Here is a 115,343-nt window from a genome sequence, read left to right as displayed (position 1 = left end):
CCACGAGCCGCGCGCGAGCTCCTTGCGCAGCACGTCGGCGACGTTGATCTTGACGACGATCTGCGAGTCGAAGTCGTGTCCCGCGTCGAACTCGAGGTACTCGTGCGTGCCGCGGGCGAAGCAGTAGAGGCATGCATGTTGGCATCCCCGGTAGGGGTTCACCGTCCAGTCGAACGGCATCGCCGACGCACCGGGAACGTGGTTGAGCGCGCTCTTGGCCATCACCTCGTGGAACGTCACACCGGAGAACTCGGGCGTCGTCACAGATCGCACCAGACCGTTCAGATGCTCGAGGCCCGGGAGGGCCGCGGCATCCGGAACTCCGAGCTGTTGTCCCTGCCACCGCATAGAGTCATTCGAACAGAACTACGAAGATCTGTCAAGGAGTGTCGAACGAAGGGACGATGAGGTTGCCGTGAGAATCCGCCTCCCGAACCCAGGCTCGCAGACGCGCGGGGGAGAATGGCGGAGTGACGCCTCCGGCGACGCGCCGCGAAGCCCGCGCGGTCCACCTGCTCACGGCCGAATCCGCGCCCGTGCGCCATGGTCGCGCCCGTCGCGCGGACTGGATCCGTCTCGCGTTCGCCGTGTTCGCCGTCTCGGCTCTCGCCGTGGGCGGTGCCGCCGCCCTCACCGCGGCGCTCGTCGCGCCCGCGCTGGCCCCGTCGCGGAGCGTGGCCTTCGAGTCGAAGGCGCGTGAGGTGCCGGTCCCGCTCCCGCAGCCCGTCGAAGCGCTCCCCGCGCCGACGCTCATCGCCGCGCCGGCGCTCGTCGACGTCTGTGCGAACCCCGCATTCGTCGCGGCCCTGCAGGCGGGCGATGACGGGGGCGCGATCGCGGCCGCAGGAGGCGCCGAGTCGTTCCGGGTCGCGGTCGCGTCGGGCACGGCGTCGTGCGTGCCGCTGGCTGACCCCGATCACCTCTGGGTCGTCGTCAACAAGGCGCGTCCCTTCGACCCCGTCGACTACCTGCCTGCGCCGCTGGCCTCGCCTTCGGGGCTTCGAGGCATCGGGGGCGGCGATCTGCGCGCCGACGCCTCATCCGCGCTCGCCGACATGGTGGCCGCCGCGGCGACGGCGGGGGCCGGTGAGATCGCGCTCGACAGCGGCTTCCGGTCGTACCGCACGCAGCGATCGACCTACCAGCGACAGGTCTCGGCCCATGGACGGGCCGACGCCGACATGGTGAGCGCGCGCCCCGGCTACAGCGAGCATCAATCGGGCCTCGCCGCCGACGTCACGGCGTGCACCTCGAGCTGCGTCGGGCTCGAGTCGTTCGCGGGGACGCCGCAGCAGGCCTGGGTCGCCGCGCACTCGTGGGAGTACGGCTGGATCGTCCGCTACGTCGACGGCAAGACTCCGGTGACCGGCTACTCACCGGAGCCCTGGCATCTGCGCTACATCGGCCGTGAACTCGCGGCGGCCTACCACGACGGGGGATGGGGCAGCCTCGAGGAGTTCCTCGGCCTGCCCGCGGCGCCCGACTACCTCGATTGAGGCATCCCACAAACGCGGTACCCAGTACCGGGAAGTGTGAGATGCAATCTCACGAGACTGCCCGGAATGTCGTCGCCAGGACTTAGAATCGGGCTCGGCGACGCGGCCGTGCGCCCATCGCGGGCGGCCCGGCCGGCGCCCGAAAGCTGCGTGCAGGAAGGGGCGGGCTCACATGGAGCGCGACATCTACGACGAGGACCACGAGGCGTTCCGCGACGTCGTGAAGGAATACATCAAGCGCTACGTCACGAACGAGGCGCGCGAGCGGTGGGATGCCGAGGGCGAGGTCGATCGCGCGACGATGCGCGCGGCGGGCGATGCCGGCATCATCGGGCTGTCGGTGCCCGAGGAGTTCGGCGGCGCGGGCATGCTGCAGGACTACCGGTTCCGTGCGATCGTCAACGAGGAGATCATCGGCGCGGGCTCCGGCTCGCTCGCCGGGGCTTTCGGCATCCAGGACGACCTCGCCGTCCCGTACCTCGTGCACATGGGCACGCAGGAGCAGAAGGAGAAGTGGCTTCCCGGCATGGCGACCGGCGAGATCATCGGCGCCCTCGCGATGACCGAGCCCGGCGCGGGCAGCGATCTGCGTGGCATCAAGACGACCGCCAAGCGGGCCGAGGGCGGCTACATCGTCAACGGCGCCAAGACCTTCATCTCGAGCGGCAAGACGGCCGACGTCATCGTCACGTTCGTCAAGACGGGCGAGGGCAATCGCCCCGACGCCTTCAGCCTGCTGCTCATCGAGAACGGCATGGCGGGGTTCGATCACGGCAAGAAGCTCCACAAGATGGGCTTCCACGGCCACGACACCGCCGAGCTGTCCTTCAGCGACGTGTTCGTTCCCGAGGAGAACCTCATCAGCGGCAAGGAGGGCATGGGCTTCGTGCAGCTCATGATGAACCTCCCGCTCGAGCGCCTCTCGATCGCGGTCGCCGGAGCCGCCGCCGCGCAGGCGGCGCTGGGCTGGACCGTCGACTACACCAAGAGCCGCGAAGCGTTCGGCGAGCGCATCATCGACTTCCAGAACACGCGCTTCAAGCTCGCGGATGTCGCCACCACGGTCGACGCGCTGTGGGCGTACATCGACCGCGCCCTCCTCGCCTACAAGGACGGTCGCCTCAGCGCCGAAGAGGCCGCGAAGATCAAATTCTGGGCGACAGAGCGCGAGTGGGACGTGCTCGACACATGCGTGCAGCTCCACGGCGGCTACGGGTACATTACGGAATACCCGATCGCGCGTGCATTCCTCGACGCGCGAGTGCACCGCATCTACGGCGGGACGAACGAGATCATGCGTGAGATCGTGGGTCGGCAGATCGCAGGCAAGCGCTAGCGCTCACCAGCCATCAGCGGCGGAATGCCGCTCGGGAATCAGACGGATGCCGGGGTCCTTGCTGGGGGTGAGGATCGCGGCATCCGTCGTCTCTGCAGGGCGCGGTTGAGGGTGGTTTCGCCGGCTCGCCATCGATACCGTCGAAGTGCCGGCTGATCGTCGGCGTCATCGCGCGCGTCGAAGATGACGCGCGTCTTCGAAGGAGAAGCAACGATGAACCTTCCTGCCCGCCCATCTCGAAGAATGCTCGCGGTCACAGCCGCGGCCGCGACGGCCATTGCATTCGTCGCGGCGCCGACCGGTGCGGCCCTCGCGGCGCCGTCCCCGAAGGCGTGCGAGACGCGCAATAACAACACCATCTCGAACCTGCTGGAGTGCGTCACGCCGGAGGGCGTCACGCAGCATCTGCAAGCGCTGCAGGACATCGCGAACGCCAACGGCGGCACACGCGCCGCAGGGCTGCCCGGTTACGAAGACAGCGTCGACTACGTGACGGGCGTCCTCGAGGCGGCGGGGTGGACCGTCACGATCGACGAGTTCCCGTTCACCTATGTCGGTCCCGCCGAGCTCGAGCAGACCGCGACCATCACCGCCGACTACGAGACGGGGGCCTTCACAGGCACGGGGTACGGCCAGGTGTCCGGCAACGTCATCCCCGTCGACGTGGCGATCGCGGATCCCTCGGTCGTGACGAGCAGCTGCGAAGACTCCGACTACAACGGGCTGGACTTCTCGGGACCGGACGACATCGCCCTCATCCAGCGAGGGACGTGCACGTTCGCCGACAAGGCCGTGCGGGCGGAGGCGCACGGCGCCGAAGCAGTCGTGATCTTCAACCAGGGGAACGAACCCGGACGCACGGGACTCATCATCGGCACGCTCGGCGGTGCGAACGTCGTCGACATCCCGGTCGTCGGGGCGTCGTTCGCGGACGGTGTGGCCCTCGCGGCGCCCGGCTCGACCGCGCGGGTCTTCGTGCCCCAACCGGAGGAGCGCCCGCAGAAGAACGTGATCGCCGAGCTTCCCGGTCGCAACAACGACAACGTCGTCATGGCGGGAGCACACCTCGACTCGGTGCCCGCAGGTCCCGGCATCAACGACAACGGCAGCGGCTCGGCCACCCTGCTGGAGCTCGCTCAGAACCTTTCGAAGCTGAAGCCGGAGAACACGATCCGACTGGCGTGGTGGGGTGCCGAGGAGGCTGGACTGCTCGGATCGGCCGCGTACGTGAACGGACTGTCAGAGGCGGAGAGGGACAGGATCGCCCTGTACCTGAACTTCGACATGATCGCCTCGCCGAACTACGTGTTCATGATCTACGACAGCGACCAGTCGGGCTTCCCGGCACCGGTTCCCGTGCCTGACGGATCGGTCCAGATCGAGGACCTGTTCGAGAGCTATTACACGACGATGGGCGTGCCCTACGACGACGCGCAGTTCACGGCGCGCAGCGACTACCAGGCCTTCGTCCTGGCGGGGATCGCATCCGGCGGGCTGTTCACGGGCGCCGAGGTGCCCAAGACGGCCGCCGAGGCGGCGATCTGGGGCGGCACGGCGGGCGCGTGGCTCGACCCCTGCTACCACCAGGCATGCGACACGATCCAGAACGTCGACATGCACGCGCTGGACGTCAACTCCGACGCGGTCGCGCTCGCGGTGCTCGCGTACTCCTACTCGACGGAGTCGGTGAACGGCGTCGTGGGGAAGTCGATCCCGGGCGGACTCAAGCTTGCCGCTCCGGCCGGTCCGGCGATCCCGGCGACCGCCACGGCCGCCGGCGGCCTGAGCCACGTCGACGACCTGCCTGCGGACTGACACTCGGCACCGGACGGGTCCGCCGCTTCGGCGACGGGCCCGTTCCCGTCCGGGGCCGGCATCCGCGTGATCCGCCCCGGCATCCATCGACCCGCCTCAGCGGAGGTTGCCGCCGCTGCACGTCTCCTGCGCTGCCGTGGATCCCGTGATGCTCGGGGGAAGGGCGATCGCCTCCTCGCCCGGTGCCGGCGTCTCCGGTGTGCTGGGGGCCGCGGGATCCGCCGGTGCCGGCGTGACCTCGACGACACCGCCGCGGGCGCCGACGTCGCCTGTCAGCTCGAGCGGACGGTTGGTCGCGAGCGCTGCCCACAGCGCATCGGCGGCACCCTCGTTCGCGACGACGCGGTTGGGGTCGGCCGGGTCGGTGAGCGTCGGGTACTGGATGAAGACGATCTCGTCGAACGGCACGTCCTTCACGGCGAGCGCGATCTGCACGACCGTGAACGGATTGGCGAGCGATCGCGTCGGCGTGACGCTGTCGAGGCCGGCGACGGCGAGCTTGTAGAGACGTGCAGGGTCGGAGAGCACCTCCTCGCTCATGAGCTTGCGGGCCAGCCGCGACATGTACTGCTGCTGGTTGGAGATGCGGCTGAGATCGCTGCCGTCGCCGACGCCGTAGCGCGTGCGGAGGAACTCCAGCGCGGTGATGCCCGACACGGTGTGCATCCCGGCGGGGAGATCGAGATCCGTGTTGCGGTCGCGGATGCCTCGGGCGAGGCAGACGTCGACTCCGCCGATCGCGTCGGTGACCTTGATGACGCCGCCGAACGTCACCAGCGCACCGAACTGGATGTCGAGGCCGCTCAGCGCGGAGATCGTCTTGACGACGCACGCGAGCCCGCCCCCCTGATACGCCGTGTTGAGCTGGGCCGTGCCGCCGCCGGTGTCGGTCCCGTCGGGGCGCGTGCACGACGGCAGCGTCGTGATGAGGTCGCGGGGGAACGAGACGACCGTGACGCGTCGCGGGTGGTCGGAGATGTGCACGAGCAGGTTCACGTCGTTGAGCCGGCTCGTGCGGTCGGCACCGGTGCAGCGGGCGCCGAACAGATACGCGAAGTCGGGCTCGCACTCGTCGATGCCTGTCACGAGGAGATTGACGCCGCCCTCGATCGCGCCGATGTCGGGTGGGACGGCCTGTTGGTCGGGGAGATCGACGACGACATCGGCGAAGCTCGCGGCGAGATCGTAGGTCGCGTAGGCGCCGACCCCGCCCGCGCTGAGCACGACCACCGCGACGCACACGGCGAGGATCTTCCCGAATTGCGCGACAGGGTGCGGCGAGCGCAGATGCGCGTGCCGCGCGACAGTACCCCGTCGTCTTGCCATCCCGAAGCCCCCGCTGTCAGGTTGGGGTGAGTCTAGCCCCGGGGCGCCCGATCCAGGAGGGTCGCGTCACGATGGGCGAGGAGGGCGAGGGATGCGGCGACTCGAGCAGGTGGCCGACGGCGTGCTCGTCGCGACGAGCAGAGTCATGTCGACGACGTCGACCGTGCTCGCGGCCGGCGGCCGGGCGCTCCTCGTGGATCCGGCGTGGATGCCCGACGAACTCGGCGGGCTCGACGCGGAGCTTCGCCGGCGAGAGCTTCGCGTGGTCGGGGGATTCGCGACGCACGCGCACCACGACCATCTGCTGTGGCATCCCGGATTCGGCGATGCGCCGCGGTGTGCGTCGCCCCAGACCGTGCGGCTCGCGGAGTCGGATCGGGGCGCGCTCGTCGAGGCCCTCGGCGGAGATCTCCCGCCGGAGCTGGCCGACCTGATGGGTCGGGTGATGCCGTCGCCCGCCGACGTGTTCGAGTCTCCGGCCGGACCCGTCGAGCTCATCGTGCACGACGGACACGCGCCGGGGCACACGGCGCTGTGGCTCCCCGTGCAGCGCGTGCTCATCGCGGGGGACATGCTCAGCGACCTGGAGGTGCCGCTTCCGTTCGATCCTGACGACGTGCCCGCCTATCTCGCCGCGCTCGACCTGCTCGAGCCGTTCGCCGCCCTCGCGGCGGTCGTCATCCCGGGCCACGGCGCGCCGGGCCCGCACGCCCGGGCGCGACTCGACGCCGACCGTCGCTACCTCGACGCCGTGCTCCGCGGACGCGTCCCGGACGATGACCGCCTGGCGGATCCCGGCATGCGCGACGAGTACGAGCACCTCGTGCGTGTGGTTCGCGGGCAGCGCTGATCGGGCCCTCCCTGCATCGACCTGTCCCGGAACCCGGCGGGATGTGGCGCGAGTCGCCTCACATGCCGGAGATGCGAGTCATCCGCACCGTCGAGCCGAGTTCCGGCACGCCTCGACGGGGGTCAGTCGCGCGCCGCGACGACCTTGGGGCGCCGCCGCCGCGCGAGCCGAGCGACCCCTGCGGCGCGCAGGCGGTCGGCGATGAGGATGCCGAGCGCAGTTGCTCCCAGGGTGCTCGCCACCATGATCGCGAAGAATCCCACTTGGACTCCGAGCGGCATCGTCTCAAGACCGAACGACGCCGCGGCGAGGAGCGGGTAGACGATGCTCACGACGATCGCTCCTGCGTAGTGCTGCCACGTCCTCCAGTAGCGGTAGAGCACGATGAGGAACGGCAGTTCGGCGAAGAAGGCCCACCACAGGTTCGTCGCGACGCTCGCGAAGCCGTATCCCGAGAACGGCACGATCACGAGCCCCGAGATGAGGCCGACGAGCAGTCCCGCGAACGGGCGCTGCAGCAGCCTCAGCGCGATGACGGCGGGCAGCAGCCAGAGCCCCGCGGTCGCCACGGAGAAGAACGGCACGGCGGCGAAGAGCGCCGTCGACACCCAGTTCGCCACAGCGAGCAGCACGCCGCCCGCGACGCCGATCGCGGCGCAGGTCAGCAGGTACGCCGTCGTGATGCGGCTCACGCGCCGACCTCCACCTGCTGCTGCGCCCTCGGGGTCGGCGAGGCGGCGCCGACGCGCCAATAGCCGCAGAAGCTCACGAGGTCTTTCGGGACGCCCCGCTCGCTCACGAGGTGGCGCCGCGCGCCGGTCGGCAGAGCCTGCTCGCCGACGATGAACGCGTGGTACGGCTGGGCGGGCAGGTCGCGCTCGGGCAGCTCGGCAAGGATGCGGAACGCGGGTTCGCCGGGCTTGACGCCGTGCTCCCGCACGACCCAGCGCACGTCGATCCCGGCCGGGCGGTCGAACTCGAGCGCGTCGACGGCGCTCGGCACCTCGATGATCGCCAGTCCCGAGGCGTCCGCGGGCAGGCTCGCACAGATGCCCGCGATCGCGGGAAGGCCTGTCTCGTCGGATGCGAGCACGACGCGGTCGGTGCCGCGCTCGGGATTGAAGGCGAGACCTTCGTCGATGAGCACGACGCTCTCGCCCGCGGTGCACGTCTCGGCCCAGCGCGACGCCGGTCCGGCGGTGCCGTCTGCGGCGGACCCGTGCAGCACGAAGTCGACGTCGAGCTCGGCGCCGCGATCGGCCGTCGCCGGGCGGAAGGCGCGCACCGTGTAGTTGCGCATGACGGGGCGCATCCCGTCGGGGATCCGCAGGAACCGCAGGTACCCGAGCAGCTTGTTCGCCTTCGCGGGGATGCGCTCGAGCCCGGCGTCTCCGCCCACCGGCAGGAAGAGGCGGAACCACTGGTCGTAGCCGAGCGGCCGGAACCGATCGATCTCGCCGCCGCCGAGGGTCACCCGCATCCAGTGTGCCGACAGGCGTTCGGTGCGCAGCACCTGCAGGTGGACGAGGTCTTGCGACGACGGCTTCACGAGCCGGCTCGACTGCGCCATGCGCGTTCCTTTCGATGAGGTGACGGTGAGCGGTGGCCGGACATCACAGGCCCCACGGGAAGAAGAGCCAGAACAGGGCGGCGGAGGCCAGCCAGAAGAGCAGCACGAACACCGTGTCGCGGACGCGCCACGGCACGAGGTGACGCTCCGTGCGGTCGGGGTAGGCGCCGAAGGCGCGGGAGTCCATCGCCAGTGCGACGCGTTCGGCGTGGCGGATCGCACCCGCCAGCAGCGGCACGATGTAGCCGCCCCACCGTGCGAGCGCCGCGAACGGACCGCGCCCGCCGTGGGCGCCGCGCACCCGGTGCGCCTGACGGATGACCTCCAGCTCGTGTCCGAACCGCGGCACGAACCGGAACGCCGCGAGCGCCGTGTAGCCGATCCGGTACGGCACGCGCAGTTGCTGCACCATCGCGCGCACGAGGTCGGGGCCGGTCGTCGTGACGCCGACCAGGAGTGAGAGCGCGATGATGGCGCCGAGCCTGAGGGCGGTCGCGTAGCCGATCTGGAGCATCCCGCTGTACAGCGTCCATCCGCCGATCTGCAGCACGGGACTTCCCGCGTCGATGCGCGTCGGGTCGGTCCACAGCGAGAAGCCGAGGCCGATGACGGCGACGGCGACGGGGATGCCGACGAACAGCAGCAGCGCGAGCCGTCGCGTGAGCCGCGCTCCCACGAGCAGGAGCGCGTAGGCCAGCGCGAGGAAGGCGAGCGGGGTCGCGGCATCCCGGACGAACACGAGCAGCACCATGGCAGGCGCGGGTCCTGCGATCTTCGCGAGGGGATTGAGCCGGTACAGGAACCGGATCGGGCTCGCCTCGGGCGCGGTGGCGTAGGGATCGAAGGATGCCGCGGACCGCTGCACGCGGACCGTGCCGGTCATGATGCGACTCCCGATGATCGTCCGGGCAGATCGGCCAAGCGCGCGATGCGGGCCAGCTCGGGATGGCGCGTGAGATCGTGCAGCGCTCGGCGGAGGGGTGGGAGACGCAGCCCCGCGGATTCGATGAGGGCGTCGTCGGCGAAGACCTCGGGCGTCGGGCCCTGCGTCAGCACCCGACCCCCGGAGAGCACGACGGTGCGGTCGGCGTGCTCGGTGACCAGCTGCATGTCGTGGGTCACCACGAGGATGGTCGTGCCGTCGGCGTTGAGCTCCTGGAGGAGGCCGAGGAGCTCCTCCGCGCGGGCGCGGTCCTGGCCGAACGTCGGCTCGTCGAGAGCCAGCACGGGGGCACCCGCCACGAGCGCCGTCGCCACCGAGAGGCGACGCTTCTGGCCCCCGGAGAGGAGGAACGGGTGTGAGCCCGACTTCGCCGCGAGTCCGAAGCGCTCGAGCACCGCCTCGGTGCGCTCGCGCACCTGCGCATCAGGCAGGTGCTGCAGCCGCAGGCCGTGGGCGAGCTCGTCGAACACGGTGTGCGCGATGAACTGGTGCTCCGGGTTCTGGAACACGAATCCCACACGCCGCGAGAGCGTGCGCGCGTCGGCGCGCCCGACGTCGAGGGCGTCTCCCGCGCCTGTCGACGGGTCGCCGATCCGCACCGTGCCGCGCGGGGGCGGGATGACACCCGCGATCGCCTGCACGAGGGTGGTCTTGCCGGCGCCGTTGGCTCCGACGACCGCCACGAACTCGCCGGGTGCGATGTCGAGGTCGATGTCGTGGAGCACGCGGGTGCGTCCGCGGTCGATCGTGAGCCCGCGCACGGCGATGACCGGTGGTCTGGTGCCCGAGTCTGTCGACGGGCGGGACGCCGAGCCCGCGAGAGGCGTCGTGCCCTTCGTGTCGCCGGCTTCTGCGACGTCGGCTCCCGTGACCGGGTCGGCGCCCGTGACCGGGTCGGTCCCCGAGCTTGTCGAGGGGTTGAACACCGAGCCCGCGAGGCGCGTCGGCCGCACGCCGTCGTCCGCCTCGAGCGCGGCGTGCAGCTCTGCGGGCGTAAGGGGCAGCGGATCGAGGGCGAACCCGGCCCCGCGCAGACGGAGGGCCGCGAGGGCCGACGTCGGCAGCCATACGCCGATGTCGTGAAGCTCCTCGGCGCGGCGGCGCAGCACGGAGTCGACGTCGCCGTCGGCGACGAGTCGTCCGTCGTGGTCGAGCACGACGACGCGATCGACGAACCCGACAGCTGCGTCGAGATTGTGCTCGACGAGCACGATGGCGCGGTCGCCCGCCTCGACGAGTTCGGCGAGGGCGGCGTAGACCTCGTCGATCCCCCGCGGATCGAGGTTAGCGGTGGGCTCGTCGAGCACGAGCAGCGGCGCATCCATCGCGAGTGCGCACGCGATCGCGAGACGCTGCCGCCCGCCGCCCGAGAGGCGGTCGGGATTCTCGGCGCGCCGGTCCCACAGCCCGACGCGGCGCAGCGCCGCCTCTGCGCGGGCGAGCACGTCGGCGACCGGCATCCTGAGGTTCTCCGGTCCGAAGGCCACCTCGTCGAGGAGCGTCCCCGTCACGAGCTGCGCGTCGGGGTCTTGGAACACCATGCCGACCTGGGTGCTCAGCTGCGCCACGCTCGACGTTGCGGTGTCGAGCCCCCCGACGAGGACCTCCCCGTCGAGGGTTGCGGGCACGGCGTGGGGGATGAGGCCGTTGAGGGCGAGCGCAAGTGTCGACTTGCCCGATCCGCTCGGGCCGAGCAGCAGTACGACTTCGCCGGGGCGCACCTGGAAGGTCACCGATGCCGGGGTCGGGGCATCCGCACCCTCGTGCGTGATCGCGAGCCCGCGCACCTCGAGGAGGGGGCGGGATGCGGCATCCGTCGACAGCGCGACGGAAGCGTCGCGGCGCGGAACGGTCACGGTACTTCCCAGGAGTCAGGCGTATTAGTCCTACCTAACTTAGCCTGCCCTAACCTCGCCGTCGAAAGCGTCAGCGGTGCGCGGTGCGCGCGACGCCGGCCCGACGCAGACCTGCTCCGATGCCCAGGCCCACGGCGGTCCACGCGATGGGGCCGAGCACGGCGAGCAGGAGGTAGGTGATCTGCGCCCACAGCGCCATCGTCGACAGGTGCGCCGCGAAGAACACGGCGGCCGCGACGACGACGCCGATGATCAGCGCCGAGATGAAGAAGCGCCACGCGTCCCACACCTTGTAGCGGGTCAGCGCCGCGACGATCTCCTGGATGCCGCCGAAGAGGATCGCCGTGCCGATGAACCGGAAAGCCCATTGCGGCGCCATCGCGCTCGCGACCAGCGCTGCGATGACGTGTGTGATGAGTGCGACCCAGGGGAGGCGCAGCACCTCCTGCGCGATGATGCCCGGCAGCACGTGCGCGCCGAGCACGAATCCGTAGACGATCGGCACGGTCGCAAGGACGACAGGCGTGAGCCATCCCGCGATGCCGCCCACGATTCCGGTTGCGACGGCGATCGCAGCACAGGTGAGCAGCACGCTCGTCGACAGTCGGGTGGAGGCGGCCACCCGCTCACTGTAGCCGCACACCTCATGCGTTTCTCATCTTGAAGCGATTCCCCCGAAGCGCTTCGGTGGGTTACGTTTGCCTCGTTGCGCGCCGACGATGTCGCGCAACTTCTTACTGTGCCGGGTCAGATGCGGCGCCGTCGGCGAGTGAGCCGTACGGCCGGAAGCGGCGGGGCCGGGATGCGTTCGTCGCCGTGTCCCACGACGTGTCCGAACCGGTCCGATCCCGCCTCCCACGCGTCGCGCGCCTCGACGATCTCTTCGTGCGAGCGCCCCACGAAGTTCCACCACATCACGATGTCGTCCTCGAACGGCTCGCCGCCGAGGAGGAACAGCGTCGCCCCGTCGGGCGCCTCGACCTCGATGCCGTCGCGCTTCGTGCCGAGATACAGCAGATGCCCCGCGACGAGATCCGTGGATGCTTCCTCCTCACGCACACCCGTCAGCACCCGCACCGAGCCCTCCACGCCGACGAGGGCGTGCTCCCACGCCGGATCGAGGGGGATCCGCACGCGTGAGCCCGCAGGCACGCGCACCTCGGCCCCGACGATCGGCGTGTATGCCGTCGCCGGTGACTCGACGCCGCCGAGCGCGCCCATCACGACGACGGCCTCGCCGGATTCGCCCGCGCTCGCCTCGAGGCGCAGCGTCGGCAGGTGTTCGTGCCGCTCGAACGCGGGCCCGCCGTGGCGGCGCGACTCGGGGAGGGCGACCCACAGCTGCAGTGCGTCGAGGGGGATTGCGTCCTCTCCCACCGAGTACTCGGAGTGCGCGATGCCGGCGCCGCTCGTCATCAGGTTGAGGGCGCCGCGCGTCACGACGACGTCGCTGCCGACGGTGTCGCGGTGCCGCACGTCGCCCGTGAACGGCCAGGTCACCGTCTGCAGTCCGATGTGCGGGTGCGGCTCGACGCGCATGCGCGCGACCTGCGGCCCGAACCGGTCGAGGAAGCACCACGCGCCGACCAGCGGAAGGTCGCGCTGCGGGAGCGTGCGATGCACCTCCATCGCGCGCACGCCGCCGAGCGGCACTTCGCGCGACTCCAGCAGGAGGGCACGCGGTCCGTCGCACTCGGCGGCCGTGTTGAGCTCGGGGGCCTCCGCGTCGAGCCTCGTCATCGTCTCGTCCTCACTCGGGATGCGGCTGCGCGGGCCACTCGATCACGAGGCCCGGAACCTCGTTCCTGCGCAGATAGCCCGCGACCACGGGGCAGTGCGGCACGACCGTCTCGCCGCGGCGCGCGACGTCGGCCATCGCCTCGGCGACGAGCGTCTGCGCGAGTCCGCGCCCGCGGAAGGCCGGATCGACCTCCGTGTGCGGGAAGTTCAGGCGACCCGCTGCGTCGATGCGGAACATCGTGTAGCCGGCGAGGACGTCGCCGACGTGGATCTCATAGCGGTGCTTGAGGTCGCTGCGGCTTACGGTGATGAGCTCGTCTGCGTCGGTCACAGGCATCCTTTCGTCTTCTTCTCTCACGGTAGGCGCGTCCGGCGTCGTTGCGCCACGTCGACACCTCTGGCGGAGGACGGGCGATGGGTCTAGCGTCTGGGCCAGCGCCGTGTCCACTGCGCCGGCGCCGCACTCGGGGAGCGGACCGTCGGCCCGCGCGATTCAAAGGGGAATCATGAAACGACGCATCCTGGCCGCGCTTGCGGCGCTCGGCCTCACGGCCACGATGGCGGCGGGCTTCGCGCCCGCAGCGTACGCAGCCGATCCCGGCGGATCACCCTACGTCGCACTGGGCGACTCCGAAGCCGCCGGCACCGGCAATCTGCCCTACGTCGACCAGTCGTGCCTGCGCTCGAGGAAGGCGTACCCCGCCGTGCTCGCGGGAACCCTCGGCACGTCCGTCGTCTCGGCGGCGTGCGCCGGCGCCAAGACCGACGACGTGCTCGGCCAGGTCGCCGCCCTCTCGGCGACGGGCGACCTCGGCCCCGCGACCCGGCTCGTGACCCTCACGGCGGGCATCAACAACTTCGACTGGCAGGCGGGACTCGCCGCCTGCGGCGAGGGGGGCGACCCCGTCGCGTGCGCACAGGCGCTTCAGGCGGCTGCGCTTGCGGTGCAGGCGCTGCCCGCGAAGATCGGCACGCTGGTCGGTGCCATCCGCGCCGTCGCCCCGAACGCGCTGATCGCGGTGACGGGGTATCCGCTGGTCTTCGGTGATGTCACGACGTTCTGCAGTCTGGGGGCCGGGCCCAGCGGGCCTGTCAAGCTCTCGGCGGCACAGACCTCCCTCGCGAACTCCTTCATCCAGAACGTCGACACCGCTGTCGCAGCCGGTGTCGCGGGATACCAGCAGCTGACCGGTGACCCGGGCGTGCGGTTCGTCGACGTCGCGACGGGCTTCGACGGCCACGGCCTCTGCGACACAGGCGGCCGGTGGATCAGCGGGCTCGTGTCGGGCAAGCAGACCTCCGACCGCGGGCTGCACCCCAACGTGCCGGGCCAGGAGGCCTGGGCCGCGATCGTCGCAGCCGCCGTCATGCCGTAGCCGACGCATCCCTCTTCGATCGTCTGCCGGGGTCGGAGTCGTCGCTCCGGCCCTGGCAGACTCAGGTGATGCCCCTGAACCTGCTCGACGCCGTGCCGATGGGCGCGGGCGAGGACGACGCATACCTCGGGTTCGTCGAATGGGCGGCCGACCGCGGGTTCGATCTCTACCCTGCGCAGGACGAAGCCGTCATCGAACTCGTATCGGGCTCGAACGTCATCCTGTCGACGCCGACAGGCACCGGGAAGTCGCTCGTCGCGATCGCCGCGCACGCCATCGCCCTCTCACGCGGCGGCCGCACCTACTACACGGCCCCCATCAAAGCTCTCGTGAGCGAGAAGTTCTTCGCGCTCGTCGACGTCTTCGGCGCCGAGAACGTCGGCATGGTCACCGGTGACTCGTCGGTAAACCCCGACGCCCCGATCGTGTGCTGCACGGCCGAGATCCTCGCGAACCTCGCGCTGCGGCAGGGGCCCTCGGCGCCCGTCGACCAGGTCGTGATGGACGAGTTCCACTATTACGGCGAGCCCGACCGGGGCTGGGCGTGGCAAGTGCCGCTGCTGCTCCTGCATCGTGCGCAGTTCGTCCTCATGTCGGCGACGCTAGGCGACGTCACCGACATCGCCGACGACCTCTCGCGACGCACCGGACGGCCGACAGCCCGCATCACGGGCGTCGAGCGGCCCGTGCCGCTGCACTTCTCCTACGCGCGCACCCCCGTGCACGAGACGGTCGAAGAGCTGCTGCAGACCGGCCAGGCGCCTGTCTACATCGTGCACTTCTCCCAGGCGGCGGCGATGGAGCGTGCACAGGCGCTCTCGTCGATCCGCATCGTGTCGCGGGAGCAGCGGGATGCCATCGCCGACGCGATCGGCGGCTTCCGGTTCACGACGGCCTTCGGTCGCACGCTCTCGCGATACGTGCGCGCGGGCATCGGCGTGCACCACGCAGGCATGCTGCCGCGCTACCGCCGGCTCGTCGAGACGCTCGCACAGCGCGGCCTTCTCCGGGTCATCTGCGGCACCGACACGCTCGGCGTCGGGATCAACGTCCCGATCCGCACGGTGCTCATCACGGCCCTGTCGAAGTTCGACGGCACCAGGATGCGGCAGCTGACGGCGCGCGAGTTCCATCAGGTCGCCGGACGCGCCGGTCGCGCAGGCTTCGACACGGCAGGGACCGTCGTCGTGATGGCGCCCGAGTGGGAGATCGAGAACGAGGCCGCCTTGCGCAAGGCGGGAGACGACGCCGCCAAGCGCAAGAAGATCGTGCGCAAGAAGGCGCCGACCGGCGTCGTCAACTGGGGGCTCGGATCGTTCGAGCGTCTCGTCGACGCCGAGCCCGAGCCGCTCGTGCCGCAGCTCTCGCTGACCGCCGCGATGCTCATCAACGTCATCGCCCGGGGTGGCGACGTGTTCGAGAACGTGCGCTCGCTCGTCTTCGACAACCACGAGCCGCGGGCCCGCCGGTACGCCCTGGCGCGGCGGGCGATAGCGATCTTCAGCACGCTCCTTGCCGCCGATGTGGTCGAGATCGACCGCAGCGGGGCGGGTGCGGCATCCATTCGGCTCACCGTCGATCTGCAGCCGAATTTCGCGCTCAACCAGCCGCTCTCGCCGTTCGCGCTCGCGGCCATCGAGCTGCTCGACCCCGACGATGCCGCGCCGGCAGGAACGGGGACGGGGCACTACGCCCTCGACGTCGTGAGCGTCATCGAGTCGACGCTCGACGATCCGAGGCCCGTCTTGTCGCAGCAGGAGTTCAAGGCGCGCGGCGAGGCGGTGGCCGCCATGAAGGCCGAGGGGCTCGACTACGACGAGCGCATGGAGGCGCTCGAAGAGGTCACGTATCCGAAGCCCCTCGAGGAGCTCCTCGCGCAGTCGTACGAGGTGTTCGCGTCGAGCCAGCCGTGGGTGCGCGACTTCGAGCTGTCGCCGAAGTCGGTCGTGCGCGACATGTTCGAGCGGGCGCTGTCGTTCGGCGAGCTCATCTCGCTGTACCAGCTCGCCCGCAGCGAAGGCCTCGTGCTGCGCTACCTCAGCGATGCGTACCGGGCGATCCGTCAGACCGTGCCCGCCGAAGCGCAGACGCCGGATCTGCTCGACGTCATCGCGTGGCTCGGTGAGCTCGTGCGCCAGGTCGACTCGAGCCTCGTCGACGAATGGGAGGCGCTCGTCAACCCCGCCGCCGCGTCGGACGAGCCCGTCGTGCCGCCCGCGCCGCCGTCGGTTCTGACCAACCGCCGCGCGTTCGGAGTGCTGGTGCGCAACGAGCTCTTCCGCCGCGTGCAGCTCGCCGCTCTGCAGAAGGACGACGAGCTGGAAGCCCTCGACCCCGACGTCGACTGGCCCGCCGCCCTCGATGCGTACTTCGAGGAGCACGACGAGATGCTCACCGGAGGATCCGCGCGGTCGCCGCGGCTCGTCGCGATCGATGAGACGCCCGCCTCGGCAGGCGTGTGGCGCGTCGAGCAGACCATCGACGACCCCGCCGGCGACCACGACTGGCGCATCCGCGGCGAGGTCGACCTCGCCGCGTCGGAGGAGGCCGGAACCGCCGTCGTGCGGATCACGGAGGTCGTCCGGCTCTGACCTCGGGCACTTCGTCGGCTCGGCCGCGGTGAAAGTGCGGGTGAGCCGGGCCGCGACCCGCACGATGCCGCGGTTGAGCAGGCGGCGGCTCTGTTCGGCCGCGGCGGAGTGCGGGTGAGCCGGGCCGCGACCCGCACGATGACGCGGGCGAGCGAGGACGCGCCGTGTCCTCCACAGGAGAGGTTGCGCAGGCGTGTCGCACGGGACGGGTCGGGACGAGGAGGACGTCGGATGCCGCGGCTACCCTGGGACGAGTGAGCATCCCCCAGGGCGACCCGTACGCCGACCTCATGTGGGACGCCGATGAGTTCGCGCCCCCGCCCGACGAGTTCGAGCCGCCGCCCGACGACGGCTGGGGCACTCCCGTCGCCACCGTGCCGCGCGCACGGGATTTCACGGGCACCGACCCCCGCGTCATCCTGCACGAGGTCTTCGGGTACGACGACTTCCGCGGCGATCAGGGCGCGATCGTCGAGCACGTCGTCGCCGGCGGCGACGCCGTCGTGCTCATGCCCACAGGCGGCGGCAAGAGCATCACGTACCAGGTGCCGGCGCTCGCGCGTCCCGGCACGGGCCTCGTCGTGAGCCCCCTCATCGCGCTCATGCACGACCAGGTCGATGCGCTCATCGCCAACGGCGTGCGCGCGGCCTACCTCAACTCGACGCAGGGGCCATCCGAACGGCACGCGGTCGAGCAGGCCTTTCTCGCCGGCGAGCTCGACCTGATCTACGTCGCGCCCGAGCGCCTCTCCTCGGCTGCGACGACCTCGCTCCTGCAGCGCGGGCGGCTCAGCGTCATCGCGATCGACGAGGCGCACTGCGTGTCGCAGTGGGGCCACGACTTCCGCCCCGACTACCTCGCGCTGGGCGATCTCGCCGAGCGGTTCCCGGGCGTGCCGCGCATGGCGCTCACGGCCACCGCGACGCGCGAAACCCACCGCGAGCTCACGCAGAGGCTCGATCTTCCGCGGGCGAAGCATTTCGTCGCGAGCTTCGACCGGCCCAACATCCAATACCGCATCGAGCCCAAGAATGAGCCGCGGCGCCAGCTCGTCTCGTTCATCCGCGCACTGCGCGATGCCCTCCCCGACGAGGGCACGGCCGGCATCGTCTACGCGCTCAGCCGCAAGTCCGTCGAGCAGACCGCCGAATACCTCTCGTCGCAGGGCATCCCGGCGCTGCCGTACCACGCGGGGCTCGACGCATCCGTGCGCGCGGCACACCAGTCGAGGTTCTTGCGCGACGAGAACGTCGTCATGGTGGCGACGATCGCGTTCGGCATGGGCATCGACAAACCCGACGTGCGCTTCGTCGCGCACATCGACCTGCCCAAGTCGGTCGAGGGCTACTACCAGGAGACCGGCCGCGCGGGCCGCGACGGCGAGCCCGCCGTCGTGTGGATGGCGTACGGGCTCGGCGACGTCGTGCAGCAGCGCCGCCTCATCGAGCAGAGCCCCGGCGACCGCGCCTTCAAGATGCGCCTGGGTCAGCATCTCGACGCGATGCTCGCTCTGTGCGAGACGGTCGGATGCCGCCGGCAGAACCTGCTCGGCTACTTCGGCCAGGAGTCGGCGCCGTGCGGCAACTGCGACACCTGCCTGCAGCCGCCCGACACGTTCGACGGCACGGTCGCCGCGCAGAAGCTCATGTCGACGATCGTGCGGCTGCAGCGCGAACGCGGCCAGGCCTTCGGCGCGGGTCAGCTCATCGACATCCTGCGCGGCAACACGACCGACCGTGTGCGCCAGCAGCGGCACGACGAGCTCGCGACCTTCGGCATCGGCTCCGACCTCTCCGAGCAGGATTGGCGTGGCGTCGTGCGGCAGCTGCTCGCGACGGGCCTCCTCGTCGCGCGCGGCGAGTACGGCACGCTCGCGCTCGGCGACAGCGCCGGCGACGTGCTGCGCGGCCAGCGCACCGTGCTGCTGCGTCGCGATGTCATGGGACGGCGAGGATCGACGAGCGGCGTGCGCCGCACGACCGTCTCCGAGACGATCGACGACGCCGACCGCGGTCTGTTCGAGGCGCTGCGGTCGTGGCGGGCCGACGTCGCGAGAGCGCAGGGCGTGCCGGCGTACGTCGTGTTCAACGACGCGACGCTGCGCGCGCTGGCCGCGGTCCGGCCCGCTTCGCTCGGCGACCTCGACGGCATCTCCGGCATCGGCGCCAAGAAGCGCGAGACGTACGGCGAGGCCGTGCTCGAAGTGATCGCCGCCGCCTGACCCGTCCGGCCGGACGACTCCGCGTCCCCACTCGGCTGCGCCCCGACGAGGCTCGCACTCGACCCCTCGACGAGCTCGCGCGACCGGATGGTCTCCGATGGCATCCACCACCCGCGTCCATAGCCCGTGCTCTCGCCGAAAGCCCCCGTTCTGCACCGCACACAGCATGGGCGCTCGGTGACAGCACGGGCTCTGGACGCCTGCAGCCACCCGCCCGGCGCCAGGGTTCGCGCTGCGCCCCACCGGCGGCCGCCGACTTCGTACGCACTCGCCGAGCGCACACGATCTTCGCGCGGACAACGTGTGCGCTCGGCGAGCGCCTACGATCCCGACACGCCTGCCGAGGACCGACCCGGCGCCGCAACCCGGCACCCTAGGCTGGCGGGAGCGTCGACGCAGACGAAGGGGGACCAGTGGGGCTCAGCAACATCGAGATCGCCCAGGCCGCGCAGCTCGAGCCCATCACGGCGATCGCCGGAGGGCTCGGCATCCCGGAGGACAGTCTCGAGCCCTACGGACGGCACAAGGCCAAGGTCTCGCTCCGCTACCTCGATTCGATCGCCGACCGGCCCCGGGGAAAGCTCGTCCTCGTCACGGCGGTCTCGCCGACGCCGGCCGGTGAGGGCAAGACCACGACGACCGTGGGCCTCGGCGACGCGCTGACGCGCATCGGAGAGCGCGCCATGGTGTGCCTGCGCGAGCCCGCGCTCGGCCCCGTGTTCGGCATGAAGGGCGGCGCGGCCGGCGGCGGCTACGCGCAGATCGTGCCGATGGAGGACATCAACCTCCACTTCACGGGCGACTTCTCCGCGATCGCCGTCGCGACGAACCTGCTCGCGGCCCTCATCGACAACCACGTCCACCAGGGCAATGCGCTCGGCATCGACGTGCGCCGCATCACGTGGCGCCGCGTGCTCGACGTCAACGACCGCGCGCTGCGCGACGTCGTGGTCGGCCTCGGCGGCCCCGGCAACGGCTATCCGCGCGAGTCGGGCTTCGACATCGTCGTGGCGAGCGAGGTCATGGCCGTCTTCTGCCTCGCGACCGGCATCGCCGACCTCAAGGAGCGGCTCGGCGACATCGTCATCGGCTACACCCGGGATCGCACGCCCGTGCTCGCGCGCGACCTGCAGGCGCACGGCGCGATGACGGCGATCCTGCGCGACGCGCTCGCACCCAACCTCGTGCAGACGCTCGAGCACACGCCCGCGTTCGTGCACGGCGGTCCGTTCGCGAACATCGCGCACGGCTGCAACTCGGCGATCGCGACCCAGTCCGCCCTGCGTCTGGCCGACTTCGTCGTCACCGAGGCGGGATTCGGCGCCGACCTCGGGGCGGAGAAGTTCGTCGACATCCTGTGCCGCTCGTCCGGCTTGCGCCCGTCGGCGGCCGTCATCGTCGCGACGGTGCGGGCGATGAAGTACCACGGCGGCATCGACGTCGCCGATCTTCCGACCGAGAACGTCGCGGCTCTCGAACGCGGCACCGTGAACCTGGTGCGGCACCTCACGACGGTCCGGGAGACGTGGGGGCTTCCCGCCGTCGTCGCGATCAACCACCGGGTGGAGGACACGGATGCCGAGGTCTCGGCGCTCGTGGCAGCGGTCGAGCGCGCCGGGGCGAAAGCCGTCGTCGCGCGCCACTTCGCCGAGGGCGGGGCCGGCGCCGAAGAGCTCGCGCACGAGGTCGTCCGCCTCGCTCAGGAGCCTGTCGAGCTGCGCTTCACGTATCCCGACGACGCGACGCTCTGGGAGAAGATGCGCACGATCGCGAAGCGGATCTACGGGGCATCCGACATCACGGCATCCACCGCCGTGCGCGCGCAGATCCGGCGCCTGCAGGACGAGGGCTACGGCTCCTACCCGGTCTGCGTCGCCAAGACGCAGTACTCGTTCTCGACCGACCCGAGGCTGCGCGGCGCGCCGTCGGGGCACGACGTCGACATCCGCGAGGTGAGGCTCGCGGCCGGTGCGAAGTTCGTCGTGATGATCTGCGGCGACATCATGACGATGCCGGGCCTGCCCGCGGCTCCCGCCGCGAACACGATCGACGTCGACGACGAGGGCCGCATCGTCGGCCTGTTCTGACGGATCGAGGAACACCGGACACGCTTCTCCGGTTGAATCAGTGCATGACGCTCGACGGCATCCCGTTCCGCACGATGGACGGTGAGACCCAGACCCTCCGCGGCGACTACGACGGCAAGCTCGTCATGATCGTCAACGTCGCGTCGCGCTGCGGCCTCGCGCCCCAGTACGAGACGCTCGAGCGCCTGCAGCGCGAGTACGGCGACCGGGGCTTCCAGGTGATCGGCTTCCCCAGCAACCAGTTCCTGCAGGAGCTGCGCAGCAATGACGCGATCATCGAGTTCTGCTCGAAGACGTACGGGATCAGCTTCCCCGTGCTCGATCGCATCCGCGTCAACGGGCGGCAGGAGCATCCGCTCTACACGGAGCTCAAGAAGACTCCGGATGCCTCCGGCAAGGCCGGCCGCGTCACGTGGAACTTCGAGAAGTTCCTGGTCACCCCCGACCGCGAGGTGATCCGCTTCCGCCCGCACACCGAGCCCGACGACCCCGCCGTCATCTCTGCGCTCGAAGCCAACCTGCCTGGGTGATCACCGCGAATCGTTGAAAACCTAGCGACGCTCGGTTTATGCTGATCGGCATGAGCAATGACGCCGCCCTCACGACCGACCTCGACACCCGATACCGCGACGCCTCGCTGCCCGTCGACGAGCGGGTCGAGATCCTCCTCGGCCAGATGACGCTCGCCGAGAAGGCCGGGCTGTTCTTCCACACGATGATCGCGATGGGCCCCGACGGCGAGCTGTCGACCGGCGACCCCGTCTTCGGCATCGCGTCGAACGAGGAGTACATCGTCGGCCGCGCCATGTCGCATTTCAACCTCCTCGGCATCGCCCCGACGGCCGGCGACATCGCGCGGTGGCACAACAAGATGCAGGAGCTCGCGGCATCCACTCGTCTCGGCATCCCCGTGACGATCTCGACCGACCCGCGCCACGCCTTCAACGACAACCCCGGCGCCTCGTTCTTCGCGGGCCCGTTCTCGCAGTGGCCCGAGCCTCTCGGCCTCGCCGCGACGCACGACGCCGAGCTCGTCGAGGACTTCGCCGACATCGCGCGCCAGGAGTACACGGCGGTCGGCATCCGCGTCGCGCTGCACCCGCAGGTGGACCTCGCGTCCGAGCCGCGCTGGGCGCGCCAGCAGGGACGTTCGGCGAAGACCCCGAGCTGTCCGGTGAGCTGGGTGCGGCGTATGTGCGCGGCTTCCAGGGCTCGTCGTTCGGCGAGGGCTCGGTCAGCACCATGACGAAGCACTTCCCCGGCGGCGGCCCGCAGAAGGACGGCGAAGACCCGCACTTCGACTACGGCCGCGAGCAGGTCTACCCCGGGGGCCAGTTCGAGCTGCACCTCAAGCCCTTCGAGGCCGTCTTCGCGGCCGGCGGACGCCAGATCATGCCGTACTACGGCATGCCCGTCGGCACCGAGTACGAGGAGGTCGGGTTCGGCTTCAACAAGTCCGTGCTGACCGGCCTGCTGCGCGAGCGCTACGCCTTCGACGGCATCGTCTGCACCGACTGGGGCCTCATCACCGACCAGCCGATCATGGGCACCGACTTCGCCGCGCGCGCGTGGGGCGTCGAGCACCTCACGCCCGCCGAGCGCATGATCAAGGTGCTCGACGCGGGCGCCGACCAGTTCGGCGGCGAGCACGACCCGAGCCTGCTGATCTCGCTTGTCGAGGAAGGCCGTGTCAGTGAAGAGCGAATGGATGCCTCGGCCCGTCGCCTGCTGCGCGAGAAGTTCGAGCTCGGGCTGTTCGAGAGCCCGTTCGTGGATGCCGAGGCCGCCGACGCCATCGTCGGCTCGGCGGAGTTCCGCGCGGCGGGGGAGGCGGCGCAGCGCGCTTCGATCGCGGTGCTGACCAATCGCTCCGCGGTGCTGCCGCTCGCGACCGGCCGGAAGCTGTACGTCGAGGGGGTCGACCCTGAGATCGCGGGCCGGTTCGGCGAGGTGGTCGAGTCGCCCGAGGAGGCGGATGCCGCGATCCTGCGCCTGCACGCCCCCTACGAGGAGCGCGGCTCGATGTTCGAGAACTTCTTCCACGCCGGCTCGCTGGACTTCCCGGAGGACGTCGTCGCGCACGTGCGCGAGATCGCGGCCGTCGTGCCCACCGTCGTGGACGTGTTCCTCGACCGTCCCGCGATCCTCGCGCCGATCGTCGAGGCCGCCCACGCCGTCACGGCGAACTGGGGCGCGAACCACGGCGCTCTGCTCGACGTGCTGACCGGCGCCGTGCCGGCGAAGGGCAGGCTGCCGTTCGACGTGCCCCGCTCGATGGCGGCCGTCGAGGCGTCGCGTCCCGACGTGCCGTTCGACACGGCCGACCCGCTGTTCCGGTTCGGGCACGGCCTGACCCTCTAGGAGTCGAAACGTCAGGAGCCGGGCCCCTGCAGGGTCCGGCTCCGGGCCTCAGGCGGGCGGGTACGACCGCACCCACGCCACCCGGAAGCGGTGCGGGAGGGCCGCGGCATCCCGAACTCCGTCGCCGGGCGGGAACTCGTACACGTCGAGCATGAGCTGCACGGGGTAGTCGATCGTCTGCGCCACGGTCTTGACCCACCGGTGGTCGACGAAGAACCTCAAGCCGTCGGGCCTCCACTCGACGGCGTAGTCGTGGAAGTCGGTGAGGTCGCCCTCGACGCGGATCTTCTCGAAGTCCGCGCGCAGGCGCGGGTCGTTCTGCGGCTTGACGCCGACGCCGACCCAGCCGCCCGCATCGTCGAGCTCCGATCCGAAGATCTCGGCGATGCAGATCTCGCCGCAGTCGTCGGGTGCGTCCTCGAAGCCGATCGGCCAGAGGGCGACCATTGCGGACGGATGCCGGATCGCCGCGAGCCGCGCCTCGATGACTCCGAACCGCGGAAGCCACAGGAGCCGGTCGGGCTGCTCCTCGCGCACGACCAGCCCGGGCCGGAAGCGGTGCTGCCCGACGCCGGAGCCGAGCCCGCCCGAGAACTGGCCCGTCTGCAGGTGCGATACCCGGAGGTCCCCGTCGAGGTCAGGCGCCCACGGGGGCGTGTCGGCGTCGATCCGCAGCTCGAGGCCCGGCGCTCCGACCGTGTACCGAGCGGCCGCGCGCTCCCTCGACGACCACTGGGGGGTGTAGAACGGCCACCAGAGCTTCTCGTCGAGGACGCCCTCGTCGAAGCGCTCCTCGACGTCGGGCTGCCGGTCGGTGAGGTCGAGCGGCGACATGTCGAGCTCCCACACGTTGAACGTCAGCTCGCCGCCGCGCCACGGCGCCGTGTCGGAGCCCGTGTGCGCGAAGCCGGCGCGCCGGCACAGTGCGTTCGAGCCCGAATTCTCGACGCCCGGATACGCGACGAGCAGATCGCGCTCGCCGTCGGCGCGCACGTCGGCGATGACCTGCCGCAGCGCCTCGGTCGCGACGCCGCGCCCCTGCCAGCCGGGTTCGACACCCCAGCCCGTCTCGTACGCCGGTCGGCCGCCGTGCTCGACGTGCCACCAGCCGATGGAACCCGCGGGCACCCCGTCGACGTCGATGCGGAACATGTGCGCCTCGCCGGTCTCCCAGAGGCGCAGGTACCTGGCGTGCCGCGCGACGACCTGCGCGCTCGTCTCCGGCCCGCCGAGGAACCTCGTCATCTCGGCCGTGTTCGCCCGTTCGAGCACCGGCAGATCGTCGACGCTCCAGCGCCGCAGTGTCACGGTCATCTGCGCGACTCCGGCGTGATGAACCAGATGTTCACCTCGACGTCGCCGTCGTCCGACGGGAACACGCCGCGCCCGTGCAGCTCGAAGCCGACGCGGCGGCAGAGGGCGCTGGATGCCTCGTTGCCGACGTGCGAATACCCGACCACAGGCCGGCCCGTCGTCGCGACGGCCAGGTCGACGACACGTCCGAGCGCCTGGGTCGCGACACCGCGCCCCTGCCAGGCGGGTTCGACGGCGCAGCCGATCTCGCACACGGGCTCGCCCGCGTGCTCCTCGGTCCACCATCCGGCGTATCCGGCGGCCTCGCCGTCGACGTCGACGCGGAACATCGCGCCGTCGCCCGACTCGACGAACTCCAGGTACTGCGCATGTCGAGCCTCGAGATCATCGAGGGTCTCGGGGCCGCCGAGGAACAGCGTCATGTCGGCGCTGTTCGCCCGTTCGAGCACCGGCAGATCGCCATCGGACCACGGCACGAGCGTCAACTGCATCAGGATGCCTCCGGCCACGCCGTCACGCCGCGAGTCTAGGCGCGGCGCCCGACACCGGTGCCTGGCATCCAGTCACTGAGAACAGAAGGATCGGCCCACGCAGGCCGTTTCGGCTTCGGATCGCCCTCCGTCGGCGGAACGTCCTGTACTGGCGCCGCCGCGCGCCCTGATGTCGGGAGCGCACAAGTCGCATCGCACACGTCCGGCCGTGCGTTTGTGCGGATCATCAACCGACTTGGGCCGCTGTTGTGGGAGTCCTACCGTCGAAAGTGATCTTCCCCTGCCCATCGCGCCGAAAGTTGATGCCATGGCCGACGCCGCCGTCCGTCCCCACAAACCCTCCACGAGCAGGCGCACGCCCGCCGGAGGTGCCCCGACCGCTGCGCACACCGCGGCCGAGGCATCCGATACCCGCGTCGACATCGCGCACGTCACCGACCTTCTCCTCGGCACGTGGGCCGACACGCGCCGCGAGGCGCGCGAGATGATCAAGGACCCCGCGTTCTGGCGCGTCGAGGGCCAGCCGATGCCCGAGCACCGCGAGCGCGTGCTCGCGCAGCTGCACGCCCTCGTCGACGCGGGCGGCTCTCGCCGCGCGTTCCCCGAGGAGTACGGCGGGCGGAACGACAACGGCGCCAACCTCGCGGGATTCCAGGAGCTCGTGCTGGCCGACCCGAGCCTGCAGATCAAGTCGGGCGTGCAGTGGGGTCTGTTCGGCTCGGCGATCCACCAGCTCGGCACGAAGGAGCACCACGACAAGTGGCTGCCCGGCGTCATCGATCTGAGCCTGCCCGGCGCCTTCGCGATGACCGAGACCGGCCACGGCTCCGACGTCGCGGCGATCGGCACGACGGCGACCTACGACCCCGAGACGGAGGAGTTCGTCATCCACACGCCCTTCCGCGGGGCCTGGAAGGACTACCTCGGCAACGCGGCGCTGCACGGGAAGGCCGCGACGGTCTTCGCACAGCTGATCACGGGCGGGGTCAACTACGGCGTGCACTGCTTCTTCGTGCCGCTGCGCGACGACGAGGGCGAGTTCCTCCCGGGCATCGGCGGTGAGGACGACGGCGTCAAGGGCGGGCTCAACGGCATCGACAACGGCCGGCTGCACTTCGACCACGTACGCGTCCCGCGCACGAACCTGCTCAACCGCTACGGCGACGTCGCCGCCGACGGGACGTACTCGAGCGACATCCCGACCCCGGGCCGCCGCTTCTTCACGATGCTCGGCGCCCTCGTGCAGGGCCGGGTCTCACTCGACGGCGCCGCGACGACGGGCACGGCCCTCGCCGAGTACATCGCGATCACGTACGCCAACCAGCGTCGGCAGTTCGACTCGGGCGCCGGCACCGCCGAGGTCGTGCTGCTCGACTACGGCAAGCATCAGCGCCGCCTCCTTCCGCGCGTCGCCCAGACGTACGCGCAGTTCTTCGCGCACGACGAGCTGCTCAAGAAGTTCGATGCCGTCTTCAGCGGCACGAACGACACCCCCGCCGAGCGCGAAGACCTCGAGACCCTCGCGGCCGCGCTCAAGCCCCTCTCGACGTGGAACGCCCTCGACACGATCCAGGAGTGCCGCGAGGCGTGCGGCGGCTCCGGCTTCCTCGCCGAGAACCGCCTCGTGGGCCTGCATCAGGACCTCGACGTCTACGTGACCTTCGAGGGCGACAACAACGTGCTCCTGCAGCTCGTCGGCAAGCGGCTGCTCGCGGACTACGCCAAGCAGTTCAAAGGGAAGGATGCCGCGGCCCTCGCCCGCATCGCGGTCGGCCAGACCGCGGGCAAGGTCTTCCACGGCGCAGGCCTGCGCCAGTTCGGGCAGTCGGTCGCCGACTTCGGCTCGACGGCGAGGTCGGTCGAGCTGGGCCTGCGTGCGGATCAGCAGCACGAGCTGCTCTCGGGCCGGGTGCAGCAGATGGTCGCCGACGTCGCGGGCCGCCTGCGCCCCGCCGCGAAGCTGTCGCGCGAAGACGCCGCGGCGCTGTTCAACGCCAACCAGTCGGAGCTCATCGAAGCCGCCCGCGCGCACGCCGAGCTGCTGCAGTGGGAGGCGTTCACCGACGCCGTCAACACGATCGAGGAGGAGGGCACGAAGCACGTGCTGACGTGGCTGCGCGACCTCTTCGGCCTGAGCCTCATCGAGAAGCACCTCGCGTGGTACCTCGTGCACGGCCGCCTGTCGGCTCAGCGCGGCGGGGCCGTCTCGGCCTACATCGACCGGCTCTGCGCGCGGCTCCGCCCGCACGCGCAGGACCTCGTCGACGCGTTCGGGTTCGCGCCCGAGCACGTGCGCGCACCCATCGCGTCGGGCGCCGAGCTGGAGCGCCAGCAGGAGGCGGCCGCGTACTACGCCGCGCTCGCGGCATCCGGAACCGCCCCGGTCTCGGAGAAGTCGCTCAAGCGCGCCTGACGACGGTGCTTCGTGTCGGGGGCCGGTCCTAGGCTGACGGGGTGAACCCCGCGCTCCGGACCGGACCCGACGGCATCGCCCGCTGCGCCTGGGTCGGCGACGACCCCGAGTACCGGCGCTACCACGACGAGGAGTGGGGCACGCCCCTCCACGGCGACTGGGCCCTGTACGAGAAGCTCAGCCTCGAGGGGTTCCAGGCGGGCCTCTCGTGGATCACGATCCTCCGCAAGCGCCCGCGCTTCCGCGAGGTGTTCGCGGGCTTCGAGCCCGAAGCCGTCGCGGCGTTCGGCGAGACCGACATCGAGCGGCTCATGGCCGACCCCGGCATCGTCCGCAACAGGGCCAAGATCGAGGCGACGATCTCGAACGCGCGCCTCGTCACGGCGATGGCCGACGGCGAGCTCGACGAGCTGCTGTGGTCGTTCGCACCCGAGGGTGCGCGTGCGAGGCCGGTCGGCTTCGGCGACATCCCGGCCGTCACGATGGAGTCGACGGCGGCGTCGAAGGCCCTGCGCAAGCGCGGCTTCCGGTTCGTCGGGCCGACGACGATCTACGCGCTCATGCAATCGTCCGGCATGGTCGACGACCACGTCGAAGGCTGCCACCGCGCCGCGGGCTGAGAATGTGGCACCGGTTCCACATTCGAGGTGCCTGAGCGAGCGAACGGTCATGAAGACGTAACAGGGTGGATGTCTTCGCGGTGATACGCTCCCCGGAAGCGAGCAATACAGCTGACCAGGCGGGGCTGCCTTTCGGACCGTCTGTGTCGTTCCGAGAACCCCTGCCGAATTCCATGTTCGAGTTCACTGAGGGGGCACTCGTGAAGAAAAATGTTCGTGCAAGAAGTCTGGCGGCGGCTGCGGTCGTCGCCGGCGTCGTATCCGTGTTCGCGGCCGGTGGGGCGGCCGTCGCGGCAGATGGCGAGATCAGCGGCGAAGGACACGTCACGCTGAACTTCTCGACCACGCCCGGTTCGGTCGACGTCACGGTCTGGACGCACAGCCTGTCGACGGTCGACGCATGGGGCGTGGTCGTCATCCGGGATGTCGACGGCCAGAACCACACGTATGGACCGGAGCTCTATGCTCCGGACCAGGAGAAGACCTACGTCCGCTCGCTGCCGGGGTACACCTGTAGCGACCTCGGTCGGGGCGCGGTCGCGGTGGCGTTCGGGTTCGGCAGTCTGGAGGCGACCGCACCCGACTGGACCGGCGAGCCCCTGAGCTATCCCGATCCGCGCATCACCGTCATCGGTTGCACCGAGTCGCCCAACCCGACGGGCGGCGGGGAGGATCCGGGCACGACGCCGACCGACGGCGGCACCACCACGGCGCCGACCGTCACCACGACGAAGACCACGGCGACGGGCACCAACGTGTTGCCGGCGGCCAAGACCGACGGCGCAGACCTGGCGGGCGCGTCGACCTCGTCGCCGCTGTTCGGGCTCGCCGTGACGGTGGGCGCGATCCTCGCGGCCGCCGCCGGCTCGGTGATCAGCGGAGCGCTCCGGCGCCGATGATCCGCTCCGCACGTCGAGCGCGCCGTCCGCTCGTCGTCGCGACGGTCGTCCTCGCCGTCGTCCTGCCGGGGTGCGCGACACCCCGGCAGGACGCGGGGCCGGGCGCCCCCACGGTGTCGGCCGCGCCGGCGACCGGCGCCCCGCTCGCCGCCGACCTCGTGCCGGTCGCCGTCCCGACGCACCTCACGTTCCCCGCCGCCGGCATCGACGGAACCGTCGAGGAGTACACGGCGGCGCAGGCCGCGGCCGAGGGCGGTGTCAATCCTGCGAGCCTCGACGACATCGCGTGGTACTCGGGCATCGCCGACCCCATGCCCGGAACCGATGCGCGCAACACCGTGTACATCTTCGGCCACTCGTGGATCGAGCCTGCCGTCTTCAACGGGCTGAAGGACGTCGTACCCGGCGACGAGGCGACGATCACGACCGCCAACGGTGAGCTCGTGTACCGCGTCGACGACGTCATCACGATGGCCAAACCCGACTTCACACAGGATCCGCGCGTCGTCGCGATCGTGCCGGGGCGCCTCGCTCTCGTCACCTGCTCTCGCCCGGAGGGCTGGGATCCGGCGGAGCACGCGCCCGACAACACCGTCGTCTTCCTGCAGCTGGTGGCCGCGACGCCCGCGTCCTGACAGGGCAGGGATGCCGCGCCCGGCCCGGCATCGACGGCTTGTCCACGGGCGCGCCCGGCGCCGGAACCGCGCGGGTAGCCTGGACGGACGCCCCGCACGGGTCGCTGTCCGAGGAGGTGCATGCTGTCCGCCGTCCGCCGTGCCCGCGTGGGCGTCGCGTCGCTCGCGGCCCTCGCCCTCGTCACGGCGATCGCGACAGCCTGCATCGCCGTCGTCGGCGCGGCGGCATCGCTCGCCTTCGACCGCGGCGTCGACGGCATGCTCGCGGCTGCGGATCCGCGCGCCCGGCTGGTGGTCGTCGAGCTCCCCCTCGATCCGCGCGACGCGACGCAGCCGGAGGCCCTGTCGTCGGCGATCGACGACGCGCTCGCGGGCCTGAACGTCGCCGTCCACCGGACGACAGCCGCGACCGCGACGGCCACGGTCGACGGGGCAGCCGCCTCGGTGGGGCTGCTGGCCGATGAGTCCGTCCCGGATCGCGCCGAACTCGCCTCGGGTGCGTGGCCGGCGACGGGCGACGATGTCGCGCTCGGCGAGCCCGCCGCGCGCCGACTCGGGCTCACGGCCGGAGACCTGCTGAGCGTCGACGGCGCCGAGCTGCGCGTGTCGGGCGTGTGGCGAGCGGACGACCCGACCGACCTCTCCTGGTCGGGCGACTCCGCGGTCGCGTCGGGCATGGTCGACGGCGTCGTCGGACCGGTTCTCATGCACGACGCCGCCACGCTGGCCGGAGCCCCCCGGCTGCGGGCACGGTGGACCGTGGCGCCCGAGGTGCTGACAGCCGGGTCGGCCGCTGAGCTGCGGACGGCGCTCGACCGCATCGATGCCGCGGCGGCCGGTCCCGCGGGGGTCTCGAACGCGGGGCCGGTCGAGATCACCGGTGGGCTGGGCGGCACCCTGGCGCGCATCCTCGCTGCGGTCGCGGGCGCGCGTATCGCACTCACCGTGCCGCTCGTCGCCTTCGCGGTGATCGCGGCCGTCATCGCGGGGGTCGTCGTCTTCGCGCTGGGGCGCACCCGCGAGCGGGAGCTCGCGCTGCTCGTCGCCCGGGGCGCGCGTCGGCGCCGTGTGTGGATCGCCGCCGTCGCCGAGATCACGGTGGCGGCGACCCTCGGCGCCGCTGTCGGGGCCCTGGTCGCCGTCGTCGCGCGCGCCCCGACGGCGCTGCCCACTGCGGCGCTCTGCGCCGCCGCCGCGATCGGCGTCGGTGCCGCTGTGGCGGCCGCGTCCGTGCTCCGCGCGCCGGGCTCGCGCGCGCGGCGTGCCCGGTCGACGACGGTCGGCCTGCTCTTCGTGCTCGTCGGCCTGGCGGTCGTCGCGGGTCTCGCCGTCGCGCAGGCGTTCGCCCGCGCGGGGCTCATCGAGCGGGGGGGCCGGGTCGACCCGCTCGCGGTCGCCGCGCCCTGGCTCGTGCTCCTGACCCTGTGTCTGCTCGTGAGCCTGCTCACGGGGCCCGTCGCCGTGGCGGCCGAACGCGTGACCCGGCGCGGGCGCGGCCTTGCCGCGCGCCTCGGCGTGCTCCAACTCGCGCGGCGGCCCCATTCCGTGCTGGCGGGCGTGCTGTGCCTCGCGCTCGCGGCCGGCGTGCTCGCGCTGGCGGCGACCCTCGCGACGGGAGCCAGGGCGAGCGCGGATGCCGCGGCTGCCGCCGTCGGCGCCGATCTGCGCGCCGACCTGGACGCCTCCCGGACCGTCGACGCGCTTGCGCCAGCGCCGTCCGTCGCAGATCTGCGCGCTGAGCCGGGGGTCGCCGGCGCCGAGCCCGCGCTGAGCACCGCCGCTCGCGTGGGCGACCTCGGCGTGGACCTGGTGGCGACGGGCCCGGAGGCCTTCGCGGCAATGGGTGCCGACGACGAGACGGACGCGCTCCTCGACGCGCTCCCGGCGGTCGACGCCGCGCTCGTGACAGGCGACACGCTGACGGTCCAGGTGACGGGGGAGTACGCGGAGGGACCGGTGCCGAGCGTCGTGCCGCGCACGCCGACGATGAGCGTCGGGGCGTGGGCGGTCGACGGCGCGGGTTCGCCGCGCCGGATCGAGGTCGGGATCGTGCCGGCCGACGGCGAGACGCACACTCTTGCGGCAGGGCTCGACGGTGCCGCACGGCTGCTCGCCGTCGACGTCGTGGGGCACGGATTCGCCGGCGGCAACAGCGCGACGGTGCGGCTCGAGGTGGCCGACGACGCGGGCCGCATCGGGCTCGAGCCCACCGGCACGGCCCTCACGAGCACGCGGGCGCTCCGGTACTCGGCCGTCGACGACCTCCCCGCCGAGGTTCCCGCCGTCGTGTCCACGGCGCTCGCGGCACGCGTGGACGCGTCGGTCGGCAGCATCCTGCATGTCGACGTCCAGGGTGCGAGCCGTCCCGTCACGGTGCGGGTCGAGGGCATCGCCGACTTCCTCCCCGGAGTCGGCTCGGGGCCGGGCGTCGCCGTCGATCTCGCGACGCTGACGGCCTGGCTGGTCGGCACGCGCGACGCCGTGCTCAGCCCGACGACGGTGCTCGTCGACGCGTCCGATCTCGCAGAGGCTTCGGCCGCCGTGCGGTCCTGGGCGGCACACCCCGTCCAGGTGGCTTTCGCGCGGGATGCCGCGACATCGCTCGCGCAGCCGGTCCTCGCGCTGTTCGTCGGCGTCGCACTCGCGGGTGCGGTCCTCGGGGTGCTCGGCTTCGCGGTCGTGATGGCCGCGGCGGCGCGCGATCGCCGCGCGGAGGCGGTGCCGCTGCGCTCCTTCGGGTTCGACCGCGCGGCCCAGCGGCGGGCGCGCGTCGCCGAGACGGCGGCGGCGTCGCTGTTCGCGATCACCGCCGGCCTGCTCGCGGGCTGGGCGACTGCCGAGATCATCTCGCCTGTGCTCCTCCCGTCGCTCACCGGGATGACGGCATGAGAGTCCGGTCCGCCCGCCTCGCCCTCGCGTCGCTCGTGACGGCGCCCGTCGTCTCAGCCTTCGTCGTCGCGTTCATCGCGCTCACGGCGTTCGCCGGCGCTGCGGCGCCCGCGCTCCTGCACGCGGCGCAGACCGCGACAGTCCGGTCTGCGCTCGACACGGTCCCCCTGCTGACGCGGGATCTGTCGGGAGCGACACGCGGCGTGCCGCGCCCCGGCCCGGGGGCGAGCCCGGCCGCCGCTGCGCTCGACGACGCTCGGCGAGCCTCGTGGGGCGCCGCACTCGATGCGGTCGCGCAGACGGTGGCCGGGTTCCGCGCACCGCTGCGCGACGTGCTCGGCACACCGAGCGTCGTGGTCGTGAGCGATCCTGTCGCGAGCGTTCCCGCCCAGCCGAAGCGCCTCAACCGGGTGACCGTGACGTTCGACCCGTCCTACGGTGACCGCATCGAGGTCGTCGAGGGCCGGCTTCCCGAGTCGCACGACGAGGGCGGCGTCGTCGAGGTCGTGCTGTCGCACGAGGCCGCGGAGACGCTCGACTGGCCGATCGGCGAGGTGCGGGACATCGCGTTCAGTGCGGACGCCGCAGCCCGGCTCGAGCTCGTAGGCCTCTACAAGGCGACCGACGACGCGGATCCGTACTGGACCCATGTGCCCACGGGCGCCCGACCGGCAGCCGTCACCGGACCTCTCGGCGACGTCACCGAGTACGCGACCGTCTACGCGGCTCCCGAGGCGATCGGGGTCGCACTCGACCAGCCCGACTGGTTCGCGACCCAGGCGTGGCTGCCGCTCGACCTCGAGCGGGTCGACGGGGCGACCGCCGGCGAGCTGGCGCAGCAGCTGCGCGCCTCGAGCGGCGTGCAGGTCCCGATCGAGGTCGTGCTCGAGAGCCGCTACCCGCTCGGGCTCTCGCTCGGCAGCTCGGCGGCGCGCGCGATCGAGGATGCCATCGGCCGGGTCGATGCCATGACCGGGACGATCGCGTTCGTCGTCGTGGGCCCGTTCGTCGTCGCGGTCGTCGTGCTTGCTCTCGCGGCGCGGCTCGTCGCGACGCGACGCGTGCGCACGGTGCGGCTCGCCGCCGCGCGCGGCGCGTCGAGCGGCCTGCTCGGCGGCCTTCTCGCCGCCGAGGGCCTGCTGCTCGGCGTCGTCGGCGCCGCCGTAGGCGTCACGGCGGCCGCGGTGCTCGTCGGGTTCGAGGGTGCGGCATCCCTTCTCATTCCGGTCGTCGTGGCGCTCACGCCCGTCGCCGCCCTGCCGTGGATCTCGCTCTCGCTCGCGCGCCGGCACGCGCGCCAGGATCTAGGGGTCGTGCCACGCGGTGCGGCGCTGCGGCGCGCGGCGATCGAGATCGCCATCCTCGTCGTCGCGGCTCTCCTCACAGTCGTCGCCGTCACCGGCGGCACGGGTGTCGACCCGGCCCTGCTGGTGCTGCCGCTCGCCCTGTCCGCGGCGGCGTGCGTGCTCGCGCTCCGCCTGCTGCCGCTGCTCCTCGCGGCGGTCGAGTCGCGGGCGTCGCGGACGCGTGGACTCGTCCCGCTCGTGGGTCCCGCGCGCGGCCGGCGCGACGCCTCCGTCCGCGCAGCCCCCGTGCTCGCGGTCGTGCTCGGCGTCGCCGTCGTGCTCTTCTCCGTCGCGTTCTGGGCGACGGAGACCGAGGGTGTCGCCACGGCGGCGCGGGTGAAGGCCGGCGCCGACCTGCGCCTGGAGGCTCCCTACCTCAGTGATGCGCAGCTCGACCAGCTCCGCGACCTCGGCGGGATCGCACAGGCCGCCGAGCTCTCGGAGGGGTCGAGAGTCGAGCTCGAGGCGGGCGCGGAGACGATCCGCGCGACCGTCTACATCACCGACGTGCACGATCTCGCCGCCGTGCAGGGCGCCTCGGGGTTCACCGCGATCCCGACTCCCGAGGGGCTCGCAGCGGGCGGCGACGCGATTCCCGCGGTCGCGTCGCCCGCGCTCACCGCCGCCCTGGGCGGTGGCGGCGCGACGCTCGAAGGGCGACCCGTCGACATCGTGGCGACGGCCCCCGCGGTGGCCCGGCCCGGGCCGGCCGAGACGTGGCTGCTCGTGGACGACTCGGTGACGGATCGGCTCGGCGCCGTCTCGGAAGGACCGGGCGCGGTGCTCTTCGCCCTCGACCCGCGGGCCGACCCCGAAGCGGTCTCGGCCGCCGTGCTCGCGGTCGCGGGCCCGGGCGCACGCGTCAGCACGCCGCAGACCAACGCCGCGGCGCTGGAGGCGGACCCGGCCCTGCGCACCGTCTACCTCACGCTCGCGGCATCGGCGCTGGGCGTGGCGATCCTGCTCGCCCTCGCGATCGGGATGACGCTCGTCCTCGGCGCACCGGGCCGCGCGCGGCTCATGGCGCTGCTCGCGGCACTGGGATATCCGCGCCGCCGTGACGTGCCTCTCGTGCTGTGGGAGGTGGGGCCCGCCCTCCTCGTTGCCCTGCCCTTCGGTGTCGCCGTCGGATTCGCGCTGGCCCAGTTCGCGCTCCCGCAGCTCGGCACCTCGGCGTTCCTCGGCGGCGCGCTCGAGCCCGCCGTGCGGATGGGGGGATGGATGCCGGTGGCCGTCGTGGCCGGATTCACGGTGTTCTGCGCGCTCGCAGTGTTCCTCGCGGCGGGCGCTGCCTCGCGCATGACGGCGTCCTCGGCCGTGAGGTCGGGGGACGAGGAAGGATGAGGACATGACCGCTCTCGCGATCGACTGCGACGGGCTCGTGCGCATCTTCACGGCACAGGGCGTCGAGGTGCAGGCCCTGCAGGGGCTTGAGCTGCGGGTGCAGCCGGGGGAGATGGTGGCGCTCGTCGGGGCCTCGGGCTCGGGCAAGTCGACACTCCTCGGCATCCTGGGTGGCCTCGACCAGCCCACGGCGGGACGCGCCGTCGTCGCGGGCCACGACCTCGTGACGATGCGCGGCCGGGAGAAGCTCGAGTATCGCCGCCGCACCGTGGGGTTCGTCTGGCAGCAGTCGGCGCAGAACCTGCTGCCGTATCTCGACGCGCGCGAGAACATCGCGATGGCCCACACCGTCGCGGGCGTCGTCGCACGTCACCGGCGCGCGGCGCTCGCCGCTGAGCTGCTCGACCATCTCGGCGTCGCGGACGTCGCCGACCGTCGCCCCGACCAGCTGTCGGGCGGCCAGCGTCAGCGTGTCGCGATCGCCGTCGCCCTCGCGAACGAGCCCGCGGTGCTCCTCGCCGACGAGCCGACGGGCGAGCTCGACGAGGCGACGAGCGCCGAGGTGCTGGCCGTCATGGAGTCCGTCAACAAGCAGCGCGGCGTGACGACGCTCATCGTCACGCACGACCCCGCCGTCTCGGAGCACGTCGATCGCACCGTGAGGATCCGCGACGGGCGCACATCGGCGGAGACGCTGCGGACGACGCGGACGGATGCCGAGGGCCGGCGCGTGCGCACGGCCGAGGAGTACGCCGTGCTCGACCGGGCAGGCCGCATGCAGCTGCCCGCCGAGTTCGTCTCGGCGCTGTCGCTGCGCGAGCGCGTGCGGCTCTCGCTCGAGCCCGACCACATCATGGTGCGGCCGGACAAGGCGGCTGCGAAGGACGAGGGGCCCGAGGGATGAGCGTCGTGCTGCGCGCGGAAGGTCTGACCCGCGTCTACCCCGCGCCTGCGGGCGACGTCGTCGCAGTGCAGGGCGTCGACCTCGAGGTCTCGGAGGGCGAGCTCGTGGTGCTCAAGGGCCGATCGGGGTCGGGCAAGACGACCCTCCTGACCATGCTCGGCGGGCTGGACCGCCCGACGTCGGGCCGCGTCGAGGTCGACGGACGCGACCTCTCGGCCCCCGGCGCCGAGGAGCTGCTCGGCACCCGCATCGCCTCGATCTTCCAGGGCTTCGGGCTGCTGCCGATCCTCTCCGCCGCCGAGAACGTCGAGGTGCCGCTGCGCATCCGTCGCGTCGACCCCGCGGAGCGCGACGAGCGTGTCACGGCGGCGCTCGAGGCGGTCGGACTGGCCGACCACCGCAATCAGCGTCCCGGCGAGCTGTCGGGCGGTCAGCAGCAGCGCGTCGGCATCGCCCGCGCGCTCGTCGCCGATCCGGCGATCCTGCTCGCCGACGAGCCCACGGGCCAGCTCGACGCAGAGACGGGGGTGCAGATCATGGACCTCATCGCCGGCATCGTCCACGAGCGGGGCACCGCCGCCGTCGTCGCGACGCACGACCCCGTCATGCTCGCGCGCGCCGACCGCGTGCTCGAACTGCACGACGGCCGGCTCGTGGGCCACCGGAACGGATAGCGGACGCGTGCTGTCCGCGGCGTAGGGCAGACTGGCGAGGATCCAGCCGACGAGGGGGCACGCATGGGTGAGGCGCACATCGCCGATTCGCACGAGGTCATCCGGGTCGTGGGTGCCCGCGAGAACAACCTCAAGGACGTCAGCGTCGACATCCCCAAGCGCCGGCTCTCGGTCTTCACGGGGGTGAGCGGATCGGGCAAGTCGTCGCTCGTCTTCGCGACGATCGCGAACGAGTCGCAGCGGCTCATCAACGAGACCTACCCGACCTTCGTGCAGCAGTTCATGGGGCAGCTCAACCGCCCCGAGGTCGACGCGCTCGAGAACGTCAGCCCCGCCATCATCGTCGACCAGGAGCGCATGGGCGCGAACGCCCGCTCGACGGTCGGCACCGCGACCGACGCCCACGCCATGCTGAGGCTGCTCTTCAGCCGCATCGGACAGCCGCACGTCGGCTCGCCGCAGGCGTTCTCGTTCAACATCCCCTCGGTCTCCGGCGCCGGAGCCGTGACGTTCGAGAAGGGCGGCAAGAAGATCAAGGAGCGCCGCTCGTTCGAGATCACGGGCGGCATGTGCCCGAACTGCGAAGGCCTCGGCCAGGTGAGCGACATCGACCTCGACGAGCTGTTCGACAGTAACAGGTCGATCTCCGAGGGTGCGATCACGGTCCCCGGGTACAACGTCGACGGCTGGATGGTGCGGCAGTTCGCCGAATCGGGCTTCATCGATCCCGACAAGAAGATCAAGGACTACACCGAGCAGGAACGCGCCGACTTCCTCTACAAGGAGCCGACGAAGGTCAAGATCCAGAGCATCAACATGACCTACGAGGGCATCGTGCCCAAGATCACCAAGTCGATCCTTCAGAAGGATCGCGAGTCGATGCAGCCGCACATGCGGGCCTTCGTCGACCGGGCGGTCAAGTTCATGCCGTGCCCCGACTGCGGCGGGACGCGCCTCAACGAGGGCGCCCGGTCGTCGAAGATCGGCGGCGTCAGCATCGCGGATGCCGCGGCCATGCAGATCTCGGATCTCGCGGCCTGGCTCGACACGGTCGACGACCCGTCCGTCGCGCCCCTCATGGTGGGCCTGCGCCAGAACATCGCCTCGTTCGTCGAGGTGGGTCTCGGCTATCTCTCGCTCGACCGAGCCTCGGGCACGCTGTCGGGTGGCGAGGCGCAGCGCACGAAGATGATCCGCCACCTCGGCTCGGCGCTCACCGACATCACGTACGTCTTCGACGAGCCGACGGCGGGCCTGCACCCGCACGACATCGAGCGCATGAACCGGCTGCTCCAGCAGCTGCGCGACAAGGGCAACACCGTCCTGGTCGTCGAGCACAAGCCCGAGGTGATCGAGATCGCCGACCACATCGTCGACCTCGGGCCGGGCGCGGGTCGCGCGGGCGGAGAGGTGCAGTACGAGGGCGATGTCGACGGCCTGCGCTCGTCGGGCACCATCACGGGCCGGCACCTCGACGACCGCGCGCGGCTGAAGGAGTCGACGCGTGCGGCGAAGGGTGCGCTCGAGATCCGCGGCGCGACGCAGCACAACCTGAAGGACGTCGACGTCGACATCCCGCTCGGCATCCTGACGGTCGTCACCGGCGTGGCCGGGTCGGGCAAGTCGTCGCTCATCCATGGCAACGTCCCGGCCTTCGACGACGTCGTCGTCGTCGACCAGTCACCGATCAAGGGCAATCGCCGTTCGAGCCCCGCGACCTACACGGGCATCCTCGACACGGTCCGTTCGGCGTTCGCGAAGGCCAACGGAGTCAAGCCGGCGCTGTTCAGCGCGAACTCCGAGGGGGCCTGCCCCGCGTGCCGGGGGCTGGGGGTCATCATCACCAATCTCGGCTTCACGCAGACGGTCGAGACGCTGTGCGAGTTGTGCGAAGGCTCCGGGTTCAGCGACGAGGTGCTCGAGTACCTCCTCGACGGCAAGAACATCGCGGAGGTGCTCGCAATGTCGGCCGGCGAGGCGGCGGAGTTCTTCGGCAAGGGTCCGGCGCACACGATCCTCGTGCGGATGATCGACGTCGGCCTCGGCTACATCACCCTCGGACAAGCGCTCAACACGCTGTCGGGCGGCGAGCGCCAGCGGCTCAAGCTTGCGATCTCGATGGCCAAGAAGGGCGCGATCTACGTACTCGACGAGCCGACGACGGGCCTGCACCTCGCCGACGTCGCCAACATGCTCGCGATGCTCGACCGCCTCGTCGAGGCGGGCAACAGCGTCATCGTCATCGAGCACCACCAGGCCGTCATGGCCCACGCCGACTGGATCATCGACCTCGGGCCGGGTGCGGGCCACGACGGCGGCACGATCGTCTTCGAGGGCACTCCCGCCGACCTCGTGGCGAACGCGGCCACCCTGACGGCGACCCACCTGCGGGAGTACGTCGGCGCCTGAGTTCAGACGTCGACGTCGGATCAGTCGGCGCCGCAGATCAGGCGGTCGCGTCGCGGAGGTGGCGCTCGCCGTGGCGGAGCACCTTGACGACGACGCCGCGGCGGCCGAGCTCGGCCAGCGTGCGGGTCTCCTCGTCGGTGTTGCGGCCGAGCGCGTGCACGTTCGTCACGACGACGACGTCACCGCGGGAGAGCCGGCCGAAGAGGCGCACCAGGCGCTCCTCCCACGATTCGAGCGTCTCCGGCGCGGGGTGGCGGAACCCCTCGATCGGCACGCCGAAGCGCGTGAGCTCGTCGCGCTGCTCGACGATCGAGGGCATGTCGTCGCGGGCGACGACGAGGCCGACGAGACGCGAGCCGGCGGGGCGGGCCTGCCACCAGTCACGGTCGCGCTGCAGCTCGGTGAAGCACTCCGGGCACTCGGTCGCGTCGTGCGACGCGTGAACCGCATCGGGGCGCGGATCAGCCGCACTCGTCTCGAACACCTCCGGCATGTCCCCACCTCCCCCTCTATTGTGCCGTGCGCCGATGCCTCCCGCGGTCGCTCAATCGCTGTCGTCGAGCCGCAGCTCGATGCTCAGCTGGTCGGCGTCGAGCTCCGCGAGCGACTGCCGCAGCACGGCCGTGCTGTAGACGCCACCCGACGACAGCTCGGTGAGCCGTTCGCGCATCGCGACGATCATGACGAGCCGCAGCTCGAGGGCCTCGTGCATCGTCGCCGTGGCGTCCTCGTCGGGCGGCTCGGTGAACCGCGACCCGACCTTCTCGGCGAACCCCGCCGGGAACGCGCTGCCGTCGCGCTTCACGAGCGACGGGGACGCGAGAGCGGATGCCGCGGCCTCGCGCAGCTCGTCGTCGAGGCGCTCCTGCTCGACCCGGCTCACGACGTCGGCGGCGGAGTCGTCGATGCGGAGCATCCTGATCGCCCAGGGAAGCGTGAGCCCCTGCAGCATGAGGCTGCCGACGGCGACGAGGAACGCCACGAAGACGAGGAGCGGGCGATCGGTGGTCTCGGTCGGCAGCGTCTGGGCGGCGGCGAGGGTCACGACGCCGCGCATGCCGGCCCACACGATGACCGTGCCGTGCTTCCAGCCCAGCGGCGACGCCTGGTAGTAGTCGAGGTCGGCGAGCGCGCGCGATACGCGCGTGCGCATGAGGTCGAGGCGGCGCTGGCGGCGTGCCGGGTCGCGAGGCGTGAACCGGTCGGGGGTGTCGGACCGGCCCGGCGGCGCGAGCGTGCCGTTCTCGATCGCGTCGATCCGGTCGTTGAAGGACTCGAGGCGGCCCCGCGACGCGAGCTTGCGGCGCGCACGGCGACTCTGCAGCCACACGAGCAGCGCGACGTAGACCGCCCGCACGCCCATGATGATCGCGAACGCGATCAGCGCGAGCCACGCCGCGTGCCCGATGCCCTGATCGTCCTCGAGGTTCTGCTGAAGCAGCTCCTTGAGCTCGAGGCCCATCACGAGGAAGACGCCGCCCTCGAGCACGAGCTCGATCGTGCGCCAGTTGAGCTCGTCAGACATGCGCTGCTCGGGCGTGAACCAGCGCGCGGCCCCCTGACCCGTCACGATTCCCGCGACGACCGCGGCGACGAGGCCCGACCCCTTGAGCTCCTCGGTCGGCAGGTACGCGACGAACGGCACGACGATGCCGATCGCCGTGTTGGCGGCGGGGTTCTTTATGAGGTGGCGCAGGCGCAGGTTGAACCATCCGATGAGCGCACCGATCACGACGGCGATGAAGACGCCCCACAGGAACGAGCCCAGCACGCCGCCTTCCGGGACGCTGCCGGTCACGGCGATCGCGACGGCGACGCGCAGGATCACGAGCGACGTCGCGTCGTTGAGGAGGCTCTCGCCCTCGAGCAGCGTCACGACGCGCCGCGAGATGCCGAGGCGCTTCGCGATGGCGGTCGCGACGGCATCCGTCGGGCTCAGGATCGCGCCGAGCGCGAGCGCGAGGTAGAAGCCGAGGCCCGGCACGACGGCGTTGAAGAAGAACGCGAGCGCGACGGCACTCACGAGCACGAGCAGAACCGACAGGCCCGCGATGGCGCCGAAGTCGCGGCGGAACTCGATCGCGGGCAGCTGCACGGCCGCTGAGTAGAGGAGGGGCGGGAGGATGCCGACGAGGATGATCTCGGGGTTCACGTCGATGCCCGGCACGAACGGCAGCAGGCTCACGCCCAGCCCGATCGCGACGAGCAGCAGGGGGCCGGCGATCCTCACGCGCGGTGCGACCGCCGTCGTCACGGCGATGACGACGATCGCGATGATCGCGAGGACGAGCGACTCCATGCGCTAGAGGAGTCCCAGCTCGCGCACGGCGGTGCGCTCGGCCTCCAGCTCGGCGACGGACGCGTCGAAGCGGGCACGCGAGCGCGCGTCGAGGTCGAGGCCCTCGACGACGCGGTACCCCGACCCGTCGGAGGTCACGGGGAACGAGCACACGAGTCCTTCGGGCACGCCGTACTCGCCCCGCGACACGACGGCCGCAGACGTCCAAGCCGTTCCGGACTGCTCGTCGCGCACGTGTTCGATCGCCGCGTTGGCGGCCGAGGCGACCGACGACGAGCCGCGCACCTCGATGATCTCCGCGCCGCGCTTCGCGACGCGGGGGATGAAGAGGTCGTCGAGCCACACGAGCGCCTGCTCGTGCCCGCCGAGGCGCTCGGCGAGCGCGTCGACCACGGGCTTGCCGGCGACCGTCGCGTGCGACACGTCGGGGAACTGCGACGCGGAGTGGTTGCCCCAGATCGCGACGCCGTGGATGTCGTCTGGGCGTGCGTCCAGCGCCTCGGCGAGCTGCCCCACGGCGCGGTTGTGGTCGAGACGCGTGAGCGCCGTGAACCGGTCGGCGGGGATGTCGGGAGCGGATGCCCGGGCGATGAGCGCATTCGTATTGGCGGGGTTGCCCACCGCGACGATACGCACGTCGTCGGCCGCAACCGCATTGAGGGCGGCGCCCTGCGGGCCGAAGATGCCGGCGTTGGCGGCGAGAAGGTCGGCGCGCTCCATGCCGGGTCCGCGTGGTCGCGCGCCCACGAGGAGCGCGATACTGGCGCCGTCGAAGGCGGATTCCGCGCTGTCGGTCACCTCGACCGAGTGCAGCAGGGCGAACGCGCAGTCCTGCAGCTCGAGTGCGGCGCCCTCCGCAGCGCGCATGCCCTGCGGGATCTCCAGGAGCCGCAGCCGCACCGGCCGGTCCGGTCCGAGCATGTCTCCCGCAGCGATGCGGAAGAGCAGCGCATAGCCGATCTGGCCCCCCGCGCCCGTGATCGTGATGGTCGTCGCAGTCGTCGCCATGCGTTGAGCATATTGCGGCCGCTCGGCGCAAGGAGGTGCCGATTTCCGGCAGTGTCCGGTCGCGCGGGGTACCGTGAGGAAATGACGTTCAACGACAATGCGCGCGTCGGGGGGAACACGGCGCGTCGTCGGGGCGCCGGAGTCGCGGTCGCGGGAGGCGGGATCGCGGGCATCGGCGCGATCGCCGTGCTGCTGCTGAGCCTGTTCACGGGACAGGACTTCTCGAGTGTCCTCGGACCCATCGCGAGCGGCGGGGGCGGCCAGGAGACGGCGATCGACAACTGCCAGACCGGAGCCGACGCCAACGCGAACGACGACTGCCGCCTGGCTGCGGCATCCCTCAACATCGACCAGTACTGGGCCGGCAACATCCAGGGGTACCGCCAGCCCCAGCTCGTCATCGTCGACGGCTCGACCTCGACGCAGTGCGGCACGGCGTCCAACGCGACCGGTCCGTTCTACTGCCCGCCCGAGGAGTCCGTCTACGTCGATCCGACGTTCTTCGCGCTGCTGCGCGAGCGGTTCGACGCCACGGCGGGCCCGCTGGCGCAGCTGTACGTGCTCGCCCACGAGTACGGGCACCATGTGCAGAACCTCAGCGGCATCATGGACACCTATCCGGACAACGGGACGGGCCCCGACAGCAACGGCGTGCGCACGGAGCTGCAGGCCGACTGCCTCGCCGGTTCGTGGGTCGCGCACGCGGGCGAGCAGAAGGACGAGAACGGCGTGCCCTTCCTGCAGACGCCGACCGAGGCGCAGGTGCGGGATGCCATCAATGCGGCGCAGGCCGTCGGCGACGATCACATCCAGAAGGAGTCCGGGGTGCCGGTCAACCCCGAGTCGTGGACGCACGGATCGAGCGAGCAGCGCCAGAGGTGGTTCATGAAGGGGTACCAGAGCGGCTACCAGGCCTGCGACACGTTCGGGGTCTCGGGGGATCAGCTGTGAGCGGGCCCGCGCACCTCGACCGCATCCTCTATCCGCCGATCGAGCCGTACGAGACGGGCGAGCTCATCGTCGGCGACGGCAATCGCGTCTACTGGGAGCAGAGCGGCAACCCCGAGGGCAAGCCCGTCGTGTTCCTGCACGGCGGCCCCGGCGCGGGCACCTCGACGTGGCACCGCCGCTTCTTCGACCCCGAGCGGTACCGCATCGTGCTCTTCGACCAGCGCGGCTGCGGACGCAGCACGCCGCACGCCAGCGATCCCCGGGCCGACCTCCGGTTCAACACGACGTGGCACCTCGTGGCCGACATCGAGCTGCTGCGCCGCAACCTCGGCATCACCAAGTGGCAGGTGTTCGGCGGCTCGTGGGGCAGCGCCCTCGCGCTCGCCTACGCGCAGGCGCACCCGGCGTCGGTCACCGAGATCGTGCTGCGCGGCATCTTCACGCTGCGGCGGTTCGAGCTGGAATGGTTCTACGAGGGCGGAGCGTCGGCGATCTTCCCCGACCTGTGGGAGGACTTCGTCGCGCCGATCCCCGTGCTGGAGCGGTCGCGCATGATCGAGGCCTACGCGCGCCGGCTCGCCGACCCCGATCCCGCCGTGCACCGGCAGGCGGGCCTCGCGTGGACCCGCTGGGAGGCCTCGACCCTCACGCTCCTGCCCGATCCCGACCTCGTCGCGACGATGACCGAGCCCGACGCGGCCGTCGCCTTCGCGCGCATCGAGAACCACTACTTCATGCACGGCGGCTGGTTCGACGACGGGCAGCTCATCGCCGGCGTCGACGCCATCCGCGGCATCCCCGGTGTCATCGTGCAGGGGCGCTACGACGTGTGCACGCCCGCCATGACGGCGTGGGATCTGCATCGGGCGTGGCCGGAGGCGGAGTTCCACATGATTCCGGATGCCTCCCACTCGGCGACCGAGCCGGGCATCGCGCGCGCGCTCCGAGCCGCGACCGACCGGTTCGTTCAGCGCGACGAGAGCGTGCGTCCGCCCGACGCCTGAGTCCGTCCCCCTTGCGAACCGACGGGGTCAGCGCCCGCGCACGAGGTCGGCGGCCCGCTCGCCGACGATGATCGAGGGTGCGTTCGTGTGCCCGCGGATGATCGTCGGGATGACGGAGGCGTCGGCGACGCGCAGCCCCTCGACGCCGCGCACGCGCAGTTCGGGGTCGACGACCGAGGCGGCATCCGTTCCCATCCGCGCCGTCCCGACGGGGTGGTAGAGGGTGTGCGAGTAGCGGCGCATCGACAGTTCCGCCCGCTCGTCGGGACTCATCCGCTCGCCGTGCTCGGGCAGGACCCAGCCGCCCGTCGTCACGGCGCCGAGCGCCTCGGTCGCGATGAGTCGCTCGCATTCCGCGATGCCTTCGCGCAGGGTCGCGGCGTCGATGCCGTCGGGATCGGTGAGGTAGCCCGGGTCGATGAGCGCCTTCTCCGTCGGATCCGCCGACGCGAGCCGGATCGTGCCGCGACTGCGCGGCCGGAGCAGGATCGCGGCGAGCGTCAGCCCCTCGGCCGGCAGGGGGACGAGGCCCTCTCCGACGTACGGCCCGGGCGCGAAGAGGATCTCGATGTCGGGCAGTCCGCCGGCCATGCCCGTCCGGTCGGCGACCTCGGTGCGGATGAAGCCGTGCGCCTCGCCCACGTTCGAGGTCAGCATCCCCTTCCGCGCCGTGAGGTAGCGCACGAGCTCGCCGAGCTTCTCGGCCCCGTAGAGGGTCCCGCCCTTCGCCTCGGGCGCGAGCCCTGCGACGAGGTGGTCCTGCAGGTTCGAGCCGACGTCGGGACTGTCGACGACGACCGGGATGCCGTGCTCGGCCAGGTGCTCGGCGGGCCCGATGCCGCTCAGCATGAGCAGCTGCGGCGTGTTGACGGCACCTCCCGCGAGGATCACCTCGCGGCGGGCGAGCGCCTGGCGGGGGATGCCGTCGAGCTCGACGTAGACGCCGCTCGCACGGGGGACGGCGCCCGCACCCCCGGTTGCCGAGCTTGTCGAGGCATCGAACGTCACCCGTCGCACGAGGGCGCCCGTCACGATCCTCAGGTTGGCCGGGGGCTTGCGCAGGTACGCGTCGGCCGTCGACGCGCGGGCGCCGCGGTGCTGCGACACCATCGTCTGCGCGAAGCCCTGTCCTGCGGGCAGGTTCGGCGGCGTCAGCTCGTGGCCGAGCTCCTTCGCGGCGTCGAGGAACGCCGCCGTGTGCGGTCGCGGGTCGCGCTGATGCTCGACGCTCTGCGGGCCGTCGACTCCCTGCGACGGGTCGGCGGGGTCGGCCGTGCGCTCCACGCGGCGGAAGTAGGGGACCAGCGCCTCCCACGACCAGCCCGGGCCTGCGGCATCCGCCCAGTCGTCGTAGTCCGCCGCGAAGCCGCGGATCCACATCATGGCGTTGAGCGACGACGAGCCGCCGAGCGTCTTGCCGCGCGGCCAGTAGATGGTGCGACCCTCGAGCTCGGGCTGCGGGACGGTGTCGTACGACCAGTCGTACTCGCCGCGGAACAGGGCCTTGAACGCCGCGGGGATGTGCAGCTGCGGCGCCTTGTCGGGCCCTCCCGCCTCGAGCAGCAGCACCGAGACGCCGGGGTCCTCGCTCAGTCGCGCGGCGAGGGCCGCGCCCGCCGACCCCGCGCCGACGACGATGTAGTCGGCCACGAGGTCGTCGCGGTCGCGGCTCATGCGCGCAGCGACTGCAGGATCGTGCGGCTGAACCGCACCCAGTCGTGGTCCATCTGGAAGCGCGTGAACCCCTCGCTCACTTCGGCCGCCGTGCGCGAGCTCGCGAACCACGGCGGCTTCGCGAGCACCGACACGATGCCGCGGCCCCCGAGGGCGCTCAGCGACCGCGGGAAGGGGCGGAAGGGGCCGCGCACGACGCTTCGCTCGACGTGGTCGAGCAGGAGCGTGTTGTGCACGACGCCGATGCCGCTGCCGACGTCGTCGAGGGTCGCGCCGGGGAAGCCGCCCCACGTGAGGCTCGCGTTGAGGTAGGCGAAGGCCGTCCAGGTGTTGATCGCGATCGATCCGTATCTCAGCCGGGCGATCGCGCGCAGGAAGCCGCCCCCGAGGGCCTTCTCGGTGACGGGATCGATCATGACGTTGGCACCGAGATTGCCGGCGAGGCGGTCGTTCGCGTGCGCGACGGCGGTGTCGAGGAACTCCTGGCCGAGGCCGGGCAGCAGGGCGACGCCCAGCACAGGGGCGAAGTACTCGGTCGTCTCGATCGCCGCCGCGTCGCCGCCTGTGCCGATCTCGACGAGCGCACGATCGCGCTCGGCATTCCAGCGGGCGTCGGGGTAGTCGGATGCCGCGGCCGCGAGCTTCTCGTCGGCGCGCGGATACCAGACCGGGCGGGCCGGCATCCTGTCGTATGCGTCGCGGAGAGCCGCGAGGAACGCGTCGCGCTGCTCCCAGTCGGAGCTCACGACGACGATCTGCGCCGCGATGCAGTTGTGCCCGCTGTTGTAGAGGCGCATCGTCGCCGCGTGCTCGGCCTGGAACGCGAGGTCGGCGTCGGTCCACTTCCCCGGGACGACGATGATGGGCGACACGCCGCCGAGTTCGGCCGTGATGGGCTTGTGCAGGCGCGGCTTGCCCTCCGCGCGCCGCCGCGCGGTCTGCGCGGCGCCCGACCCGGCCGACGGGCCCCACACGATCGCCTCGAAGGTGGAGACGGCACCCGTGATGTGCACGTGGTCGATACCCGGGTGCTGCGTGAGGTAATCGCCGACGTCCCCGCCGCCCGTGACGATCCGCAGGAGTCCCAGCTCGATGAGCGGTGCCAGCGCCCGCTCGAACAGGGGCACCAGCTCGTCCTGCGTCGGGTTCACCTTGAGCAGCGCGACGCGGTTGCTCGCGACGAGCTCGTAGAGCACGTCGAGCACAGGGATCGACGACTGGTTGCCGGCGCCGAGGACGAGGCCGACCCCTCCCGGCTGCGCCGGCGACAACTGGCCGAGCCCCGCTTCGCGGACGGCCTGTGCCGCCGTCACACCGGGCTCGAGCCACACCTCGCCCGTGAATCCCGACAGGAGGAGCTTGTCGGTGGCGTTCGCGGGGAACGCCTGGACGCGCACGCGGCCCTCCGGGCCTTCTTCCAGCGCGATGCCGTCGAGGGGGCTCGCTCCCTTCGCGAGCTTGTCGAGCGTCGCGATGTAGCCGTCGAGCGCGACGAGGGCGCCGTAGGGGCTCCCAAGCCATTCCTCGCCGACGAGGGGGTGCGCGGCGTCGAGCCCCTTCGTGCGCGCCGAGACGAGCGCCCACTCCTCGGCGCTCGCGACGACCGTGGCGCGCACGCGCTCCAGCAGGCGCGCACGCTGACCGAGCGTCAGGTGCGACCAGACCGCCGACCCGGTCTCGAGATCGGCGATGGCGGCCTCGATGGCGGGTGCGGACTCTGGCGCGGGCGCGGTCTTGCGCTGCGGGGCGGAAGTCTTCGCGGTGGGCGGCACGGCGCTCTCCTTCGGGCGGGGTGTGCTCAAGCTTAAAGCCGCGATCTGGGCGATCGGTGAGACTCCGTATCAGGTGCGGCGCTACGCAGTGCCGGGGTCGATGTCGGTGCGGCGGAGACGGTAGCGGCCCAGCGCGAGGAGGCTGAGCAGGACGAGGGCCGCCGGCACGATGCTGAAGCTCAGCACGATCGCCGTCACCGCGGCATCAGGCTGTTCGACGGTCTGCCCCGCCGTCGACGAGACATATCCCGTGATCGCCAGGATGACCGTCAGCACGGCGGCGCCCAGGGCGAATCCCACCGTTTCGCCGGCCGTCCACATGCCGCTGAACGAGCCCGCGCGACCCGGGCCGTTCGTCCGCTCGTCGTGCGAGATGACGTCGGGGAGCATCGCCATCGGCAGCGACTGCATGCCGGCGTACGCGATGCCCGCGAGGCCGACGGAGATGTAGATCCAGCCGCCGGGCGCCCACAGCACGCCGACGATCGAAAGCGCAGCGACGAGGAAGACGAGGCTCGCGATGGCGAACGAGCGCTCCTTCCCGATGCGCCGCGCGAGGGCGCCCCACGCGGGCGCCGCGAAGACCGCGGGTGCGATGAGCGCCACGAAGAGCAGCTCGACCGCGGCCTCGGAGTGGAGCACCCACTTCGCGACGTACTGCGCGTCGGCCAGCATGAGCGCCGTGCCGAGGGCCTGGAGGACGAAGGTGCCCAGGAGCGCGCGGAACGGCGCGCTCCGCCGGAGGGCCCGGATGCCCGCCGCGAAGTGGTCGCGGATGGTCGAGGAGCCGGACACCCGGGTGATCGCGGCCTCGGCCTCCGTCGCTCGCCGCGCGCGCCCCGCGACACCGGTCGCGACGAGCATCCCGAGCGCGATGACGACGCCTCCCACGATGCCCATCACGAGGTAGCCGGTCACCGGGTCGCCCGTCGTGCCGCGGAGGGCCGGTCCTCCCGCGCCGAAGAGCAGGATCGCGATGGTCAGCGCGACGACGCGCCATGTGAGCAGGCGCGTGCGCTCGTCGTAGCTCGGAGTGAGTTCGGCAGGCAGCGCGATGTACGGCACCTGGAAGAGCGTGAACGCCGTCGAGCACAGCGTGAACGCGATGAGCACCCACAGAGCGCCAACGAGCGGCCCCGCCGACGGCGGCGCCGCGAACGTCAGCGCGAAGAAGAACGGGATGCTGAGCGCACCGACGAGCATGAGCCGTCGCCGCGTGCCGTGCCGGGCCCGGTCGCCGTCGCTCAGGGCGCCGATGAAGGGCCCGATGATGACGTCCCAGATCTTCGGCAGCGTCACGACGACACCGGCGACCAGTGCCGCGACCCCGAGCGAATCGGTCAGGTAGTACGTGAGCACGAGGCCCGGCAGCGTCGCGAAACCGCCTGTGCCGAGCGATCCGATCGCGTAGCGCGCGACGACACCGGTCTTGAGGCGGGCGGGTGACGAGACAGGAGCGTCGATGCTCATCGCGCCAGTGTAAGCGGCTCGGGATGCCGCGCCCCGGCGCTCTTCACAGGTGCTCGCCCGCGTCGCTCGGCGGGTGGCGGAGCGGAGCACCCGCAGGATGCCGCGGGCGAGCAGCGCCGGGTCAGCGCGGCATCGCGCCCTCGACGGCGCGCAGTCCCGCGAGCGTCTCGCCGAAGCTCGTCGACAGGGGCGAGAGCCCGATGCGCAGGCCGCCGGGGTCGCGGTAGTCGGGGATGACGTCCTGCTCCCAGAGGGCCGCCGTCACCTCCCGCATCGCGGGATGGGACAGCGTGACGTGGCCGCCGCGCAGCGCGGGATCCCTCGGCGACGCGACCTCGACGCCGAGCGGCGCGAGCAGCTCGTCGGCGACCCGCACCGCGAACTCGGTCAGCGCGATCGACTTGGCGCGGATCGCTCCGATCCCGGCCTCCTCGATCATCGCGAGGGTGTCCTGCATCGCGAGCATCCCCAGGATCGGGGGCGTGCCCGACAGGAACCGTCGCATGCCGTCGGCCGGCCGGTACTCGGGGCCCATGAGGAAGACGTCGGCGGCGCCCATCCAGCCCTGGATCGGCTGCGCGAGGTTCGCCTGGTGCCGTGCGGCGACGTACGCGAAGGCGGGCGAGCCGGGACCGCCGTTGAGGTACTTGTAGGTGCACCCGACCGCGAGGTCGAAGCCCCATGCGTCGGCCTCCACGGGCACGGAGCCCGCCGAGTGGCACAGGTCCCACAGGATGAGCGCGCCGGCGTCGTGCGCGATCCGCGTGAGGGATGCGGCATCCGTCAGATAGCCCGATCGGTAGGCGACGTGGCTGAGCACGACGACCGCCGTTTCGGGGCCGACGGCCGCTTCGAGCGCGGTCGCGTCGACACCTCGCCGCAGATCGACGTCGATCCAGCGCACGCGCCCGCCGCGCTCGGCGGCGATGCCCTCGACCAGGTAGCGGTCGGTGGGGAAGTTGTCGCGGTCGACGACGATCTCGACCCGCGCGGGGTCGGCCGCCCGCTGCGCGTCGAACGCCGCCCGCACGAGCTTGTAGAGGAGCACCGTCGTCGAGTCGCCGACGGCCGTCTGTCCAGGCGCGGCACCCATCGCGACACGGCCGATCGTGTCGCCGATCGCGAAGGGGAGCTGCATCCACGATTCGTCCCAGCCGCGGATGAGCCGGCCGCCCCACTCCTCGGTCACGAACCGCTCGAGGCGCTCGCCCGTCGCGCGCGGCGGGCGCCCGAGCGAATTGCCGTCGAAGTACACGAGCGATGTCTCCGCCCCGACGAACTCCCCGCGGAACGAGCGCAGCGGATCGGCGACATCGAGAGCGGATGCCTCGGCCTCGAGCGCTGCATCGCGTGCGGCCGCGGCGACCACGCCCTCGGCGTCAGTGCTCATCCCGCACGATCTCCTCCTCCGGCACGACCGTCGCCGCGCCCAGCCACCCCGGGATCTCGTCGAGCGTCTCCGGCGGCTCACCCGGCACGAAGGTCGCGACGGCGTGCGTCGTCGCCGTACCCGGCCAGGGGTCGGCGAGCGCGGCGATGAGTGCAGGTCCGCGGACTCCGGCGCGGTCGAGCGCCGCGAGCTCTCCGGACTGGATGCCGGCGGTGCGATCGCCGTTGCCGAGGTCGGTGCCGTAGACGACCCGGCCGCCCGCCTCGCGGAATGCCGCGAGGTTGAGCGCGGCGTTCTCGGCCGCATCCGGATCGTCGCCGTGGATGTCGAGCGTCGAGACCCACACCTGCGTGGCGGCGGCCCGGGACGTGACCCGGATGCCGAGCCGCTCGCTGAACGGCGTGTGCGCGAGAGCGTCGACACCCGCGTCGAGCGCGAGGCGCGTCATCCCCTCGCCTTCCACGTGCGCGACGACCGGAAGTCCGCGCTCGCGGGCGCACGCGACGACGACGGCGAGGGTCTCGGCGTCGAAGACCGGTCCCGCCGCGCTGTTGAGGGCGACCTTGATGACGGATGCCCCGCATGCCGCCTGCTCGTCGACCGCCGTGGCTGCGCCTCCGGGCACACCGGGGTGGGGGGAGGCGTCGGCGACCTCGCGCCAGACGGCCTCGGGCGCCCACGGCCTTCCGACGGGGTACCCGCCCTTCGCCGTGAGGAAGGCGCCGGCGTAGGAGATCCGCGGGAAGCCCCCGCGCGGGCGCCGGGCCAGCGCGACGGGGTCGCCGCCCAGGTCGACCGCTGCCGCGACGCCGTGGGGCGCGAGGTCCTGCTCCTCGATGAGATGCAGGTGCACGTGGTGGTCGGTGAAGGCCGGCAGCACGATGCCGTGCTCGTTCGTGATGGCGCGTCGCCCGGGGGCGGCGTCGGGTCCGAGGAGCTCGCGGACCGCGAAGGGGTCGGTGTGCAGCATCCTTACCGTCCGATCTCTGTTCTGACCGCGAGCAGTTCCGGGAAGAAGGTCAGCTCGAGGGCCCGCTGCAGGAACGGCACGCCGCTCGAACCGCCCGTGCCGGATTTGCGGCCGATGATGCGCTCGACGGTCTTGAGGTGCCGGAACCGCCAGAGCTGGAAGTTGTCCTCGAGGTCGACGAGCTCTTCGCACGTCTCGTAGGCGGCCCAGTGCTCCCGCGGGTCCTCGTAGATGGTCGTGAAGACCGGGACGAGCTCGGGGACGAAGGTCCACGCCGCGGTGACGTCGCGCTCGAGCACGACGGCGGGGATCGCGTAGCCCGCGCGGGCGAGCAGGCGCAGGAACTCGTCGTACAGGCTCGGCGCCTCGAGCGCCGCCTTCACGAGCGCGTACGCCTGCGGGTCGGACTCGAAGACGCGGAGCATGCCGGCGTGCTTGTTGCCGAGGGTGAACTCGACGGCGCGGTATTGGGCCGACTGGAAGCCGCTCGCATGACCCAGGACGTCGCGGAACTGGGCGTACTCGGCGGGGGTCAGGGTCGCGAGCACCGACCACTGCTCCGTGAGCGTGCGCTGGATGTGCTTGACCCGCGCGATGCACTTGAGCGCCGGCGCGAGGCGATCCTCCCGCAGGAGCAGGCAGGCGGCCTCGAGCTCGTGCAGGACGAGCTTGAGCCAGAGCTCGGTCGTCTGGTGCTGGATGATGAACAGCAGCTCGTCGTGATGCTCGGGCTCGCTCAGCGGTCGCTGGGCGGACAGGAGCGTCGCGAGATCGAGGTAGCCGCCGTAGGTCATCCGATCGGCGAAGTCCGTCACGACCGACCCCTCGATCGTGCGGGTGTTGCCCTCGACGCCCTCCGCCACGGCCTCAGCCTAGTGAGGGCGGCGTCACCCGCGTCAGGGCGTCAGATGAGGGCGAGCTCGCGCAGCTTCGCCTCGACGTCGGCGTTGGAGGGCTCGACGTGGTGGCTCGAGTCGGGGTAGACGACGACCGGGATGCTCATGCGACCCGAGATCTCGCGCGCGACATCGGCGGCGGCGGGGTCGGCCATGAGGTCGACGTACTGGTAGTCGACGCCGAGCTGATCGAGCTGCTTCTTGGTGCGCCGGCAGTCGCCGCACCACTCGGCGCCGAACATCGTGAGGGTCGAGGAGGTCATCGTTCCATTCTCCCGGATGCATGCTGGGGGATCGCCGGAAAGCCCGGCCTCCGGGACTCAACGCCGTACATGCTGAGGAATTCCCATGCATGTCCTGGATCGCTTCGCCGTGCCGTGGCCGCGTGCCACGATGGGGAGACCGTGCAACTCTCCATCGTCGTCCCCACGTACAACGAGGCTCCCAACATCGAGGAGCTGGTACGGCGCGTCGCAGCCGCCACGCGGGGGATGGACGTCGAGCTGATCTTCGTGGACGACAGCACGGATGCCACGCCCGACGAGGTGCGGCGGGTCGCGGCATCCGCCCCCGTGCCGGTGCGGCTCATCCACCGCGAGCATCGCCGCGGCGGGCTGGGCGGTGCGGTGGTCGAGGGTTTCGAAGCCGCTGCCGCCGACATATGCCTCGTGATGGACGGCGATCTTCAGCATCCGCCCGAGGAGATCCCCGCGATGTGGCACCGCTATCGCCACGGCGACGTCGATGTCGTCATCGCGTCGCGATATTCCGGCGGCGGCACGTCGGGTGGGCTGGCCGACAACACGCGCATCCTGGTGTCGCGCACCTCGACGGCGCTGACGCGGGCGATGTTCCCGATCCGCCTCAAGGGCGTCACCGACCCGATGACGGGGTTCTTCCTCGTCGACCGTCGCGCGCTCGACCTCGCGACGCTCAAGCCGCGCGGGTTCAAGATCCTGCTCGAGATCCTCGCCCGCAAGAACCTGAGGATCGCCGAGGTGCCGTTCGATTTCGCCGACCGGTATGCGGGGCAGTCCAAGGCGTCGCTGCGGCAGGGCTTCAACTTCCTGAGCCAGCTCACCGCCCTCCGGTTCGGCAAGATGTCGCTCTTCGGGCTCATCGGCGCGTTCGGCGCCGTCGCCAACCTCGCCATCATGTGGGGGCTCACGCACGCCGGCATGGGCTACGTGCTCGCCGCCATCATCGCCGCCGAGGTCACGATCGTCGGCAACTTCCTCCTGCAGGAGCGGTTCGTCTTCCAGGACATGAAGGGCGATGCCTCGGGTGTCTGGTCGCGCTTCGCCAAGTCGTTCGGCTTCAACAACGCCGAGGCGCTCATCCGCATCCCGGTGCTCGCGTTCATGGTGCAGACGTGGCACATCTCGTCCGTCGTCGCCGCCGCCATCACGCTCGTGGTCGCCTTCTTCGTGCGGTTCATGTTCCACTCGCTGGTCGTCTACGCCCCGCGCCGCGCGGAGGAGTCCGCTCGCGTGCGGCGTCTCGTGAACGAGCTCGATGCGCAGGCGATGACACCGGGCGAGCTGTAGCCCTCAGAGCGCGACCAGGCCGTCGCCGTCTTCGCGGTAGCGGTCCCCCGAGACGGGGCAGACCCAGTCGTCGCCGTCGCGCTCGAGAGGCTTTCCGGCCTTGCCGACCCACGCGACCCGGCGTGCGGGCACGCCGACGACGAGCGCGTGCGGCGGGACGTCCTTCGTCACGACGGCACCCGCCGCGACGAGCGCCCAGGCGCCGATCGTGACCGGCGCGATGCAGACGGCCCGCGCGCCGATCGACGCGCCCTGCTGGATGACGACGGGGGAATCGGACATGCGGAGCTCTCCTTCGCGGAGGTTGCGATCAGCAGGTGTCGGATCGTGCGCCAAAGGATATACTGCCCGCGGGGACAGGCATTCCGCGCTCGAACCCGAAAATTCGAACCGCGGAGTGACTCTCGGTCGCGACCCCGAATCGCGCCGGAAGTGAATACCTCGAGGCGTGGGGCCTCGAGGGGTCTGGGGAGACTAATGCGGAATTCAGCGCTTGTCGGGGATCGTTCAGCAATCACGGGGCGCGGACGGATGCGAGCACTTGCGGCCCTGGCTGCCGCCGCCCTCCTCGTGTCGGCATTCGTCGCTGCGCAGCCGACGGCCGCGCAGGCAGCCGGAAGCAGCTGCGGTGCGAACATCAACCTGATCGCGTGCGAGAACTCGAAGCCGGGCGCCGATCCGAGCACGTGGCAGATCGAAGGCGCCGGCGACGACTCGATCCAGGGATTCGCGACGGACATCAGTGTCAACGCCGGGCAGCGGATCGACTTCAAGATCGACACCGATGCCTCGGCGTACTCGATCGACATCTATCGCACCGGCTGGTACCAGGGCCTCGGGGCTCGGCACATCGCCTCGGTGACGCCCTCCGCGCGGCTCCCTCAGCGTCAGCCCCAGTGCGTGACGGACGTGACGACCGATCTCTACGACTGCGGCACCTGGGGGGTCTCGGCGTCCTGGAACGTGCCGGCCGACGCCGTCTCGGGCGTCTACATCGCCCTGCTCGAGCGCGCCGACAACCATGGAGCGAGCCACATCATCTTCGTGGTGCGCAACGACGGAAACCACTCCGACGTCCTCTTCCAGACGTCCGACCCCACATGGAACGCCTACAACACGTACGGCGGCGCCAGCTTCTATCAGGGCGGCTCGATCGGTCGCGCACTGAAGCTGAGCTACAACCGGCCCTTCGCCACGCGCAACTGGCAGAACGGCCGCGACTTCTACTTCAGCAGCGAATTCGCCCAGGTGCGCTTCCTCGAACGCAACGGGTACGACGTCAGCTATCTCGCGGGAGTCGACACCGATCGCCGCGGCTCGGAGCTTCTGAACCACAAGGTCTTCCTGTCCGTCGGCCATGACGAGTACTGGTCGGCGGCGCAACGGCACAACATCGAGGCTGCGCGCAACGCGGGCGTCAACCTCCAGTTCCTCTCGGGCAACGAGGCCTACTGGCACACGCGGTACGAGCCGTCCATCGACGGCATGAACACGTCGTACCGGACTCTCGTCACCTACAAGGAGACGTGGGCCAACGCGAAGATCGATCCCTCGCCCGAGTGGACGGGCACATGGCGCGATCCGAGATTCGCGGATGCCTCGACCGGAGGCCACCTGCCGGAGAACGCGCTGACCGGCACGATGTACGTCGTCAACAACTCCGATTCACCGGTGACGGTCAATTCCGATGAGGGGAAGCTCCGTCTCTGGCGGAACACGGGCCTCTCGTCGCTCGCCAGCGGGACGTCGGCGCAGCTTGCTCCGCATACCGTCGGCTACGAGTCGGATGAGGACGTCGACAACGGGTTCCGCCCCGCCGGTCTCATCAGACTCTCGACGACCGTCGCGGCGACGTCCGAATATCTCGTCGACTACGGCAACACGGTGGTTCCGGGCACGACGCAGCACCACGTGACCATGTACCGCGCCCCGAGCGGCGCCCTGGTGTTCTCGGCCGGAAGCGTGCAGTGGGCATGGGGCCTCGATTCGACTCACGACGGCCAGGGGGCCGCCCCCGACACGAGGATGCAGCAGGCGCAGATCAACCTGCTGGCCGACATGGGCGCGCAACCCACGACTCTCATGAGCGGTCTGACGGCCGCGACCAAGTCGACGGACACCACCGCGCCGACCACGACGATCACCACGCCCACCGCCGGCCAGTCCATCGCGAACGGTGCGAGTGTCACGGTCACGGGCACGGCGTCGGATGTCGGCGGCCGCGTCGCGGGCGTCGAGGTCTCCACCGACGGCGGAGCTACGTGGCACGCCGCTCAGGGGCGTGAGAGCTGGACGTACACCTACTCGCAGCAAGGACTCGGTCAGGCGACGATCATCGCGCGCGCCATCGATGACAGCGCGAACTACTCGGCCGCGGGCGTCACCCGCACCGTGACCGCGACCGGGCCGGCCTCCGTCTTCGGCAACGTCACGCCTCCGATTCCCTCCTCCACCGACGTCAGCGCGGTCGAGCTCGGACTCCGCTTCACTCCGGACAGCAGCGGATTCGTCACCGGCGTGCGGTTCTACAAGGGCTCCGCCAACACGGGAGCCCACGTCGGCTCGCTGTGGGACGCGGCCGGAAACCGGATCGCGAGCGTCTCCTTCACGAATGAGACGGCCACCGGCTGGCAGACCGCGCGATTCTTCACGGCGGTGCCGGTGACCGCGGGTGCGACGTACACGGTCTCCTACTCCGCGCCGAACGGCGGCTACGCCTACACCGAGATCTACTGGCCCTACCTGGCGAAGGCGTCGACCCCGGTCACCGTCCCGAGTGGTGTGGGCGCCAATGCACCGGGGGTCTTCGGCACCGTCGGTCAACGGCCGACGTCGACCTTCCACGACGCCAACTACTATGTCGACCCGCTCTTCGAGCGGACGGACTCCTCGCCGATCCGCGTCCAGCCTGCCGACCCGATCGCCGGGTCTTCGAGCGCCTCGCTGACCGGGCCCGTCACCGCGACCTTCTCGCGTCCTGTGGTGGCCTCCACCGTTCAGTTCACGGTGAAGAACGCCTCGGGAGCAGCGGTCGCCGGCACGACCACCTACGACGCGACGTCGCGCAACGGCTCGTTCACACCGACCGCGGCGTTCCAGCCGTCGACGGTGTACACGGTCACGCCCTCCGCGACCGACAGCAACGGTGTCGGCGTCGAGACGGGATCGTCGTGGTCGTTCACGACTCAGGCCGTCGATCTTCCCGAGGGCCAGTGCCCGTGCTCGCTCTATCCGGAGAGTGCGCGACCCATGCTGGCGTCCGGAGGCGATTCCTCCTCCGTGACCATCGGCGTGCGGTTCAGCGTCGACCTGTCGGGCACGATCTCCGCGCTCAAGTTCTTCAAGGGCCAGGGCAACGCGGGCCAGCATGTGGCGTCGCTATGGAAGGCGGACGGCACGAAGCTCGCGACGGCGACCTTCGCCGCCGAGTCCACCTTCGGATGGCAGACCGTGCAGTTGTCGACTCCGATCGCGGTCTCGGCCGGACAGACCTATGTGGTCTCCTACGTCGCGACCCAGGGCGGTTACGCGGTCGACTTCAACAAGTACGCGAGTGCCGTCAAACGCGGTCCCATCAACGTGCCGGCCAACGGCGGCGCGTTCACGTACCAGGGCGGATTCCCGTCATCGACATCCAGCAGCAGCTACCTCGTCGATGTCGTGTACACGCCTGCCGCTCAGCCTCCGGTGGTCACCTCGACGGCTCCTGCCGCGGGTGCCTTCGAAGTGCCGGCGAACGCCCCGGTATCCGTGACGTTCAGTGGCGCCATCGCGACCGGATTCGTCGGGCAGGTGACCGCGAACGGCGCCGCTGTAGCGGGAACCTGGTCGCTCTCCGCCGACGGCAAGACCGCGACCTTCGCCCACAGCGCCGATCTGCCCGTCGGTTCCCAGGTCGTCGCGAAGCTCACCAAGGTGGTGGGCGCGAACGGCGCGGCCGTGCCCGACGTCTCATGGTCGTTCGCGGTCGTGCAGGACCCGAATGAGACGGTCGTGTCGCTGTTCGCCGGCCAGACGCCGCAGGTCGTCGACGGCGGTGACTCGTCGTCGGTCGAACTCGGCTTCTCGTTCACGACCACCGTGGCAGGTGAAGTCCGAGGCGTGCGGTTCTACAAGGGTCAGCTCAACACGGGCCAGCACACCGGCACGCTCTGGGGACCGTCCGGTCAGGTCCTCGCGCAGGTCGTGTTCCAGGGTGAATCCGCGAGCGGCTGGCAGCGCGCGACGTTCTCGACGCCGGTGCACATCACCCCGGGCACGAGCTACACGATCTCGTATCTCGCGCCCAACGGCGGGTACTCCTACACGTCCGGCGCCTTCGCACAGGCCGTGACGAGCGGTCCGCTGACGGCGGCCGCCTCCACGAACGGCGTCTACCGTTACGGAACCGGCGGGGCGATGCCCACCAACACGTGGGGTTCGACGAGCTATGCCGTCGACGTCGAGTTCGTGGCGGATCCGCCGATCACGTCCGTGACTCCCGCACAGGGTGCGACGGGTGTCGCCGTCAGCACGACCGTCACCGCGACCTTCGGCCGTGATGTCGCATCGAAGTCGCCGACCATCTCGCTCGCGGGCCCCGCAGGTGCTGTGGCAGGCGCGTCGGTCTACAACGCGACGACGCGGACGGTCACCTTCACTCCTTCCGCACCGCTCGCGAACCTCATCACCTACACCGCCTCGGTGAAGCTCGGAGCCAGCACGATCTCGACCTGGACGTTCCGCACGACACAGGCGTCCGGACAGACCGCGCCGGTCACGTTCTTCGGGAACGCGGTCCCGCCTGCACCGACCGGCGCCGATGGCACCCCCATCGAAGTCGGCACGGCGTTCCAGGTCTCGCAGAACGCGAGTGTGACGGCCATCCGGTTCTACAAGGAGTCGGTCAACACCGGGACGCACCGCGGCACGGTCTGGTCGTCCGACGGTCAGGCCCTTGCACAGGTGACCTTCACGGGTGAGTCCGGTTCCGGCTGGCAGAAGGCCGAGCTGTCGACCCCGCTGGCGATCGTTCCCGGACAGACCTACGTGGTCTCCGTGTTCATGCCGAACGGCGGCTACTCGATCCAGGGAGGCTACTTCAACAACCCGGTCACGGCAGGGATCGTCACGATGCCGAGTGGCGCGAACGGTCGTTATCTCTACACGTCGACCGGCGGACTCCCCGTCTCGTCGTGGAACTCCACGGCCTACTTCGTGGATGCGGAGATCGTGACCACGCAGTAGTCGAAACGCGTGGACGCACGCCCCGCACACCGTCCGGCACTCGATGCCCACGTTGTTCGGGGCCGGCGTCCACCCGGGTCGGGTGACGTGGCAGGGGGGCAATCATGACATCGTCGGACGCGCAGAGGCCAACAGAGGAGCTTCCGGAGGCGATCCCGGAGCTCGACGTCGTATCGAGCGTCGATTCGATGGCGAGTCAGCCGCCGGAAGTGGACGTGAGCCGGCGCGCAGCGTCGGGCGTGGTCTGGCTCACGCTGCAGAAGTGGGCGACCAGGCTCCTGGGGTTCGTCACGATCGCCGTGCTCACGCGCGCTCTCACGCCTGAGGACTTCGGGACAGTCGCCGCGGCATCCACCGTCCTGCCCTTCTTCTTCCTGCTCGCCGACCTGGGTTTCGCCGCCTTCATCGTGCAGGCCGAGAAGGTCGATCAGCGGATGCTGAGCACGGCCTTCTGGTTCTCCATGGGGGCAGGCACGCTGCTCTGTGCGCTGCTCATGGTCACCGCGCCTCTCGTCGGCGGTGTGTTCAAGAACCCCGATGTCGTCCCCGTTCTCCAGGCGCTCTCGCTGTGGGTCCTGGTGACCGCCGTGGGCTCCGTTCCGATGGCGCTGCTGCGACGTGACATGAAATTCGCGGCGCTGGCGAGTCAGGGGACCATCGCCGCCGTCATCGCCCAGATCGTGGCGATCGCCATGGCGGTCGGCGGTCTGGGGGTGTGGGCACTGGTCGGTCAGGCTCTCGTGGCACCCGTCATCGCCACCACGCTCGCATGGCGCTTCGCGAAGTGGCGCCCCAACCGCGTGTTCGCGCGCTCGGAGCTCGGCATGATGGTCCGCTTCGGGGGCCAGGTGCTCGGCGTCGAATTCGTCGCGCTGGCGCGGGTCTGGGGCGAAGCCGCGGTGATCTCTTCGGTCCTCGGCGCGGCGGCGCTGGGCTACATGAACGTCGCACAGCGACTCGTCCAGGTCGTGCAGGATCTCACCGGAAGCGCGATCGTCCCCGTGTCGAACGTCGCGTTCGCGAAGATCAGGGACTCGACCGAGCGCCTGCGCGAGGCGTACCTGCGCGCCCTGCGCCTCACGTACGCGGTGCTGTCACTCCCGCTCACGATCGTGGCCGTGACCGCCCCGATGCTGATTCCGATCGTCTTCGGAAGCGGATGGGAGCAGAGCGCACAGGTCGCTCAGATCCTCGCGCTCGCCGGCACCCTCTCGGTCGGCGCCTGGCTCGACTACGGGCTGTACTACGGCGTGGGCAAGCCCGGCGTCTGGTTCATCTACGCGCTGGTGATCGACGGCATGACATTCCTCGCGACGGTGCTGACGGTGCACTGGGGCCTCGAGGCGATCGCGTGGGGATTCCTCGTCGTCGCCGTCGTCGCGACGATGGTCAGGTGGTTCATGGTCTCGCACCTTCTCGACTCGTCCGTCCGGGTCATCGCGGGGCCGTTCATGTACCTGACCGTCGTGGTCCTGATCGCGGGAGGCGCGGGGTGGGCCGTCGGCCTTGCCACGACCTCGCTCCCGCCCTTGCTGGCCGTGATCGTGATCGCGTTCACAGTGACCGTCGTCCACATCGGACTCACGGCGCTGATGTCGCGTGCAGTCATCCGGGACGTGCTCCGGCTCGCCGCCCGGACGGGGGCGGGCTCGCGGCTGCCCTGGTTGCGGAAGCTCCGGTCATGAGAGTCCTGGTGCCCCTCAACAGCCTGGAACTCGGGGGAACCCAGATCAACGCGGTCGACTTCGCCGACGCGTTGCGCGTGCACGGGATCGAATCGTTCCTCGTGGGGGCGGAGGAGTCCCTGGGCGAAGGGCCCAGCCTGCTCGACTACGCGCGGTCCAAAGGCGTGCAGGTGAGGGTGTACGACGCCAAGCCGGGGCTTCTCAGTCATGGTCGCCAGCTGACGGCGATCGCGGACGAACTCCGAGTCGACCTCGTCCACGTCTACGGCATGTGGGGTGCGGCGCGCCCGGTCTACTGGGGCCCGGCGCGCCTCGGACGACTGCCGTGGGTGCACACCGTCTACGAGATGAGCGTCTCGCATGTCGTGCACCGGCACATGCCGCTCGTGGTGGGGACGGGGTATCTCCTCGAGGAGCTCGCGAGCCGACCCGGCACGACGGTCCTCGTGTCACCGCCCGTCGACCTCGCGTCGGATTCTCCCGACGCCGGAGGCGGCCTGGCGTTCCGGGACGACCACGCCTTGGGGGACGGCCCGCTGCTGGGGATCGTCAGTCGCCTCGACAGCCGGGAGAAGGCCGTCTCGATCGATGTCGCGATCGACGCGATGAGGGAGCTCGCCGGCCAGGACGCGACGCTCTTCGTCGTGGGCGGCGGCGATGCCGAGGTGCCACTGAGACGGCATGCCGAAGAGGTGAACGCGGTCGTAGGCCGCGAGGCGGTCAGATTCCTCGGGGCGATGCACGATCCCCGCCCGGCCTATGCCGGGGCGGACATCATGCTGGGAATGGGCTCATCGGCAGCCCGCGCCCTCGCGTTCGGCAAGCCGCTCATCGTTCAAGGCAGCACCGGCTGGTCGCAGCTCTTCGAGCCGGCCACCGCGGCGGGGCTCGCGAGATCCAGCTATTGGAGCGCGCAGCCCGCCCCGGACGCCGTGGGAGACCTGACGCGCTCGGCGACCGCGCTGATCGGGGATGCCGATCGTCGGAACGCACTCGGGGTCTTCGGCCGGGAGTTCGCGATGGAGCGATTCGGGCTGACGGCCATGACCGAGCGGATCGCGCAGCTCTACGCATCGGCGATCGACTCCTATGGATCGCGGGATTGGCTGCGCGATCTGCCGAAAGAGGGACAGCGGCTGCGCGAGATGATCGCACGCAGGATCGGTCCGTCGACATGAAGGTGAGAGGCGTGCGGGCATCATGAGCGAGCCGATAGACCTCATGGTGCCGTGGCTGGGCCAGGAGGAGGCGGATGCCGTCGCTGAAGTGATCGCGAGCGGCTGGATCGCCCAGGGCCCGCGCGTCGCGCAGTTCGAACAGGAGTTCGCGGCGGCCATCGGCGCGGAGTACGCCGTCGCCACGACCAGTTGCACCACCGCCCTGCATCTCGCGCTGATCGTCGCGGAGATCGGCCCCGACGACGACGTCGTGATCCCGTCGTTCTCGTTCATCGCGACGGCCAACGCGGTCCGCTACGTGGGTGCGAACCCTGTCTTCGCAGACGTCGACCCCGTGACGGGCAACGTGACCGGCCACACGGTGGCCGATGCCCTCACCCCGCAGACGCGGGCCGTCATCGCCGTCGACCAGGGTGGTATCCCCGTGGACATCGATGACATCCGTGACTTCACGGACCAGCTCAACATCGTCGTGATCGAGGATGCCGCGAACGGAGCGGGCTCCCTGTACAAGGGCGCGCCGGTCGGCGCGGGCGCCGAGATCGCGGTGTGGTCGTTCCACCGCCGAAATGTCCTCACGACGGGTGAGGGCGGCATGATCACGACCAGCCGAAGGGATTGGGCCGACCGAGCCCGCAGCCTTCGCGAACAGGGTGTGGGTGTCTCGGCGGTCGGATACCAACGATCCGTCGTGCCGCCGGCGGAGAGCTACGACGAGGTGGGATACAACTTCCGCATGACCGATCTGCAGGCCGCCGTCGGCATCGTCCAGCTCGGCCGGCTTCCCGCGATCGTGGCCCGCCGCCGCGAGATCGCCGCGCGCTATCAGACGGCCGTCGCCGGGATCCCAGGGCTGCGGGCCGTCGCCGACGCGGAGTACGGGGAGAGCAACTTCCAGTCCTTCTGGGTCGAGGTGACAAGCGACTACCCGACGGACCGCGAAGGCCTTCTCGAGGCGCTCGCGGACGCGGGCATCCTGGCGCGTCGCGGCATCACGGCCGTGCATCGCCAGGCCCCGTACGCCGACCTCGCGCCCGCGGCCGGGCTGCCGGTGACCGAGCGGCTCAACGACCGGACGCTGATCCTGCCCATCTTCCATCAGCTCACCGAGGCGGATCAGGATCGCGTCATCGCCGTCCTCAAGAACCCGGATGGTGCGTCGGAATGATGCAAGGGCTTCTTCTCGTGGGGGCGGGCGGGCTCGCCCGCGAAGTCCTGGCGGCAGGCATCACGGGTGTCGTCGGAATCCTCGACGACGACGTCGAGCTTCACGAGACCGAGATCGCGGGCATCGAGGTCGTCGGATCGGTCGTCGACGCGGTGAAGCGGAGCGAATCGATCCTCGTGTGCGTCGCACCGAGCCAGGACAGGCGGAATGTCGTGCGCCGCTTCCGCAAGTTCGGGCTCGCCGAGAATCGATATGCCACCTATGTCGCGCGGTCCGCCCGGATCGGCAAGACGAGCGACATCGCGCCCGGGAGCATCCTGCTCGACAACGTCGTCGTGACCGCGGATGCGTCGATCGGCCGTCACGTCGTGGTCATGCCGAACTGCACGATCACCCACGATGATGTTCTGGAGGACTTCGTCACCCTCGCCGCCGGTGTCGCCGTCGGCGCGGGCGTCAATATTCGCGAAGCGGCATACATCGGCATGAACGCATCCGTTCGGCAGGGTCTGGTCGTGGGGACCGAGGCGATGATCGGCATGGGATCGGTCGTCCTGAGCGATGTGCCCCACGAACAGACCTGGGCCGGGGTTCCGGCGCGACGATTGGGAGCACATTCATGAAGAGCGGCCGGACCGCGGTATCCCTCGTGTGCGTCTCCAACGACGCCGATGTGCTGGCGACGTGCCTCCAGAGGTCGGTCTCACGAGGACTCGCGGAGGCGCCCGCGACGGAGCTCATCGTGGTCGACAATCGGAACGGCGAATTCGGCACCGCGGGCGGCGCCTTGAACCATGGAGCACGTCAGGCGCGGAATGATGTCGTGGTCTTCGTCCATCAGGACGTGTACCTGCACTCCCTGGCCGACCTGGAGCGCGCCGCGCACCTTCTGTCGAGCGCATCGACGATCGGCGTCCTGGGAGCCAACGGCATCGACGCCCGAGGCGTCTCGACCGGCCGCATCCGCGACCGGATCCTCGCGCTCGGCTCATCCGCCGCGGAACCGCGCGACGTCGACTCGATGGATGAGGTGCTGTTCATGGTGGAGCGCCGGCGGCTCTCCGAGGAGCCGCTGGCCGACGATCCTCTGCTCGGCTGGCATGCGTACGCCGTGGAATACAGCGCACGGATGCGGTCGATGGGCCTGCGCGCCGTCGTCGTCGACATTCCTCTCACTCACAACAGCATGACGACGAACCTCGCCGGACTCGACGTGGCGCACTCCAGGGTCGGCGACCAGTACCCCGCACTCCTGCCCATTCGGACGACCTGCGGAACGATCGTCGCGAAGAGCCCCGGACGATGGGGGGCCCTCGCCCGGCGACGCGCGCACACCGCGAGAGTCTGGCTGCGCGAGTCCCGCGCCGCCGCACGGGTGAGCCGTTCCGCAACCCGATCGCCGATCGTGCTCGGCGACATCCGCTTCTCGCTGGACGATGCCGCTCAGCGCGCCGGCGCGACGGCCATCCGGGCGTTCGACATCGATTCGGGCGAGCCCGCGACCTCGGTCGAGGCGCTTTCCCGAAGAGGGCTGCCCTTCTCGGCGGCGACGGTCTCGGCATCGCAAGCGGACGCGGCGATCGCGGATGCGGATGAGCGGACGCTGGTCGTGATCACGAATGTCGCCGCGTCCGATCTGTCCGACCTCTCGCATCTCGGATCCCGCAGGCACGTCGTCGGCCTCTCGCAGGAGGCCGGACTGTGGGTCGTCGTCGGCGCTTCGTACGACGACGCACGCGAGCTCTGGCCCGGCCGTCGTCACCGGCCCTTCGGCGGGCTGTTCGACAGGCGGAACCTCGAAGTCGACGACGGAGTACGCGTGTGAGTCCGAGGACGAGCACCGTGGTCCGCCGATGGGAGGGGAGACTGTCGGCGGCGATCTTCGGCGGAGTCGCCGACCTGACGAGTCTGCTTCCGCCTCAACGCCGCTACGGCTACGTGCACCCCGTCCTGCGACGTGTCCTCGAACGGCCCCTCCCGGCCGTCGCAGGCGAGGCGGAGCCGATCACGCCGCGAAGGGCGGTGCCGGGCGCGCGCGGCGAAGCGGGAGTCACCTGCGTCCTCGCCTCAGACCGCCTCGATGTCGGGGGCATCGGCTCGATCATCGAACTGCTCGCAACGAGCCTGGGCGAAGCCGGGGTGCGACCGGTCGTGGTCTGTCATGCGGACGGACCGCGCGCCCAGCGGCTGCGCGAGGCGGGCATCGAGGTCCACTCGGTCCTGGACGAGGAATCCGCCGTCCGGGCGCTTCGCGAGGCCGCAGCCGATGTGATCGAGCTCCACAGTGCTTCTCCGACACTCGAGAAGGCGGCTCTCGCGAGCGGCATCCCGCTGATCCCCGTGCTGCACAACACGGAGATCCACTACTCGCGCGCGCAATGGCAGCGATTCGAGGCACTGCTCGCCCGATCCGCGTCATCGATAGCCGTGAGCCGCACCGTGCGCGAGTTCCATCTGCGGCACGTGGATGCTTCGCTCGCGGACCGCGTCCTCATCGTGCCCAACGGTGCTCCAGAGCGGCCGGCGGCCGACGCAGCCGTGACCGCTCGCGCGCGGGCGCGACTCGCCGAGACGCTCGGGATCGAGCAGGACGACGCCGTCGTCTTCCTCTGCCTCGCCCGGTACGACGCCCAGAAGAACATCGCCGGCATGGTCGCATCCTTCCTGGACGCTGCGGCGACGATGGACCAGCCGATCCGACTCGTCGTCGCCGGCGACCCCTCCGACCAGGCGGAACTGCGGCGTGCGGACGGCATCCGCAGGAGCAGTCGCTTCGCGGACAGAGTGCACCTGCTCGGCAACTCGGATGCCGCTGCTCTCCTCGCAGCGACCGATGCCTTCATCCTCGACTCGTTCTTCGAGGGCTGGCCCGTGGCGGCGACGGAGGCGCTGGGCGCCGGTCTCCCGCTGATCCTCGGTGACGTGGGGGGTGCCGAGGAACTCATCGCCGCCGATCCGCGTCGATCGGTCCTCATCGCCAACGCCGCAGGACCCGCCGAGTCGATCAGTGATGCAAGGGTGAGCGCCGCCCGACGCCGCGCTCGCCGACAGGGGAATGCAGCCGAGTTCGCGTGCGCCATCCGGTCGGTGACCGATGTGGTGCTGAGCGAGCGGAGGAACCCGCCGGAGCGGGACGCGACGACGGTCTTCGGCGTGGAGCGGATGGCGCGAGCCCACGCTCGGATCATCGCCCAGGCGGTGGGGACGAAGAACCGCGGAGCCGTGTCGGATTGACACGGCTCCGCGGTCGGATGCGAGCCCTTACGGCTGGCGGATGACGGCGCCCTTCCCGTCGGTCGCACTCGCGCTGTAGATGTAGTTGCTGTCCCACTGCGACCAGCCGGGGCCGTTCTGGACGTACGTCGCACCGAATCCGGTGCCCGTGAAGCGGTTGTTCACCGCACGGATGTTGCTGTACGGCTCGTTGAGCTGATTCACGCCCATCTGGTATCCCAGGCCCTCGAGCAGGTTCCCCTGGATCGTCACATTGTCGATCCGGCCCGAGTACGACTGGATGAACAGCGCGCCGGTGTCGTTCCCGGAGTGCGCGTCGAAGCGGTTGTTGCGGATCACCAGGGCGCGGTCGGGGCGCACCTGAGCGGTGAAGTCGCGGACCGTGAACGCGTCGGTGTGGTTGCCCGTCGTGGAGGGATTGCCCCACGCCACGAGGTCGGTGACGTAGTTCCGCTCGATCGTCATGTTCTCGGTCGTGCCCGAGTGCATGACGGCGATGCCGCTGCCGAGGTGGTGGAAGTAATTGCTCTGAAGATCTCCGACCCCCATGAAGCCGGTGGCCCAGGCGGCCGACTCGGTGTCGAGCTTGGAGCCGTCGATCTCACTGTTGCGGATCACGACCTTCTGCGATGCGACCTGGAGCGTGTTGTTGTTCATGGTCGCCAGGATGGGAAGTCCACGCCAGGCGGTGGTCGGCTGGATGCAGCTGCGATCGATCGTGATCCCGCCCGCGGACAGGTCGAGGGGCGTCGTGACCCGCACGCCCGAGATCACCGTTCCCTTGGGGACGGAGCTGCCGCCGGTGTACAGCGGCAGGCTCGAGCACGAGAGACCGAGCGGCGCCAGACCCACGGTGGATGCGTTGACGGTCCATCCGACACCCGTCGTCGAGGCGGGCGGCGTCGAGGTCGGCGTCGGCGTCGGGGTGGCCGTGGGAGTCGACGTCGGCTTGGGAGTCGACGTCGCAGTCGGCGTCGGCGTCGGGGTGGTCGTCGGCTTGGGAGTCGCCGTCGTGGTGGACGTCGGGGTGGAGGTCGGCGTGGAGCTCGAGGTCGCCGTGCTCGTCGGGGCGACCGACGGCGTGCCCGTCCATCCGCCTTGAGACTTCGAGGGGGTGAAGACGACGTCGACAAGGTAGTTCGAGCCCTTGTACGTCTGGCGCGGCAGGGTGGACGCGCCGTAGCTGTAGACCCCGGCGCCGGCCTCGAGAACGAACCCGTTCTGCACGCGGCGGGAGGTGAGATCATTCTCCGTCAGGGGGTATCCGCCCTTCGGGTCGTAGTACGACGCCGTGTAGGTCTGACCCGCCGTGAGTGCGACCGGGCGCGAGAGGGCGATGGTGCGCCAGCCGACCTGGCTCGTCGCCGCGAACGACATGCGGGCCAGGAGGCGGCCGCTGCTCGACCACAGACTCGCGGTCTGCACACCCTTGGCTCCGGAGCCCTGGTAGTACTGCAGCGCCGTCACGGCACCGCTGCTCGTGGGCGAGAATCGGATGCCGAGCTCGACACCGACCTGCGCGGCCTGGGTGTCAGCCTCCGCGGCGACAGCAGGCTTCAGCGTGTCCGAGAAGATGCCGGTGCTGGGCTGTGCGCCGGCGAGGGCGGGGGACGCGACGAAGAGTCCCACACCGACGAGGGTGGATGCCGCGAGAGCGACGATCGTCTGGAGTCGGGGATCACGGCGCTTGCGACGTGTGCGGATGCGAAGTGGTGGCGTTGAAGTATTCATGACAAGTTCCGGGATCAGTGACACATGTAACCCCAGATCCTATGGTCGGCCTTGTGAGCCCTAACGATTTATGAGGAGGGAATAATCGTTGACCAGCCTGTTTCTCACGCCCCTCTCATTCGCTCACATACTCTTCACCAAGGGCGGGCCGGGCGTCTCTCCCCTCCAGGAAGCGCCGGAATTCGACCACGTCGTCAAGGGGAACGTACCGCTGCGCGAGCCGGTCGTCGGTGCCGGAGGGGCGACGCGTGTGCCCCGAGAAGGGCCACTTCCCGCGACGCTCGGCGTCCGGGGCGTTGCCGAGCAGTCGGTCGAAGACCCCCACGTACGCCTCGGCCTGCGGCTTCCAATCGAGCTCGTTCGTCACCCGCTCACGAGCGGCGAGACCGAGCTCGATCCGACGGGCAGGGTCGTCCAGCAGCGATTCGACAGCGTCGGCGAAACCTGTGATGTCGCCCGAGGCGACGTAGAGCCCGGTGTCCCCGGCAGAGACGCGCGTCTCCACGAGGTCGAACGAGACGGACGGCAGCCCGTACGCCATGTACTCCATGGTCTTGTTCATGGTCGAGACGTTGTTCAGCGGCGTGTTGAGATCAGGACCGAGGCCGACGTCGGCCGCGCTGAGGTACTCGGCGATCTCTGCCGGGCCGACCCTCCCCGTGAAGATGACGTGGTCGGACAGCCCACGCCTGACGCACTCCCGCTGGAGATCGTCGAGGCAGTCTCCGAAGCCCATCAGGACCGCGCGGATTCCGCGGCGGCGGCGCTGGTGCACCAGTTCGTCCATGACAGCGAGGATGTTCTCCACGCCGTCCTGCGGACCCATGATGCCGAGGTACACGAGCAGGTGGCTGATGCCCGCACGGATGCCGGGATCCGGATAGATGGGTCGCATGACCGTGGTGTCGGGCCCGCTTCTCACGATGGTCACGTCTTCGGGCGAGAGCCCGCCGCGTCGCAGGGCGACTTTGCGGTAGGACCCGTTGGTGGAGATGACATGAGCCGCCGCGCGATAGGTCCACCGTTCGAGCCACACCAGGGCGCCCAGCTGCATTCGAGCCGGCACGCTCGACGGGCGACCGAAACGCGAAACGTACAGTTCGGGGTTCAAGTCGTGCTGATCGAACACGAATCGGACACCGCGCAGACGCCACAGCCGGGCGAGGAGCCAGTACGTGTCTGGGGGATTGCAGGCCTGGATGACGTCGAAGCCGCGCCGCGCCGCGACCCGGATGGAGAGGAACGCCGTTCTCAGCCACGAGTAGGCGAACTCGATGAGGAACCCGATCAGGCCTCTGGCCTCGGGGGCCGGGCGGTACTTGTAGATGTGCACGTCGTCGATGACTTCGAACGACGGGTCGCCGGGTCCTTTCGGACAGATGACCGAGACCTCGTACCCTTGCGCAGTGAGCGCCTGACACTCCAGCCACACGCGCCGGTCGAGCGGCACAGGCAGGTTCTGCACGATGATGAGGACGCGCCATCGAGTCCTGGGTGGGGTCATAGAGAAGCTCCCATAGCCGCGACCACACGAGGGTGTTCAGGCAAATCTATCGTTGCTCAAGTCAGGTCGCGAGAACTCGCATCGCGCTCCCAACGCTCGCCCGGCCGAGAGGCCCGCGTCTGCAGCCGGGCATAGCCGATCACGGCGACATAGATCATCACATCGACCACGCGCCGAGGTGATCTCCTGAGGAGGCGGCCGAGGTCGGCGAGCTGCCCCCGCTGACCCTTCGAGAGTCCGACCGAGTTCTCGGCGACCTCGGATTGGCTTCGATAGCTGCGCCGGAGGATCCGCAGAAGATCGGCGAGCCGTCGGGGAGTCGTGACGACGAGCGGGTCGGTGTCCACGATCGTCACCTCTTCGGGGGCGAACAGGCTGTCGATGAACAGGTCGTCCGAGATGAATTCGGGGAACTCGGCGAATCGTGCCCTCCCCGCCGAGGAGAGCGCGTAGCAGCCGGCCCCCCACAGAGCGGAGTCGATCGACGGGAGGAGCTGGCGGACGCGGTACCACGCCCGCACGATCCTGCTCGCGCGGGAGGCATCGAAGACGTGGCGTGGCCGACCGGCGATCGCGCCTTCGGAGAGAGCGTCGATCAGGTCTGCGGCGGCACGCGCGGTGAGCACGACGTCGGCATCCAGGTACACGCGGGGTCCGGGACCGGCGAGACGGTCACCCTCGCGAAGGGCGGCGACCTTCGAGGCGACGCTGAGGTCGGCCACGTCCACCCCGCGGTGTCCTGCCGCCACGGCGGCGGTGTCGTCCGTGCAGCCGTTGCACACGACGATCACTCCGATCTCGGGTGTGTCGGCGAGGTCGGAGAGCGCGTCCAATGTGCGGCCGATCACCGCGGCCTCGTTGTGCGCCGCGATGATGATCGTTCCGGGGCTCACCTGTCTCCTCCGGGCAGTGCCGCGCGAGCCTTGCGCGACAGGATCGCACGCACGGCCGCCCGCCCTCCGGGGCGATGGGGTCGCACGAGATTGCGCAGGAGGATGACGCCGCCGAAGACGCTCGAGGCCGCAGGGTGGTGCCACTTCCGGAAGTAGCGGATCTTGTTGACCTCCTGCAGGGCGTCCAGTGCCGCGGATGTCCCGGAGCCGGCGCCGCGGTGGCGTACGACGGCCTCGGGGACGTAGACGATCGCCGAGCCGCTTCGACGGATCCGGCGGGCGTAGTCCGTCTCCTCCGAGTACATGAAGAAGCGCGACTGATCCCAGGGGCCGACCGCAGCGACAGTGGATGCGTCGACGAGCAGTGCGGCACCTGTCGCCCAGTCGACGTCGTGCGCGGAGGCATAGGCGTCTGCCTCGCGCACCCCCTCGGAGAGGAACGTCGGTCGTGCCGGCCAGCGGTCGCCGAACAGGGCTTCGCCCAGCGCGCGGGGAATGCTCGGCTCCCGGCGGAGCGAATTCTGTCGCACGTCGTTCTCATCGACGATGGCGGGGACGGCTGCCGCGCCGGGGGGCACCGCCGCCGCGAGGCTGGTGAGCGATCCCGGGAGCAGTTCGAGGTCGGGATTGAGGAAGACGATCCATCGCGCCGCGGGCGCGTGGGCGATGCCGACATTCAGGCCGCCCGAGTATCCGAGGTTCCCTCCTGCGTCGATCACGGACACGCGGTCATCGATTGCCTCGATGACCGAGAGCGACTCGCCCGCGTTGTCGACCACGATGAGCCGCCACGAGGCCCCCTCTGTCGCCGCGTCGATCGAGCGCACGAGCCCCGGCAGATCGGCTGCGCTGTGATACGACACGACGATGATCGCGAAGTCGATCATCCCCTGACCTCCCGAGAATCCCCAGTCGAGCATCAACCTATCGGCTTCCTTCGCTCGCAGTCGGTCGGATATCTGTCCACATGCTCAGAAGCCATACAGCGGGTCGAAGGTAAACTGTTCACAGGCCCGTCGCCTTGGGGAAGGCGACCGCACCATCGCCACTTGGGGAAGGGGGAGGTGTGACCGCTCTCGAAGTCCTGGCCGCTGTCGGCCGGCGCTGGTACATCCTTCTCGTCGTCGTGCTCGCGGCAGCGGCACTCGGCTTCTCCATGTATCGGGACAGCGGATCCTATTTCACGCGGACCTCGGTCACGTTCACGCTTCCGGCAAGATCCACGCTGCTCCCCGACAGCGGCAACAACGACTCGAGCGTCATCGCATTCGCCGGGGCCATCGCGACCACGGTCAATCTGGGCCAGCCTGTCGTGACCTACTCTTCAGCGGATGCGCCCTACTATGGCGCCGGAGTTCGGGAGGGAGTAGCAGTGTCGCTGCTCAACACGGGCAATCAATGGACGGCGAGCTTTCCGTCGGCGATGATCGACGTTCAGATCGTCGGTCGCACGAGTGAATGGGTCACGATGCGCCAGCAGGAGCTCCTCGCGGAGATCCTCCAGCTGACGGAGGCGGAGCAGACCGCGGCGAGGCCCGGCGATCGGATCACCGCCCAGGTCGAGCCGCTGAGCACCCAGGTGCAGCAGATCGCGCCCAGCAGGACGACCCAGCTGGTCGCCTTCGGGGCCCTGGGGCTGGCGGCGCTCATCGCGGGCACCTGGCTGTCCGTGGCCGTCGATCGAATGGTTCGTCGAGGTCGAAAGGCGCGCGCCCGACAGCGAATGCTCCGCAGCGCGGCGCCCGCAGTGCGGGAGGTGACCGCTTGAACATCGCCGATACCCTCCGAGGGCTGCTTCGACGCTGGTACATCGTCTTCCCCGGGATCATCCTCGCCATCGTGCTCGCCGGAACGGCCTTCCTGGTCGTGAAGCCGGGCTATCAGCGGACGGCCACTCAGCTGCTCCTTCCCGGCTCGGGACTCGTGCCCGAAGGGGCGACCAACCCCTACCTGTTCCTCGGAGGTCTCACCCAGGCTGCCGACATCGTGGTGCGTTCGATGCGCTCCGAAGACGGCGTGGGCGCCGTGGTCGCCGACTTCCCCGGAACCGAGGTGGAGGTTGCTCGGGATCCCACGACGTCAGGGCCGGTCCTCCTCCTCACGGTCACCGCGAAGAGCGATGCCGCCGCGGGCGAGTCGCTCGACGCTCTCCTGCTCCGGACCGCGGCGACGTTGGATCGCCTCCAGACGGAGCAGAACGTCAAAGACATCGATCGCATGAGCATGACGACTCTGACCGAGGATCAGCACAGCACCCTCGAGCAGCGATCCCGCGTCATCCTGAGTGCCGGCGTAGGGGTCGGCGTGGTCATCCTCACGCTTCTGGCGGCGAGCTTCGTGGACGGGATGGCGCGTCGCGCGCACGTCGCCGGTCGCACGGGCGGCCGTAAGGGATCGGCATCTCCGGACGGCTCCCCACCGGAGGGTGCGGACGAGAACGAGGATTCGCCCGGCACCGGAGTCTCCCGTTCGGTCGACGCGTCACCGCAGACCGACGATCTTGCCGAGTTCGAGGATTTCCGCGAGACGGAGTGGCTCGAGCTCGCCGACCCGTTAGAGCCTGCGCCCGATCTGCCCGAGGTCGAGTCCTCCCCGACGGGACCGACGACCAAGAAGCGGTCGCAGTCCGGCAAGCGCAGCGACGATTCGGTGGCGGACGGGGAGCTCGAGGAGATGCTCCGCACCCACGACGAGGAGACCGCCCTGTCTGCGCGAAGGCGCGACTCCCGTCCGGGTCGAAGCGATGTGAATTCCGGTGAGCAGTAGGTCGTCACGATGACCGGGGAAGGGATCTTCGGGCGCCCTGTCTCTGCTGAAGGGCATACCGCCGCCGGGCGTGGGCGCGGGATGAGCGCCGCAACGGCTCTCATCGTCTACGTCGTCCTGCTCATGGCGATTCCGTCGTACGTCACGATCGGCCCTCTCGGCAGTCTGGGCCGGCCATCCCTGCTCTGGGGACTCCTGCTTCTGTTCTGGTGGCTGCTGTCCCGGCTCCAGCTGCGGTCGTACGACGCGAGGCCGGTCCCTCAACCCGTCCGGTATGCCTTCGGCGCGTTCGCCGTCGTCGTCCTCGTGAGTTTCGCAGCAGCGATGCTTCGTGGTCAGCCCGCCGATCAGATCAGCCCGGCCACGACGGCGCTCGTGCGAACCGCATCCTGGGGCGGGGTCCTCCTGGTCGCGATGGATGGAATCCGCACCCACTCCGATGCCTCGCGGCTGGCGCGCTGTCTCGCGATCGCGGGCGGTACGCTCGCGGCCCTCGGTCTCGCCCAGTTCATCACCGGGCAGACCCTGCTCGACTGGATCGGGTCGATCCCCGGCCTCGCGGTCGATTCCAGCAGTGTCGCGACCCGCGGGGCATTCACCCGCGCGTCCGGCACCGCGATACACCCGCTCGAATACGGGACCGCCGTGGTCGCAAGCCTTCCGCTCGCGATCACGGCCGCTGTGACAGGCGGGTTCCGAACGACGCGCTCGCGGTGGGCGGGGTGGTGGTGGCTCCCGGTCGTGCTCATCGTCGCGGCATCCCTCATCGCGGTGTCTCGATCCGCGATCATCGGGCTCGGTGTCGCACTGGTGGCCTCGCTGCCCGCTGTTCCCAAGGCCTACCGCCTGGCGATCGGCATCGGCGGCGGGATCCTGGCGATCGTCGTGCTGGCGCTCGTTCCCGGAATGCTCGGCACCATCGTGAGCCTGTTCGCCGGGGCATCCGACGACCCGAGCACTCAATCGCGCACGAACGGATTGGCCCGCGTGCCGGACTTCGTGGGCTCGTCACCGCTCGTCGGCCAGGGTTTCGGCATGTTCCTGCCCCGCTACTACATCTTCGACAACGCCTGGGTTCTGCTCGTGGTCGAGGTCGGGATCCTCGGCAGCCTGAGCTTCGCTGCGATCGCCTTGAGCGCCATCGGCAGTGCGCTGTCGGCGAGTCGTCGATCTCCCTTTGCGGACACCAAGGCGATGGCGAAGGCGATCGCGGCGTCGATGCTGACTGTCTGCGTGATCTTCCTGTTCTTCGACGGGCTCTCCTTCCCGATCTCGGCCGGTCTCTTCTTCCTCGTCGCCGGGCTCGCCGCCGCCATCCGGACGGTCGCGGCGGCCGACGTCGTCGTCGTCGCAGGAACGCGGCGTGCGGGGCGCGCCAAGGAGAAGGATGCGCCGGCCCGGAATACCCGACCCCTTCCAGCGAAGGTCCGCGAAGAGAGCGGCTAGGCCCAGGTCTGGATCCAGCGCTTCACCACGACCCGGGCGTTCCACCGGTCGATGTCGCGCTGTCGCGAGCGCGGGATGCCGCCGATGAGCGCGGCGGCGACGGAGAAGGTCGAGTGGCGCGAATGAACGAGCCAATCGCATCGCGCCAGCGCCCACATGTCGATGAGCGCGTTCTCGGCCTCGCGCAGCGGATCGTCTACGACGACGTGCTCGTGCAGCGAGTTGTCGTCGTCGCCGAGCACCTTGTCGATCACGAACACGTCTGTGAAGCGGCTGCGGAACCTCTCCTGCACCCCCTGGTTGTCCGTTGCCAGGAAGATCGTGGCCGTCGGCACCTTCCTGCGGAGCTTCTCCGTGGCTCGGAAGATCTGATCGAGGGAGACCTTCCGATCCGTGTAGCGGATGTGCACTCCGATGATCGGCCGGGATCGTCCCTCGAACAGGGCGTCGACCTCGCGACTCACGCGCTGATTCGGCCGGAAGTAGCGCGTGAGGGCCCATTCCGAGAGCTGCGCGGACGACATCCCCCGGAACACGGGGAGGCGCCTCGCACGTCTGCGCACGCGCGACATCTTGGGAAGGTAGGACCAGAAGACGGCGAGGTCGTCGTCGACGGACGGATGGGCGAGGTCGATCGAGAGCCGGCGATAGATGAACGGGTTGCTGTGATCGTTCGGGAAGAGATCCGAGATCACGTGCGTCGGGTGCTCGTCGAGCCTGCCCCTCCACAGCGCGGGCTCGACATCCGTCCGCTGATCGAACTCCCCGGGCTTGCGGCGGGTCGGACTCTCGAACAGCAGTGGATAGGCATCTTCGCCCTCCGGCAGGTACTCGCCGTCGCGCCAATCGATGATCGCGGTGCGCGCGGTCATCTCCGCGAGCACGATTCCCGTCGCAGCCGAAAGGATGCGGTTGCCGAAGCCCCCCTTGGCTTTGATCAGGAGGAAGCGCTCCGACGACGTCACGGTCGGTCGGTCGAGCCGGCCAGGCGCGCCACGTCGGCGTCCACCATGAGCCGCGCGAGGTCGGGCGGCAGAGTGCGGGCCTTCCAGCCGAGAAGCGACTCGGCTTTGGAAGGATCACCGATCAGATCATCGACTTCGGTGGGTCGCAGGTATCGCTCGTCGAACCTGACGTGCTTCTCCCAATCGAGCCCCACGTGCTCGAAGGCGAGGACGAGGAAGTCGCGCACCGTGTACGTGGTGCCTGTCGCCACGACGAAGTCCTCGGGGGTGTCGATCTGCAGCATCCGCCACATCGCTTCGACGTACTCCTTCGCGAAGCCCCAGTCGCGCGCCGCGTCGAGATTTCCGAGATAGAGGAACTCCTGCTGGCCTGCGGCGATCCGGGCCGCGGCCATCGTGATCTTGCGCGTCGCGAAGGTCTCGCCGCGACGGGGTGACTCGTGATTGAACAGGATGCCGTTGACGGCGAACATCCCGTACGCCTCGCGATAGTTGCGCGTCATCCAGTAGGCGTAGAGCTTCGCCGCTCCGTACGGCGACCGCGGATAGAAGGGCGTCGACTCGCTCTGGGGAGGCGGAGTCGCCCCGAACATCTCCGAGCTCGAGGCCTGGTAGAAGCGGGTAGGCAGGCCGGACTCCCTGATCGCCTCGAGGATTCTCGTGGTGCCGAGGCCCGTCACGTCGCCGGTGAAATCGGGCTCATCGAAGGAGACCCGCACGTGCGACTGCGCGGCCAGGTGATAGACCTCGTCGGGATGGATGCGCTCCATGAGGGTGACGAGGCGCGAACCGTCGGTGAGGTCGCCGTAGTGGAGGAAGAGGCGCGTGTCCTCCTCGTGCGGATCGCTGTAGAGGTGGTCGATCCGATGCGTGTTGAACGTCGAGGCACGGCGGATCAGGCCGTGGACCTCGTACCCCTTCTCGAGCAGGAGTTCGGCAAGATACGAACCGTCCTGGCCGGTGATTCCCGTGATGAGCGCAGTCTTCGTAGCGGTCATGCGTTCCCCCCTGTTGTTTCCCGCGCGCAGCGGAATCCGATCCCCAAGATCTCAGCCGCCGGGCGAGCATGCCCCGTCGACAACTCTATCGCTGGCGCACCGGCGACACGAGAACGCGCCTCGGCTAACATGATCGGGCAATCCATCACTTGGGGAGATGACGATGGCAAAGGCAGAGCTGGAAAAGGATGCCCGAATCTATATCGCCGGTCATGGGGGACTGGTGGGATCCGCGGTGTGGCGTGGTCTGGAAGAGCGCGGATTCACCGACCTCGTGGGGTGGCGTTCGAGTGAGGTCGATCTGCGTGACCGCGAGGCCACCGCGGATGCCGTGAGGCGGGCCGAGCCGGACGTCATCATCGTCGCCGCGGCGCGGGTGGGCGGCATCCTCGCCAACGCCACGGAGCCGGTCGCGTTCTTGAACGACAACCTCCGGATTCAGACCAACCTCTTCGAGGCCGCGCACGCCGCCGACGTGGACCGGCTGCTGTTCCTGGGCTCTTCGTGCATCTACCCGAAGTTCGCACCGCAGCCCATCGAGGAGTCGTCGCTGCTTACCGGCGAACTGGAGCCCACGAACGAGGCCTACGCGATCGCGAAGATCGCGGGCATCACGGCGATCAAGGCGTATCGCCAGCAGTTCGGACGACATTGGATCTCCGCGATGCCGACCAACCTCTACGGGCCGGGCGACAACTTCGACCTCGCGACTTCGCACGTCCTGCCCGCGATGATCCGCAAGTTCCATGACGCCAGAGCGAACGGCGAGACGGTCGAGCTCTGGGGCACGGGATCCCCGCGCCGGGAGTTCCTCCACGTCGACGACCTGGCGGCGGCAGTCGTCTTCCTCCTCGAGCGCTATGACGCGGACGAGACGATCAACGTGGGGACGGGCGAGGACCTCACCATCCGCGAGCTCGCGTCCACCGTGGCAGAGGTGGTGGGGTACGACGGTCAGACGCGATGGGACGAGTCGAAGCCTGACGGCACGCCGCGGAAGCTCCTGGATGTCAGCAAGCTGCACGGGCTCGGGTGGAAGCCCGAGGTCGAGCTGCGCCCCGGCATCGCCTCCACGTACGAGTGGTACCTCGAGAACGTGGCATGAGGGGTCGGCATCCGCGCGGCGCGGTCCACGCGTGAACGTGCAGCGTCGCCGTCGCTGGGTCGTCTGGTGCCTCGTCGCATACGCGGCCGCCGTGGCCACGATCGTGCTGCTGCCCATCGGCTACGGTGACATCGTCGCCGCTATCACGAGAGTGATCCGAGACGGACTCGGGATCACCTTCTTCGGATCGGGCTGGATCGAGTTCGCCGCCAACGTCCTGATGTTCGTCCCGCTCGGGTTCCTCCTCACGCTCCTCTTCCGTCATCCCTGGTACGGGGTCCTCCTCGCGCTGGCGATCTCGGCGGGGGTCGAGATCGCCCAGATCGTTATCCCCTCACGCGAGGCGAGCCTTCGGGACGTGCTGGCCAACACGACCGGAGCTGCCGTCGGCGCCGCGCTCGCGTGGCTGCTCGTCCTCCGACGCGATCATCGCCGCGCCGCCCGTCCTGCGCCCTCAGAAGCTCACTGACGCACGACGGACGGCGACCAGGCGTGCTCGATGAACAGCCGCGGCTTGCTCTTCCCGTCGATCGCGAGCGCCCACACGTCGGTGTCGCCGGGGGTGTTCTCGCGCGGCAGCCCGTACAGGATCGTGCCGTCGTCGAGCCACTCGACCTGATCGTCGACGTTGCGCGACTCGGGCAGCAGTTCGAACTGCCCGGTCGACAGGTCCATGATCGCCGGCGTCCAGTGGACGGCGGGCCCGGAGCCGGAGGTGACGCGCTTGAAGGCGATCCGTGTGCCGTCCGGAGACAGAGACGGGCACTCGACGCCCTCGGCGATCGCCGTGAGGGTGCGCTTGTCCAGGTCGCCGCGGACGAGGTAGGTGATGCCACCGGTCTGCGCAGTCGCATAGAACGTCGTGTCGTCCACGAACGTCACACCCCAGAAGTTGCGGTCCACCGGCGCGGCGGGTGCGCCGTCGATGATGAGGGTGAACGTCTCGAGATTGCCCAGGCTCTCACCCTCGCGGGTGTGCAGCAGCGTCTCGGTCGAAAAGCCCACCGCCGCATACGTGTGGCCGCTCACGAATGCCGTCGTCGCGATGAGACTCGCGTCGGGCGAGATGCGCGTCCTGCTCGGGATGCCGGCCAGCGGCCAATCGGCGACGGGCTTCTCGTCGTTCGCGTACAGGGTCGCGGTGTAGGACGGCACGATGCCGCGTTCTGTGCGCAGGCAGGAGAACTCGTCGTCCGCCGCGTCGACGCGGTCGCAGGCGGTGTCGGTCACGGCACGTGCGGCCGAGGGGTCCGAGAGCGGAACGCTCGCCACCAGGCCATAGCCCTGACCGGGGGCCGTGTTGCGGAACACGACGCGGTCACCCGAATCCCAGTCACGGCTTGCGGTCGTGTCCGCGGCGCTCGGAGCGTCCTGGCGCAGCCGGTACTGCTGCCACGCGAACAGTCCGACCACGACCGTCGCGCCGATCGCGACGACTGAGATCGCGGCGACGACGAGCCACTTGACGCGATTGCTCACGGGGCCGGCTGCGAGGTCGAGACGCTCTTGATCGAGGACAGGAAGGGCCGCAGCAGCAGCGCGACGAGCGGGATCGCGATGGCGAGGAGAAGGGCGACGATGATCATCGAGAACTCCGGTCCGATGAGGTACCAGAGGATGCCGAAGCCCGCGGCGGCGATGAAGCGGGTGATCGCGACGACGGTCTGAGCCGCCGCGATGCCCGTGCCGTGGGTCTCCTCGGTCGTCAGCTGCGCCGCCAGAGCCGAGAGCACGCCGTCGGTGGCGGCGTAGAACGCGCCGAGGAACGCGAGGCAGAGGATCGTCGCGGCGATGTCGGTGACCGGGAGGAAGGCCACGACGTACGCGGCCAGCAGGCTCAGGTGGCCGAAGACGAACACTTTCGCGCGACCGACGCGATCGGAGAGCCGGCCGAGCGGGATGGCGAAGGCGAGGAACGCGAGGTTGGTTCCGACATACAGGAGCGGGAACCAGAGTGCGGCGAAGTCGCTGCGGGACTGCAGGACGAGGTAGATGAATCCATCGCCGATCGTCAGGATGCCGAGGATCCCCGCGGCGGCGAGCACCCGGCGCATGGGGCCCTTCCAGACGACGGCCCAATCGAACTTCGGGCGCCGGGGTGCGGCATCCTGTGCGTCGCCGTCGGCCGCTGCGGCTTCGCCGTGGGCCGGTGCGGGTGCGCGCCGACGGATGTTCGGCACGACGATGCCGAGGATCGCGACTCCGATGAGTGCGCACGCGAGCGACGCGGCGAATACGACCTGGAAGCCGTCGGGCACCACGAGCAGGATGACGAACGCAAGGAGCGGCCCGATCGCCGCCCCGATGTTGTCGAGGGTGCGGTGGACGCCGAACGACGTGCCGAGGTTGTCAGGTCTCGAGGCGGCGGTGATGAGTGCGTCCCGCGGAGCGGTGCGGATGCCTTTGCCGATGCGGTCCGCCGTGACCACGGCCGTGATGGCCGCGAAGCCGGAGGCGAAGAGCAGCCCGATGCGGGCCACCGCGGCGAGGGCATAGCCCGTGAACGCGACCCACTTCGGGCGGTCCGAGCGATCGGAGACGTAGCCGCCCGCGATGCGCACGAGCGCGCTGACACCCTGATAGAGCCCGTCGAGGAAGCCGAAGGCGATCGTCGACAGGCCGAGGACGCCCGTGATGTACAGCGGCAGGATCGCCGACACGGACTCCGAGGAGACGTCCGTCAGCATCGAGACGATGCCCAGGGTGATGACGGTCGACGAGACGGTCTTGATCCCTCTGCGCGGGGGGCGCGTTCCCGACGGTGTCTCCTCGGCAGGCTCGGTGGGCTCGGGGGTGTTCGACAGCGAGATGTACATGCGTGCCTCAGCTCGTGTGGAAGACGCCGTAGACGGTGTACACGGTGCCCGTTCCCGAACCCGCCGTGAAGGCGAGCGAGAGCGTCGTGAACGAGTCGGCGAACTGCAGGCCGTTCGTGGTCACGTGGTCCGCCAAGCCGAGCGCCTTCCACATGTCGCGGTAATGCGCGGTGATGTCGTCGGCGGACTCGTCGGTGCGGGCGACCAGGGCCACCTGCATGACACCGCCTTCGGTCGCGATGGAGCTCTGGATCACATCGGACTCCGGCGCGGGGGCTGCGGCCTTGGGAAAGCCGTCCACGAGCTTCCCCGTCGACGCAGCGGTGGGCGGCAGGTCGCCCTTGACGAGCGGTTCGTCACTCTTGACGGGCCGTACCGCGTCGATGAGAGGTTCCGACGCATCGGGCGCCGACGACGGCGGCAGCACTTCGCTTCCGGCGACCGGCGTGGCGCCGGGCACCGGACCGGGAGTCGCGCCGGCCGGGGGCGTGGCTGCAGCAGCGGATGTGGATGAGGGCCCTGCTGTGGCTGTGGGCGCGGACGAGGCCTCCGAGGCCTGGGGCAGCATCCTGCCGCCCTCGGGCGCCAGCAGCCAGACGACGAGGCCCAGCCCGACCACCATGACCGCACCCACGGCGATCAGCGTTGCCCGCATCGCAGGTGTCAGCCCGCGCGTCGATTCAGCGCGTACTTCTTCGCCCGATCCGGACGCACTCTCCCCAGGCGTCATCATCGATTCACCCCATCCCCCAAGAAACGACGAATGGCCCCCAAGCCGGCATCGCCGTTCCTTGAATCGTACTCTCCGGGACTCCCGGTTCCCGTTCGCCGTCTTCTCTCAGGTCGTTCTCTCAGCGAGCGGCGCGACCGAGTGAGCGGTCTCGCTCGCCGTCGCGAGCCGCCGCGTCGGAGCCGATCCGACTCACGCGGCCGGCAGTGCTTCCGGCTGCGCCGTCCGCGCGGGGGTCTCAAGCCGGATCGCAGGAGCCACATGCATGGGACTGAAGAACGTCTCGTGCCAGACCTCCAGCGACATGAGCGTCCAGATGCGGCTCTCCTCGTTGAACTGCCCGCTGTCGTGGCGGTCGAGCATGGCGCGGATCATGTTGCGGTCGAAGGTCTGGGCGACGAACGAGGACGGTCCGGTCAGCCTGTCCCGGACGTTGTCGCGCAGCGAGGTTCTGAACCAGCTGTCGAGAGGGACGCGGAAGCCGACCTTGGGCCGATCCACGATCTCGGCGGGGAGATAGCGGCGAGCGACCTCTTTGAGCACCCACTTCGTCTGGCCCGAGTGCACCTTCACGCTCGACGGAAGCCGGAAGGCGAGCTCGACCAGTCGGTGGTCGAGAAGCGGGGGACGCAGTTCGAGCGAGGTCGCCATCGACATCCTGTCGCCGCGTTCGAGCAGATTGTCCGGCAGCCAGCTGCGCAGGTCGCCGAGAAGCATCTCGCGGATCGCATCCGATCCGTCTCCCGCTCGAAGCATCGAGGTGGGCCTCGTCGGGACTCCGGAGAGGAGGCCGAGGCGCTCATCCGCCGTGAAGGGGGCGAACCAGGTGCGGTGGCGCTCTTCACGGCTGGGTGCCGCCCATGCCCGCAGCGCGATGCGCATCCGGCCGAGTGAGGCAGGCAGACGGGGATCGAGTGCGCGGCCGGCGAATCCGCGAAGCGACGGCGGCACGAGGGACAGCGACTCCATGGCGCGTGCGACGCGGTACTTCGGATAGCCGGCGAACAGCTCGTCGCCGCCCTCGCCCGACAGCACCACCGTCACTTCTCGACGGGCAGCCTGTGCGAGTCGGTAGACGGCGAAATCCGCCGGCTCGGACATGGGGGCGTCCCTGTGCCACGTGAGGGTGTGCCAGAGGCTCTCGAAGTCCGCCGAGTCGACGTGGACCTCGTGGTGCTCCGATCCGATGTGTGCGGCGACCTGCCGAGCGAACGGCAGCTCGTCGTGCCGGGGGTCGCCGAATCCGGCGGCGAATGTCTGGAGGCGCCCGTGGCTCAGTTCCGCTGCCTTGGCGGCGATCAAGCTGCTGTCGACGCCGCCGCTCAAGTAGGAGCCGACCGGAACGTCGGCGACGAGAGCCGAGCGCACCGCGTCGGTCACGGCGGCGTCGACGGCGTCGACGGCGTCGGTCGCGCGCCACCGACGCGAGTCCGCCGCCGGCGGAGCCCAGTACTCTACGTCCCTCATGGAGCCGTCCAGGCGAACCTCCATGCGATGGCCGGGCTCGAGCTTGCGAACGCCTTCGAAGAGAGTGAAGGGTGCCGGGACGGACCGGCCGTAGAGGTACGCGTCGAGGCTTGCGAGATCGACGTCGGGCGAGTGCGTCAGGCCCGCGAGGACGGTCTTGATCTCGGATCCGAAGAGGATCGACCCGCGATCGCGGTGGTAGTAGAGCGGGAGGATGCCGAGGCGATCACGCACGAGATGCAGCACGCCCGCGGAATGATCGAAGGCCGCGAAGGCGAACTGGCCCACGAGGCGGTCGAGGAAGCCGATGCCGTGCTCGACCAGGCCCGCCAGAAGCGTCTCGGTGTCGCCGTCCGTCCGGAACGGATAGCGCAGTCCTCGACGCAGCTCCTTGTAGTTGAAGATCTCGCCGTTGAGGATGAGGGTCCAGCGTCCGTCGATGCTGCGCATGGGCTGGACGGAGCCCGCGAGATCGATGATGGACAGTCGTCGATGCCCGAAGCCGATCGGCCCCTCGAGCCAGATCCCCTCGTCATCGGGTCCGCGATGATCCAGCGTCGCCATCATCCGCGTCACGAGGTTCCGGCGGACGCGGTCGCCGTCGAACCGCACCGCACCTGCGATCCCGCACATCTCAGCGGGCCCCCATCGGTGCAGGAAGGGATGGAACCGGCCACGCGCGCCCGCGGGTGTTCACACGACGGCTGGGGGCTGCCGCCGGAGGGCGCGCGTGACCGGAGTCTTCAGTGACGACCGCAGCGATCGCTCGCTGCAGGACGACGATGTCTTGTTGGTGAGCCGCGACGGCCACGCTCATCTTGTTTCCCCCAAGTTGTCTTCCTCCGCTGCTTCGGTGCGGCGGATCCACTGACGCGGCAGTGCCGCGTCAGTAAGCCCCTCTCGGCGCGACCATGACCTTCGCGGTGCGCCACATGATCTGCAGGTCGTTCGTGAGCGACCAGTTCTCGACGTATCTGAGGTCGAGGCGGACGCTCTCGTCCCACGTCAGGTCGCTGCGTCCGCTCACCTGCCACAGCCCCGTGATGCCTGGCTTGATGTACAGCCGGCGGAAGACGGTGCCGTCGTACGAGGTGACCTCGGACGGCAGCGGCGGCCGCGGCCCGACGACGCTCATGTCGCCGCGCAGCACGTTGAAGAACTGCGGGAGCTCGTCGAGCGAGTACTTCCGCAGGAAGGCGCCGACCCGTGTGATGCGCGGGTCGCTCTTCATCTTGAAGAGCAGGCCGGAGCCTTCGTTCTGCGACACCAGGGCGGCGAGCCGTGACTCGGCGTCCGAGGCCATCGTGCGGAACTTGAAGATCTTGAACTCGCGCCCGTCGCGGCCGACGCGCGTCTGCTGGAAGAAGACCGGTCCGCGCGAGTCGATGCGGATCGCTGCCGCGATGAAAGGAGTGAGCAGCGCGATGGGGATCAGGGCGAGCGAGGAGAACACGACATCGAGGGCGCGCTTGAAGGCGTGGGCACTTCCCTCGTACTCCGGGATCTTGACGTTGATGAGCGGAAGGCCCTCGATCTGGCGCAGCGAGATGCGCGGGCCTGCGACATCGATGAGTCGGCTCGAGAGGATGAGCTCGGCGGCCGTCCCTTCCAGCTGCCAGCTGAGGCGTTTGATGAAATCCGGATCGTCATCGGGCTGACCGGCGACGATGATCGTGTCTGCACCCCACGCCCGCGCCTGAGCGGCGGTGGCGTGCATCGAGCCGATGACGGGATAGCTGCGGCTGTCGACTTCGATCGCCGGCGCAGGGAATTCGGGCATCGTCGCACCCACCACGACGTAGCCGTGCTGGCCGGCCCCGGAGAGGCTCCTGATCACGTATTCGACGTCGTCGCGCGTGCCGGCGATGACGACGCGCGAGGTGTAATGACCGAATCCGCGCTGTGCGATGAGCCACTTGCGCCACAGCCAACGGCCGAGGAGCAGGGCGACGAGTCCGACCGGCAGGGCGATGGTGAGCTGGAAGCGAAGGCCTTCCCACTGGAAGACGACGAAGAGCATGGCGAGGATGCCGAGGGCGAAGCCCGAGGAGTTCGCGACCCGCTTGTACTCGGTCCCACCCCAGCCGACGATCGACGGCTCGCGTGTGCGCCATAGCCAGAGCACGGCGGCCCACGCGGCGCAGACCACGCATGCGACGCGCGCCGCGCCGATCAGGTGGGTGTTCGACGGTGCGAGCAGATAGTCGAGCGCCGCCGTCGCTGCCGTCGCACACACGACGATGGCGCCGTCGGTGGCGCGCAGGCGGCGAACGTATCGTCGCTCCCACGTGCGGCGCCGTTCGAGCGACGGCTGCGTGCGAGGCGTGGCGACCTTCGTAAGAGTCGGCGCGTCGGCACGCGGCACCGCCGCAGGCCGCAGGAGAGCCATCGGATCCCCACCCACAGCATGCGACGGTGCCGCGTCGATCGCGGTCACGAGCCCACCGCGATCCATCGCGCGCACAACAGTGCATCCCCAGATTGCATTGCGTTCCCCAAGTAACGCCCGGCATGCGATGAGCTGCCGGAGCATCCTTCCCCAAGTGCACGGCTACCGGAAATCGGGATATCCGGCGTTGGAGCTTCCCAAGGCTCCCTGTCGCGCGGTGCCACTGTACCCCGCCTGATCCCCGGAGGGGAAGTGCCTTCGTCCCCCGAATGGCGGACATTCGCAAATGGGATACGTCCCCCGAACGGGGGACAAGGATCGGAGAGTGAAAAATACCTGATGAGGGAAAGAAAACTCCCGTACGAGGTGCGTCTGCGTCGTATTCCGATCAGATGCGCGGTCTTCTCACCCGACCAGGGTGAAGGCCGTCAGGTATGCGCGGGGCTGGCCGCGCCGGCCGACGTGCCGCCGCAGGCTCCGTCGGAGTTTCGGGTCTTCCTCCGGAGCCTGCGAGCGGCGGCACGCCAGGCGCGGCCGGGCCGTGGTCCGTCAGAGCGCGCGAGATGCGCCTTGACCGACATCCCTCTCCCAAGCAAATGCACGAGCGGCGGCCATCACCGTTCGTACACCTTCCCCATACGCGACCCGACTGGATCTGTCGGGCATCGAGGGCTCCCAAGCCCCTTGCGCGATGACACTGTACCTCCGTGCCTTCGCGAAGGGAAGAGAGAGAAGTCGCCGGTGATCAGCCGATGAGCCTCACGAGGGCGTCGAGACCCATGCCGTAGTTGATCCGCTGGACGGGAAGCGCGAGTTTGTCGGTTCCGATCGTGACGTAGCCCGGGTCGATCGTGCGCGCCATCTCGAACCCTGCGAGCCGCAGGCCCTCTTTCGAGGTCTCGTTGTAGTGGCCGAACGGGTACGCCATGACCTCTTTGACACCCAGCACCTGCGCCGACGTCTCCATGTCGGCTGCGATCTCCTGCGCGCTCAGATTGACCATGAGTCCCTTGCCGTTCGCGCCCGCCTTGTGCATGTCGTGCGTGTGCGAGCGACGCAGCACCCACGGGTTGGGTGGGGGATCCTGGCGGTACGCCGTGATCATGAACGACGTCGTGAGCACCTGGTACTTCCCGACGACGGGTGCCGCCAGGTCGAACCACGACTGGTCGGCGTCGTCGTCCGTGACCACCACCGAGTGGTTCGGCAGCCAGAGCCGCGCATCGATGAGGGCGCTGAGCTCGTCCCACGTCGGCAGGTAGAAGCCGCCCGTCGCGATGTGGCTCATGTGCGCGTCGAAGTCGCCGATGTACGCGTAGTTGCCCCGCAGCCAGCCGCTCTCGCCGCCGGGGTTGGTCGTGAACTGGTGGTACATGAGGATCGGGATGCGCGCGTTCTCGGCGGCGTTGTCGGCGGGCGTCTTCCACGAGCCGTAGAGCGTGATCTCCTGATCCGTGCAGGCGACGAGCTTCGACCCGTTGACCCGGGCGGGGACGGTGAAGGATGCCGCGTCGGCCGGTGTCGCGTACCACCCGGCGAAGACGAATCCGTCCCGTGCCGGGATGGGCAGCCCCGAGTACAGCGCCCCCTGCGTCTCCAGCATCGGCGGGTCGGCGATCGCTTCGCCCTGGAAGCTCACGGCGCACGCGTTCGGATCCGTCGTCGTGGTCAGCAGCTGCTGAGACGGCGTGAGCGGCGTGGGAGTGGGGGTCGGAGTCGGCGTGGGGGTCGAGGAGGGAGTGGATGCGGTGGCCGCGGCATCCGTCGTCCGCGACAGGGCGATCGCGATGCCCGCCGTCGTCGCGCCGCCCACGAGCACGAGGACGGCGATCAGCGCAGCGAGAGCGCGTCGGCGGCGCACCTGCGCGGTCGCGCGTCGTCGAGATCGCTTCGGCTCTGTCGGCGAACTCACGGCGGCCCCACCCCCGGGTTGATCTGTTGCCCGGGCCGCTCCCCAGCGCACCCGTCAGCCACATTTTACCGAGGGTGTCCCCAGGGGCATGGCATCATCGGGCCATGGGCCGGGCAACGGGGCGCAGGGTGTCGAAGTGCGGATAGCGGTCGTGGGGGGCGGGGGCGCGGGCCTTGCGAGCGCATGGCTGCTCGAGGAACAGCACGACGTCACTCTCTTCGAGGCCGACGGCCGGCTCGGCGGTCACGCCCACACGATCGAGATCGACCTCGACGGCCACCCGGTGCCGATCGACGCCGGCTTCCAGTTCTTCGGACCCGGGAAGCCGTACACGACCTTCAATCGCCTGCTCGCCGAGCTTCGCGTGCCGCTGCGGACGTATTCCGCCACGATGAGCCTGTCACGCCTCACGGACGGCACTCACGTCGCCTTGCCGCCGTTCCGGCACGGGCGGATCGTATGGCCGTCGCTCACGCCCGCCGCGCTCTGCGACCTCATCGGATTCCGGCGGTTCCTGACCGGCATCCCGGAGTTCCTCGCGCAGCGCGACACGACGGTCACGATCGCGGAGTACATCGAGAGCAGGAGGATGCCCCGCTCGTTCGTCGACGGTTTCCTCTATCCGTTCCTCCTGGCGCTCTGGTGCGTCGATCTCACCCAGTTCCGCGAGTTCGCCGCTTACAACGCGCTCTTCTACCTCGGCGACGCGCTGCGAGGGGGCCTCCACGCGCCCGAGCAGGTCGAGATCGACGGCGGAATGAAGACCTATGTCGCGGCCCTGACGGCGACGCTGCGGCGCACGGACGTGCGGCTCGGCGCGCGGGTGCACCGGCTCACGCGCGAGGGCGAGTCGTGGCTCCTCGTCGACTCGACGGGTGCGCGACTCGCATTCGACCAGGTCGTGCTCGCGACCAATGCCCGCCAGGCGCACGAGCTCGTGTCATCGACGCCCGAGCTCGACGAGGTGAGCCGGCAGCTGCGTCGGATCCGCTACTTCGACACGACGATCGCCGTCCACGGCGATCGCCGGCTCATGCCGCGCAGCGAGTCGGTCTGGTCGGTCGTCAACGCTCGCTGGGACGGCACGCACAGCCAGATGTCGATCTGGAACCCCGATCGCGGACTGCCGGTGTTCCGCAGCTGGGTGACCTATGAGGACCGCCTGCCCGAACCGCTCTATGCGACGGCGATCTACGAGCACGCCCTCGTCACGGTCGACTACTTCGACGCGCAAGCGCGGCTGAAGCGCCTGCGCGGAAGCCATGGCGTGTGGCTCGCCGGCCTGTACGCCGACGACGCCGACTCGCACGAGAGCGCCGTGCACTCCGCTGTCACGATCGCGGAGCAGCTCGCGCCCGGCTCGCGGCGCCTGCGGGTGCTGCGAGCCTGAACGACGGAGCGGGTGGATGCTTCCCCACGCCCCCTCCATGCACCGCTTCGCGGCGCGCGGAGCCTCTGGCGCGTGGGCCCGGGCATCCACCCGCTCCTCGAAAAGGCCGGCTACGTGCGGGGCGGGTTGGCGGGCAGCCACTCTTCGAGCGACGTGTCGAAGATCCACGCTCCATCGACGGGCAGCAGCGTGCGCTCCTCGATCCGAGCCCCGTAGTACGGGGCCGAGTCGTCACGCACGACAGTGCGGGAGTCGCCTCGGAAGGTCAGGGCGCGCCGTGCCCATTCGTCCATGCCGAACTGCTCGGGTCCGGCGATCTCGCGATCGCCGTTCACGGGCTCACCCGCCGCTGTGCGCGCCACAGCCGTCGCGACATCCTCCGCGGCGATGGGCTGCACGAGTGCGCCCGGCAGCCGCACGGTGTCGCCGTCGGTCGAGATGTCGGCGATGCTGCCGACGAATTCGAAGAACTGCGTCGCGTGCACGAGGGAGAAGGGCACACCCGATTCGCGGATGAGCTTCTCCTGGGCGATCTTGGCGCGGAAGTACGGGATGCTCTGCGGGCGGTTCGTGCCGACGATCGTGAGCGCGACGTGGTGTCCGACGCCGGCGGCCTTCTCGGCGGCGATCAGGTTGTTCGTCGAGGTCGTGAAGAAGTCGAGCACGGCGCTCTCCTCGAATGACGGCGAGTTCGAGACGTCTACGACGACCTGCGCGCCCTCCACTGCTTCGGCGAGGCCCTCACCCGTGATCGAGTTCACCCCCGTGTTCGGGGATGCCGCGATGGCCTCGTGCCCATGCGCCGTGAGCTTCGCGACCACTTTCGAGCCGATGAGCCCTGTGCCTCCGATGACGACGATCTTCGCCATGTCCGTGTCCTTTCGGTTCCGTCGCCGCTGAAGCGGCGTCCGAAAAGCTCTGACCGGATGGGACGGCGAGCTGTGACGGGTCAGTGCCGCCAGTCGCGGAGCTTGTCGGGGTTGGCGACGAGCCACAGCCGGTCGATGCGCTCGGCTCTCAGGCCGACGGTGAGAACTCCGACGACCTCGCCGCCCGCGTGGAACGCGATGCCGGGCTCTGCGTTCACGGAGCACACGGCCGTCGCGGCTTCGACGTGCTCCTCGAAGAACCGCACGATCGTCTCGACGATGCCCTCGCGTCCTTCGACGGGTTCGAGGGGAGCGCGCACGCGCCCTCCGCCGTCGACCACGAGAACGGCGTCCGTGTGCAGCATCCCCGCGATCCGACCGAGGTCTCGCTCATCGCATGCGCGGGCCAGCGATCGGACCGCGCGGTCGTGCACCCGAGGGGACGGACGCTCGGATGCGCGGGCGCGCAGGATCCCGGGCGTTCGTCGCCGCGGCGTCATGACTCCGCCGTGGTCACATGACGCAGCTTCTCCGGGGCCATGGTCCACAGCAGCTGAAGGATGCCGTCGCTCGAAGGCGTCAGGCTGATCGCCGTCGTGACTGTGCCGCCCTCGATGAGCAGTGCTGCCGGCCGGCCGTTGATCTCGACCCAGTCGATCTCCTTGCCGGTCCAGAAATGGTGCGCGAAGGCGGCGACGAAGGCGGCGACGCGCGCGCGTCCGGCGACCGGGATGCGCGCCGCGAGCTTCGCGCCGTTGCCGTCGGTGTAGCTGACCACGTCCTGTGCGAAGAGCTCCTCGAGCGCCGCGACATCACCGTGCTGCGCGGCCTTCAAGAACGCCTCCAGCAGCCTCCGATGCTGTGTCGGCTCGACCACGGCCCGTCGATCGGCCGCGAGGTGCTTGCGGGCCCGGCTGACCAGCTGTCGCGCGCCGGCCACGCTCGTCTCCACGACCTCGGCGATGCGCTCGTACGGGTAGTCGAGCGCTTCACGCAGTACATAGGCGGCCCGCTCGGTCGGGGTGAGCTTCTCGAGCAGGATGAGCATCGCGAGCGTGAGGGCCTCGCCGCGCTCCGCTCCCAGCGCCGGATCGTCTTCCGTGTTGATCGGCTCAGGGAGCCACGGGCCGATGTACGTCTCTCGGCGCACGCGCGCGGACTGCAGGGAGTTGATCGACAGACGCGTCGTGATCGTCGCGAGGAACGCCGCGGGCTCGACGATCTCGTGCCGGTCGGCGGCCTGCCATCGGATCCACGTGTCCTGCAGGATGTCCTCCGCGTCGGCGACGCTGCCGAGCATGCGGTAGGCGATGCCGAACAGCCGTCGACGGGATGCCGCGAACACCGCAGCTGCGGACGAGAGCCCGTCGTCGCCGGGTTGGGTGGAATCGGCTCGGTTCATCCGGGGGTTGTGATCGGGGACTGATGCGGATCCGATCATCCTCCGATTCTCCGTGCGCACGACACCATCCATCGGCTTCGACCTCTCGTTCGCTCCTCGCCTCGTCGCGCTCCCGCGCGACACCCACGCAAGAGACGACCGCGCAGCATCCCGATCTGTGACAGCCGGGTCACTGCCGCCCGTCGGCGCGCGTGAGGACGAGCCGCAGACTCGAGATGCGCTCCGCACGGGTCGCGACGGTCAGCACGCCCACGAGGTCGTGACGCGTGTGCAGCGCGATGCCGCGCTCCCCGTTGACCGCGCACTCGATCGCGACGGCCGCGTGCGCGTCGAGCATCGTCGTGAGCACGTCGACGATCCGGGCGCGACCGTGGATCGGGTGCTGCGCGGCAGTCGCCGTCCCGTCGATCGTGAGGACGGCGTCGGGATGCAGCACCCGCACGAGGCGGGCGAAGTCACGCTCATCGCACGCGTACGCCAGCGCCTGGACGGCGAGGCGGTGATGCCGGGCGGCTGAGGGGGCGTGGGTTCGCCGTCGAAGCGGCCAGGGCACACCTCGGCGACGCATCACCTCCATGCTCCGGCGCGGGCGTCGACGAACCGCGCGACGACGGGCGATGGAGCGTCCGCGCGCGGCGATTCGGGTTCGTCGCTGGGCATCCGGATCCGGGAGATCAGAGCAGGGGGTCGGCTCCGATCATGCTCCTGATCCCCCTTCGCGCGCTACAGCCTGTGGGAAACCCGACGCAGGAAAGACGAAACCCCCGCGATGTAGAAGCTACGCGGGGGTTTCAGTGGCTCCGACCGGCATCGATCCGGTGACCTTTCGATTTCAGTGAGCCCGGGCCCCGGAACGCACAGTATCGTCCGTGGCAGCCTCAATGCTTGCGTGTTGCGCTAGTATTGGTGTGTGAGGTTCGCGGACCGTGACATCGAGGAGTACTGGCTCGGTGGATCGGCTCCGCGACGCGTGCCGCCAGACGTCCGGAAGCGTCTCGTGCGCAAGCTTCAGATGCTGGATGCAGCAGCGGAGCTCGAAGACCTGAGGATTCCGCCCTCCAACCACCTTGAGAAGCTCCAGGGTGATCGGGCGGGCAGCTACAGCATCCGCGTCAACGACCAATGGAGACTGGTCTTCGACTGGGACGGAGGGGAAGCGAACAATGTCGCATTCATCGACTATCACTGACGATCTCTCGACGCCGGGCGAGATCCTCCTCGAGGAGTTCCTCGAGCCGTTCGGCCTGAGTCAGTACGAGCTCGCCAAGCGCATCGGCGTCGACCAGGCGCGGATCTCGCGGATCGTCCGCGGCAAGCAGGCGATCACCGCCGACACCGCGCTGCGCCTCGGCGCGTTCTTCGGCACCACTCCGCAGTTCTGGCTGAGGCTCCAGGAGGGCTACGACCTCGCGCTCGCTCGCGTCGAGACACCGATCGGCGCGATCCAGCCATTGAGCGCGTGAAGCCTCAGGCGCTGCACGCGCGAGTTCGAGCGTTCTAGATCACCGGACTCGATCCGGAACGAAACGGCACAACGGCCCGCGATCCCAGTGTTCTCAGGCAAGACGAAACCCCCGCGATGTAGAAGCTACGCGGGGGTTTCAGTGGCTCCGACCGGCATCGATCCGGTGACCTTTCGATTTTCAGTCGAACGCTCTACCAACTGAGCTACAGAGCCGCACGGCATCCGAAGCTGCCGCGTCCTAGACGAAAGGCCCTCTGAAACCAAAGGGCCTGTCGCTCTGGAGCGACCCTGACGGGACTTGAACCCGCGACCTCCGCCGTGACAGGGCGGCACGCTAACCAACTGCGCTACAGGGCCATGCTTATTCAATTGTGTTTGTCGGCGTGGTGACCCCAACGGGATTCGAACCCGTGCTACCGCCGTGAAAGGGCGGCGTCCTAGGCCACTAAACGATGGGGCCGGATGAACCCCTGGCTCAAGGCCCGGCGCTCACGCTTACCGACGCTCAAGCATAAGAGATCTGAGGCGAATGCGCCAATCGAGGGCGCGTCAGTGTGGAAAACCGCGTCAGATCGGCGCACGATTGGACAGTGCATCCTCGGCCGATCGGGGGCAGGATGGATGTACGCACCCCTTGCGCCTGTGACTGATGTTGCTAGTGTGAATGGAGTTGTCCCGACAGGGGGAGGATCGCGTGGAGCAGGATCACGCCCTCGAGGAATGCGGCTGCGCGCCGTCTCCGCGAGAGCGGCGTGCCCTCTGGCCCTCCCTCGTCAACCGGAGGACGGCCCTGGGTCTCGGCGTTCTCGCCGTCGTGGGCGTTGCCGCGCTCGCAGGGCCGCTGCTTCCGCCCGCCTTCGCCGCCGACTATCCGTCGTGGGACGACGTCCAGGCCGCTCGCGCCAGCGAATCCGCCAAGGCGGCCGAGGTGCAGAAGATCCAGGGCCTCATCGAGGGCCTGACTGCCGAGGTCTCGCGCACGCAGGCTGAAGCCGAGCGCACCTCCGCCGAGTTCTACCAGGCGCAGCAGGACTACTTCGATGCGGCGCAGCGCGCCGACCAGCTGCAGCAGCAGGCCGATCAGCAGGCCGCCGCGGCGATCGACGCCGCCAACAAGGCCGGCCGGGTCGCCGCCCAGCTCTACCGCAACGGCGGTGACGACACGTCGCTGGAGCTCTTCTTCGCGGGTTCGGCGGCGTCGGCCGACGACCTGCTCGCGCGGCTCGGCACGATGGACCAGCTCATCGCCCGCAACCAGGCCGTCTACGCGGACGCCATCACGGCGCGCGACTCGGCGCAGAGCCTGAGCGATCAGGCCGTCGTCGCGCGCGACGAACGCGATCGGCTGCAGCAGGTGGCCGAGCAGAAGATGGTCGCAGCGCAGCAGGCCGCCGACGCGGCGCAGGCCGCCCTCGACGAGCAGCAGGCCCACCTGGTCGACCTGCAGGCCCAGCTCTCGGCTCTGCAGGACAAGACCGCCCAGACGATCGCGGGCTACGAGGCCGGAGTCGAGGCCGCCCGCAAGGCGGCCGAGGAGGCTGCGGCGAAAGCCGCCGCGGAGGCGGCGGCGAAGGCGGCGTCCGCAGCGGGAAGCGGTGGCGGCGGACGCGGCGGAGCCGTCGCAGGCTCGGGCTGGGCGCGACCCTCGTCGGGCTATCAGTCCTCGGGCTACGGCCCGCGCACCGTGCAGTGCGGCAACGGCTACTGCTCGAGCGGCTACCACTACGGCGTCGACCTCGCCTCGGGGTGCGGCTCGGCGATCTACGCCGCCCAGAGCGGCACCGTCGTCTACGCCGGCCGGAACGGCGGGTACGGCAACTACATCAAGCTCGACCACGGCGGAGGAATCGGCACGGGGTACGGCCACATCCAGAACGGCGGCATCCTCGTCCGCAACGGACAGTGGGTGAACGTGGGCCAGGTCATCGCGTACGAGGGCAACACGGGCAACTCGTTCGGCTGCCACCTGCACTTCGAGACCTACGTCAACGGCTTCCCGGTCAACCCGATCAACTTCATGGCCGATCGGGGCATCTCGGTCTGATCGCCCTCGCCTGAAAAGGCGGAGGGGGCGGATGCCGCGGCACCCACCCCCTCGAAAACCTGCGTCAGAGCGTGTTCGGGGCTTCGCCCTCACCCTGGGTGGCGGTCTGGCCCTCGTGCTGGGTGAAGCGCTCGAACGCCTCGGCGACGAGGCGCTCGGCCTCGGCGGCGCCTGCCCACTCGTCGACCTTGACCCACTTGTTCGGCTCGAGGTCCTTGTAGTGCTCGAAGAAGTGCTCGATCTCCTTGCGGGTGTACTCCGGGATGTCGCCGACGTCCTGGATGTGCGCCCAGCGGGGGTCCTTGCCCAGCACCGCGACGACCTTGTCGTCTCCGCCGGCCTCATCGCTCATCTTGAGCACGCCGACGGGACGGACCTTGGCGAGCACGCCGGGAGCGAGGTCGAAGTCCAGCAGCACGAGCACGTCGAGCGGGTCCCCGTCCTCGCCGAGGGTGTTCTCGAAGAACCCGTAGTTGGTGGGGTAGCCGAATGCCGTGTACAGGATGCGGTCGAGGAAGACGCGGCCCGTGCCGTGGTCGACCTCGTACTTCACGCGGCTGCCGCGCGGGATCTCGATGACGGCGTCGTATGCGCCCATGGTTGGACTCCTTCGAAGACGGTGGGATGCCGCGACAAGCCTAGTCTCGGGCGTTCAGCGTCCCGAACTACGGCTGAGCGTGAGGCGAGGGGCTCCCAGAAGGCGTATCGCAGGACTTCGGCACCATCCAGCCGAGGCCCGGCGCGGGTGCGGGTCGGTACCGTGGTGCCGTGACCCACCGCCCAGGCCTCGACCCCGCCGTCGCCGAGGTGCGGCGCGCCGTGCGCGCGGCCCTCGCCCCGCTCGAGGCCGGCTCGACCGTCGTCGTCGCGCTGTCCGGCGGCGCCGATTCGCTCGCCCTCGCGGCCGCGACGGCGTTCGAGGCGCGCAAGGCCGGGGTCACGGCGGCTGCCGTCACCGTCGATCACGGGCTTCAGGAGGGGTCGAGGGATGCCGCGACCGCCGCGGCCGCGCATGCTCGCGCCCTGGGTCTCGAGGCGCGGATCGTGACGGTCGATGTCGGGTCGGACGGCGGACCGGAGGCCGCCGCCCGGGCCGCACGCTACGCGGCCCTCCGCGGGGAGGCGTCCGCTCTCCGCGCCGTCGCCGTGCTGACGGCCCACACCCTCGACGATCAGGCGGAGACGGTGCTGCTCGGACTCGCCCGCGGCTCGGGCGCCGCGAGCCTGCAGGGCATGGCGCCGCAGACCGAGCTCGCCGAGGGGACCGTGCTCCTGCGGCCGCTGCTCGGCGTGCGCCGTGCGACGACGCGCGCCGCATGCGCGGCCGAGGGCCTCGAGCCGTGGGACGACCCGCACAACGACGACCCCGCGTATGCCCGCGTGCGGGTGCGTCGGCGCGTGCTGCCGATGCTCGAGGACGAGCTCGGACCCGGCATCGCGGAGGCGCTCGCGCGGACGGCCGAGCAGCTGCGCGAGGACTCCGAGGCGTTCGCCGAGATGATCGACGAGACGATCGAGGACATCGTCGAGCATGCCGAGGCCGGTATCTCGGTCTCCGTTCCCGCGCTCGCGGCCAACCCCGCGGCCCTGCGCCACCGCATCATCCGGCACGTCGTCGCGTCTGAGTTCGGGCAGAGCCTCACGCGCACGCAGACGATCGAGGTCGCCCGGCTCGTCACCGACTGGACGGGCCAAGGGCCCATCGACCTGCCTGGATGCATCGCCCGCCGCGTCGGCGTGCGGCTCGAGTTCGCCGCCCGGTAGGGGTCGCACCGAGCGCGGGCCGTCACTAACGTGGCGCGCGTGAAGGTCGTCGCGGTGTACAGCGTCAAGGGCGGAGTGGGCAAGACGACGACAGCAGTGAACCTCGCGTGGGAGGCCGCCAAGCATGCCCGGGTGCTGTTGTGGGACCTCGATCCGCAGGCGGCCTCGACATACCTGCTCGACGTCAAGCCCAAGCTCAAGGGCGGCGCGGAGGCGCTTGTCCGGGGGCGGACGAAGGTGGGGCAGGCGGTCCGCGAGACCGCCTTCGAGCACCTCGACGTGCTGCCCGCCGACGAGAGCTATCGCGAGGTGGAGCTCGCCCTCGACCATGCGCGGCACTCGACGCAGCGGCTTGCGATGGTGCTCGGCGACATGGCCAAGAAGTATGACGTCGTGGTGCTCGACTGCCCGCCGGGAGCGTCGCTGCTCGCTCAGAACATCATCCGCGCCGCCGATGTCGTGGTCCTGCCGCTCCAGCCGTCGCCGCTCTCGGCGCGCTCGCTCGCGCAGGTGCGCGACATCGTGCACGCCGAGCGGATCCGGCCCACGGTGCTCGGCTTCATCTCGATGGCGGACCGCCGCAAGCTCGCCCATCGCACGGCGATCGCCGAACTGCCGCGCGTCGAGAAGGAGATGACCGACGTCGTCGTTCCGTACACGGTCGTCGTCGAGCGGATGGGCGCTGAGCGCGCGCCGGTGGCGACCTTCGCGCCTCAGGCGGAGGCATCCGACGCCTTCGCGCGCCTCTGGGAGCTGACCGCATCGACGCTCAAGCTGCGCCCACGCGGGAAGCGCTGACGAGGCATCTTCGGACCCTAGACTCGGAACCATGCGCGCGGCCGACATCCAGAGCGACATCACAGAGGTCCTCGTCACCGAGGAGCAGATCCGGGCCAAGCTCGAGGAGATCGCAGCGCGGGTCGCGTCGGACTACGACGGGAAAGACCTCGTGCTCGTCGGCGTGCTCAAGGGCGCGGTCATGGTCATGGCCGACTTCTCGCGCGCGCTGCCGTTCGCGGTGCCGATGGACTGGATGGCCGTCTCGTCGTACGGTGCCGGCACGCGCTCGAGCGGTGTCGTGCAGATCCGCAAGGACCTCGACACCGACATCCACGACAAGCACGTGCTCATCGTGGAGGACATCATCGATTCGGGCCTGACCCTCAGCTGGCTCCTGGAGAACTTCGCGTCGCGCGGGGCGGCATCGGTCGAGGTCTTCGCACTGCTGCGCAAGCCGGATGCCGCGAAGGTGCACGTCGAGTCTCGCTACGTCGGCTTCGAGATCCCGAACGAGTTCGTGATCGGGTACGGCCTGGACTACGCGGAGAAGTACCGCAATCTGCGGGATGTCGCGGTGCTCGCCCCCCACGTCTACGCCTGAGCGCGAGTACGCCGTGGGCGAATGCACAGATAGCGCATAGTCCCCGCGCGATACCCTGAATCAACCGTCGCCGCAACCATCGATTGCGCGGCCTCGGCTCGCCGACGAAGGGAACGGGCTCCGCCCGCACCATGGACCTCAAGAAGATCACCCGCAACCCGCTCTTCTATGTGCTGATGATCGGGTTCCTCCTCATCGTCGGGTTCTCGCTCATCTCGAGCCTCGGCGGTGCGAAGCAGATCTCGACGCAGGAGGGCCTCGAGCTTCTCAAGGGCGGCACCGTCACCGAGGTCACCAACACCGACGGCGACCAGCGCGTCGACATGACGCTGTCGACGCCGTACGAGGGTGCGACCGACGTGCAGTTCTACTACGTCACGGCGCGCGCCGACGAGGTCGTCGACGCCGTCAACTCCGCCGACCCGAAGGACGGCTTCAACGACGCCGTGCCGCGTGCCACGTGGTTCGACGGCTTCATCTCGCTCTTCCTCCCGATCCTGCTGCTCGGCCTCCTCTTCTGGTTCCTGCTGTCCAGCGCTCAGGGCGGCGGCAGCAAGGTCATGCAGTTCGGCAAGTCGCGGGCGAAGCTCGTGACGAAAGAGACGCCCACCGTCACGTTCCAGGATGTCGCGGGTTCCGACGAGTCCGTCGAAGAGCTGCAGGAGATCAAGGACTTCCTCAAGGACCCGTCGAAATTCCAGGCGGTGGGTGCCCGCATCCCGAAGGGCGTCCTGCTGTACGGCCCCCCCGGAACGGGCAAGACCCTGCTCGCGCGCGCCGTCGCAGGCGAGGCGGGCGTGCCGTTCTACTCGATCTCGGGCTCCGACTTCGTCGAGATGTTCGTCGGCGTCGGCGCGAGCCGCGTGCGCGACCTGTTCAACCAGGCGAAGGAATCCGCTCCGGCGATCATCTTCATCGACGAGATCGACGCCGTCGGCCGTCACCGCGGCGCGGGCCTCGGCGGCGGGCATGACGAGCGCGAGCAGACGCTCAACCAGATGCTCGTCGAGATGGACGGGTTCGACCCCAAGGCGAACGTCATCGTCATCGCGGCGACCAACCGCCCCGACATCCTCGACCCGGCCCTGCTGCGTCCGGGCCGCTTCGACCGCCAGATCGGCGTCGACGCGCCCGATCTTAAGGGCCGCCAGAAGATCCTCGAGGTGCACGGCCGCGGCAAGCCCCTCGCCGACGGCGTCGACCTGGAGGTCGTCGCGCGCAAGACGCCCGGCTTCACGGGTGCCGACCTCGCGAACGTCCTCAACGAGGCAGCGCTGCTGACCGCGCGCTCCAACGCGCAGCTCATCGACAACCGTGCGCTCGATGAGGCGATCGACCGCGTCATCGCGGGCCCGCAGCGTCGCACGCGCGTCATGAAGGACAAGGAGAAGCTCATCACGGCCTACCACGAGGGCGGCCACGCCCTCGCCGCGGCGGCGATGAACCACACCGACCCCGTCACGAAGGTCACGATCCTCCCGCGCGGTCGCGCTCTCGGGTACACGATGGTGCTCCCCGTCGACGACAAGTACTCCGTCACCCGCAACGAGCTGCAGGACCAGCTGGCCTACGCGATGGGCGGCCGCGTCGCCGAGGAGATCGTCTTCCACGACCCGACGACGGGCGCCTCGAACGACATCGAGAAGGCCACCGGCATCGCGCGCAAGATGGTCACCGAGTACGGCATGACCACCGACGTCGGACCCGTCAAGCTCGGTCAGGCGTCCGGTGAGATGTTCCTCGGCCGCGACATGGGCCACGGCCGCGACTTCTCCGAGCGCATCGCCGAGCGCGTCGACCAGCAGGTTCGCCAGCTGATCGAGCAGGCCCACAACGAGGCCTACCAGGTCATCAACCTCAACCGCGAAGTGCTCGACAAGCTCGCGCTCGCGCTCCTGGAGAAGGAGACGCTCGACCACCTCGAGCTCGCCGAGATCTTCCAGGACGTCAAGAAGCTCCCGCCGCGTCCGCAGTGGCTCTCCAGCGACGATCGGCCGGTCTCGACACAGCCCCCCGTCGAGATCCCGCGCCGCCACGAGCCCGCGGGCGTGGCGGCCACGGTCGAGGCGCAGACGAACGCCGAGAAGGCGCCGCGTCGCCGTCCGACCGGACAGGCACGCCCCGCGACCGCCTAGGCTCGGCCTATGGCCGTCGATCGAGACCGCGTCGCTGCGCTCGTCTACGAGATCCTCGAGGCGATCGGGGAGGACCCCGATCGCCCGGGGCTCAAGGCGACCCCGCAGCGGGTCGCCGACTCCTACGCCGAGTTCTTCGCGGGGGTCGGGGAGGATGCCTCCGCCCCCCTGCAGCACACGATCTCGATCTCGCACGGGCCGGCCCCGGAGACGTCGCCGTCCGGCGCCGTGATGCTCCGCGACATCCACTTCCGGTCGGTGTGCGAACACCACCTCCTGCTGTTCCGCGGCAAGGCCCACATCGCCTACCTCCCCGGCGACAAGGTCGTCGGACTCGGCGCACTGCCCAAGGTCGTCGACGTGCTGGCGGCGCGCCCGCAGGTGCAGGAGCGCCTCGGCGAGCAGATCGCCGACACGATCGCCGAAGGGCTGGAGACGCGTGGCGTGCTCGTCGTGCTGGAGGCGACCCACGGCTGCGTCACGATGCGCGGCGAACGCCAGCGCGAGGCATCCACCGTCACGATCGCCGCGCGCGGCGAGCTGGCCGAGCCCGCCGCACGCGCCGAGCTCATCGCCCTCATCGGCGCCGGGCGGGAGTGAGCGCGGGCGCGATGAGCTGTCTCGTCATGGGGATCGTCAATGTCACCCCCGACTCGTTCAGCGACGGCGGGCTCTACCTCGCCGCCGACGCCGGCATCGCGCACGGACTCGAGCTGTTCGGGCAGGGCGCCGCGATCCTCGACGTGGGCGGGGAGTCGACGCGTCCGGGTGCGGAGCGCGTCGATCCCGCCATCGAGCGCTCGCGGGTGCGCCCCGTCGTGAGGGCGCTCGCCGAAGCCGGTGCGATCGTGAGCATCGACACGATGAACGCCTCGACGGCCGTGGCGGCGGTGGAGGCCGGCGCGACGATCGTCAACGACGTGTCGGGCGGCCTGTCCGACCCTGCGATGCTCGCCGCGGTCGCCGACACCGGCGCCGACATCGTGCTGCAGCATTGGCGCGGCCACTCCGCCGACATGTACGCACGCGCCGACTACGCCGACATCGTGACCGAGGTCGTGACCGAGCTGGCCAGGCGCGTCGATGCGGCCGAGGCCGCAGGCATCCCGGAGTCCCGCGTCATCGTCGATCCGGGCATCGGATTCGGCAAGAAGGGCGCTCAGAATTGGGCGGTCCTGCACGGCCTCGCCCGCATCGTGGGGCTCGGCCCTCGTGTGCTGGTGGGCACGAGCCGCAAACGATTCCTCGCCGAGACGCTCGAGCCTCTCGGAGGCGAGGTCACCGCGACACGTCGCGACCTCGCGACGGCTGTCACCAGCGTGCTCGCGGAGCAGTGCGGCGTCTGGGGCGTGCGCGTGCACGACGTCGCCGCGACCGTCGATGCGCTCACCGTCGCCGACTCCTGGGAGGCTGGTGTGCGATGGACTCCATAGACGAGATCACGATCACGGGAATCCGCGCCTTCGGGTACCACGGCGTGTACCCCGACGAGAAGCGCGACGGGCAGGAGTTCGTGGTCGACGTGCACCTGTATCTGTCGACGGCCCGCGCCGCCGAGACCGACGACGTCGTCGACACCGTGCACTACGGCGAGCTCGCCGAAGAGGTCGCGGCGATCGTCTCGGGAGACCCCGTCGACCTCATCGAGACGCTCGCGAGCCGCATCGCCGAGGCCGTGCTCGCGCGCGACCTCGTGCAGTTCACGCGGGTGACGGTGCACAAGCCGTCTGCGCCCATCGCCGTCCCCTTCGCCGACGTCGCCGTGACCGTCAGCCGCATGAAGGCCGACCGATGAACCGGCGTCTCGCGCAGGGCTTCCACGGCGCCGAGCCCGGCCCGGGGCGGGCGCCCGTCCGTGCCGTCGTGGCCCTCGGGGCGAACCTCGGCGATCGGGTCGCGACGCTGCGTACGGCGGTCGCCGACCTCCAGCGGCTGCCCCTGACAGCGGGCGTCGTGGCCGCACCCGCGATCGAGTCGATCGCGGTCAAGCCCGAGGGGCCGGATGCCTCGGCCCCGGCGTACCTCAACACCGTCGCACTCGTCACGACGCGCCTGGCCCCGACCGTGCTGCTCACCTACCTGCAGGCGATCGAGGCGAACCACGGCCGCGTGCGCGAGGAGCACTGGGGCGACCGCACGCTCGATCTCGACCTCATCGCGTACGGCGATGCCCGAAGCGACGGCCCCGACCTCGTGCTCCCGCATCCGCGCGCGAAGGATCGCGACTTCGTCCTCGCTCCGTGGCTGACTCTCGACCCGGACGCCGAGCTCCCCGGCGTCGGTCGCGTCGACGCCCTCCTCGCCCGGCTGCGAGGAAACGCGTGAAGCGCACCGGAGCAGGCGTCCTCCTCCTGACCGCCGCGATCGGCCTCGCGATCGGATTCGTCGTCGATCAGCTGCTGACTGCAGCAGGCCGCGCCACCTTCACCCCGACCGTCACGCTGCCGATCCTGCTCCTGCTGCTGGGGGGCGTCGTGGTGCTCCTCGCCGTGCCGATCCGTCGCGCGACGCGCGACGCGAAGGGCGCGGCACCGGTGAACCCGTTCCGGGCCGTCCGCATCGCGATGCTCGCAAAGGCGTCGAGCATCGTCGGAGCGGTGTTCGCGGGCTTCGCGGGCGGTCTCGCGCTGTTCCTCCTGACGCGCCCCGTCACGCCGTCGGTAGGCTCGTGGGGAGAGGTGATCGCGACCATCGTCAGCGGTCTCGTGCTCGTTGCCGCGGGGCTGATCGCCGAACACCTGTGCACCATCCGGAAGGACGACGATGACGAACATCCCGGCGACTCCGGTCCCGGATTCGACGCCCATCACTCCCACTGACATGGGGCCGGATGCCACGCCCGTGGACGTGGCCCAGGGGCCGGATGCCACGGCCGGGGTCGATGTGTCGTCGCCTGTTGAGGCGCCCGTTGCACACGCGGTGCCGGCATCCCTCGACAAGGGCGCCTACTCCCGCATCCTCGCGCCCCGATCGCCGAACCGTCTCGAGCTCGAGCGCGGCGTGTGGCACCAGATCTCGCGCCAGTACCTGTGGGTCCAGCTCATCTCGTCGGGCATCGTGCTCGCACTCGTCGTCGTCGCGGTGCTCGTGCTGTGGCTCGTGCTCGGTCAGCTCTGGCCGCTCATCCCGGGCGGCATCATGACCGTGATCCTGGTGTGGACGATGGCGATCCTGCCCCGGCAGGTGCGCGCGATCGGGTATCAACTGCGCGATGACGACCTCGTCTTCCGCCGCGGCATCCTCTGGCAGCGCATGGTCGCCGTGCCATACGGCCGGATGCAGCTCGTCGACATCACGCACGGCCCCCTCGACCGCGGGTTCGGCATCGCGCAGCTCAAGTTCGTCACGGCCGCCGCGACGAGCGGAGTCACGATCCCCGGCCTCGCTCAGACGACGGCCGAGACGCTGCGCGACCACCTCGTGGCGGTCGCCGAGAGCCGCCGGACCGGGCTGTGAGCGAGCCGATCGACCCTTCGGCTGCAGGGCGGCCGATCGACCCTTCGGCTGCAGCGCCGCCGCTCGACCCTTCGGCTGCCGCGCCGCCCCTCGACCCGCGGACGCCAGACCAGCCCCTCGACCCGCGCCCGGTCGGTGCCCCGCCGCAGGAGCTCGTGCGGTCGCCGATGAGCGACGGAGAGTGGCATCGGCTGCATCCCCTGACCCCGCTCCTGCGCGGCGGGCTGTTCCTCGTGGTCGTGATCGGCTTCGTGGTCGCCAACCTCCGCGACCGGCTGACGTATCTCTTCCTGCCGTGGCTCGCGCCCGACCTCCCCGTGAAGGAGATCGAGGAGTGGGAGGGCGCCGGCGACCCCATCGACTTCATCGTCGCCAACAACCTCTACCTCGTGGCGGGCGCCATCGTGCTCGCCGTCCTGGTCGCGCTGCTGGCCGTCTTCTACCTGTCCTGGCGATTCCACTCCCTGCGCATCACGGAGGACGACGTCGAGGTGCGCAGCGGCGTGCTCTTCCGCACGCAGCGTCGAGCTCCGCTCGACCGCGTGCAGGGCGTCAACCTGACCCGTCCGATGGTCGCGCGGCTGCTCGGGATGGCCAAGCTCGAAGTCGTGGGCGCGGGCACCGACGCCAACGTCAAACTCGAATACCTCTCGACGGCGAACGCCGAGGCCGTGCGCGCCGACATCCTGCGCCTCGCCTCAGGGCGGCGCCTCGCGGCGGCGCAGGCGGGCGCGCCGGGCGGTGCGCGCTCGCGCATCGGCGCTCTCAGCCAGGCGGTGTCGCGCGGCATCACGGGCATGATCGAAGGCGACGAGGCGCCCGTCGAGGTGCCGTCGTCGGTCGTCAACATCCCGCTCCTGCGGCTCGCGGTGTCCCACGTGATCAGCCCTGCGACGGTCGGCTTGATGTTCGCCATCGGCGCGATCGTGTACGGCTCGATCCAGGCCACGCCCTGGCTGCTCTTCGGCATGGTGCCCGCGGTCATCGGCTTCGTGGCGTACTGGGTGCGCTCGATCGTGCGGTCGCTGCGGTACTCGATCGCACCGACTCCCGACGGCGTGCGGATCACCTTCGGCCTGCTCACGACCATCACCGAGATCGTGCCCCCGGGGCGCGTCCACGCCGTCGAGATCTCGCAATCGATCCTGTGGCGTCCCTTCGGATGGTGGACGATCCGCATCAACCGCCTCACAGGCCGCAGCCTGAGCGACGGCAACAACGACCAGTTCACGACCGTGCTCCCGGTCGGCACCCTCGCCGATGTCGAGCGGGTGCTCCATCTCGTGCTGTCGGGCGTGCCCGAGGCGGAGTGGCCCCTCATCGTGCGGGAGGGCGTGACCGGTCCGGTGCCCGGCGACTCGTTCACCGACACACCCCGGCGAGCGTGGTTCCTCCGTCCTCTGTCGTGGCGCCGCAACGGCTTCCGCCTGACGCCTGACGTGCTGCTGCTGCGCCGCGGGCTCATCTGGCGCCGGCTCGTCGTGCTGCCGCTCGCTCGCCTGCAGAGCATCGCCCTGCATCAAGGCCCGATCGACAGGCTCGCCCGCGTCGCGTCGGCGCGGGCGCACACCGTCGCCGGCCCCGTGTCGTCGGGTCTCGCGGCGATCGATCGGGATGCCGCGCTGCAGCTGTTCGCGGAGGTCTCAACGGGTGCCGTGCGTGCAGCATCCGTCGACCGCTCGCACCGCTGGGCCGAGGTGAACGCCTGATGCGCGCGGGCCGCCTGGGCGTCGGGATCATCGGCGCGGGCCGCGTCGGACCCGTGCTCGGCGCTGCGCTCGCCGGCGCCGGACACTCCCTCACGGGGATCACCCCCGGCTCCGACGAGGAGCGCGTGGAAGCCGTGCTGCCCGGGCTGCCGGTGCTCGACGCCCTCGAGGTCGTCCGCCGCAGCGAGCTCGTGATCATCGCTGTGCCGCACGACGAGCTGGCCGGCCTGATCGCAGGACTCGCGGAGCTCTCGGCGTGGCAGCCCGGACAGCTCGTGCTGCACACCGACCCCGCGTACGGCACCGGCGTGCTCGCGCCCGCGGTCGCGCGCGGCGCCATCCCGCTCGCCGTGCACCCCGCCATCGCGTTCACCGGAACCTCGATGGACCTGCGCCAGCTCACGAACGCGTACGCGGCCGTGACGGCTCCCGCGGCGGTGCTGCCGATCGCGCAGGCGCTCGCGGTCGAGCTGGGCTGCGAGCCCGTCGTCGTCGCCGAGGACGACCGCCCCGCATACGCGGAGGGGATCGCGATCGCCACGGAGTTCTCGCGCTCGATCGTGGCGCAGGCGGCTGACCTGCTCCGCGGTGCGGGCGTCGCGCATCCCGGGTCGTACCTGTCGGCGCTCGTGCACTCGACGGTCGATCACGCGCTCGCACAGGCGGGCTCGGCGGGCGCGGGGACGCCGTCCGAGCCTCTCGACGACTGACCGACGCGGGGCGGCGGCAGCAGGCATGGAGGTCGGAATGCGGGTCACACGAATCGGGGGACCGACGGCGTTCGTCGAGTGGGAAGGCTGGCGGATCCTGACCGATCCGACCTTCGATCCGCCGGGGCGCACGTACTCGTTCGGCTTCGGCACGAGCTCCCGGAAGCTCACCGGCCCCGCCGTGACGCTCGACGAGCTGAGCCCCGTGGACGTCGCGCTCGTCAGCCACCATCAGCATGCCGACAACCTCGACGATGCCGGCAGGGCGGGGCTGGCGTCGGTCGGCACCGTTCTCACGACCGTCGCCGGGGCGAAGGCGATCGCCCATCGCGACGTCCGAGGGCTCCGGGCGGGCGAGTCGGTGACGTTCACGGCATCCGGCAGGCCCGACCTGACGATCACCGCGACCCCGGGCCGGCACGGCGCGGTCGTGACACGCCCGATCGTAGGGCCCGTCGTCGGCTTCGCCCTGACTCTCGAGGGTGCGAGGCATCCGGGCCTGTGGATGACGGGCGACACGGTGATCTCGCGTCCGCTGCGACGCTACGCGAAGAACCTCGCGCCCGACGTCGCGCTCGTGCACATGGGCGCCGTGCGCTTCGGCATCTCGGGCGCCCTCCGCTACACGATGGACGCGCGCGAGGCGCTCGAGCTCATCGCGCTCGCCCGCCCGGGCACGGTCGTGCCGATACACGTCGAGGGCTGGAGCCACTTCTCCCAGCAGGAGGACGCCACGCGGGACGTGCTGGAAGGTGCCCCCGTTGCCGTCGCTCGCACCGTCCGGTGGCTTCCGCTCGGCGAGGCGGTCGAACTCCCCTGAGGCGGGCCGGGGCCCGGGCGCGACCACGCCCTCTCCGGGGGTGCCCAGCCGCCCGCCGATAGACTGGGTCGGACTTCCGAGGAGCCTCCAGCGATGACCGACACGACCGCGCCCGCCGCGCCCGCAGACGACGCCACGAGCGAGGATGAAGACGTCCGTCGCGCTGAGCTTGCCGAAGCGTTCGAGCAGAAGGCCGTCCGCCTCGCGAAGCGTGATCGGCTGATCGCGGAGCGAGAGGATGCCGCGGGCGGCGCCTACCCCGTCGAGGTGCCTCTCACCGACACGATCCCTGCGCTGCGCGAGCGTTTCGGCGATCTTGAAGCGGGTGCCGAGACCGGCGAGACCGCCGCCGTCGCGGGCCGGGTCGTGTTCAGCCGCAACACCGGCAAGCTCTGCTTCGCGACCCTGCAGTCGGGTGACGGAAGCCGTATCCAGGCGATGGTGTCGCTCGCCGCCGTCGGCGACGGGTCGCTGCAGCGCTGGAAGGAGCTCGTCGACCTCGGCGACCATGTCTTCGTGAGCGGCGAGGTCATCTCGAGCCGCCGCGGCGAGCTGTCGATCATGGTGTCGGAGTGGAAGATCGCATCGAAGGCGATCCTCCCGCTGCCCAACATGTACTCCGAGCTCAGCGAGGAGAGCCGCGTCCGCAGCCGCTTCCTCGACCTCATCGTGCGCGACCGCGCGCGTGAGACCGTCGTGGCGCGGGCGAAGACCAACGCGAGCCTGCGGCAGACCTTCGCCGACCGCGGTTTCATCGAGGTCGAGACACCCATGCTGCAGGTGCAGCACGGCGGAGCATCCGCTCGCCCGTTCATCACGAAGTCGAACGCCTTCGACACCGATCTCTACCTGCGCATCGCGCCGGAGCTCTTCCTCAAGCGCGCCGTCGTCGGCGGGCTCGAGCGGGTCTTCGAGATCAACCGCAACTTCCGCAACGAGGGCGCCGACTCGACGCACAGCCCCGAGTTCGCGATGCTCGAGGCCTACCAGGCCTACACCGACTACAACGGCATCGCCGACCTCACGCAGTCGCTGATCCAGGATGCCGCCGTCGCGGTGTCGGGTTCGACCACGGTCACCTGGGCCGACGGTACGGTCTACGACCTCGGCGGCGAGTGGGAGCGCCTCTCGATGTACGACTCGCTGTCGGAGGCCTCGGGGCGCACCGTCACGCCCGGGACGTCGCTCGAAGAGCTCCTCGCCTTCGCCGCCGACGAAGGCGTCGATGCGCCGCCGCACGCGACGCACGGCAAGCTCGTCGAGGAGCTGTGGGAGCACTTCGTCAAGGGCGGCCTCACGCGGCCGACGTTCGTCATGGACTTCCCCGTCGACACGAGCCCGCTCGTGCGCGAGCACCGCTCGATCCCGGGCGTCGTCGAGAAGTGGGACCTCTACGTGCGCGGCTTCGAGCTGGCGACGGGGTACTCCGAGCTCATCGACCCGGTCATCCAGCGCGAGCGCTTCGTCGAGCAGGCGAAGCTCGCCGCGCGCGGCGACCTCGAGGCCATGCGCATCGACGAGGAGTTCCTCCGCGCGATGGAGCACGGCATGCCTCCGATGGGCGGCATGGGCATGGGCATCGACCGCCTGCTCATGGCGCTGACCGGTCTCGGCATCCGCGAGACGATCCTCTTCCCGCTCGTCAAGTAGCCGGCTCGGCCCGCCGCGGCGGCCGCGCCGCTCTTCACCTGGCCCGGTCACGGTCATTCACCGCGGCCGGAACGCCCAGTCGGGCAGATGGCCGGCGTGCACGAACGAGCGCACGATCTCGGCGAGGCCGTGCTCCGGCTCGATCTCGCACGCCTGCGTCGCGTACTTCTCGGCATGGGTCGACCGTCCCAGCGCCCACGAGAGCCACGCGCAGGTCGCGAGCGGGCCGGGCCGCGACGCTGTCGGCGCCGCCGCCGCTGCTTGCCGCGCCAGGCGGAGCGCGGTCTCCAGTCGCTCGGGATCGGGGCGCTCGCCCTCGCCCCACATGTGCATCGCGAGATGCGCCGGGTACTCCTCGCCCGCCTCCCAGCGCAGCTGGGCGTCGAAGGCCTCGTCGCCCGCGTCGAGCCCGCCGCACCACTCGACGAGGGCGATGTCGCGCAGGGCGGGGCGGGACAGGCACCACACGAGCACCGCGATGTCGTAGGCGTCGAGGCCGTCGCAGTCCCATGTGAGCGCCTCCTCGAAGAGCCCGGGCAGATCGTCGAGATCGCACACGGCGGTGAGCGCGAGCGGGTCGACGCGGTGATCCGGCGAAGTCGCGCCGGCTCCGGCATCCGTTCCGCACAGCAGCCCGACCGCTTCGGCGAGGTTCTGGAGCGCCCGCGCGACCGTCTCCTTCTCGACGAGATCGGATGCCGGCAGCTCGGCGCCCGCCGCCTGATCGCCGTCGGCGATCGCCAGGTGCTCGGCACCGGGCGGCTCGTCGCCGAGCTCTGAGAGCGGATGGCCGCCCGCGGGAAGGTCCGGATCGAGGTACGACCCCCAGCCGTTGGCACCGACGCACAGGGAATCGGTCAGGCGGATGCCGCACGTGTCGGCGCGACGCGACAGCGCGGCCGCCAGCGTCTCGTGCGGCATCCCCTCTGCCAAGGAGGCGTCGGTGTAGGCGATGGATGCCACGGCATCGGCGCCCGGGAGACGGCACACCATGCCGAGGAAGGTCGCCGCGACCGAGTCGGCCTCGTCCTCGTCGGCCGGGAGGTCGAGGCGCATCGCACCCAGGCTGCGCGACCCCGAGAACGGGATCATCACGAGACTTCGCGTCGGTCGGTAGCCGAGCATGCGGGGGACAAGGGACAGGAACTGCGCCGCAGTGGCGGCTTTCACGATCGTCGTCATCACGCGAGCGTGGCCGCCGACGGGGTGCCGAAACGAGCGAATCGCGATCGGAGCGGAAAGTCGCGCCGGGAGGGCACCTGTGGAGGACCGGGCAGTTCGAGAAAACTGTGGAGGATACGTATCCTTGAAGCGTGGACGAGTACTGGACGGCGGTGTTCTGGACCCTTCTGCCGACGGTCGTCGTCACGATCATCTTCTTCTGGGTCCTCCGCAGCATCCTCCGGGCCGATCGCACCGAGCGCCGCACGTACGCGCGCATCGAGGCCGAGCAGCGCGCGAAGCGCGGTCTGCCGCCGGCCGAGTCCGCGGCATCCCACGAGACCGCGCACTGACGCTCTCAGCCCGCGGCGGCCCGTCTCCGTCGTGACCGGGCACTACGCTGGCCTCACCGCGGGCGACCGACGGGGTGAGGAGGCTCGGACGCAGTGCTGACGATCACGTTCGACGCGTCCTGGTGGCTCATCCTGGTCTTCCTGTTCGACCTCACCGTGCGCATCCTCGCGATCATCTTCGTGCCGCGCAACCGCCGCCCGACATCGGCGACCGCCTGGCTGCTGGCGATCTACTTCATCCCGTTCATCGGCGTGCTGCTCTTCCTGCTGATCGGCAATCCGCGCCTTCCGCGCAAGCGCCGGCGCAAGCAGGAGCGCATCAACGACTACATCCACGACACGAGCGAGCACCTCGACTTCGGCACGCATCGGCCGAACGCGCCCGAGTGGTTCACGTCGATGGTCACGCTCAACCGCAACCTCGGGGCCATGCCGCTCGCGGGCGACAACGGCGCGCATCTCATATCCGACTACCAGGAGAGCCTCGACGCGATGGCCGATGCCATCCGCAAGGCCGAGCGGTATGTGCACGTCGAGTTCTACATCCTGCAATCGGATGCGTCGACCGACAACTTCTTCCGTGCGCTCGAGGAGGTCGCGGCCCGCGGCATCCCGGTGCGCGTCCTGCTCGACCACTGGGCCAACCGCGGCAAGCCGTTCTATCGGAAGACCCTCAAGCGCCTCGACGCGATGGGCGCGCAGTGGCATCTCATGCTGCCCGTGCAGCCCTACAAGGGGAAGTACCAGCGACCCGACCTGCGCAACCACCGCAAGCTGACGGTCGTCGACGGCACCGTCGCCTTCATGGGTTCGCAGAACGTCACGGATTCCACGTACAACCTGCGCAAGAACATCAAGCGCGGCCTGCACTGGGTCGATCTCATGGTGCGCGTCGAGGGGCCGGTCGTGGCATCCGTCAATGCCGTCTTCCTGTCCGACTGGTACAGCGAGACCGACGAGGTGCTGACCGACGAGATCGACCTCTTCGCCGTCAAGACGGGTCCGGGCGACCTCGACTGCCAGATCGTGCCGTCCGGCCCGGGGTTCGAGTTCGAGAACAACCTGCGCCTGTTCCTCGGCCTCATGTACTACGCGCAGCGCAAGGTGATCGTCGTGAGCCCGTACTTCGTGCCGGACGAGGCGCTGCTCAACGCCATCACGACGGCGTGCCACCGCGGCCTGCAGGTCGAGCTGTTCGTGTCGGAGGAGGGCGACCAGGCTGTCGTCTACCACGCGCAGCGCAGCTACTACGAGGTGCTGCTGCGCGCGGGCGTCAAGATCTGGATGTACCGCAAGCCGTTCATCCTGCACTCCAAGTCGATGACGATCGACGACGAGATCGCGATCATCGGGTCGAGCAACATGGACATGCGCTCGTTCGGTCTCAACATGGAGATCTCGATGCTCGTGCGCGGCGAGGAGTTCATCCGCGAGATGCGCGACGTCGAGCAGCACTACCGCGATCTCAGCCGCGAGCTCACGCTCGAGGAATGGGAGAAGCAGCCGCTCCGGTCGACGGTGCTCGACAACCTGGCGCGTCTCACCTCCGCGCTGCAGTGACGCCATCGTGACCGGCGCGTTACCGATCTTTCCGCGACGATTCAGGATGCCTGCGCAATGATGGGGGTGCCGGGCGCGCACGGCAGCGTCGCGGCGCGGCGCATCCCTCGTCGAAAGGCATCCACATGGCACGTTCCGCTCTCGCCGGTCTCGGCGCGCTCGCTCTCGCCGGTCTCCTTCTCGCGGGCTGCGCGTCGACGACCTCGGGCACATCCGCCTCGTCGCCCGAGCCGGCGACCGAGGAGACCGCCACGCCCGACCCCGATCTGGGTGCCGCCTGGCTCGACAACGGCAACATGATCGGACTCGTCACGCTCGGCAGCTCGACATGCGTGCCGGTCGCCGAAGAGGCGACGTACACCGACGGGACGCTGAACGTGACCCTCGCGGCCCCCGCCGCCAGCACGCCCTGCACGAGCGACCTCGTGCCGCGCGTGACCCTCGTGAGCGTGCCCAAGGGTGTCGACGCCTCGAAGAACCTCCCGATCGAGGTGTCGGGCGACCAGTACCTCGGCCAGGTGGAGCTTCCCGGAGTCTCGGGCCTCACGGGCACCGGTGAGACCGACTACAACCCGAGCGCCGGCTGGGCCACCGTGCAGGGGCAGTTCGTCATCCTCACGTGGGGCTCGTCCTCGTGCCCGCCGGTCATCCAGGACGTCGCCGCCACCGGCCCCGCCGAGGTCACCGTGACCTACGAGACCCCGGCCGCCAACCAGGTCTGCACGATGGACATGGCGCCGCGCGCCGCCGTCGCCGCCGTCAACGACCTCGAGGAGACGACCGGCGTCTCGGCGATCCTCACGGGGGACGCGTTCGACAACGTCAAGATCCCGATCTACGGCACCAACGCCTGACCTCGGTTCTCCCCGATTCGGGATGCCTCGCCTCGAGGCATCCCGAATCTGTTTCTCGGGGCGGTTACGACTCAAGACGGGGCGCTATGCCCAGGGCGAACAGCGGCATGCGGGATCCGGTCGCTCGTTACCCTCTTTGGTAAGGCGCTGAGGGGTCGAACGACCCGTCCCTGCCCCGGAGGAAGAACGATGTTCGAGAGATTCACCGACCGTGCCCGTCGTGTGGTCGTCCTCGCCCAAGAAGAGGCGAAGATGCTGAACCACAACTACATCGGCACCGAGCACATCCTGCTCGGTCTCATCCACGAGGGCGAGGGCGTCGCCGCCAAGGCGCTCGAGTCGCTCGGCATCTCGCTCGACGCCGTGCGCGAGCAGGTGCAGGACATCATCGGCCAGGGCCAGCAGCAGCCGACGGGCCACATCCCGTTCACGCCGCGCGCCAAGAAGGTGCTCGAGCTGTCGCTGCGCGAAGCGCTGCAGCTGGGCCACAACTACATCGGCACCGAGCACATCCTGCTCGGCCTCATCCGCGAGGGCGAGGGCGTCGCGGCCCAGGTGCTGGTCAAGCTCGGAGCCGACCTCAACAAGGTGCGCCAGCAGGTCATCCAGCTCCTCTCGGGCTACCAGGGCAAGGAGCCGGCCGCCGTCTCGGGCGCCGCGCACGACAACCCGCAGGCCGCCCAGGGCGGTTCGCAGGTGCTCGACCAGTTCGGCCGCAACCTCACGCAGGCTGCGCGCGAGAACAAGCTCGACCCCGTGATCGGGCGCGAGAAGGAGATCGAGCGCGTCATGCAGATCCTGTCGCGCCGCTCCAAGAACAACCCCGTCCTCATCGGCGAGCCCGGTGTCGGCAAGACCGCGGTCGTCGAGGGCCTCGCCCAGGCGATCGTCAAGGGCGACGTGCCCGAGACGCTCAAGGACAAGCAGCTCTACTCGCTCGACCTCGGCTCGCTCATCGCCGGCTCCCGCTACCGCGGTGACTTCGAGGAGCGCCTCAAGAAGGTCACCAAGGAGATCCGCACGCGCGGCGACATCATCGTCTTCATCGACGAGATCCACACGCTCGTCGGTGCCGGTGCGGCCGAGGGTGCGATCGACGCGGCGTCGATCCTCAAGCCGCTGCTCGCCCGTGGCGAGCTGCAGACGATCGGTGCGACGACTCTCGACGAGTACCGCAAGCACTTCGAGAAGGATGCCGCGCTCGAACGCCGCTTCCAGCCCATCCAGGTCGCCGAGCCCTCGCTGCCGCACGCGATCAACATCCTCAAGGGTCTGCGCGACCGCTACGAGGCGCACCACAAGGTGCAGATCACGGACGGCGCGATCGTCGCGGCGGCGAACCTCGCCGACCGCTACATCTCCGACCGCTTCCTCCCCGACAAGGCCATCGACCTGATCGACGAGGCCGGCGCCCGCCTGCGTCTGTCGATCCTGTCGTCGCCGCCCGAGCTGCGCGAGTTCGACGAGCGCATCGCGAAGGTCCGTCAGGACAAGGAGCGCGCGAGCGAGGACCAGGACTTCGAGAAGGCCGCGGCCCTGCGCGACGAGGAGAAGTCGCTCCTCGCGGAGCGTCTGCGCCTCGAGAAGCAGTGGCGGTCGGGTGACGTCGCCTCCCACGCGGTGGTCGACGAGGGTCTGATCGCCGAAGTGCTCGCTCAGGCCACCGGCATCCCGGTCTTCAAGCTGACCGAGGAGGAGTCGAGCCGTCTCGTCTTCATGGAGAAGGCGTTGCACCAGCGCGTCATCGGCCAGGAGGAGGCGATCGCCGCCCTTTCGAAGACGATCCGTCGTCAGCGCGCCGGCCTCAAGGACCCGAAGCGTCCGAACGGCTCGTTCATCTTCGCCGGCCCCACGGGCGTCGGAAAGACCGAGCTCGCCAAGGCGCTCGCCGAGTTCCTGTTCGACGACGAGGCTGCGCTGATCTCGCTCGACATGTCGGAGTTCGGCGAGAAGCACACGGTCTCGCGTCTGTTCGGCGCCCCTCCCGGATTCGTCGGATTCGAAGAAGGCGGCCAGCTGACCGAGAAGGTGCGACGCAAGCCGTTCTCCGTCGTGCTCTTCGACGAGATCGAGAAGGCGCACCCCGACATCTTCAACTCGCTCCTGCAGATCCTCGAGGAGGGTCGTCTGACCGACGGCCAGGGGCGCGTCGTCGACTTCAAGAACACCGTCATCATCATGACGACCAACCTGGGCGCGCGCGACATCGCGGGCGGCCCGGTCGGGTTCCAGGTCGAGGGTGACAACGAGACGTCGTACAGCCGCATGAAGGGCAAGGTGCAGGAAGAGCTCAAGCGGCACTTCAAGCCCGAGTTCCTCAACCGCGTCGACGACATCATCGTCTTCCCGCAGCTGTCCAAGCCCGAGCTCATCCAGATCGTCGACCTCTTCACGAAGCGCCTCGGCGAGCGTCTGCTCGACCGCGACATGACGATCGAGCTGACCCTGGCCGCCAAGGAGCGTCTCATCGAGATCGGGTTCGACCCGGCCCTCGGCGCTCGGCCCCTGCGCCGCGCGATGCAGCACGAGGTCGAGGATCGGCTCAGCGAGCGCATCCTGCACGGGCAGCTCGAGCCGGGCGACCACATCACGGTCGACGCGAAGGACGGCGAGTTCGTCTTCGAGAACGGACCGCGCGGCGAGAAGGTCGCGGTCGGCGTCGTCTCGACGCCGGAGATCTCGGCCACGCCGGATCTCGCGATCACGTCGGACTGACCTGGCTGGAAACGATGGAGAGCGGATGCTGTGGGCATCCGCTCTTCGTTGTTTGTGGTGTTATTTGATGCTGCCGGCGGTGAGGCCTTCGGTGATCTGTTTGTTGAAGGTGATGTAGATGATGATCATCGGGATGGTGACGATCGAGAGGGCTGAGAAGAGGAGGCTGTAGTCGGTGACGTAGCGGCTGGAGAATGCGAGCAG

The 115,343-nt window shown here is 70.0% G+C and carries 94 protein-coding genes, 3 tRNA genes and 2 pseudogenes (1 of these 99 running past the window's edge); 56 read left to right on the top strand and 43 right to left on the bottom strand.

The window, feature by feature from the left end; all coding sequences use genetic code 11:
- On the bottom strand, positions 1-348 hold the 5' portion of the coding sequence (locus ACH3VR_RS14790; RefSeq protein ID WP_397557085.1) for an Rv2578c family radical SAM protein. 723 nt of this gene lie to the left of the window's left edge; the window shows 348 of its 1,071 coding nt (coding positions 1-348); the start codon lies at positions 346-348; its stop codon lies off the left edge, out of view.
- Positions 349-470: 122 nt separating this feature from the next.
- On the opposite strand from ACH3VR_RS14790, the gene ACH3VR_RS14785 reads away from it, so the two are divergent.
- From ACH3VR_RS14785 to ACH3VR_RS14775, 3 genes are all read left to right on the top strand, one after another.
- Entirely contained in the window at positions 471-1,496 is a 1,026-nt protein-coding gene (locus ACH3VR_RS14785; RefSeq protein WP_397557084.1) for a M15 family metallopeptidase, read from the top strand.
- 172 nt (positions 1,497-1,668) lie between these two features.
- Positions 1,669-2,832, top strand: a complete 1,164-nt coding sequence (locus tag ACH3VR_RS14780; RefSeq protein WP_397557083.1) for an acyl-CoA dehydrogenase family protein — start codon at positions 1,669-1,671, stop codon at positions 2,830-2,832.
- Between the two features lie 213 nt (positions 2,833-3,045).
- Positions 3,046-4,647, top strand: coding sequence for a M28 family metallopeptidase (locus tag ACH3VR_RS14775; RefSeq protein WP_397557082.1), 1,602 nt, complete (start codon positions 3,046-3,048; stop codon positions 4,645-4,647).
- Positions 4,648-4,743: 96 nt separating this feature from the next.
- On the opposite strand, the gene ACH3VR_RS14770 is transcribed toward ACH3VR_RS14775, so the two are convergent.
- Positions 4,744-5,973: an LCP family protein gene (locus tag ACH3VR_RS14770; protein WP_397557081.1), complete on the bottom strand. Its 1,230-nt coding sequence runs from the start codon at positions 5,971-5,973 to the stop codon at positions 4,744-4,746.
- 91 nt (positions 5,974-6,064) lie between these two features.
- Between ACH3VR_RS14770 and ACH3VR_RS14765 the strand changes: the two genes are divergently transcribed.
- The gene (locus tag ACH3VR_RS14765) at positions 6,065-6,823 is read left to right on the top strand and encodes an MBL fold metallo-hydrolase (protein ID WP_397557080.1); all 759 of its coding nucleotides are present in this window, start codon (positions 6,065-6,067) and stop codon (positions 6,821-6,823) included.
- A 122-nt stretch (positions 6,824-6,945) separates the two neighbouring features.
- Here ACH3VR_RS14765 and ACH3VR_RS14760 read toward each other — a convergent pair whose 3' ends face one another.
- From ACH3VR_RS14760 to ACH3VR_RS14730, 7 genes are all read right to left on the bottom strand, one after another.
- Positions 6,946-7,515 carry an ECF transporter S component gene (locus ACH3VR_RS14760; protein ID WP_397557079.1) on the bottom strand — a complete coding sequence of 190 codons (570 nt, stop codon included), beginning with the start codon at positions 7,513-7,515 and terminating at the stop codon, positions 6,946-6,948.
- Positions 7,512-8,393: a siderophore-interacting protein gene (locus ACH3VR_RS14755; RefSeq protein WP_397557078.1), complete on the bottom strand. Its 882-nt coding sequence runs from the start codon at positions 8,391-8,393 to the stop codon at positions 7,512-7,514. The genes ACH3VR_RS14760 and ACH3VR_RS14755 overlap by 4 nt, the downstream gene beginning before the upstream one ends.
- A 43-nt stretch (positions 8,394-8,436) precedes the next feature.
- Positions 8,437-9,276, bottom strand: coding sequence for an energy-coupling factor transporter transmembrane component T (locus ACH3VR_RS14750; RefSeq protein WP_397557077.1), 840 nt, complete (start codon positions 9,274-9,276; stop codon positions 8,437-8,439).
- A complete protein-coding gene (locus tag ACH3VR_RS14745) occupies positions 9,273-11,192 on the bottom strand; it encodes an ABC transporter ATP-binding protein (RefSeq protein WP_397557076.1) in 1,920 nt (639 codons plus the stop codon). The genes ACH3VR_RS14750 and ACH3VR_RS14745 overlap by 4 nt, the downstream gene beginning before the upstream one ends.
- A gap of 70 nt (positions 11,193-11,262) precedes the next feature.
- Positions 11,263-11,814 (bottom strand): ECF transporter S component, encoded by a 552-nt coding sequence (locus tag ACH3VR_RS14740; protein ID WP_397557075.1) that lies wholly within the window; start codon positions 11,812-11,814, stop codon positions 11,263-11,265.
- Positions 11,815-11,939: 125 nt separating this feature from the next.
- The gene (locus tag ACH3VR_RS14735) at positions 11,940-12,932 is read right to left on the bottom strand and encodes a pirin family protein (protein ID WP_397557074.1); all 993 of its coding nucleotides are present in this window, start codon (positions 12,930-12,932) and stop codon (positions 11,940-11,942) included.
- A 10-nt stretch (positions 12,933-12,942) separates the two neighbouring features.
- Positions 12,943-13,263: a GNAT family N-acetyltransferase gene (locus ACH3VR_RS14730; RefSeq protein WP_397557073.1), complete on the bottom strand. Its 321-nt coding sequence runs from the start codon at positions 13,261-13,263 to the stop codon at positions 12,943-12,945.
- Between the two features lie 175 nt (positions 13,264-13,438).
- Here ACH3VR_RS14730 and ACH3VR_RS14725 point away from each other — a divergent pair, with 175 nt between their 5' ends.
- The 6 genes and pseudogenes from ACH3VR_RS14725 (at position 13,439) to ACH3VR_RS14700 (ending at position 23,569) form a co-directional block, all read left to right on the top strand.
- Entirely contained in the window at positions 13,439-14,308 is an 870-nt protein-coding gene (locus ACH3VR_RS14725; protein ID WP_397557072.1) for an SGNH/GDSL hydrolase family protein, read from the top strand.
- Between the two features lie 68 nt (positions 14,309-14,376).
- Complete coding sequence (locus ACH3VR_RS14720) at positions 14,377-16,899, top strand: DEAD/DEAH box helicase (protein ID WP_397557071.1); 2,523 nt, start codon at positions 14,377-14,379, stop codon at positions 16,897-16,899.
- Positions 16,900-17,189: 290 nt separating this feature from the next.
- The gene (gene recQ, locus ACH3VR_RS14715) at positions 17,190-19,121 is read left to right on the top strand and encodes a DNA helicase RecQ (protein ID WP_397557250.1); all 1,932 of its coding nucleotides are present in this window, start codon (positions 17,190-17,192) and stop codon (positions 19,119-19,121) included.
- A 413-nt stretch (positions 19,122-19,534) separates the two neighbouring features.
- Complete coding sequence (locus ACH3VR_RS14710; protein ID WP_397557070.1) at positions 19,535-21,208, top strand: formate--tetrahydrofolate ligase; 1,674 nt, start codon at positions 19,535-19,537, stop codon at positions 21,206-21,208.
- A gap of 44 nt (positions 21,209-21,252) precedes the next feature.
- Complete coding sequence (locus ACH3VR_RS14705; protein WP_397557069.1) at positions 21,253-21,738, top strand: glutathione peroxidase; 486 nt, start codon at positions 21,253-21,255, stop codon at positions 21,736-21,738.
- A gap of 50 nt (positions 21,739-21,788) precedes the next feature.
- Positions 21,789-23,569, top strand: a pseudogene (locus ACH3VR_RS14700) (glycoside hydrolase family 3 protein).
- Between the two features lie 48 nt (positions 23,570-23,617).
- Here ACH3VR_RS14700 and ACH3VR_RS14695 read toward each other — a convergent pair.
- The gene (locus tag ACH3VR_RS14695) at positions 23,618-24,883 is read right to left on the bottom strand and encodes a GNAT family N-acetyltransferase (RefSeq protein ID WP_397557068.1); all 1,266 of its coding nucleotides are present in this window, start codon (positions 24,881-24,883) and stop codon (positions 23,618-23,620) included.
- Complete coding sequence (locus ACH3VR_RS14690; protein ID WP_397557067.1) at positions 24,880-25,392, bottom strand: GNAT family N-acetyltransferase; 513 nt, start codon at positions 25,390-25,392, stop codon at positions 24,880-24,882. The genes ACH3VR_RS14695 and ACH3VR_RS14690 overlap by 4 nt, the downstream gene beginning before the upstream one ends.
- Before the next feature lie 289 nt (positions 25,393-25,681).
- Between ACH3VR_RS14690 and ACH3VR_RS14685 the strand changes: the two genes are divergently transcribed.
- From ACH3VR_RS14685 to ACH3VR_RS14645, 9 genes are all read left to right on the top strand, one after another.
- Positions 25,682-27,787, top strand: a complete 2,106-nt coding sequence (locus ACH3VR_RS14685; protein ID WP_397557066.1) for an acyl-CoA dehydrogenase family protein — start codon at positions 25,682-25,684, stop codon at positions 27,785-27,787.
- Positions 27,788-27,828: 41 nt separating this feature from the next.
- Positions 27,829-28,407: a DNA-3-methyladenine glycosylase I gene (locus ACH3VR_RS14680; protein WP_397557065.1), complete on the top strand. Its 579-nt coding sequence runs from the start codon at positions 27,829-27,831 to the stop codon at positions 28,405-28,407.
- A gap of 200 nt (positions 28,408-28,607) precedes the next feature.
- Positions 28,608-29,306 carry a hypothetical protein gene (locus ACH3VR_RS14675; protein ID WP_397557064.1) on the top strand — a complete coding sequence of 233 codons (699 nt, stop codon included), beginning with the start codon at positions 28,608-28,610 and terminating at the stop codon, positions 29,304-29,306.
- Positions 29,303-29,941 carry a class F sortase gene (locus tag ACH3VR_RS14670; RefSeq protein WP_397557063.1) on the top strand — a complete coding sequence of 213 codons (639 nt, stop codon included), beginning with the start codon at positions 29,303-29,305 and terminating at the stop codon, positions 29,939-29,941. The genes ACH3VR_RS14675 and ACH3VR_RS14670 overlap by 4 nt, the downstream gene beginning before the upstream one ends.
- A gap of 120 nt (positions 29,942-30,061) precedes the next feature.
- Positions 30,062-32,830, top strand: coding sequence for an FtsX-like permease family protein (locus ACH3VR_RS14665; RefSeq protein ID WP_397557062.1), 2,769 nt, complete (start codon positions 30,062-30,064; stop codon positions 32,828-32,830).
- On the top strand, positions 32,827-35,520 hold the full coding sequence (locus tag ACH3VR_RS14660; RefSeq protein ID WP_397557061.1) for a hypothetical protein: 2,694 nt from the start codon (positions 32,827-32,829) through the stop codon (positions 35,518-35,520). Before ACH3VR_RS14665 ends, ACH3VR_RS14660 begins: the two co-directional genes overlap by 4 nt.
- Before the next feature lie 4 nt (positions 35,521-35,524).
- On the top strand, positions 35,525-36,424 hold the full coding sequence (locus ACH3VR_RS14655; protein WP_397557060.1) for an ABC transporter ATP-binding protein: 900 nt from the start codon (positions 35,525-35,527) through the stop codon (positions 36,422-36,424).
- Positions 36,421-37,098, top strand: a complete 678-nt coding sequence (locus ACH3VR_RS14650; protein ID WP_397557059.1) for an ABC transporter ATP-binding protein — start codon at positions 36,421-36,423, stop codon at positions 37,096-37,098. The genes ACH3VR_RS14655 and ACH3VR_RS14650 overlap by 4 nt, the downstream gene beginning before the upstream one ends.
- A 63-nt stretch (positions 37,099-37,161) precedes the next feature.
- Positions 37,162-39,507 (top strand): ATP-binding cassette domain-containing protein, encoded by a 2,346-nt coding sequence (locus ACH3VR_RS14645; protein ID WP_397557058.1) that lies wholly within the window; start codon positions 37,162-37,164, stop codon positions 39,505-39,507.
- A gap of 37 nt (positions 39,508-39,544) precedes the next feature.
- On the opposite strand, the gene ACH3VR_RS14640 is transcribed toward ACH3VR_RS14645, so the two are convergent.
- From ACH3VR_RS14640 to ACH3VR_RS14630, 3 genes are read right to left on the bottom strand one after another with little or no spacing between them, the layout of a single operon-like run.
- On the bottom strand, positions 39,545-40,000 hold the full coding sequence (locus ACH3VR_RS14640) for a recombinase family protein (RefSeq protein WP_397557057.1): 456 nt from the start codon (positions 39,998-40,000) through the stop codon (positions 39,545-39,547).
- Positions 40,001-40,051: 51 nt separating this feature from the next.
- Positions 40,052-41,806 carry a cation:proton antiporter gene (locus ACH3VR_RS14635; protein ID WP_397557056.1) on the bottom strand — a complete coding sequence of 585 codons (1,755 nt, stop codon included), beginning with the start codon at positions 41,804-41,806 and terminating at the stop codon, positions 40,052-40,054.
- Between the two features lie 3 nt (positions 41,807-41,809).
- On the bottom strand, positions 41,810-42,814 hold the full coding sequence (locus ACH3VR_RS14630) for a malate dehydrogenase (protein ID WP_397557055.1): 1,005 nt from the start codon (positions 42,812-42,814) through the stop codon (positions 41,810-41,812).
- 81 nt (positions 42,815-42,895) lie between these two features.
- Here ACH3VR_RS14630 and ypfJ point away from each other — a divergent pair, with 81 nt between their 5' ends.
- On the top strand, positions 42,896-43,765 hold the full coding sequence (ypfJ, locus tag ACH3VR_RS14625) for a KPN_02809 family neutral zinc metallopeptidase (RefSeq protein WP_397557054.1): 870 nt from the start codon (positions 42,896-42,898) through the stop codon (positions 43,763-43,765).
- On the top strand, positions 43,762-44,769 hold the full coding sequence (gene pip, locus ACH3VR_RS14620) for a prolyl aminopeptidase (protein WP_397557053.1): 1,008 nt from the start codon (positions 43,762-43,764) through the stop codon (positions 44,767-44,769). Before ypfJ ends, pip begins: the two co-directional genes overlap by 4 nt.
- Before the next feature lie 27 nt (positions 44,770-44,796).
- Here the strand turns inward: pip and ACH3VR_RS14615 are convergent, their stop codons facing one another.
- The 7 genes from ACH3VR_RS14615 to ACH3VR_RS14585 form a co-directional block, all read right to left on the bottom strand.
- Complete coding sequence (locus tag ACH3VR_RS14615; protein WP_397557052.1) at positions 44,797-46,443, bottom strand: GMC family oxidoreductase; 1,647 nt, start codon at positions 46,441-46,443, stop codon at positions 44,797-44,799.
- Positions 46,440-48,215 carry an aldehyde dehydrogenase family protein gene (locus tag ACH3VR_RS14610; RefSeq protein ID WP_397557051.1) on the bottom strand — a complete coding sequence of 592 codons (1,776 nt, stop codon included), beginning with the start codon at positions 48,213-48,215 and terminating at the stop codon, positions 46,440-46,442. The genes ACH3VR_RS14615 and ACH3VR_RS14610 overlap by 4 nt, the downstream gene beginning before the upstream one ends.
- A gap of 81 nt (positions 48,216-48,296) precedes the next feature.
- Positions 48,297-49,685 (bottom strand): MFS transporter, encoded by a 1,389-nt coding sequence (locus ACH3VR_RS14605; protein WP_397557050.1) that lies wholly within the window; start codon positions 49,683-49,685, stop codon positions 48,297-48,299.
- 121 nt (positions 49,686-49,806) lie between these two features.
- Positions 49,807-51,075, bottom strand: coding sequence for a kynureninase (locus ACH3VR_RS14600; protein WP_397557049.1), 1,269 nt, complete (start codon positions 51,073-51,075; stop codon positions 49,807-49,809).
- Entirely contained in the window at positions 51,065-52,045 is a 981-nt protein-coding gene (locus tag ACH3VR_RS14595) for a hypothetical protein (RefSeq protein WP_397557048.1), read from the bottom strand. The genes ACH3VR_RS14600 and ACH3VR_RS14595 overlap by 11 nt, the downstream gene beginning before the upstream one ends.
- 2 nt (positions 52,046-52,047) lie before the next feature.
- Complete coding sequence (gene kynA, locus ACH3VR_RS14590) at positions 52,048-52,908, bottom strand: tryptophan 2,3-dioxygenase (protein WP_397557047.1); 861 nt, start codon at positions 52,906-52,908, stop codon at positions 52,048-52,050.
- 41 nt (positions 52,909-52,949) lie between these two features.
- Positions 52,950-53,204: a glutaredoxin family protein gene (locus tag ACH3VR_RS14585; protein ID WP_397557046.1), complete on the bottom strand. Its 255-nt coding sequence runs from the start codon at positions 53,202-53,204 to the stop codon at positions 52,950-52,952.
- A 141-nt stretch (positions 53,205-53,345) separates the two neighbouring features.
- Between ACH3VR_RS14585 and ACH3VR_RS14580 the strand changes: the two genes are divergently transcribed.
- Entirely contained in the window at positions 53,346-54,488 is a 1,143-nt protein-coding gene (locus ACH3VR_RS14580) for a glycosyltransferase (protein ID WP_397557045.1), read from the top strand.
- 3 nt (positions 54,489-54,491) lie between these two features.
- On the opposite strand, the pseudogene ACH3VR_RS14575 reads toward ACH3VR_RS14580, so the two are convergent.
- Positions 54,492-54,842 (bottom strand): annotated as a pseudogene (locus ACH3VR_RS14575) (N-acetyltransferase); the annotation flags it as partial.
- Positions 54,843-55,019: 177 nt separating this feature from the next.
- On the opposite strand from ACH3VR_RS14575, the gene ACH3VR_RS14570 reads away from it, so the two are divergent.
- The 7 genes from ACH3VR_RS14570 (at position 55,020) to ACH3VR_RS14540 (ending at position 66,979) form a co-directional block, all read left to right on the top strand.
- Complete coding sequence (locus ACH3VR_RS14570; protein WP_397557044.1) at positions 55,020-59,714, top strand: DUF4082 domain-containing protein; 4,695 nt, start codon at positions 55,020-55,022, stop codon at positions 59,712-59,714.
- Positions 59,715-59,818: 104 nt separating this feature from the next.
- Positions 59,819-61,399, top strand: coding sequence for a lipopolysaccharide biosynthesis protein (locus ACH3VR_RS14565; protein WP_397557043.1), 1,581 nt, complete (start codon positions 59,819-59,821; stop codon positions 61,397-61,399).
- Positions 61,396-62,577, top strand: a complete 1,182-nt coding sequence (locus tag ACH3VR_RS14560; protein WP_397557042.1) for a glycosyltransferase family 4 protein — start codon at positions 61,396-61,398, stop codon at positions 62,575-62,577. The genes ACH3VR_RS14565 and ACH3VR_RS14560 overlap by 4 nt, the downstream gene beginning before the upstream one ends.
- A 22-nt stretch (positions 62,578-62,599) precedes the next feature.
- Positions 62,600-63,745, top strand: a complete 1,146-nt coding sequence (locus tag ACH3VR_RS14555) for a DegT/DnrJ/EryC1/StrS family aminotransferase (RefSeq protein ID WP_397557041.1) — start codon at positions 62,600-62,602, stop codon at positions 63,743-63,745.
- Entirely contained in the window at positions 63,742-64,368 is a 627-nt protein-coding gene (locus ACH3VR_RS14550) for a NeuD/PglB/VioB family sugar acetyltransferase (protein WP_397557040.1), read from the top strand. Before ACH3VR_RS14555 ends, ACH3VR_RS14550 begins: the two co-directional genes overlap by 4 nt.
- Positions 64,365-65,570 carry a glycosyltransferase gene (locus ACH3VR_RS14545; RefSeq protein ID WP_397557039.1) on the top strand — a complete coding sequence of 402 codons (1,206 nt, stop codon included), beginning with the start codon at positions 64,365-64,367 and terminating at the stop codon, positions 65,568-65,570. Before ACH3VR_RS14550 ends, ACH3VR_RS14545 begins: the two co-directional genes overlap by 4 nt.
- Before the next feature lie 17 nt (positions 65,571-65,587).
- Positions 65,588-66,979 carry a glycosyltransferase gene (locus ACH3VR_RS14540; protein ID WP_397557038.1) on the top strand — a complete coding sequence of 464 codons (1,392 nt, stop codon included), beginning with the start codon at positions 65,588-65,590 and terminating at the stop codon, positions 66,977-66,979.
- A 27-nt stretch (positions 66,980-67,006) separates the two neighbouring features.
- Here ACH3VR_RS14540 and ACH3VR_RS14535 read toward each other — a convergent pair whose 3' ends face one another.
- The 4 genes from ACH3VR_RS14535 to ACH3VR_RS14520 all read right to left on the bottom strand — a co-directional run bounded on the left by ACH3VR_RS14535 (position 67,007) and on the right by ACH3VR_RS14520 (position 72,027).
- Positions 67,007-68,710: a DUF4082 domain-containing protein gene (locus ACH3VR_RS14535; RefSeq protein ID WP_397557037.1), complete on the bottom strand. Its 1,704-nt coding sequence runs from the start codon at positions 68,708-68,710 to the stop codon at positions 67,007-67,009.
- Between the two features lie 115 nt (positions 68,711-68,825).
- The gene (locus ACH3VR_RS14530; protein ID WP_397557036.1) at positions 68,826-70,214 is read right to left on the bottom strand and encodes a glycosyltransferase family 4 protein; all 1,389 of its coding nucleotides are present in this window, start codon (positions 70,212-70,214) and stop codon (positions 68,826-68,828) included.
- Between the two features lie 56 nt (positions 70,215-70,270).
- On the bottom strand, positions 70,271-71,107 hold the full coding sequence (locus tag ACH3VR_RS14525; protein ID WP_397557035.1) for a glycosyltransferase: 837 nt from the start codon (positions 71,105-71,107) through the stop codon (positions 70,271-70,273).
- Positions 71,104-72,027: a glycosyltransferase family 2 protein gene (locus ACH3VR_RS14520; protein ID WP_397557249.1), complete on the bottom strand. Its 924-nt coding sequence runs from the start codon at positions 72,025-72,027 to the stop codon at positions 71,104-71,106. Before ACH3VR_RS14520 ends, ACH3VR_RS14525 begins: the two co-directional genes overlap by 4 nt.
- Before the next feature lie 146 nt (positions 72,028-72,173).
- Here ACH3VR_RS14520 and ACH3VR_RS14515 point away from each other — a divergent pair, with 146 nt between their 5' ends.
- From ACH3VR_RS14515 to ACH3VR_RS14505, 3 genes are all read left to right on the top strand, one after another.
- The gene (locus ACH3VR_RS14515; RefSeq protein ID WP_397557034.1) at positions 72,174-72,875 is read left to right on the top strand and encodes a hypothetical protein; all 702 of its coding nucleotides are present in this window, start codon (positions 72,174-72,176) and stop codon (positions 72,873-72,875) included.
- Complete coding sequence (locus ACH3VR_RS14510) at positions 72,872-73,873, top strand: hypothetical protein (RefSeq protein ID WP_397557033.1); 1,002 nt, start codon at positions 72,872-72,874, stop codon at positions 73,871-73,873. Before ACH3VR_RS14515 ends, ACH3VR_RS14510 begins: the two co-directional genes overlap by 4 nt.
- Positions 73,874-73,954: 81 nt before the next feature.
- A complete protein-coding gene (locus ACH3VR_RS14505) occupies positions 73,955-75,319 on the top strand; it encodes an O-antigen ligase family protein (protein WP_397557032.1) in 1,365 nt (454 codons plus the stop codon).
- On the opposite strand, the gene ACH3VR_RS14500 is transcribed toward ACH3VR_RS14505, so the two are convergent.
- Both ACH3VR_RS14500 and gmd read right to left on the bottom strand, forming a co-directional pair.
- Complete coding sequence (locus tag ACH3VR_RS14500; protein WP_397557031.1) at positions 75,316-76,284, bottom strand: nodulation protein NodZ; 969 nt, start codon at positions 76,282-76,284, stop codon at positions 75,316-75,318. The two genes, ACH3VR_RS14505 and ACH3VR_RS14500, sit on opposite strands and share 4 nt — an antisense overlap.
- The gene (gmd, locus tag ACH3VR_RS14495; protein WP_397557030.1) at positions 76,281-77,282 is read right to left on the bottom strand and encodes a GDP-mannose 4,6-dehydratase; all 1,002 of its coding nucleotides are present in this window, start codon (positions 77,280-77,282) and stop codon (positions 76,281-76,283) included. The genes ACH3VR_RS14500 and gmd overlap by 4 nt, the downstream gene beginning before the upstream one ends.
- Positions 77,283-77,445: 163 nt before the next feature.
- On the opposite strand from gmd, the gene ACH3VR_RS14490 reads away from it, so the two are divergent.
- Together ACH3VR_RS14490 and ACH3VR_RS14485 are read left to right on the top strand one after the other, a co-directional pair.
- Positions 77,446-78,387, top strand: a complete 942-nt coding sequence (locus ACH3VR_RS14490; RefSeq protein WP_397557029.1) for a GDP-L-fucose synthase family protein — start codon at positions 77,446-77,448, stop codon at positions 78,385-78,387.
- Positions 78,388-78,418: 31 nt separating this feature from the next.
- A complete protein-coding gene (locus ACH3VR_RS14485; protein ID WP_397557028.1) occupies positions 78,419-78,856 on the top strand; it encodes a VanZ family protein in 438 nt (145 codons plus the stop codon).
- Here the strand turns inward: ACH3VR_RS14485 and ACH3VR_RS14480 are convergent.
- The 6 genes from ACH3VR_RS14480 to ACH3VR_RS14455 all read right to left on the bottom strand — a co-directional run bounded on the left by ACH3VR_RS14480 (position 78,850) and on the right by ACH3VR_RS14455 (position 87,701).
- Entirely contained in the window at positions 78,850-79,866 is a 1,017-nt protein-coding gene (locus ACH3VR_RS14480; protein WP_397557027.1) for a TolB family protein, read from the bottom strand. The genes ACH3VR_RS14485 and ACH3VR_RS14480 overlap by 7 nt on opposite strands.
- Entirely contained in the window at positions 79,863-81,203 is a 1,341-nt protein-coding gene (locus ACH3VR_RS14475; RefSeq protein WP_397557026.1) for an MFS transporter, read from the bottom strand. Before ACH3VR_RS14475 ends, ACH3VR_RS14480 begins: the two co-directional genes overlap by 4 nt.
- 7 nt (positions 81,204-81,210) lie before the next feature.
- Positions 81,211-81,858, bottom strand: coding sequence for a hypothetical protein (locus ACH3VR_RS14470; protein ID WP_397557025.1), 648 nt, complete (start codon positions 81,856-81,858; stop codon positions 81,211-81,213).
- Positions 81,859-82,125: 267 nt separating this feature from the next.
- A complete protein-coding gene (gene asnB / locus ACH3VR_RS14465; RefSeq protein ID WP_397557024.1) occupies positions 82,126-84,033 on the bottom strand; it encodes an asparagine synthase (glutamine-hydrolyzing) in 1,908 nt (635 codons plus the stop codon).
- Positions 84,034-84,286: 253 nt separating this feature from the next.
- A complete protein-coding gene (locus ACH3VR_RS14460) occupies positions 84,287-85,789 on the bottom strand; it encodes a sugar transferase (RefSeq protein WP_397557023.1) in 1,503 nt (500 codons plus the stop codon).
- Positions 85,790-86,534: 745 nt separating this feature from the next.
- Entirely contained in the window at positions 86,535-87,701 is a 1,167-nt protein-coding gene (locus ACH3VR_RS14455) for a polysaccharide deacetylase family protein (protein ID WP_397557022.1), read from the bottom strand.
- 88 nt (positions 87,702-87,789) lie between these two features.
- Between ACH3VR_RS14455 and ACH3VR_RS14450 the strand changes: the two genes are divergently transcribed.
- Positions 87,790-89,091 (top strand): FAD-dependent oxidoreductase, encoded by a 1,302-nt coding sequence (locus ACH3VR_RS14450; RefSeq protein ID WP_397557021.1) that lies wholly within the window; start codon positions 87,790-87,792, stop codon positions 89,089-89,091.
- 110 nt (positions 89,092-89,201) lie between these two features.
- Here the strand turns inward: ACH3VR_RS14450 and ACH3VR_RS14445 are convergent, their stop codons facing one another.
- The 4 genes from ACH3VR_RS14445 to ACH3VR_RS14430 all read right to left on the bottom strand — a co-directional run bounded on the left by ACH3VR_RS14445 (position 89,202) and on the right by ACH3VR_RS14430 (position 91,930).
- The gene (locus ACH3VR_RS14445; protein WP_397557020.1) at positions 89,202-89,960 is read right to left on the bottom strand and encodes an SDR family oxidoreductase; all 759 of its coding nucleotides are present in this window, start codon (positions 89,958-89,960) and stop codon (positions 89,202-89,204) included.
- Positions 89,961-90,040: 80 nt separating this feature from the next.
- Positions 90,041-90,325: a sigma-70 family RNA polymerase sigma factor family protein gene (locus ACH3VR_RS14440; RefSeq protein WP_397557019.1), complete on the bottom strand. Its 285-nt coding sequence runs from the start codon at positions 90,323-90,325 to the stop codon at positions 90,041-90,043.
- A gap of 131 nt (positions 90,326-90,456) precedes the next feature.
- Complete coding sequence (locus ACH3VR_RS14435) at positions 90,457-91,362, bottom strand: RNA polymerase sigma-70 factor (protein ID WP_397557018.1); 906 nt, start codon at positions 91,360-91,362, stop codon at positions 90,457-90,459.
- A gap of 169 nt (positions 91,363-91,531) precedes the next feature.
- The gene (locus tag ACH3VR_RS14430) at positions 91,532-91,930 is read right to left on the bottom strand and encodes a nuclear transport factor 2 family protein (RefSeq protein WP_397557017.1); all 399 of its coding nucleotides are present in this window, start codon (positions 91,928-91,930) and stop codon (positions 91,532-91,534) included.
- 342 nt (positions 91,931-92,272) lie between these two features.
- On the opposite strand from ACH3VR_RS14430, the gene ACH3VR_RS14425 reads away from it, so the two are divergent.
- Complete coding sequence (locus tag ACH3VR_RS14425) at positions 92,273-92,551, top strand: type II toxin-antitoxin system RelE/ParE family toxin (protein WP_397557016.1); 279 nt, start codon at positions 92,273-92,275, stop codon at positions 92,549-92,551.
- Positions 92,526-92,825: a HigA family addiction module antitoxin gene (locus ACH3VR_RS14420; RefSeq protein ID WP_397557015.1), complete on the top strand. Its 300-nt coding sequence runs from the start codon at positions 92,526-92,528 to the stop codon at positions 92,823-92,825. The genes ACH3VR_RS14425 and ACH3VR_RS14420 overlap by 26 nt, the downstream gene beginning before the upstream one ends.
- Positions 92,826-92,967: 142 nt before the next feature.
- Here ACH3VR_RS14420 and ACH3VR_RS14415 read toward each other — a convergent pair.
- From ACH3VR_RS14415 to ACH3VR_RS14405, 3 genes are all read right to left on the bottom strand, one after another.
- Positions 92,968-93,040, bottom strand: a tRNA-Phe gene (locus tag ACH3VR_RS14415).
- 70 nt (positions 93,041-93,110) lie between these two features.
- A tRNA-Asp gene (locus ACH3VR_RS14410) sits at positions 93,111-93,184 on the bottom strand.
- Positions 93,185-93,211: 27 nt separating this feature from the next.
- Positions 93,212-93,287 (bottom strand) — tRNA-Glu (locus ACH3VR_RS14405).
- A gap of 204 nt (positions 93,288-93,491) precedes the next feature.
- Here ACH3VR_RS14405 and ACH3VR_RS14400 point away from each other — a divergent pair.
- Positions 93,492-94,871: a peptidoglycan DD-metalloendopeptidase family protein gene (locus tag ACH3VR_RS14400; protein WP_397557014.1), complete on the top strand. Its 1,380-nt coding sequence runs from the start codon at positions 93,492-93,494 to the stop codon at positions 94,869-94,871.
- A 64-nt stretch (positions 94,872-94,935) separates the two neighbouring features.
- Here the strand turns inward: ACH3VR_RS14400 and ppa are convergent, their stop codons facing one another.
- The gene (ppa, locus tag ACH3VR_RS14395; RefSeq protein WP_397557013.1) at positions 94,936-95,469 is read right to left on the bottom strand and encodes an inorganic diphosphatase; all 534 of its coding nucleotides are present in this window, start codon (positions 95,467-95,469) and stop codon (positions 94,936-94,938) included.
- Between the two features lie 170 nt (positions 95,470-95,639).
- Between ppa and tilS the strand changes: the two genes are divergently transcribed.
- From tilS to lysS, 14 genes are all read left to right on the top strand, one after another.
- Positions 95,640-96,635 (top strand): tRNA lysidine(34) synthetase TilS, encoded by a 996-nt coding sequence (tilS, locus tag ACH3VR_RS14390; RefSeq protein WP_397557012.1) that lies wholly within the window; start codon positions 95,640-95,642, stop codon positions 96,633-96,635.
- A gap of 39 nt (positions 96,636-96,674) precedes the next feature.
- On the top strand, positions 96,675-97,433 hold the full coding sequence (locus tag ACH3VR_RS14385) for a ParA family protein (RefSeq protein ID WP_397557011.1): 759 nt from the start codon (positions 96,675-96,677) through the stop codon (positions 97,431-97,433).
- 31 nt (positions 97,434-97,464) lie between these two features.
- On the top strand, positions 97,465-98,016 hold the full coding sequence (gene hpt, locus ACH3VR_RS14380; protein ID WP_397557010.1) for a hypoxanthine phosphoribosyltransferase: 552 nt from the start codon (positions 97,465-97,467) through the stop codon (positions 98,014-98,016).
- 131 nt (positions 98,017-98,147) lie between these two features.
- Positions 98,148-100,151: an ATP-dependent zinc metalloprotease FtsH gene (gene ftsH, locus ACH3VR_RS14375; protein WP_397557009.1), complete on the top strand. Its 2,004-nt coding sequence runs from the start codon at positions 98,148-98,150 to the stop codon at positions 100,149-100,151.
- Between the two features lie 9 nt (positions 100,152-100,160).
- Entirely contained in the window at positions 100,161-100,751 is a 591-nt protein-coding gene (gene folE, locus ACH3VR_RS14370; protein ID WP_397557008.1) for a GTP cyclohydrolase I, read from the top strand.
- A gap of 26 nt (positions 100,752-100,777) precedes the next feature.
- Complete coding sequence (folP, locus tag ACH3VR_RS14365) at positions 100,778-101,584, top strand: dihydropteroate synthase (protein ID WP_397557007.1); 807 nt, start codon at positions 100,778-100,780, stop codon at positions 101,582-101,584.
- Complete coding sequence (gene folB / locus ACH3VR_RS14360) at positions 101,572-101,946, top strand: dihydroneopterin aldolase (RefSeq protein ID WP_397557006.1); 375 nt, start codon at positions 101,572-101,574, stop codon at positions 101,944-101,946. Before folP ends, folB begins: the two co-directional genes overlap by 13 nt.
- Positions 101,943-102,476, top strand: a complete 534-nt coding sequence (gene folK, locus ACH3VR_RS14355; protein WP_397557005.1) for a 2-amino-4-hydroxy-6-hydroxymethyldihydropteridine diphosphokinase — start codon at positions 101,943-101,945, stop codon at positions 102,474-102,476. Before folB ends, folK begins: the two co-directional genes overlap by 4 nt.
- Positions 102,473-102,970, top strand: a complete 498-nt coding sequence (locus tag ACH3VR_RS14350; RefSeq protein ID WP_397557004.1) for a DUF3180 domain-containing protein — start codon at positions 102,473-102,475, stop codon at positions 102,968-102,970. Before folK ends, ACH3VR_RS14350 begins: the two co-directional genes overlap by 4 nt.
- A 100-nt stretch (positions 102,971-103,070) precedes the next feature.
- Complete coding sequence (locus ACH3VR_RS14345; protein WP_397557248.1) at positions 103,071-103,607, top strand: PH domain-containing protein; 537 nt, start codon at positions 103,071-103,073, stop codon at positions 103,605-103,607.
- A gap of 167 nt (positions 103,608-103,774) precedes the next feature.
- Positions 103,775-105,316: a PH domain-containing protein gene (locus tag ACH3VR_RS14340; protein ID WP_397557003.1), complete on the top strand. Its 1,542-nt coding sequence runs from the start codon at positions 103,775-103,777 to the stop codon at positions 105,314-105,316.
- Complete coding sequence (locus ACH3VR_RS14335) at positions 105,313-106,026, top strand: DUF2520 domain-containing protein (protein ID WP_397557247.1); 714 nt, start codon at positions 105,313-105,315, stop codon at positions 106,024-106,026. Before ACH3VR_RS14340 ends, ACH3VR_RS14335 begins: the two co-directional genes overlap by 4 nt.
- Positions 106,027-106,063: 37 nt before the next feature.
- Positions 106,064-106,846, top strand: a complete 783-nt coding sequence (locus ACH3VR_RS14330) for an MBL fold metallo-hydrolase (protein ID WP_397557002.1) — start codon at positions 106,064-106,066, stop codon at positions 106,844-106,846.
- Positions 106,847-106,939: 93 nt separating this feature from the next.
- A complete protein-coding gene (lysS, locus tag ACH3VR_RS14325) occupies positions 106,940-108,496 on the top strand; it encodes a lysine--tRNA ligase (protein ID WP_397557001.1) in 1,557 nt (518 codons plus the stop codon).
- 57 nt (positions 108,497-108,553) lie between these two features.
- Here lysS and ACH3VR_RS14320 read toward each other — a convergent pair whose 3' ends face one another.
- The gene (locus ACH3VR_RS14320) at positions 108,554-109,678 is read right to left on the bottom strand and encodes a DUF4192 family protein (RefSeq protein WP_397557000.1); all 1,125 of its coding nucleotides are present in this window, start codon (positions 109,676-109,678) and stop codon (positions 108,554-108,556) included.
- Positions 109,679-109,809: 131 nt separating this feature from the next.
- On the opposite strand from ACH3VR_RS14320, the gene ACH3VR_RS14315 reads away from it, so the two are divergent.
- From ACH3VR_RS14315 to ACH3VR_RS14300, 4 genes are all read left to right on the top strand, one after another.
- Positions 109,810-110,010 (top strand): hypothetical protein, encoded by a 201-nt coding sequence (locus ACH3VR_RS14315; RefSeq protein WP_397556999.1) that lies wholly within the window; start codon positions 109,810-109,812, stop codon positions 110,008-110,010.
- Positions 110,011-110,112: 102 nt separating this feature from the next.
- Positions 110,113-111,570 (top strand): cardiolipin synthase, encoded by a 1,458-nt coding sequence (gene cls, locus ACH3VR_RS14310; protein WP_397557246.1) that lies wholly within the window; start codon positions 110,113-110,115, stop codon positions 111,568-111,570.
- 125 nt (positions 111,571-111,695) lie between these two features.
- Positions 111,696-112,424, top strand: coding sequence for a hypothetical protein (locus ACH3VR_RS14305; protein WP_397556998.1), 729 nt, complete (start codon positions 111,696-111,698; stop codon positions 112,422-112,424).
- Between the two features lie 189 nt (positions 112,425-112,613).
- Positions 112,614-115,139 carry an ATP-dependent Clp protease ATP-binding subunit gene (locus tag ACH3VR_RS14300; protein ID WP_397556997.1) on the top strand — a complete coding sequence of 842 codons (2,526 nt, stop codon included), beginning with the start codon at positions 112,614-112,616 and terminating at the stop codon, positions 115,137-115,139.
- Positions 115,140-115,343: the final 204 nt, after the last annotated feature.

The organism is Microbacterium alkaliflavum (genome assembly GCF_044325405.1).
GTDB lineage: Bacteria > Actinomycetota > Actinomycetes > Actinomycetales > Microbacteriaceae > Microbacterium > Microbacterium alkaliflavum.
The sequence above is the reverse complement of the archived record's forward strand: the minus strand, read 5'-3'. Positions and strand labels throughout refer to the sequence as shown.

Excerpts from the sequence above, each read along its gene's own strand:
- ypfJ (WP_397557054.1), top strand. The coding sequence starts at position 42,896 with ATGACGTTCAACGACAATGCGCGCGTCGGGGGGAACACGGCGCGTCGT.
- ACH3VR_RS14445 (WP_397557020.1), bottom strand. The coding sequence starts at position 89,960 with ATGGCGAAGATCGTCGTCATCGGAGGCACAGGGCTCATCGGCTCGAAA.
- ACH3VR_RS14535 (WP_397557037.1), bottom strand. The coding sequence starts at position 68,710 with ATGAATACTTCAACGCCACCACTTCGCATCCGCACACGTCGCAAGCGC.
- ACH3VR_RS14430 (WP_397557017.1), bottom strand. The coding sequence starts at position 91,930 with ATGCGTCGCCGAGGTGTGCCCTGGCCGCTTCGACGGCGAACCCACGCC.
- recQ (WP_397557250.1), top strand. The coding sequence starts at position 17,190 with ATGTGGGACGCCGATGAGTTCGCGCCCCCGCCCGACGAGTTCGAGCCG.
- ACH3VR_RS14560 (WP_397557042.1), top strand. The coding sequence starts at position 61,396 with ATGAGAGTCCTGGTGCCCCTCAACAGCCTGGAACTCGGGGGAACCCAG.
- ACH3VR_RS14615 (WP_397557052.1), bottom strand. The coding sequence starts at position 46,443 with ATGAGCCGCGACCGCGACGACCTCGTGGCCGACTACATCGTCGTCGGC.
- ACH3VR_RS14420 (WP_397557015.1), top strand. The coding sequence starts at position 92,526 with ATGTCGCATTCATCGACTATCACTGACGATCTCTCGACGCCGGGCGAG.
- ACH3VR_RS14655 (WP_397557060.1), top strand. The coding sequence starts at position 35,525 with ATGACCGCTCTCGCGATCGACTGCGACGGGCTCGTGCGCATCTTCACG.
- ftsH (WP_397557009.1), top strand. The coding sequence starts at position 98,148 with ATGGACCTCAAGAAGATCACCCGCAACCCGCTCTTCTATGTGCTGATG.
- ACH3VR_RS14665 (WP_397557062.1), top strand. The coding sequence starts at position 30,062 with ATGCTGTCCGCCGTCCGCCGTGCCCGCGTGGGCGTCGCGTCGCTCGCG.
- ACH3VR_RS14755 (WP_397557078.1), bottom strand. The coding sequence starts at position 8,393 with ATGGCGCAGTCGAGCCGGCTCGTGAAGCCGTCGTCGCAAGACCTCGTC.
- ACH3VR_RS14720 (WP_397557071.1), top strand. The coding sequence starts at position 14,377 with ATGCCCCTGAACCTGCTCGACGCCGTGCCGATGGGCGCGGGCGAGGAC.
- ACH3VR_RS14565 (WP_397557043.1), top strand. The coding sequence starts at position 59,819 with ATGACATCGTCGGACGCGCAGAGGCCAACAGAGGAGCTTCCGGAGGCG.
- ACH3VR_RS14545 (WP_397557039.1), top strand. The coding sequence starts at position 64,365 with ATGAAGAGCGGCCGGACCGCGGTATCCCTCGTGTGCGTCTCCAACGAC.
- ACH3VR_RS14550 (WP_397557040.1), top strand. The coding sequence starts at position 63,742 with ATGATGCAAGGGCTTCTTCTCGTGGGGGCGGGCGGGCTCGCCCGCGAA.
- folE (WP_397557008.1), top strand. The coding sequence starts at position 100,161 with ATGGCCGTCGATCGAGACCGCGTCGCTGCGCTCGTCTACGAGATCCTC.
- ACH3VR_RS14685 (WP_397557066.1), top strand. The coding sequence starts at position 25,682 with ATGGCCGACGCCGCCGTCCGTCCCCACAAACCCTCCACGAGCAGGCGC.
- ACH3VR_RS14570 (WP_397557044.1), top strand. The coding sequence starts at position 55,020 with ATGCGAGCACTTGCGGCCCTGGCTGCCGCCGCCCTCCTCGTGTCGGCA.
- ACH3VR_RS14775 (WP_397557082.1), top strand. The coding sequence starts at position 3,046 with ATGAACCTTCCTGCCCGCCCATCTCGAAGAATGCTCGCGGTCACAGCC.
- ACH3VR_RS14490 (WP_397557029.1), top strand. The coding sequence starts at position 77,446 with ATGGCAAAGGCAGAGCTGGAAAAGGATGCCCGAATCTATATCGCCGGT.
- ACH3VR_RS14585 (WP_397557046.1), bottom strand. The coding sequence starts at position 53,204 with ATGACCTCCTCGACCCTCACGATGTTCGGCGCCGAGTGGTGCGGCGAC.
- ACH3VR_RS14605 (WP_397557050.1), bottom strand. The coding sequence starts at position 49,685 with ATGAGCATCGACGCTCCTGTCTCGTCACCCGCCCGCCTCAAGACCGGT.
- ACH3VR_RS14555 (WP_397557041.1), top strand. The coding sequence starts at position 62,600 with ATGAGCGAGCCGATAGACCTCATGGTGCCGTGGCTGGGCCAGGAGGAG.
- ACH3VR_RS14695 (WP_397557068.1), bottom strand. The coding sequence starts at position 24,883 with ATGACCGTGACACTGCGGCGCTGGAGCGTCGACGATCTGCCGGTGCTC.
- ACH3VR_RS14595 (WP_397557048.1), bottom strand. The coding sequence starts at position 52,045 with ATGCTGCACACCGACCCCTTCGCGGTCCGCGAGCTCCTCGGACCCGAC.
- ACH3VR_RS14505 (WP_397557032.1), top strand. The coding sequence starts at position 73,955 with ATGAGCGCCGCAACGGCTCTCATCGTCTACGTCGTCCTGCTCATGGCG.
- folB (WP_397557006.1), top strand. The coding sequence starts at position 101,572 with ATGGACTCCATAGACGAGATCACGATCACGGGAATCCGCGCCTTCGGG.
- ACH3VR_RS14330 (WP_397557002.1), top strand. The coding sequence starts at position 106,064 with ATGCGGGTCACACGAATCGGGGGACCGACGGCGTTCGTCGAGTGGGAA.
- ACH3VR_RS14435 (WP_397557018.1), bottom strand. The coding sequence starts at position 91,362 with ATGAACCGAGCCGATTCCACCCAACCCGGCGACGACGGGCTCTCGTCC.
- ACH3VR_RS14635 (WP_397557056.1), bottom strand. The coding sequence starts at position 41,806 with ATGGAGTCGCTCGTCCTCGCGATCATCGCGATCGTCGTCATCGCCGTG.
- ppa (WP_397557013.1), bottom strand. The coding sequence starts at position 95,469 with ATGGGCGCATACGACGCCGTCATCGAGATCCCGCGCGGCAGCCGCGTG.
- hpt (WP_397557010.1), top strand. The coding sequence starts at position 97,465 with ATGCGCGCGGCCGACATCCAGAGCGACATCACAGAGGTCCTCGTCACC.
- lysS (WP_397557001.1), top strand. The coding sequence starts at position 106,940 with ATGACCGACACGACCGCGCCCGCCGCGCCCGCAGACGACGCCACGAGC.
- ACH3VR_RS14470 (WP_397557025.1), bottom strand. The coding sequence starts at position 81,858 with ATGCGGGCAACGCTGATCGCCGTGGGTGCGGTCATGGTGGTCGGGCTG.
- ACH3VR_RS14660 (WP_397557061.1), top strand. The coding sequence starts at position 32,827 with ATGAGAGTCCGGTCCGCCCGCCTCGCCCTCGCGTCGCTCGTGACGGCG.
- ACH3VR_RS14530 (WP_397557036.1), bottom strand. The coding sequence starts at position 70,214 with ATGACCCCACCCAGGACTCGATGGCGCGTCCTCATCATCGTGCAGAAC.
- gmd (WP_397557030.1), bottom strand. The coding sequence starts at position 77,282 with ATGACCGCTACGAAGACTGCGCTCATCACGGGAATCACCGGCCAGGAC.
- ACH3VR_RS14645 (WP_397557058.1), top strand. The coding sequence starts at position 37,162 with ATGGGTGAGGCGCACATCGCCGATTCGCACGAGGTCATCCGGGTCGTG.
- ACH3VR_RS14305 (WP_397556998.1), top strand. The coding sequence starts at position 111,696 with ATGGCACGTTCCGCTCTCGCCGGTCTCGGCGCGCTCGCTCTCGCCGGT.
- ACH3VR_RS14460 (WP_397557023.1), bottom strand. The coding sequence starts at position 85,789 with ATGGCTCTCCTGCGGCCTGCGGCGGTGCCGCGTGCCGACGCGCCGACT.
- ACH3VR_RS14440 (WP_397557019.1), bottom strand. The coding sequence starts at position 90,325 with ATGCTGCACACGGACGCCGTTCTCGTGGTCGACGGCGGAGGGCGCGTG.
- ACH3VR_RS14340 (WP_397557003.1), top strand. The coding sequence starts at position 103,775 with ATGAGCGACGGAGAGTGGCATCGGCTGCATCCCCTGACCCCGCTCCTG.
- ACH3VR_RS14450 (WP_397557021.1), top strand. The coding sequence starts at position 87,790 with ATGGCATCATCGGGCCATGGGCCGGGCAACGGGGCGCAGGGTGTCGAA.
- ACH3VR_RS14520 (WP_397557249.1), bottom strand. The coding sequence starts at position 72,027 with ATGCTCGACTGGGGATTCTCGGGAGGTCAGGGGATGATCGACTTCGCG.
- folP (WP_397557007.1), top strand. The coding sequence starts at position 100,778 with ATGGGGATCGTCAATGTCACCCCCGACTCGTTCAGCGACGGCGGGCTC.
- ACH3VR_RS14630 (WP_397557055.1), bottom strand. The coding sequence starts at position 42,814 with ATGGCGACGACTGCGACGACCATCACGATCACGGGCGCGGGGGGCCAG.
- asnB (WP_397557024.1), bottom strand. The coding sequence starts at position 84,033 with ATGTGCGGGATCGCAGGTGCGGTGCGGTTCGACGGCGACCGCGTCCGC.
- ACH3VR_RS14780 (WP_397557083.1), top strand. The coding sequence starts at position 1,669 with ATGGAGCGCGACATCTACGACGAGGACCACGAGGCGTTCCGCGACGTC.
- ACH3VR_RS14705 (WP_397557069.1), top strand. The coding sequence starts at position 21,253 with ATGACGCTCGACGGCATCCCGTTCCGCACGATGGACGGTGAGACCCAG.
- ACH3VR_RS14475 (WP_397557026.1), bottom strand. The coding sequence starts at position 81,203 with ATGTACATCTCGCTGTCGAACACCCCCGAGCCCACCGAGCCTGCCGAG.
- ACH3VR_RS14725 (WP_397557072.1), top strand. The coding sequence starts at position 13,439 with ATGAAACGACGCATCCTGGCCGCGCTTGCGGCGCTCGGCCTCACGGCC.
- folK (WP_397557005.1), top strand. The coding sequence starts at position 101,943 with ATGAACCGGCGTCTCGCGCAGGGCTTCCACGGCGCCGAGCCCGGCCCG.
- ACH3VR_RS14300 (WP_397556997.1), top strand. The coding sequence starts at position 112,614 with ATGTTCGAGAGATTCACCGACCGTGCCCGTCGTGTGGTCGTCCTCGCC.
- ACH3VR_RS14770 (WP_397557081.1), bottom strand. The coding sequence starts at position 5,973 with ATGGCAAGACGACGGGGTACTGTCGCGCGGCACGCGCATCTGCGCTCG.
- ACH3VR_RS14735 (WP_397557074.1), bottom strand. The coding sequence starts at position 12,932 with ATGACGAGGCTCGACGCGGAGGCCCCCGAGCTCAACACGGCCGCCGAG.
- ACH3VR_RS14650 (WP_397557059.1), top strand. The coding sequence starts at position 36,421 with ATGAGCGTCGTGCTGCGCGCGGAAGGTCTGACCCGCGTCTACCCCGCG.
- ACH3VR_RS14320 (WP_397557000.1), bottom strand. The coding sequence starts at position 109,678 with ATGACGACGATCGTGAAAGCCGCCACTGCGGCGCAGTTCCTGTCCCTT.
- ACH3VR_RS14670 (WP_397557063.1), top strand. The coding sequence starts at position 29,303 with ATGATCCGCTCCGCACGTCGAGCGCGCCGTCCGCTCGTCGTCGCGACG.
- ACH3VR_RS14640 (WP_397557057.1), bottom strand. The coding sequence starts at position 40,000 with ATGCCGGAGGTGTTCGAGACGAGTGCGGCTGATCCGCGCCCCGATGCG.
- ACH3VR_RS14400 (WP_397557014.1), top strand. The coding sequence starts at position 93,492 with ATGGAGTTGTCCCGACAGGGGGAGGATCGCGTGGAGCAGGATCACGCC.
- ACH3VR_RS14600 (WP_397557049.1), bottom strand. The coding sequence starts at position 51,075 with ATGAGCACTGACGCCGAGGGCGTGGTCGCCGCGGCCGCACGCGATGCA.
- ACH3VR_RS14765 (WP_397557080.1), top strand. The coding sequence starts at position 6,065 with ATGCGGCGACTCGAGCAGGTGGCCGACGGCGTGCTCGTCGCGACGAGC.
- ACH3VR_RS14750 (WP_397557077.1), bottom strand. The coding sequence starts at position 9,276 with ATGACCGGCACGGTCCGCGTGCAGCGGTCCGCGGCATCCTTCGATCCC.